We start from the raw sequence: 112,427 nt of genomic DNA, 5'->3' as shown, positions 1-112,427 counted from the left end.
GATGGTGGTCGTGTTGTGGTTCCGGATCGGGAAGCCGTCCGCCCAGTCGTCGGCGTCGAGTCCGGTGTGGTGTTCGAACCAGTCGGCGTACTCGGTCGGGTCGGCGAACTTGGATTTCTCCCACTCGCCGAAGGTGCCACGCTCTTTGGCGAGTTCGTGGCTGGCCCACTTGGACTCGTGGTTGATGTGCATCATCAACTGGCGGGCGATCTCGTTCGCCGGTTCGCTGCCGTATTCGAGCCCGAGCTGAACGTACAGCTGCGCAAGTCCCATGATTCCCAGCCCGATCTTGCGCATCTCTCTGACGGTCTCCTCGATCTTGTCGACCGGGAAATCCGACATCGTGACGACGTTTTCGAGGAAGCGCGTGCCGAGTTCGATACGGTCGTCGAAGGAATCCCAGTCGATGGCCTCTTCGAGGAAGGCTTCGAGGGCGGCCTCCTGGCTGTCGTACTCGTCGGCGTGGTTCTCGGACCAGACACGCCAGTCCGTCGCGTCCTGGGCTGCGAGCGTCGAGAGGTTGATGTGACCGAGGTTGCAGGCCTCGTACTCTTCGAGTGGCTGCTCACCGCAGTTGTGAACGACAAGCCCGTTCGCAACGAACGAATGCGTGTCGGGCTCGGTCAGATCGTAGACTGTCTCGATACCGTCGTCTTCAATTGACTCAACAGTGGCTTCGAAACGTTCGCTGTACGGACCCCGATCGTATTCAGACAGGTGCCCGTCGAGTGCCTCGTTCTTGTAATCGAGAAGGAAACCAATCTCCTCCTGGAAACGAATGAGGTTGTCCTTGACAACTACCAGTTCGTGGAATCCATCTGTCTCGTACTCGTTTGTACCACCGTTTCCGTCTGGAAGTTCCGTAACACCGCTTTCTTTCCGATTTTCGTAGATTTTACTGACGACTCCAAAGTTCAGGAGAAGTTGCTGGACATCGGTCAGAAGGTCTCGTTCAGTGCTTGCGAGCCGGACAGAGACGCCTTTTTCGACGTTTCCTTGAACACTGCCATCAGCAGTGAACAGTGCCTGGAGATACCCGCGAGCCATCTCTTCGCTACCACGCATGACAGCATCCGGCACCTGATGTTTCTCTTCGACGAGTCCCGCCTCTTCGGCATATTCGTAGAGCCTCGCTGAACGGATCCGTTGTTCGACCGCCTGAGCACCACGATAATCGTCCGAACGTGAAATGTTGTTTACGCCGATTTCGTAATCTGCGTTTCCGGTTGGTTCACGGACGACCTGATTTACATCTTCAGCGAACTGTTCCGAAATTTCAGCGTCCTCATCGTAGAAATTCAAGACAGCGCGTTCTTCGCCATCTTTGAGATGTCCATCGCCGACAAGCCATCCGAGGACACGCCCCTCTTCTTCGGAGCCATGCTGTCCAAACTCGCCTTTCCGGTTCTGAATATGAACTGTGTGGCCAGGAGTAAGGTCTTGGGCCTCGACCCAGCCATCGTCAGTCATGACACGGTGGTCGGCAGTGAGGCGGAGTTCGTATCCTTCCTCGGTCGTGAGTTCGTACACCTCCTTCTCACCAGTCTTGTAGACACTACTGGCTTCCTTGACACGATCTTCACTGAGACGACCATCTACCACGATATCGCGTGCGACACCCTGCTCGTACAGTTCTTCGGCAGAAATTAGGCCGTTTTCGGTGCTGATGAGTGTATCACCAGTTACACACGGGTTCGTCGCGAGAATCCGGTGGTCCGGATGCTCCTCGACGTCGAAGGAGTGTTTCTTGTTGACGCGTTCGAGATAGATGACGCCCGGTTCGCCGTTCTCGTGAGCGCCTTCGACGATGTGTTCCCAGAGCAGACCCGCTGGAACCGAGAGCACTTCACCGACCTCGACGTGCTCGCCGAGACCGAACATGTCGTAGAGTTCTTTCGTTTCCGCAGTCGCGACGTGTGCCTCTCCCGTGCGTGGGTTGGTGAAGGTGTACTCCTCGTCGTTTTTGACCGCGTCCATGAACTGGTCGGTGATCCCGACAGAGATGTTGAAATTCGAGAGATGACCCTCGACTGCGTTCCGGAGGTGTTCGGGCACACGACCCTCGTCGTCGATCAGGTCGCGGGCCTCTTCGAGGGCTTCGGCAAAGGAGTTGTGCGTGAAGTCGTCGGGGTCGTTGAGTCGGAGGGTGTTCGCGAGTGAGACGTCCTTGTTCTTGGCGTGGATGAACTGGATGACGTCCGGATGGGAGACACGCATGACACCCATCTGTGCGCCACGGCGCGCGCCACCCTGAGCGATCGTCTCACACATCTGGTCGTACGTGCGCATGAACGTGATCGGACCCGACGCGATCCCACCCGTCGAGCCGACAGCGTCGCCGTACGGTCGGAGTCGCCAGAAGGCGTAGCCCATGCCCCCGCCGCTGTTGTGCGAGACGATCCCGTCTGTAACGTATTCGTGGTCGTCCGCGACGGTGATATCGTAGACGGTCGCGGGTTCGGATTCGGCCACGGAGTCGACTTCGACGGAGTATTGCTCACCGATAACGTGAGAGTCGCGGGCGGAGACAGTATCGATGTTCGACAGACCGATTTCGCGGCGTTCGTCGATGAAGCCGACATCGCGGAGGAACGCTTTCCGTCCATCACCCGTCGTCGGAACGAGGCCGTAGTACGGATGGGCGTCTTCGTCGCGGATGACGGATTTTTTGACCGGATACCCCAGGCCCATCATCAGGGTCGCGGCGTCGTCGATAGCCCGTTCGGACGAACTGTACAGTTTCGGATACGTATCGTCGAGCAGCGTCCCGTCCGCCGTGAAGTATCCTCGGAGGAACGCTTCGGCAACACCAGTGGGTGCACGCTTGATGACCTGCGGGATGTGAGCGGACTGGGCGCCGTTTTCCTTACAGTCGAAGTTCGCTTCCCACCAGCGCTTGATCTCGTGGCTGTTGATTCCGACCTCGTAGCAGCCGTCCGCGAAGGAGGTCGAAGTCGCCGTACTGAACAGTCGTTGAGAGAGTTGATCGATGTACTCGGCGAGGCTCTCGCGTCCAACGTGGAACCGAACGCCGTCTTGATGCCACGAGCCGTCACCGACCCACAGTCCGACGAGTTCGGCGAGATCCTCGGTTAACTGCGCCGGTTGCTGGACCGTTTTGACCGGCGTTCCATTCGGCGTGAGTTGCTCGCGAGCGCGGAACTGTCCGACGGTCACCTGGTGGACACCCAGTTCGTCAGCGATCTCCGCATCGGTGTGTCCGTCCTGATACAGTTTGTGGACTACCGACTCGTCGAACGACATCGACCCGGGTTTCCGCCCGCCGTTCCCGTTTGGCGGGAGCTCCAGTTCCTTGCTCCGGCGGCGCTGAACCGTGGACTTCCCGCAGTCGAGACGGTCTGCAATCTCGTAATCGCTGAGCCCCTCCTGGTACAGTTCGAGAATCTCCGTGTTCTCGACGGTTCTGTTCTCGCTCCACCGAGCGCCGCTCGCAACCGACGTGAGTTCCGGGCGTTCGCGATCTGCCTCCCGAAGCCAGCCCAGCGCGTAGTGAATCTCTTGACCGGCCTGGATCTCGTCCAGTCGTGTCCATTCGCCGTCGACCATGAGACGATGGTTCGGTGTTCCGCGGACGGAAAGTCCGTTTGCGAGAGTCACCCCGAGCGTCTCCGCATCTTCGTACGTATGTGTCTCCTCGACAGATTTGTACTGGAACCCCGAGTCGGTCCGCTGTGCGATGCGGTCCCCGGCTTCCACGTCGGCCACACTGACGATCCCCTTCTCCTCGACCATCACCGTCGACTCCTCGGTAAGACACTGGAAGACGTTGGCGGCCTCTTTTGCCGTTTGATGGATGTCGTCGATGTCGTCCTCCGGCGAGTCGACGAAGCAGGCGGAGAGCTGCTGGAGTTCGTCACCGGCGTTCATCAGGGTCGGCGAGTTCGGCATGAAACCGAGCCGTTCCATCTGTTCCTGGAACTGGTCGGCGACGGATTCGACGTGGTCTTGAACCCCCTCGGGAAGCTCCGGAACCACGGTTTCGTAGGCGAACTTGTTGACGTTGTACTCGTTCAGGACGGTCGTGGCGTCGTCGTCGGCAGTCGTTCCCTTGCCGAAGACTTCCTCGGCCAGTTCGTCCCGGCGCGGGTGATCCGGTTTGAGCTGGTCGGGCGAAACCGTAATTTCGACGTCCTGGTTGTCGGCCTCGTAGACGGCCTCGGCGAGCGCGACGTTTTTCGCGACGCGGTCGAACAGCTCCTCCTGCTGTTCGACGAGTTCGCCGTCGGCATCTTTCCTGAGATACCGGGCCGGCAGGATGTTGTGGTAGGCGTTGGCTGTCAGCCGGTCCTCCAGGGTGTCCCCCTCGGTCCGTTTGATCGGCAGTGTCAGTTCGTCGGCCGCGAGCTCCTTGCTCATGCGCACTCACCTGTGTGTCCGCGGATTTGCGTTCGAAGTACTGCTCCCATTACTATCATTTGTGACGGAAGTTCTGTTCGGCATGGAACTAAATAATGGTTTTGTCTCTCGCTTCTTCTAAGTATAATTATATATAAATTTACGAATAAGTCGGGTGGAAATGCACAGCTAACCGTTAAGCTCGGTCTAATTAGATTCACGTGGTACGGCTATTTAATCCTGGGTAGACCGGAGTGAAAGTGAAAACAGTCTAACCGATTTCCTGGACGTGGCCTGGTTCGCAGTAGAAACGAAGGGGGGTTTCAGCTGGAGATTGTCAGCAACCTTATCCGTCGCCAACCGGTTTCCGGCGGAGTTCGTCGATGAGATCGTGGAGGTGATTCAATTCGGATTCGAGTTTCTCGCGGCGGTCGATGAGTTCGCCGAGTTCGTCAGTGTTGACGGAGTGGTCTTCCCGGAGTGCGGCCTCCAGTGAGTCGTTGGTCGCCTGGACGAGATAGCTCGCGGACTGGAGGACCTCCTGTGGTGAGCCGCGGTACTCGAAGAGATCGACACCGCCAGAGTACGCAGTATAGGCGACGAGTGGGACCTCCTCCTCGGAGTGATAGGTTGTCGTTACGTCGAGCCCCGTGAGTGGGTTGTGTCGTTCGTTCGATATTTCCATCCGGACCAGACTGAACGGTTCGGAGAGGCTGGGATACGTTTCGGCGAGATCGCGGAGTTTGTCCGCGGGTTCGCCGCCGAGCTGTGATTCGACGTCACCGAAGAAATGTTTCGAGCCGGTCAACGCGAGCGCAACAGTGTAGAACACTTCCTGGTTGTTCCTGGCAAAGGTCCGGATCCGGTCGCGGAGCCGGTCGTACTCCCCCTCGATGGACAGTTTTTCGAGTTCGTCTAACAGCGCCAGCGTGCCACGTTCACGCTGGAGGTACGCCTCGACCAGCGCACCAGGCATATCCTGGCGGTCCACATCGTCCATATCAGACATTCAGGCTCGATTGCCTTACTGTTTATTACCGCACTGGGGCCAGAGTGACCATTAAGACGCTCCCGTCCTATGCTATAGTATGCGTGTTCTCGTCACGGGTGCAACAGGGTTTGTCGGCGGCCGCCTGCTAGAGCCGTTACTCGCCGCCGGCCACGACGTCCGGGCGCTCGTCCGCGATACGACCCGGTACGACGGGCCGTCGGCTGTCGAGTTGTTCGAGGGTGACATCCTCGAACGCGGAAGCTTCGAAGCGGCATTCGAAGGCGTCGACGCGGCATACTACCTCATCCACTCGATGTACGCCGGCAAGGACTTCGAGGAACGTGACCGGCTGGCAGCCCGGAACTTCGCCAGGGCCGCGAGCGATGCGGGCGTCGACCGCGTGGTCTATCTCGGCGGCCTCGGTGAAGCAGGTGACCACCTCTCGAAACATCTCCGCTCCCGGCGCGAGGTCGAGTTTATCCTCGGTGAGGGAGACTACGATCTGACGACCCTTCGTGCGGCGATCATCATCGGCGACGGCAGTGTGAGCTTTGCGATGGTTCGCCAGCTCGTCAAACGCCTGCCAGTCATGATCACACCGCGGTGGGTCGACACGGAGTGCCAGCCGATCGCTGTCGACGACGTGGTGACCTATCTGATCGGTGTCCTCGATGCACCGGAGACAGCCGGCGGGACCTACGAGATCGGTGGCCCGGACGTGCTCACCTACGGCGAAATTATGCAGCGGACGGCCGTCGCGCTGGACCAGCGTCCACCGACCATGATCACCGTCCCGGTGCTCTCCCCGAAACTCTCCTCGTACTGGGTCGGGCTGGTCACGAACGTCGACTGGCGTGTTGCCCGACCACTGATCGACGGGTTGAAAAATCCGACCGTTGTCACAGATGATAGCATCAGATCACACATCGACGCAGAGGACATCCCCTTCGATACGGCGGTCAGGCGTGCTGTCGGATCAGAACGGTGAGACGAACCAACAGATGAGTTCCAGACAGGAGTACTGACGAGATGAGTTCACAGTACAGTGATTCGTGGGTCTACGAGGGAATCATCGGCGCACTGCCGGGTATCGAGGTCAACCCATACGTTGCACTCCTCCTGCAGTTCTTACTGTTCGAGGCAGCGGTACTCGCGCTGGCACTCGTCTACAGCCTTCCGGAAGCGGCGGTCGCTGGCACTGTCGCCGTCCTCGTCGCGACTGCGGGGAGTGCGGAGTTGCTGCGTATCGGCACGCTGGTCCGCGGACAGGACGTTCCGGAATCCTACCGGCGGCTCCTCTTTAGCTCGAACATCGAGGTCGTGCTGGCGGTGCTTTCCTTCATCGCGCTGATCACCTACCTGTTCGTCTTCGATCCCCAGCAGACGGAGACGACGTTGATCGAGTCGCTGTTCGGCCCCGACGCACCGGTTCTCGCGGTGTATCTCATGTTGCTCATCCTCTGGGACGTCTGCTATCGGATCGGCGCGGGCTGGTGGGCCAGCGTCGCCGCACTCTGGCGGTCTGTCCGGTACAGCTTCGACGGCGAGACACGGCGACAGCTCCGGCGGGCGGATATCGATACGATCCTCTTCGGGCTGCTCCAGCTCGCCTTTCTCCCCTTCCTGGTCGGACAGCCGATCCTGTTCGTCGTCGTCGCCGGCCACGTCATAGCGGTCGTGCTGGTCACTGGAACCTCGATTCTGCTACTCTCGCGACAGTAGTGATCGAAGGATGGATCTGCGCTGTGACGGAGCGGTCTCGGGGAGTTTATGTGCGGGCCGTCCCTCTCGAATGCCATGAGCGAAGCGGACGAGACGACGGCCGGTCGCGGGGATATCTGGCTCGAAAAGTACCGGCCACAACGGTTCGACGAGATCGTTGGACAGGATGCGATTGTCGACCGACTCCGGAGCTACGTCGACCGGAACGACCTTCCGAACATGTTGTTCGCAGGGCCGGCCGGCGTGGGGAAGACGACCTCGGCGATAGCTGCTGCACGCGAACTCTACGGCGAGGACTGGGAGGAACATTTCCTCGAACTCAACGCCTCCGACGAACGGGGGATCGACGTGGTTCGCGACCGGATCAAAAGTTTCGCACGCACCTCCTTCGGCGGCGCGAACTACCGGATTATATTCCTCGATGAGGCCGACGCATTGTGTGTTCCGCCCGGAACAGAGGTCGTTGCTGGGTATCCGTCGTCACCGGAAGTGAAACCGATAGAAGAAGTTGCTACCGACGGTGAACCGATTCCATCTGTCGATTTTGAGACAAATGAAATACAATCAGACAAGGGCAAACTCGTAGATTCGGGCGTTGCGGACTTCTTCGAAGTCGAGTTAGCGGACGGGAGGACAATTCTGGCGAGTCTTAGCCACCCGTTTTTTGTGGTCGATGAGGACGGAACGCTCGTAGAAAAGGAATTACGCGAACTGTCGCCAGGGGACAAGATAGCTGATTTCAAAGACGACATCGGCGTTTCGCAGTGCGAGGTCTGTGGTGCCTGGACTGCAGGTCGGTTCTGTTCTATGGACTGCAAAGACGAAGGGGAGGAATTCGAGCCAGCACTCGTCTCCGATGGAGGATTACAGACTGTTGAGACCGCAGAAGTAAACAGCATCGAATACAGCCATCGCGGAAAGGCGTACAACATCAGCATGGAGGGGACCCCCAACTTCATGCTCGCTAACGGTATTTTGACCCACAATACCAGCGACGCACAGTCAGCACTCCGCCGGACGATGGAGCAGTTCTCGAACAACGTCCGGTTTATTCTCTCCTGTAACTACTCCTCACAGATCATCGACCCGATCCAGTCGCGGTGTACGGTCTTCCGGTTTTCGCCGCTGCCCGACGAGGCGATCGAACGGCAGGTCAGGATGGTCGCAGAGAACGAGGGGATCGAGATTACTGACGACGGGATCGAGGCGCTGATCTACGTCGCCGGCGGCGATATGCGCGCTGCGATCAACGGCCTCCAGGCCGCGGCAGTCACGGGCGGAGTCGTCGACGAAGAGAGCGTCTTCGAGATCACGAGCACTGCTCGCCCGGAGGACATCGAGGAGATGGTGACGCTGGCACTCGACGGGGACTTTACTGCCTCGCGCACACAGCTCGACCGCCTGCTGACCGACGAGGGGATCGCCGGCGGTGATATCATCGATCAGTTGCACCGCTCCGTCTGGGAGTTCGAACTCGAAGACCAGGCTGCAGTCCGGGTACTCGACCGGATCGGCGAGGCGGACTACCGCATCACATCGGGGGCGAACGAGCGGATTCAACTCGAAGCGTTGCTCGCCTCGCTGGCGCTGGAGAAGTAGTCCGATACGTACGACTGAAAACGCTCCGAGTGAACCGCCTCGGGAAGCAAGTAGTCACCAGTCCGGTCGATCAGACCCGTCCAGCCCGTTCGCGTCCCGGACGAGCGACTGAGCCTCGGGGAGAATAATTTCGTCAGTCGCGAGTAGCGCACCGTCGATCGTGCCGGGAACGGCAAAGACCGGGACGTTGTCGATGACGCCAGCAGTCGTGCGCGTGCCGACGATAGCAGTTCCCTTGTCCTCGTGAGCGAGCAATCTGAACAGCTCTCCGAAGCCCGGAAGCTGTTTGCTAAACAGCGGTTCGACAGCCTCGACTGTGACATCGTCGGGCTCGATACCGGTTCCACCGATCACGACGACAACGTCGACGTCGTCGCGGTCGGTCAACCGTGTCGTAGTGCTCTGGACACTGTCGTACGAGGGCTGGATGAGATCTCGGGTCGTGACCGTCCCGTCATCTTCCTCGATCGCTTCGAGGACGACGTCACCCTGTGCATCCTCGGCGATCGATCGATCGTCGGCGACAGTGACAATTGCATAGCAGAGTTCCGAGAGATCGATCTGCTCGGGAGTCTCCGCTGTGGCGGACTGGGAGTCCGCAGACTCGTCGGCGGACGCCGGTTCGTCGGGCGGTTCTTCCTCGTCTGTCTCCGCAGCCTCGGTCCCACGAGTGGTGTCCCGGGACTGGAAATCGACCATACTGTGCATCGGACGTGAAGCGTAAAAAGGCCCCCGGGACTGACAGTCCTCGACCAGCGATCGGGCTCAGCCGTCGATCGAGACCCCGGTGATCTCGAACCGTGCGCCGCCGTCTTCACTCTCTGTCACGTCGATCGCCCAGCCGTGGGCGTCGACGATCTCCGTGACGATTTTGAGCCCGATTCCCGTCCCATCGGCTCCCGTCGAAACGCCCACATCGAAGATCTCCTCGCGGATCTCTGCTGGAACACCGGCCCCGTCATCTTCGAAAAAGAAACCATCGTCGAGCAGTCCGATCCGAACGGTGACAGTGGTATCCTCCTGACCGGCCCCGTCGCAGCCGTGTTCGGCGCTGTTTTTCAGCAAGTTTTCGAGCAGTATCGTGACCAGATCCTCGTCGGCCTCGATGAACGCAGCTGATTCGGTCGAGAGCGCCACACAGTCAGTATCGAGGGTTGCCAGTGACTGCGTCGCGACTGCCGCGAGGTCGACCCGGGCCGTCTCCGAAACGGGGTTTCTGCTACGAGCGAGTGTCAACAGAGCGTCGATGAGTGTTTCCATGCGGTCGTGTGCTCGCGCAACCGCAGCGAGGCGTTCGTCGTCGACAGATTCCCGGACCAGTTCGAGCTGGAGCTGGGCGACGTTCAGTGGGTTCGAGAGGTCGTGGCTGACGATCCCTGCGAACTCGTCGAGACGTTCGTTCTGTCGCCTGAGCTCCGCCTCGCGTTCGAGCTGTTCGATCTTGTTTTCGGTGTGACTCAAGAGGAGTTCTGCGAACTCGATATCTTCGTCGGCAAAGGCTTCGGGAGTGGTGCTCACCGCCTGGAAGACCCCGTACTCGTCGATTGGAACGCTGATCCCCGAGCGGTAGGATTCCTTGGCAGGGTTCACGTCGTCGTTGTCGGGGACGCGCTCGACAATCTCCGACTCACCACTCTGGAAGGTCTTGCCGGCGAGCCCCTCGTCGGTTCGCATTCGCTGCACGCCATCGGGTGGCGTATTCTCTGAGACTGCATACGGGACGAGCCACTCGCCCTCGCGGATGACGATCGAACAGGTATCGAATTGGAGAATGTCGGCCGCGGCCGTGACTGTGCGTTCACAGACCGCCTCGACGGTCTGCTCGCGCTGGATCGTCGTGGCGATCTCGTGCAACGCCTCGAAGGCGGTCTCTCGCCGTCGTCGTGGTGTCGCGTCCGAAAGGGCAAAGACGACGCCCTCGACGTCGCCCTGACCGTCGAACAGTGGTGCGCCGCTGACCTCGACGATCCGGCGGACACCATCGGCGCAGCGAATCGAGTGTCGATAGCCGTCGACCGGCTCGCCGGACGCAAGCACGCGCCGAAATGGTAACTCCTCGTCGGGGATCGGCTCCCCATCCAGATCTCTGCTCTCCCAGTCCGGATCGTCGTACGTACGCTCCAGTGGCCCATCGCCGTCGAAGCCGAGTATCGACCGGGCACGATCGTTCGCGAAGGCGATTTCCCCGGAACGGTCGACCCGGACGATCGCCGTGGGAATCGGGAGGACACGAATCGACTCGTCCATATCCACTCTTTATTTTCCTGTTAATAAACAGTTCGTCCCGGATTATCAATACTGAGAAAGCCGGAGAAACGACCGGACACACGACTGTTCAAGTGCGTGTGGGCCAACCCGGTAGTATGAATCTACACTGGCATCGGCGTGATCTCCGGCTCGATGACAACCGGGGGCTCGCGGCCGCAGCCGAGGGGGAAGCGATCGGGCTGTTCGTCTTCGATCCGACGGTTCTCGACCACGCAGCACCGCCGCGGCTGTCGTTCATGCTCGATGCGCTCGACTCGCTGCAAGCCGAGTACGAAGACCGGGGAACGGACCTGCTGGTCGCCCACGGGAATCCGGTCGAGCTGGTCCCAGCGATTGCAGACGAGTCCGACGTCTCGACCGTGACGTGGTGTGCAGATTACTCCGGACTGGCCAGAGAACGCGACGCTGCCGTCAGGCGGGCACTCGACGACGAGGGGATCGAACGCCGGGCTGTCCACGATGCGGTCCACCAGAAACCCGGCTCGATCACGACGAACAGCGGCGACCCCTACAAGGTGTTTACCTACTTCTCGAAGAAGTGGCACGACCGCGAAAAGAAGGAGCCACTCGACCCGCCAGCCGCCGACGATCTCGCAGCCGTCGAATCCGGCGCGAGCGAGCACACCCTCGACGAACTGCCGACGCTGTCAGATCTCGGGTTCGACGAGCCCGACGCAGATATTCCGCCTGCAGGCACAGACCACGCCAGAGAACGCCTGGAATCGTTCTGTGCCGGCGATATCTACAGCTACGACGAGCGCAGGGATTACCCGGCAGATCGGAGTACCTCCCGGCTGTCGGCCGATCTCAAATACGGGACGATCGGCATCCGGGAGGTCTACCAGGCGACTGATCGGGCGCACGCCGACGCCGACTCGGAGAGCGAACGGGAGTCAGTCTTCGAGTTCCAGGACCAGCTCGCCTGGCGGGAGTTCTACACGCAGGTGCTCTGGGATCGGCCGGATGCCGTGACGGAGAACTACAAATCCTACGAACGCCCCATCGAGTGGAACGACGACCCCGAGGGATTGCAGGCCTGGAAAGACGGCGAGACGGGGTATCCGATCGTCGATGCGGGGATGCGACAGCTTCGTGACGAGGCGTTTATGCACAACCGCGTCCGGATGATCGTCGCCTCCTTCCTGACGAAAGATCTCCTGATCGACTGGCGGGAGGGGTACGACTGGTTCCGCGAGCTGCTGGTCGATCACGACACCGCCAACGACAACGGTGGCTGGCAGTGGGCCGCCTCGACGGGCACCGACGCACAGCCGTACTTCCGGGTGTTCAACCCCATGACCCAGGGCGAGCGGTACGACCCCGACGCCGAGTACATCAAACGGTACGTCCCCGAACTGGAGAGCGTGCCAGCGGAGACGATCCACTCCTGGCACGAACTCGACGAGGGCGCCCGACAGATGCACGCCCCGGAGTACCCTGCACCGATCGTCGATCACAGCGAGCGCCGGGAGGCAGCAATCGAGATGTTCGAACGAGCACGCGGCGACGGATGACGTGTAACTGCACCAGAACGTCTCGAGAGTCGTGGTACGACCAGTACCAAGACTCGTTGTCGTAACTCGAAAAATGAGTCCGCTCTCGAAAACAGAGATTACCGGTGCGGGAACCTTTTTGATGTTGCCAGCCGACATATCGAACTGGAGGGATATACAATGCCAGAACATTCGAACCCAGAACTTCCGGAACTTCCATATGAATACGACGCTCTCGAACCACATATCTCCGAGCAGGTGGTTACGTGGCACCACGACACCCACCATCAGGGGTACGTAAACGGCCTCGAATCGGCCGAGGAGACACTCGCCGAGAACCGCGAGAGCGGTGAGTTCGGCGGGAGTGCCGGCGCGATGGGCAACGTCACCCACAACGGCTGTGGACACTATCTCCACACGCTGTTCTGGGAGAACATGCATCCCGACGGCGGCGGCGAACCGGAGGGCGCGCTGGCCGACCGCATCGAAGAGGACTTCGGCTCCTACGAAGGCTGGAAAGGCGAGTTCGAAGCCGCCGCATCAGCCGCCGGTGGCTGGGCGCTGCTCGTCTACGACCCGGTCGCCAAACAGCTCCGTAACGTCCCGGTCGACAAACACGACCAGGGCGCACTCTGGGGCTCACACCCGGTTCTCGCACTCGACGTCTGGGAGCACTCCTACTACTACGACTACGGCCCGGACCGCGGCTCCTTCATCGACGCCTTCTTCGAGGTCGTCGACTGGGACAAGGCCGCAGAAGAGTACGAGACGTGCCTCGACCACTTCGAGTAGTCGGACTGTAGAGTTACGTCGCACCGAGGGCGTACAACACCGATTTTTTTCGAACCGGAAACGACCGATCTTCGATAGCGATGAAGCTGTCCTGTCGAGATCTCAGCTATCCGAACTCGCATCGAGATAGTTGTTGATGACCATCGGAAGAATCGCTCCGACGAAAACCAGTACACTGGAGGCAATCCCCGGCGGTGCGTCTAACCCGTCGGCGGCCAGGAACGCGAGTACTGTCCCGATCATCGCACAGACGAGGACGACCTCGTTTTTGCGAGAGACCATATCGGACGTTGCAATACGATGTACATGATGCTTGGGGTACCAGAGACGGAACGGACAGCCGAGAGTCTCTACCAGTTGGTGTGTAGTTAGATCGTCAGCAGTTGCTCGATCCGAGCGTCGGCGCTGTCGGTCCCGGCCTCCCGAAGGCCCGCAACTGCGTCTTTGAACGCGACGTTGAAACTGGCCGGCCCGTGAACGTCGCCGAACGCACCGTCTGCTGCCGCCTCGCCAGCGAGCCCGAAAGCGACAGTTCCCGCGAGTGCAGCCTGTTCAATATCCTCGATGGCGCCGGCGAAAGTAGCGACGGAGGCACCGAGCATACAGCCCGTCCCGACGACGGTCCCCATCTGTGGATCGCCGGCCGTAATCTCGTAGGCGGCCTCTTCAGTCGCGACAACGTCTGTCTCGCCAGAGGCGACGACGACGGTGTCGTATTTCTGTGCACAGGCGACGGCTGTCGTCGCGATATCGCTGTACTCGCCGACAGATTCGACACCGCGGATCTCGGCATCCTCACCCGCAAGCGCGGTCACTTCTCCGTAGTTCCCCTTGATCGCAGCGACGTCCAGCTCCGATGCGAACCGTTCTGCGACGCGATTCCGGGTCGGCGTTGCACCGACGCCGACCGGATCGAGTACGACGGGGACACCCTGCTCGTTCGCAGCCTCCCCCGCTGCGATCATCGTCGCCTCGTCGCTCTCGCTGATCGTCCCCATGTTGAGCAGGCAGGCCTGTGCGGCGGCGATCATGTCGGCGACTTCGCGTTCGTCCTCGGACATCACCGGCAGTCCGCCCCAGTGGAGGATGACCTGGGCGACGTCGTTGACCGTGACGGAGTTCGTGAAAGCGTTGACCAGTGGCGATCCGTCGGCGACTGCATCGAGGCTCTCTGCGAGGTCGACAGTCATGCCTGCCCCTCCATCTCGGCGGCCCCCTCACGACGGCGCTTCCCGTCAGCGATGGCACTGGCGAGTTCCCGGGTCGCTGCCGCCGGATCGTCAGCCTGGGTGATCGCCGTGATGACGGCTGCACCGTCGGCACCCGCCGCAGCGACATCGGGCGCGCGCTCCGGTGTCACGCCGCCGATACCGACGAGCGGAATCTCGACAGCGTCGGCGATCGCCTCGACCGCATCGAGACCGATCGCCGCGCCGGCGTCGTCTTTGGAGTCAGTGTTGTAGATAGTGCCAACACCGAGATAATCTGCACCAGCGGCTTCGGCTACCGTCGCCTCCTCGACTGTCGAGACGGATTGTCCGATGATGGCGTCCTCGCCGAGTTGTTGCCGGGCCGTCTCGACCGGGAGGTCGTCCTGGCCCAGATGCACGCCGTCTGCCGCTGCCGCCACAGCGACATCGACCCGGTCGTTGACGACGAGTGCAACGCCAGCCTCCGCGGTCGGCTCACGGAGCGCGCGTGCGACCCGTAGCTGATCCGCTGCACTCCTGTCTTTCTCGCGCACCTGGACGGCGTCGACACCGCCGGCCAGTGCGTCGGTCACGATCGATTCTGTACTGCGTCCCGCCGAGAGATTCTCCTGTGTTACGAGGTAAGTCTCGAACTCGCGGTCCATACGCCAGCCAGGTACCACGCGGTTTTACTACTGCCGATTAGAAAACGAGCGATCGGAGTCTACAGCAGAAATCGATCCGTATCGCTGCTCATATCGTTGAAATCGTCGACCGCCTCGATGAGTTCTTCCGCAGTTGACTCCTCGAAACAGTACGCCTCCACGCGCACGCCTTCGTGTTTCAGGTGGTGACAGAGGCGGGTGAAATCGCCGTCACCGGTACAGAGGACGACCGTATCCACGTGGTTGGCGAGTGTGACAGCGTCGAGAACCATCCCGACGTCCCAGTCTGCTTTCTTGCTCCCGTCGGCGAACGTTTTGATATCCTTGATCTGTGTCTCGAAGCCGATGTCGACCAGCGCCTCGAAGAAGGATTCCTCTTCCGGTGCGTCGGCTCTGATGACGTAGGCGATAGCCCGGGTAAGCCCGCGGTCGGAGACAGCCTCCTCCAGCAGTGCAGAGTAGTCGATATTCCGTGAGTACATACTCTGTGCAGTGTGATACAGGTTCTGTGAATCCGCGAGGACGGCGACACGCTGAGACGGATGAATTTCGCTCATACAGAAATTCTGCGAGCCAGCCGGATATGCGTTGTCACCCTCGGTGCGACAGAGCGACGCCAAAAAGAACGAGGAGAGCTACTGGCGGTCAGTAGCCAACAGACTGCGAACGGAGTCGTTCGATGCGTTTCTCGGTCGGCGGGTGCGTCGAGAAGATCTTCTGGAGCAGGGAGCCACTGGTGCCGAAGATACAGAGAGCGTTGACCGTGTCCTCACCACGCATCTCTTTGCCCTGCGCACCGGAGCTAATTTTCTCCAGTGCGCGAGCCATCGCGTCGGGATTGCGGGTGTAGGTGGCAGCATCTTCGTCGGCAACGTACTCCCGGTACCGCGAGATTGCCATCACGAAGATCATGACGACCATCTGTGCGACCGTCCCGAGGATCATCCCGACGATGTACGAGCCGATGTTGCGCTCGCCGCCGAGGATGTAGCCCCACTGGACGATGATCCCGACCATCGACGCGATCGACTGGCCGAGCACCATGATGACCACGTCGCGGTTGTTGATGTGGGAGAGTTCGTGAGCGATCACACCTTCGAGTTCGTCGTGGTCGAGCAGATCGATGATCTCGCGCGAGACGACCACGACACCGGCTCCTTTTCGACCGACAGCGAAGGCGTTCGGGACACCCATGTCGGCGACCATCAGGCGCGGTTTGTCGAGATCCATCTCCTGACAGAGTTTCTCGGTCGAGCGATGGATCTCCCCGTAGTTGTACCGCCCCTCGGCGTGTTCGGGCATATCTTCGGCTCCGACACTGCGCAGCGCCATCCACTTGCCAAACTTGTACTGGAAGCCGACAAAGCCGACGCTGCCGAGCAACAGCACGGCGAGAACGGACGTGCCCGTTCCAAACATATACAGTACCAATCCAGCGATAGCCGCGTAGAAGCCGAACAGTATGCTTCCAGCGACCATCATCCGGAGTTTCAGTCCGTTGTGTCCGACCATCAACTATACATAGGTAATCGAAACTAAAAAAGTGAACGTTCCTGACTACCGGTAAGAAACAGGCGGACTGACGCTGGTGGCTATACAAAACTGAAGAATTTCGCCCCCGCGCGGTCGAATATGTGCACGAATGTATAGCCACCAGTATGAACCGAAAATGGCTAGTTTTCGACGGTGATCTCCCCGCCGTGGGCGACTGTCACATCGTGCCCCTCGACAGCGAACGTCAGCGGATCCGCCGTTTCGTCTTCGAGCACGGTACGTAGCTCGTCTCGGTCGACATAGGAGTGAATGTTCGAAAGCTCATCTTCGGATAGATCGGTCTGGGTGAGCACTGCATCGACGATCGCTGCCCCGGCCGGTGTGGGCCGAATCCACTGTTCATCGTCGTCGTCGTCCCGCATGATGTATAGCCCGCCCTTGTCCGAGCTCATACCTGCAGATACGATAGACCCATATAAAGACTGTCCGCGTAGTTTCAGAACGCGAAATAACCTGGCTGTGGCTAGAGTGGTGTGAAAAGCCGGTTGGAGGAAGGAAACGATCGGTCAGGATTGTCAGAGGCACGGTCCGGGTTACGCTCCCCCAACTCGGCAATTTTGATTGCAGTGGAATCCATATATCAGTGTTGCATTATCCGTCATGCACTTTATATACGCTGTGACAAGATGTGTGCCGATTGAAATTACAGATTCTCGCGTTGATACGAGCCATCGTACGCGCCGACATGATCGGCTTCAGCGAGGACGAGCTGTGCGATCCGGGCACCCGCTTCGACCGTGAGTTCGTGGTGAACTTCGAGCAGCCCCTCGCCACGTCCCTCGTAGCCGGCATCCCAGACGGCAGTATCGAGCATACAGGAGTTACGCAACAGCGACGACCGGGGGTAGAGAAAGCCGATATGATCCTCGGGGATCCGGATTCGCTCGCCGTACCGGACGATATAGCCACCCTCGGCGAGCGTGTACGCGCCCGCACTGTCGTCGTGAGCCCAGGGCGCTTCGGTCGGCTCGAGTTCGCGGCGCTCGCCGACCGTTTTGTCGCCGCGTTCGATCCGACCTGCGTCCGTCTGCTCGAAGACAGCACCGAGCGTGAGATCGACCCCGTTGGGCTGGATCTGACTCTCCCGTAGCCCATCGAGCTGTTCGGCGACGAACGCTCCGCTTTTGAACATACGACTGGGTGAAGGCGAGCAGATCTAAAACAGTACTGGTTCGACACGTATTCACTCAGCGATCAGGGCCAAATACGCGGCAATAACATGATTTATGGGTTAGGATATTCGATATTCACACGCTATGGGACAGACTCTTACCGAAAAGATCCTCGACGATCACCTCACCGAGGGCGAACTTGAACCCGGAGAGGAGATCGGTATCGAGATCGATCAGGTCCTGACACAGGACACGACCGGAACGCTGGTGTGGCTCCAGTTCGAGGCGCTCGGCCTCGACGAGGTCCAGACAGAACTTGCCGCACAGTACTGCGACCACCAGACCTACCAGTTTGACTTCAAGAATACGGACGACCACCGTTTCCTGCGATCTGCGGCCGGCACGTTCGGTGCCTACTTCTCGCGACCCGGCAACGGCATCTGCCACAACGTGCACAGAGAGAACTTCGCTGCGCCGGGCAAGACGCTGCTCGGTTCTGACTCACACACGCCAACGCCCGGCGGACTCGGCCAGCTCGCGATCGGTTCGGGCGGGCTCGACGTCGCCGTCGCGATGGGTGGGGGCTCCTACTACATCGAGATGCCGGAAGTCGTCAACGTCCGCCTCGAAGGCGAGCTGCCGGAGTGGGCGACTGCGAAAGATATCATTCTCGAGATGCTGCGCCGACTCTCGGTCAAGGGCGGCGTCGGCAAGATCTTCGAATACACGGGGCCGGGCGTCGAATCGCTCACCGCCCCCGAGCGGATGACGATCACCAACATGGGGACCGAGCTGGGTGCGACCTCCAGTATCTTCCCGACCGACGAGCAGACGAAAGATTATCTCGAACGCGTCGGCCGCGAGGAGGTCTACGAGGAACTCCAGCCCGACGACGACGCCGAGTACCACGACGAGATCGTGGTCGATCTCTCGGAGCTCGAGCCGCTCATCGCACAGCCGTCGATGCCCGACAACGTCGTGCCAGTCAGTGAGGCTGCCGGTGCCGACGTCGACCAGATCATCATCGGCTCCTGTACGAACGGTGGCTACGAGGACATCCTCCCGGCCGCGAAGATGCTCGAAGGCCGCACGATCGATCTCTCGACGGAGATGATCGTCGCGCCCGGTTCGAAGAAGGCAAGCGAGATGCTCGCACGTGAGGGCTGGACGGCCGAACTGATGGCCGCCGGTGTCAACTTCTCCGAATCCACCTGTGGTGCCTGTATCGGGATCGGCCACGTGCCGGGCTCCGATTCGGTTTCGCTGCGAACGTTCAATCGGAACTTCGAGGGTCGGTCGGGAATCGAGGACGACAACGTCTACCTCTGTTCGCCGGAGGTCGCCGCCGCGGCCGCACTCAAAGGGGAAATTGTCGATCCGCGAGATCTCGCCGACGAACTCGGCGATCTCCAGGACCCCGGCCTCGAACTCCCGGACACCTACGAGGGTGCCGAAAGCGACATCATCGAGCCCGACGAGGCCGTCGACGACGGTCTCATCAAGGGGCCGAACATCGGCGACGTGCCGCTGAAAGAGCCGCTGGACGCCCACCTCGAAGGCGAGACGCTGTTGAAGATGACCGACAACATCACGACCGACCACATCATCCCTGCGACGCAGGACATCCTGATGTACCGGTCGAACATCCCGAAACTCAGTGAGTTCACGCTGTCGCGGGTCGACGACACCTTCGCACAGCGTTCACTCGACAGCGACGGCGGCTTCCTCGTCGCCGGCGAGAACTACGGTCAGGGTTCCTCGCGTGAGCACGCGGCACTCTGCCCGATGTATCTCGGCATCGAGGGCGTCCTCGCACAGAGTTTCGCCCGGATCCACCGCGCGAACCTCTTCAATTTCGGCCTCCTGCCGCTGGAGATCGACGAAGACACCTACGAGAAGATCGACCAGGGCGACAACATCGAGATCGTCGACGACGTTGCCGATGCGGTGACCTCCGGCCAGGAGGAGTTCACGATCCGCGTCAACGACGACTGGGAAGCGACGGGTATCCTCGAAGCCTCCGAGCGCGAACGCCAGATCCTCGTCGACGGCGGGAAACTCTCCCACGTCAAACAGCAGTACGAGGACGAAGGCACCGGCGCGCCTGCTGACGACTAGGCCACCACCTTTTTCCCGTTCGGGTGCGCTTCGCGCACCGCTCACGGCAAAAACGCGGGCGAAAAACGCTGAACGCTCGCTCCGCTCGCGTTCAGTGAACCGCGCTCACTGCGTTCGCGCGGATGCTCGGGATCAGTTCACACGTGCGGCCCGTTATCAACCGAGTGCATCATAGAAATGTTTCTAACGATCTGTCTGTTCAATCCTTGTCAAGACTCGTTTGCAAGATAGAAGGCGCGAATGCATCACCAAGATTCCGAACGACCACAGCATTATTGCGCTTGCTTCGCTATTACGTAGGGATGGCAGACACGAAAAATGGACGAAAAAAGCAAGCAGACGACGAGAACCGACGTGGAGACGAAGTTCCGGACTCGCTTCCGGAGTGCCACCGTCGCGGCTGCACCAAGAGGGCGACGTTTGTCGTCCTCGAGCGATATCAGGAAGAAACCGGGCATGGCGCCGTTGAAGCAGAGGCCGTTCTCTGTCAAGAGCATACCGACGAAGAGAGTCCCACGAATCTTGATAGCAGTTACGCGGATTACGTGTTTCGTGTCGAACCCCTCCAAGAGCCCCAAGACATGGAAACAGCATGATCAAACAGATGTAGTTCGATCACTCCCGTCGTGCTGAATCTACGCTCTGTATCTTCCACTGCTTTTCGTAATCATAACCTAACCGACAGTTCGCCACCCAAGCCGCATCGCAGTAGCTTGGCTGTGACTGCTTCTATGACACGATATACGACGTCTTGATCAACTGTGCTCGTCGATCCACTGGCACCACGCCTCGAAATCCGCTGCACCACACTGGTCGGCGATCGAGCGGAGAGTCCCGATTTTCACTTCCTTGTGCATCGGCACGTCGACGTTCCGTATTTCGCCTGTTTCGGGGTGTTCGTATCTGAGCCGAACGTGACTCCCGGTTCGTGAGACAGGCCGGTAGCCGAACTCTCTAAGAACGGAGATAATCTCTCGACCGGAAAATGTCGTTCGAACCATCGACAGCTACTGTAGGAAGTCGGGAAGCGATTTCTCCTCTTCGGGAGAGTTGATACCGAGTTCGTCACGGAGGAACTCGTTGGGATTCTCGATGGATTCACCGCCGCCTTCGTGAAGTTCGAGTACCTCCGCAAGCTGGGCAAGGGCCTCGGCACGACTGTCTCCACCTCGCGCGAGTCCCGTTTCCAGATCCCGAGCGGTGATCGTGCCATCGTCTTCTTCGACGAACTCGACACCCTCTGGGCCTCCTTTTTCACCATCGTCAGTCCTGCTCGTCATGTAGTAGAATTTGGATACTCTCTGAAATAAGCCTTCGGCCGACCCAGTATATTCTGATCGCTAACAGTGCGAGACCATTTTTATTCGTGCCGCAACGCCTCGATGGGATCGACTCTGGCTCCGCGCCAGGCAGGGTACAGTCCGGAGAGCACACCGACGGTCATCCCGATAACGACGGCGATGGCGATCCAGTCGACCGGGTAGACCATCGGCCAGCCGATCCCCGTGGCCCCGAGATAGCCGATCCCGAGGCCGACGGCCACGCCGATGATCGCACCGATCACCCCGAGGATGAGCGCCTCGACGATGAACAGCTGGATGATGTCGCGCTTGCGGGCGCCGATCGCTTTCATGATCCCGATCTCCCGGGTCCGCTCGGTGACGCTGACGATCATGATGTTGGCGATGCCGATCGAACCGACGACGAGGGAGATGGCCGCGATTCCGCCGATCAGGAACGTGAACTGGTCGATGATGTCGCCGATCTGGTCGACCGCGTCGTCGACAGTCTGGGCTTTGATGACCTGATCGTCGCCCTTGAGCTGTGCGGCGTCAGAGTCCGTCTTGAGATAATCGAGGACCGCCGCCTGGGTCTCGTCGAGGGTGTCTGTGCTCTCGGCGGCGACGATCATCGAGGCGTAGGCTTTCTCCGTGTCGCCGTCAGGTGTCTCGACTGTCGTCCCGTAGTTGTCGAGTGAGATGTAGCCCGCAGTCGGGATGCGGTTGTTTCCACCACCGGGCGACTCCTCGACGATTCCGACGACGGTGAACGTTTTCGTGGGACCGCCGTCGTAGTTGATCTGGACCTCGTCACCGACCGCGAGGCCGCCGTCGACGATATCGGCTGCGTCGGCAGGGAGGACGATCTCGTCGTCGGCCTCGAACAGTTCACCCGCGGAGAGATCACCGTCGAGTCGCTGGGGGTCGGTCGCCTGAATATTGAACTGACCGGTCTGTTGCTGATCCCCGTGGCGTAGCTGGATCGCCCGTTTGTTTGCTTCGGGAGCGACGAAGTCGACACCGTCGATCGATTCGAGGGCTGCGACGTCGGACTCGGTGTAGATCGGGTTGGTCAGGATCTGGCTGCCGCCGAAGCCGCTGCTTTCCTGCTGGGTGTTGACCCACATCCCGGGCTCGTCGTTGCCCTCCCGAATATCCTGGGCGATGTTCGCCTCGAACGCGCCACCCAGTACCATGAAGACGATCACTGCGCCGACGCCGATGATGATCCCGAGCGTCGTCAGCGAGGATCGGAGTTTGTGGCCGGTGATCGCCCGCCAGCTGATCCTGAAACTCTCCGTGAGCTTCATCGTTCACCCCCGACCTGCTCGATTTCCTCGATCTGCCCGTCGACGAGGTGGATGATCCGGTCGGCGTGTTCGGCGATGTGACGCTCGTGGGTGACCATCAGAATCGTTCGCCCGGCCTCGTGTAACTGCTCGAAGAGCTCCATGATCTCCGCACCCGTGTCGGTGTCGAGGTTCCCCGTGGGCTCGTCGGCGAGCACCAGTGATGGCTCGTTGACGAGCGCGCGTGCGATGGCGACTCGCTGGCGTTGCCCACCCGACAGTTCCGGCGGAGTGTGATCGAGTCGGTCACCGAGTCCGACACGCTCCAGCAACGTCTCCGCACGCTGGCGTCGTCCGTCGTCGAGATCGTTGTGAAAGACCAGCGGCATCGTGACGTTCTCCGCGGCCGTCAGCCGGGGCATCAGGTTGAACTGCTGGAAGATGAATCCCAGCTCCGTCCCTCGCAGTTTCGCCCGCTCGTTACCGGAGAGTACCGTCACGTCCTGGCCAGCCACCGTGACGTCACCCTCGTCGGGTGTATCCAGACAGCCGACCATATTCATGAGCGTACTCTTGCCGGAGCCACTCGGCCCCATCACCGCGGTAAAGGAGCCAGCCGGCAGGGAGATCGAGACACCATCGAGCGCGTGGACCGGCTCGCCGAGGTGGTAGGTCCGACGCACATCCTGCAGTTCCACAGTGGTCGCACTGGGAGACTGCTGGCTCGTCTCGGTTACTGCCATCCAGACCACCTCGTGTCGCATCTGTGGCCGGGTGGCGTCGTCTGCGATTCGATACCGTCTCGGAGACGATGGCGGTTCGTCATCTCTTGTACAGATGGACGAGTTTCCCGCCCATCTGTTTGAATGCTAGCTATGCAGACGAGACAGAAAGAGACGCTAGCTATACAGAACACGCCGGCGTTATCACCTCGCAAAACTGGGGAGCGAGCTATAAAACACGAGAGATCAACGTGTAGGTAATGCCAGCAGTCGAGACCTCGGATCTCGGGAAGGAGTACGGTGACGTGGTCGCACTCGAAAGCCTGAATCTCAGCGTCGAACGTGGCGAACTGTACGGGTTGCTCGGTCCCAACGGGTCGGGCAAGACGACGACGATCGAGATCCTGACCGGACAGCGAACACCGACCAGCGGTTCGGCTGCTGTCCTCGGAATCGACCCCGTCGCCGACCCGATCGACGTCCGGCGCGAGATCGGGATCCTCCCGGAGCGAGAGGATCCCCCGAGTTTCCTCACACCGCGGGAGTATCTCGAATTCGTCGGGGAGATCCGCGGGATCGGGAGTATCGACGAACGGATCGACCGGTGGGCCGAGCGGTTCGAATTTCGGGGGATCCTCGATACCCTCTCTGCAGATCTCTCCGAAGGAGAACGCCAGCGTGTGATGCTCGCACAGGTGTTCATCCACGAACCCGAACTCGCGTTCATCGACGAGCCGCTGGTGAATCTCGATCCCCTGATGCAGGCCGAAGTCAAAGACCAGCTCGTCGAGTACTGCGGGGCGGGAAACACTCTCTTTCTGTCGACACACTTCGTCGAGGTTGCCGAACAGCTCTGTACGAAAATTGGGATCATCGCCAGCGGTGAACTCGTCGCCGAGCGCGACCCGGCGAACCTGGAGGATGGACTGCTGGCCACCTTCGAGGAGTCGGTCGGCACCGCCGAGAAACGAGCCGTGGAGGTGTCCGGGCAGTGAACACCCTCCGGCGGATGCTCGTCGAGGAGTACCGCCTGCACACGGAGCTGTTCGGTCGGAGCCGGTTTCTGCTCTTTCCGCTGTTCGTGACCGCCATCGCCGCCGGCGGGATCTGGCTGCTCGATCTGACCGGCAGTCCGCTGGCGACGATCGTCGCCGGCGTCTTCGGGCTCGTCTTCTTTTTCGGGCTCCAGGTCGGCACGCTCGGGTTGATCGGTCGGGATGCGATGCGGGACGTCCTCGGCGACGTGACGCTGCTCGTCTTTTCGGCCCGAACACTGCCGGTCTCGCGGCGGTATCTGCTCGGCGTGTTCATCCTGAAAGATATCCTCTACTACGCCGTCTTTTTTCTCACACCGATCGTCGTCGGCTTTCTCCCGCTGGTGATCGGCGGCGAGTTCGCTGTCAGCCAGATTGCGCTGCTCTGGCTCGCCATCGCAGCCACCTTCGCGCTCGGCACGGGTGCCAGTCTTACGGCCGCGGGGATCGGGACACGGAACAGGCTGGCACTGCTGGCAGCTGTCACAGCTATCGTCGCCGGGATCGTTCTCGAACCGGAGCTGGCAATCGCCGTGACTCCCTACGCGCTGTACGCAGACCCGACGGCACAGACGGCCGTGCTGAGTGCCGCAGTGCTCGTCTCGGTACTCGTTGCCGGCCCCTTCCTCTTCGAACCGACGACGAACAGCAGCCTCCGGCGGGCGGATGCCGACCGATACCGGCAGTTACGCCGTCTCGGTGATAGCTACGCCGCACGGACGCTCCTCGAAGTGAGTCGCTCCAGTGGCTCTATCTGGAAGGTCGCCTTTTCGCTGGGCGTTCTCTTCGCTGTCGGGGCGCTGTTGCTCGACAGAGTTACCGCTGCGACGGCACTCGATCCCTCCGCCGGAATCGCCTTCGGAACCCTGCTCGGGCTCGGTACCTTCACGACGTACAACTGGGTGACACAGGTCGATAGCCCGCGAGAGTATCTCCGCTTTCCTGCGGAGCTTGAGGCCGTGTATCGCGGAAAGCTCCGGGCTTTTCTCGTGCTGGCGATGCCGGTCGGGACCGGCTATCTCGGGGTCGCTGCACTCTGGTATCCCGCCGGTGAACTGCTGATCGGACTCCTCGTCTTCCCGCTGGTCTCGCTGTACGTCTTCGGACTGACAGCATATCTCACCGGACTCTCACCCAACGAGTTGCTGTTCGACACACCGCGGTTTGCGGTGTACGGAGCCGGACTCGCTACACTCGGTGTGCCACTGCTTGTCGCCGCACTCGCCTACGGCACTGCACCGCAACAATCGACTGGGATCGCAGTTGGGCTGTCGGCTGTCGCCGCCGCCGTGGGCGTGGTACTCGTCAGTCGAACCGGCAGTCGCTGGCAGACACGCCTCAGAGACGACTGATCGAAAGATCGTGGAAAGTGGAGAACGGGGCACGTAGGCCCTTGGCGAGCCCAGCCGTGCCCCAGTGCAGAGGTGGTACGTTGGCCACACCAGAACAGGTGGGGGGATTTCTGGTTGACAGGTGGTTTGCTGACGATACAGTGACGATCTGGAAATCGTCGATCGTGGTCCGCGTTTCGTGTTTTGTTTTCCGCATCTGTTCCGAAGTTCCGATAGTATTTATGCGTTTTCCTGAACGTATATCTAACTATCTCGAAGAGTATTAGATAATATAGGATATATAAGGATCGGCGTTCGACGTTTCGAGCGCAGAGACAGCCCTACTCGTGCAGCTGTCCGCGGACCATCGCGACCCCAGTTTTGAGATACGAGGGGCGAGTGATCCGGTCGTGTTCGGCCCGTGTGAGTTTGAAATCGAAGATGTCGATGTTGTCGGCGAGATGCTCGCGGGAGGTGGACATCGGGATCGTCATAACGTTCTCGTGTTGTGTCGCCCAGCGAATCGCCGTCTGCGGGCCGGATTTCCCGTACGGTCTCCCGATCTCTGCGAGCCGTTCGTCGTCGATTGCGCCGCCGTTGGCCAGCGGGCTGTAGCCGGTCAGGACGACGTCGTGTCGCTGGCAGTACCGGAGAAGATCACGTTGTGGCCACCAGGGATGGAAGAGGACCTGGTTCGTCAGAATCGGAGCCTCGGAGAGACTGCGCGCACGGTCGAGTCGGTCCACGCTGAAGTTACTCACGCCGATGTGTCGTGTCAGCCTTGCATCTACTGCTTCGTTGAGTCCTTCGATCACGTCGTCGAGATCTGCGAGCGGGTGTGGCCAGTGGATCAGGAGGAGATCGACCTGATCGACACCGAGTCGGTCACAGCTCTCACGGGCGGAGCCGACGATCTCCGTAACCGATCTGTGGGTCGGGTCGACTTTCGTCGTCAGGAAAATCTCCTCGCGGTCGACGTCATTGTCCTCGATCGCACTCCCGACACCCCCCTCGTTTTCGTAGAGCTGGGCCGTATCGATGTGACGGTAGCCCAGGTCGAGAGCCGTCGAAACGCTCTCGTAGGCCACCTGCTGGTCCATCTGCCAGGTTCCGAGTCCGACCACTGGTACCTCGGCGCCCGCTTGCGTGACGTATTCCATGACTGACTCGTCGTTCGGTCCGGACCCAGATAGGTCTTGAGAAGCTGCTGGACCAACAAACACGGTCTCACCTGCGTCGACAACCACATACGTTTTTTAGGCAAGCGACGTAGGGTGAGACAATGATCCAGCGTGACGACGTGTGCATCCTCATTCCCACCTACAACGAGGCTGCAGCTGTCGGCGGAGTTATCGAAGGGTTTCGCGACGTTGGATACGAGCAGATTCTGGTCATCGACGGGGGCTCCGGCGACGGCACCCAGGAGATCGCCGCCGATGCCGGCGCACGCGTCGTCGAGCAGAGTGGGAGCGGCAAAGGGCAGGCAGTGCGGGAGGCAGTCGGGCTGATCGAACAGCCCTACGTGTTGATGATCGACGGCGACGCGACCTACCACCCCGAGCAGGCGGATCGAATGGTCGAACCGCTGTTCGCCGGGGAGGCCGAACACGTCGTCGGCAACCGATTCGCCGACATGCAACCCGGCGCGATGACGCGGCTCAACAGGATCGGAAACGGGATCATAAACAGTGCCTTTCGTTATATCCACGGCCGGAACCTGAAAGATATTCTGAGCGGCTACCGGGCGTTCACTCGCGAGTCGTTCGAACGGCTCTCGCTGTCCGCCGACGGGTTCGGGATCGAGACCGAACTCGCCGTCGAGTGTGTCCGGCACAACGTCCAGACGACTGTGGTCCCGATAACGTACGAACCACGGCCCGAGGGCTCCGAGACGAATCTCCGTCCGGTCCGCGACGGTGGCCACATCCTGGTGACGCTGTACCAGATGGCGAAGATGAACAACCCGATCTTCTACTTCGGTAGTTTTGGGGTCCTCAGTATCCTGGTCGGGCTCTTCCTCGGCACGTTCGTCCTGTTCAGGTACTTCGTCGCCGGCGTTCCCCACGAGATAATCGCGCTCGGTTCGGGTGTGACGCTGCTTTTCGGCCTGCAGTTGATCATGTTCGGCGTGCTCTCTGATCTGATCGTGACGACGAACCGCCAGCAACGCCAGCAGATCGAACGGATCGAGCAGAAACTCGACGAACTCGAAACCACTACCGCGGCCGAAGAAGGGTCATCTCCGCCAGCAGAGACGGTCGCAGGCGAGGGTCCCGACACCAGGACAGAGGAGCCGAACGTACAGAGCCGGAACCACTAGAAGGGAACCAGCGAGCGAAGTCGATCCAGAATACCGCTCGACTCTCGTTTTGCCTCGAAGACTGGATGCAAGGCGTTGAGCAGGTCCTGCTGGGAATCGAAAGAGTGCTGATCGCAGGCAGCCAGCGCGTCGGAGAGCGTGATCTCGGTCCCCGACGCATCGACAGCGACGCTGAGATCACCGTGTGCAGCGTCGAGATCCGCCGCAGAAACGGGAAACGAGACGTTTCGCTCGTCTAGTCGTGCATCGAGCGCTGCGATCCCGAACTCGATGGCATCCGGTTCGGTACCAGTCCCGTTCGATGGAGGCCGAACTCCCATTACGTGGCAGAATGGTATCGAGCGGATTAAATACTGTTGTTCTCCCGATTACTCGACGGCCGGAAGTCGAACGACGAAGGTCGCCCCACCGAGATCAATCTCGGGTATCGGTGTCGATTCGTCGGCAAGCGAGAGCGTCCCACCGTAGTTCTCGACGATTTGATCAGCGATGTAGAGTCCGATCCCCGTCCCACCTGACGCGTCGCCGCTCCATCCTCTCTCGAAGAGTCGGTTTCGTTGGCTGTCCGAGAGCCCGGAGCCGTTGTCTGTGACAGTGATCACCACGTCGCCGTCGTCGAGTCTGCCGGCCACGACGACCCGTGGCGTCTCGGCGTCGTTGTGCTGGATGGCGTTGGTCAGCAGGTTCCGGAATACCGATGCGAGCAGTTCGTTGGCCCGTACCCGGACCTTGGGCAGTACCCCCAGGATGGAGAGATCGGCGTCCGGGTACGAGGATCGGCAGTCGCCGAGTTCCCGCTCGATCACGAACGCGACCTCGACGGGCGCGTAGTCGACCCCGGTATCGAGCATCACGTCCGCGACCTCCCGGGCCGTATTCGTGAGATCGATCGCCTGATGGATGCTCCCCAGGGCGGTCTCGACCTGTTCGGTGCAGCCGATACTTCCACGGGCTTTGATCACTTCCATCGACGCCAGCGCGACCTGCAGTTCGTTGCGGATATCGTGGCGGACCATCTCGTTGAGGACGGCCAGATTGTCGCGTTGCTGTTCCAGTTGCTGTTCGTACTCCTTGCGCTGACTCACATCCTGCTGGAAACCGAGATAGTGCGTTGTCTCCCCGTGTTCGTTTTCCAGCGGCGAGAGTGTCACCTCGTTCCAGAACATGCTCCCGTCTTTCCGGTAGTTCTGAAGGGCGACCTGGACGGAGTCGCCGCCCTCGATCGCCTCGCGCATCCGCTCGACAGACTCGTCGCTCGTCCCCTCCCCCTGGAGAAACCGACAGTTCCGGTCGAGTACCTCGTCTTCGGGGTAGCCGGTAACCCGTGTGAATCCCTCGTTCGCGTAGATGATCGGTGCGTCGTCCAGCCGCATATCAGCGATCGTGATCCCGAACGGTGTTTCCTCGATCGCCCTGGTTTTGAGCTGGAGATTCTCGGCAACCGCGATAACATCTAGCAGGTTCTCGTCGGATTTCGACATGGAGAGTCGTTGGACTACCTACGTCGGTGGCTGGTTTGGGTGTTGGGGGTCGAACTCGCTCCGGGACCGTTCGCATCGAGTGAGAATCAGCATGAACAAACTAATAGCAGTATCCGCACAACATCTGGTATGAGCAGCACCGATCTCGAGCGGGAACTGGCTGCCGTCGGCGACCGATTCGACTTCGGGGAGTACGAAACTGAAGCCTACATCACCATCCTCGAACACGGGAGTCTCACTGCCTCGGAGATCGCCGAAAAGACGGATATTCCACAGCCACGGGTGTACGATACAGTCCGGAGTCTGTCCGACAGCGGACTGGTCGAACTCCACGAATCACGGCCGATGCGCGTGGTCGCAATCGACCCCGAGGAGGCTTTTACCTCGGTCCGGTCGACGCTCGACGACCTCGTGACCGGGCTCTCCGAACGGTACGTCGCCCCGGCACGCGACGACGAGGTCGTCTCGCTCGTGAAATCGCGCCAGACGATCCTTCGATACATCGAGGAGGTGATCTCCTCGGCGGAGTACGAACTCGTGCTGGCGCTGACGCCGGATCTGCTCGCCAGATACGAGAACCTGCTCGCGGATCGGCGTGACGCGGGTGTCGTAATCGAGTTGCTCGTCGCGCCAGCGGCTGACATTCCCGACCCCGAAACCTACGACTACGGACGGGTCGCGACGACGGCCCGCGCTCGCCGCGGTATCACGACACCGGTCGTCGCCGTCGCTGACGGCCAGTACTCGGTGTACAAACCACAGGAAGCAGCCAGTGACAGCGACGACGACCGCTACGGCGTGATCTTCAACCGCTCCGAACTCGGCTTCCTCGTCTCCGGGTTCCTGAACACGGTCGTCTGGACCTCCGCGAAGACGGTGCTCGAACGGTCTGACGACCGACCGTTCCCCCGCCGGTACGCGACGATGCGGCGCTGTATCGACGACCTGTCCAGTCTACCCGGTGAGTTCTACGTCTCGGTCAGGGGACGTCGGGTCGAAACCGGCGAACGGTGCACGATCAGCGGCGAAATCGTCGAAATCGCGGTCGGACGTAACCGCGAAACCGCCGCGCTCACTGTCGACACGGGCGACGAACTGCTCGATATCGGCGGCCAGCTCGCTGCACTGGAAGACGTCGAGGCCTACGAACTCGCAGTCGGCCGCGACGAACCACCGGAGCTGTGAACTGTCGGTTCTGATCGCGCTTCCCGTCAGTGATCGCTATCTGCAGTCCCACCACACGACGCAGGAGCGCCTGGTAACTCTCCGTCCACGGTGACCCCAAAATCTAAATACCCTCGGTTCGAAATAGTAAGTGAATAGTAACTTAAACTAATATGATAAAAGTTTTCCGATAGCGGCCAGCTACTCTAACTACTACGAGAGGCCCTCGACCACCAGTTCGTTCGACTCGCAGCGACACTCAGACGAGCTACAGCCACAAAATGTCAGAAGAAATATATAGAAACACCATCGATTGGGACGAGTACTGGGACGAAGCCGACGAAGCGGTGCGTGCAGACACGAGTCCGAGTGCGAATCTCGTGCAAGCGCCGTTTCTCGAATTCCTCGGGGCGCAGTTTCCCGACGGGCCGGACTCGTATGCCGACGTCGGCTGCGGCCCCGGTGACCTCGTGTTCGAGGTTGCCAGCCAGTACCCCGACGCGACCGCAGTCGGCTACGATTCTGCGACGGCAGTCCTCACAGAGAATCGCGAGCGCGCCCACGAGCAGAACATGGACTGCAGCTTCGAGCAGGCCCTGCTCCCGGAGTTCGACCCCGGCCGCAAGTTCGACGTCGTCTCCTGTCTGTTCACCCTCTGTTACATTGCGGATATCGAGTCTGCACTGGAGACACTCTACGACGCGGTCGAACCCGGCGGCTACCTCGTCGTCCACTACCACAACCAGCTCGCACAGTCCCATTTCAGTACTATCGCACAGTCACCCCACGAGTACCTCGACGAGGACTCGGTCTGGAACCCCGAGACGTTCACCGACCGGTTCGAACTGGTGATCGAGGGCCAGAGTCTGCTGTCGTACGAGCGCATCCACGAGGTACTCGGGAGCTGGCCACAGAGCCTGTTTTCCGTCGCTGACAGCGTCGATCCGTACCCTGCGCATCGACACGAACCGCTCGTCTACGTGCCAAAGTGAGCGGAACAGCTGTACTGAAACTAGCTATCTACAGCCCGTTCGACACCAGTGCCACGGCCGACAGCAGAAAGATCGATCTGCCCCTCGGGCATCGGGACGCCGGTGTACGGATCGTCCGAGCAGAGGAGCGAGCCGTCGAGATCCGCGTACTCGACGAGCGGTGCGATGTGACAGGCGGCAGCGATCGAGGCGTTGCTCTCGACCATACAGCCGACCATTACCTCTAGCCCGTGTGCCCTCGCGGTCTCGATCTGGCTGATTGCCGGCCGGATCCCGCCGCATTTCATCAGCTTCACGACGACGATATCAGCCGCATCTGCGACTGTTGGCACGTCCGCGGCTGTGACACAGGATTCGTCGGCTGCAATGGGGAGGACAGTTTCCTCGGACACCTCTTGGAGTCCGGCGATATCGTCACCCGGTACGGGCTGCTCGACGAACTCGACGCCCGCGTTGGCCAACCAGCCGACCTTCTCGATCGCTTCTTCGACTGTCCAGTCGCCGTTGGCATCGACCCGGATTCGTGCCCGGGGAGCCACCGTCCGAATCGCGTCGATCCGGGCTCTGTCGTCGTCGCTCCCGAGTTTGACCTTCAGGATCGGGTAGCCCGACTGGCGAATCTGCTGGGCCCGACTCGCCATCCCGGCCGGTGAATCGATCGCGACGGTGTAGGACGTCGCCGGCGCACGCTCCGGAGCGAGTCCGAGCCGCTGGTACAGTGGCTCCTCGGACGCCTTCGCGACCAGATCGTGGAGCGCGATCGAGACGGCTGTACGGGCCGCGGCGTCGTCGGGCGCACACTCTCGAAGTCGCTGTTCGTGGGTCTGCAGCCTCGTCGGATTTTCCCCCTCGATTGTATCGAGGAGATCGGGCACGACCGATTCGACGCTATCGGCCGATTCGCCGTAGTACGCCGAGGGGGCTGCGCCACCGATGCCGACTGTCTCGCTGTCGTCTTCGATCCGAACCACGACAGTCTCGACAGCTTCGGTGGTTCCCCGTGAGATCGTAAACGCCGATTTCAGCGAGAGTTCGAGGCGCTCGAAGGTCGTCCCGGCGACGGCTGGTGGCGTCATAGCAGCGAATCGAACGGACCCGCGCCGGCGTCGTCGAGGCGCTCGAACTGTTCGGTCGAGAGGTCGACAGTCGCCGCCCGGAGATTTTCTTCGAGCTGGTCGGTGGTCCGCGCGCCGACGATCGGCGCGGTTATCTGGGGATGGTGGCGCTGGAAGGCGATGGCGACCTGTGCTTCCGAGGCTCCAACCTCCGCGGCAACCTCCCTGACGACGTCGAGCGTCTGGAAGTTTGCTTCGGTGAGATACCGGTCTTCCCAGCCCTCCGAGTCGGAGGCAGTCGAGTCCTCGGGCAAGTCGGCGTCGCGTTCGTACTTCCCGGTCAGAAAGCCCTGCGCGAGCGGACTCCAGGGGACGATCCCTAACTCTTCCTCGCGGCACATCTCCACGTACTCGCCTTCGATCTCCCGGTCGACGAGGTTGTAGCGCGGCTGTGTGACAGTAAACGGTTCCCAGCCGTACCGTCGGGCGAGTTCGTTCGCCTTCACGAGTTTCCAGGCGTTCGGTCGCAGCGTCGACGCGCCGAGATAGTTGACGCGACCATCCTGAACGAACCCATCGAGCGTGCGCATGAACTCGCGGGCCGGCGTCGCGTCGTCCCAGCGGTGGGTGTAGAGGATGTCGATATACTCGGTGTCCAGCCGATCAAGCATCCCCTCGATCTGGCGGCGGAGGTGTTTTCGGTTGAGGCCGTTTCCGTTCGGGTCGTCGTCGCGAGTCGGGAAGTAGATCTTCGAAGCGATGACAAAGTCCTCGCGGTCGCGGTCCGCCAGCCACTCGCCGATCCAGCGCTCGCTTTTGCCGTCACCGTAGACGTTGGCAGTGTCGATAAAGCGTCCACCAGCAGCGTCGTAGGTATCGAGCAGTTCGTGGGCACGTTCGCGGTCGATTTCGAGGTTGCCGGCGTCGGTCTCGCGGCCGAAGCGCCAGGTTCCGAAGGCGATCTCACTGACCTGGAGCCCCATCCGACCCATCGAGACGGTATCGAGTGCGATGTCCATAGCAGACATATCGGCTGCTGACGATAGAAAGGTTGGGACCGCACCGTCGTCGCATCGGCTGGGAATCTGTCTGCCGTCGGCCCACAAGATTATACAGTTTCAGCTATGGGTTAGTATATGACTACGAATCAGAGCTGTCGGTACAGCCATTTTGTGCCAGGACTGATAGTACGTGGATCGGCCGTGCCGACGAGGCGGGACAGATGACAGAGCCAGACTTGTTCGACCGACGGACAGTGCTCGCCGGCATGGCTGGCGGTGGTGTCGCATCGCTCGCGGGCTGTTCCTTTTTCCAGCGGGAGGACGACGGTGAAACCGAAACAGTGGACACCGACCGGGCGCAGTCACTCGCCGAGGAGTTCGCGCCGACGCTGTATTTCGACCGGAACGAGGAGTGGTATCCGACGGACCCACGACCGTACGAAAGCGAGCAGGACGAGAGAACCGTCGTCGATGGCTTCGACGCACTGAACGGCTACGTCGAACGCGGCGGGGGTGACGATCCACCGGAGCCGCGAGCCTTCTATCACGTCCGGCAGTACGAAGCGTCGTCACTCGCGGTCGTCCAGTACTGGTTTTACTCGGCGTTCGATCAGTTCACGACGAACTTCCACTGGCACGACTGGGAGCTGTTGCAGGTGTTCGTGGACACCGAGACGGAGGAACCACAGCTGTACGTCGCCAGCGCACACTCCCGGAGCGTCCCGAACAACGAGTTTCTCGATCCGGACCCCGACCGACGGCCACGGCTGCTCGTCGAACTCGGCTCCCACTCTAGCGGGCTCTCGGTCAACGGTGACGCGGATCGATTCCAGCGGTTCCCACTGGACGGCGACATCGCAGATATCACGAACAGCGTCGTCGACGGCCTCGAAGACGTCGTCACGATTCCGCTGGCTTACGGCCTGCCGCGGGACGAAGGCCTCAAGCTACCCTACGCAGTTCCGGAACTCGACGGCGACCCGCTGTACGAACACGACCGACTCCCCTCGGTGGATTCGTCGGATCTCATTTCGGATGCGCTGACGATCCGGTCGTTCGACGACCTGCGATCACCACCGACGAATCTCCCGGACCGGGAGACCAGTGACATATTCGCGTTCGAGGGGCGGGCGGGCGAGGATGCAGACCTGGCGTACGATCTCGTTCCGACTGCGGAACTCGAACACATCGAGGCGTTCACGGGACCGCAGTTGAGTTTCGAGTTCAGGATTCCGGATTTCGCCGAAGATCTGATCGCGAGCCACATCACGACGACGGGTGTCCCGTGGAAATCGACCCGGTACGACGCGCCGGCTTCCGACATCAGCGAGCGACGCCACCGACAGGCGCTCTCGGACCGATACGAAGCCATCGGCGAGCCCTCGCCGTTCAACCAGGTGATTGCCAAGGTGACGAACACCGTCACCTCCGACGATGCACCGGACGACGAGGGGGTGATGACGTCGGATTCACCACTCGAAATGTTCGCACTGTTACAGAGCGAACCCGAAGCTGTGCCGACGTTCCAGGGCGTCGCAGTCCTCCAGGACGTTCCGGAGGGCGAACACACGTTCACGATCAACGGCGCGGGTGTCGAACCACACAGTGAGACCGTTACTGTCTCGGGAGAGAACGAGACCACCGTCGCCGGTGTCGAGGGCGAGATACCGGTCGTGGCTCGCGAGAACGCGACGAAACTCGAAGTCGATCCCAGCGAGGCGGACAGCGAACTGACCAACCTCGCCGTGGAGGACGATTTCGCCGGGCGGCTGTACGATGCACCGCTTTCTGGCCCCGATGCGGTGTACGTCCACGAGGGCGGTGCGTTCACGACCGAACTCCGCGACAGCGACGACGAACTGGGTGCGGTCCGTGTCAACCCGTCCGACGAGGAACGTGTCCGGATCGACAACCCCCGGACGGGGAAGAGTTCGCTCGCAACCTATCTCGCCGACCTGGCCGAGGAGACGAGTGCCCAGGTTGCGGCTGTCGACGACGATCGTGACGATGACGACGACGATAGTGACGATGGCGACAGCACTGGTCGCAGTGGTGGCGGCCAGCAGAATGCAGTCCGGGGGCTCGCGAACGCGCTCGATGCCGTCGCCGAGGCGGCCAGGAGAGCGGCCGAACAGGCACAGGCAGGCGAGCGGGGCAACGCAGATCAGCGACTCGAAGCGGTTGCGAACCGACTCGAACGTGTCGAAACCCGGTTAGCCGAAGCCCGGGGCTCACTACCGGACGGTGTAGCAAACGCCAACGACAGACGTCTCGAACAGGCACGGCGGCGGGCAGAACAGGCACGGGCTGCTAAAAAGCTTTAAACAACCGACGGTGTCAGACGATCACCAGAACGATCGCCATGCAGACGAACGATAGCGCAAGCACTGCCACACCGACGGTTGTCATCACCGAGTTATACAGCATCCAGCCGCCAACGACGATTCCCGCCATCGCGACGATACTCAGTAGCAGTTCCTTCGACTCGGTGAACGTCAGGAGTTCATTTTCAGCCTCGGACATCGTCGACACCCCCCATTGGATGGCTCTGTGGCCGCTCTTTCTGTGTCGATACAGCTCCGGTGCCGGAGTTAGCTGGTGGTTTCATTGTTGTGGCCTCGCGACGTTCCGCCACGAATCGGTCAATCTCCCCCGTATGGACGTACGCTACTGTCCGTGATAAGTATTACACTATTTTTAATGAAAGTTAGGCGTAGGCCTCGAACTCCTTGCCGAAGGCGAGGAAGTAGAGTGTGCCAGCCAGTCCGACGACAGTTGCGAGTCCGAATGCCAGAATTTCGTTCCCCGGATAGGCGATGTCAGTCAGCGGGACGCTGAACCCGCCGTAGATCGCACCGCCGATCGCCGCGCTCGGGATGACGACCACGTTCCGGATGAGGTAGTACGAGCCAGCGACGCGACCACCCGTATCGCGCTCTGCCGGACCGACGATAAGCGCTTTGTGTGCCGGCAGCCCCGCAAAGCGAAGCCCGGAGTAGGCGAACAGGAGCGCGACGACCGTGGCATTCGCTGGTGCGGAGATGAGCAAGATCGGAAAGATGGCGTACACCGAAAAACCGAGCGCGACGACGGGTTTGAGCCCGATAGATTCCGCCGCCTTCGCGGCAATCGGCATCGAGACGAGCGCGATCGCCATCTCGATTGCCAGCAAGACGCCGAAAAACACGTCCGGGTCCAGCGAGAGGCTGCCGACCGCCAGTCCGACCTGCAGGAAGTCCGTGATGACGATCACGAAGAAGACGTACACCATCCCGTTGCCAAAGCGGACGAGCGTATCGGCGACGAGGAGGGGGCGGAGTTCCGGCGGCAGGTTCCGGAGGTCGTCGGCGATCTCGCCAACCCCCTCGAAGGATTTGCCGATCGCGGTGTCTTCGGGTTCGTAGAGGGCGTGCTGGACCATCGTCGCGACGACGGCGAAGACGACGGCGACTGCGAGGACGACCTGAAAGCCGACCTGGAAGTCGGCGAACACGAACAGGACACCGGCGGCGAGCAGCGGCCCGAGCAAGAACGCACTCCGGCGGAAGACTTCAGTACTCGCGAAGCCACGGGCGAGTCTCGACGGGGGCACGGACTGTTTGACGATCGCGAACGTCGCACCGAGGCCGAAGGATTTCCAGGCCTGTGCCAGGAAGAGGCCAACGAAGATCCAGAACCACGGTTCGATGGTCACGCCCGCGATGCCAATCGTCCCGACCGTCGGCGCGATCAGCCAGAACAGAAAGCCCAGACTGGAGAGGAGTCCGAAAAGCGTCAGCGACAGCCGCGAGCCGATCCGGTCGGAGAGCGCACCACCGGGATAGGGGTACACCGCCCCGATGATGTTACCGACCGTTCCGAACATGCCGATAGCGAACCCACTGGCACCGAGAACTTCCATGTATTTCGGGATGTACCGGCTCGTCATCTGGAAACCGAGACTGAACGCGAACATCGCGACCGAGAGAACGAGCACGTCGCGTTTGAACGAGAAAAACTGTCGGAACGGGTCGAGGAGATCCGGGGTTTCGGTCTGTTCTGCCACAGTCACCACCCTCGGCGGTCGAATGCGGGGATCGATCGAACCCGGCGACGGCGAGTTCCTGGGCGCATATTTGTTGCCTCGATTGCTGTAGTAAAATAGCTTTATCCAGCAGTATGCCACGAAACAATCTTTTGTATAGGTCGGTCACGAAATACGGGCAACAACCATGGATCGATCTGATCAGCGGCTGTATCCGAACGAGAACGGGGGGCAGTCCCCCCGACCCAGCCTCTCCCGGCGAACGGTGCTCGCGGGATCGGCCGCGGTCGGCACGGCGGCGACAGCCGGCTGTCTCGGAAGTGACGGCGACGGCGACGACGAAACTGGAGACGATTCCGGCTCCGGCGAGGTCGTGACCCGCCCGACGATGTTCGTCTTCAACACTGGCGACGGCACGGTCAACCTCGTCGATGTGGAGACCGACTCGGTCGTCGAGACGCGTTCGCTCGGCATGACCGCCTCATTTCCCTCGAATCAGTTCTCGCCACAGCTGACCGACCGGCCGGAGGATCCACTCTGGCTCAACGTCGACGACGGCGTCCGGGCCGTTTCGACTGGTCCGCTCGAAGAGCTGGCCGAGATCGAGACGGGATCGGGCGCGAACTGGCAGGAACAGACACCCGACGGGAGCCACCTCGTCGTCAGCACCCGCGAACCTGCCCACCGGCAGTTCAAAATCGACGCCGACCGGGACTCTGACTCGTTCGGCGAGGTGACCGGAGAGATCGAGCGCGGATCCGAAGGGGGTCGCGGGGACAACGACGGCCCAGGACCCTGTGACGTGACGATCCACCCAGACGGCGAGTACGCCTACGTCCCCGACCTGTTCGGCGACACGCTGACCGTCCTCGACATCGAGGCCTTCGAGATCGTGAATCAGATCGACGTGGAGAGCGCGGATGGGGCGGCACCAGCACCGTGGATGGGGACCGCCGCCTGGGACGGCCAGCGACTGCTGGTCGAACACAACAACGGTTCGGTCGGCAGCGAGAGCATCTGGGACCTGAGCGATCCGACAGAGCCAGTCGAACAGAGCCGACTCGTGCCAGAGGACGGACTCGGCGAGGGACCGCTGACCAGCGAGATCGGTCCCGACTCCGAGTTCGGTTACGTGTTCACACCGGGAACGAACGACGTGAGCGTGATCGATCTCGCCGCAGGCGAGGTCGATGGCCGACTCGATCTGGACGGCTCGGTCTTTGTCGGCTCCTGGGACCCCGACAGAACGAAGCTGTACGTCCCGGTCCAGACCAGCGGCGAGGTTGCGGTGATCGACAGCGAACAGCGGGAAATCGTCGACACCATCGCGGTGGGTCCCGAACCCTACGGTGTCACTGCGGCGACCGTTCGACTCGAAACCGGAGGCGAGGCTGCCGAGGGGCTCCCCGCGCTCGAACAGCTCACCGGCGAGTACGAGACGACCTACTGCATCGGCGAGTGTGCCTGTGGCCACGAACTCTGATTACCGGCCGGCGGTCAGTTCGACCGTAAATTTCTGACCAAATGGCGACTCGGAGGGAATATCCAGCCGCTCGTAGACGACTGCCGGGATACTCAGATCGGCCAGCAGGAGATCGCCAGACAGGTCAGCGAGCCCGGTTTTCGGGAGTGCGAGCGTGAGTGTGCGGGCTGGATCGACCGCGGCACCCGGCCGATCACCGCTCGTGGCGTCGATCCCGGAGGGTACGTCGAGCGAGAGGATCGGCACGTCGACGGAATCGATCCACTCGATCAACTCGCCTGTGCGCCCGTGCGGTGCACCCGAGAGTCCGTAGCCGAGAATCGCATCGACGACGAGCGAGGCTGCTGGTGGTTCGTCGGTCCTCACCGTGGCATCCATCTCCCGGAGAATGTCGAGTTGTTCGCCCGGCACGCCGTCCAGTTTGGATGGCTCCCTGTCGAGAACCACAGTCGTCGGGATACCCCGATTGAGCAGATTGCGGGCACAGACCAGCCCGCCACCGCCGTTTCCGCCACCTCCAGCGAGAACGACAATCTCGCGATCGGTCTCGTCACTCATCGCCAGTGCCTCGGCGGCCAGCGACCGCCCGGCGTGTTCCATCATCCGCGGGAGCGTCAGCCCGACCGCCTCGATGGCGACGCGGTCGACATCACGCATCTCGTCGGCTGTCACCGCCGTGACACTGGTCCCCGCTACCGTCTGAAATAGATCAGTTTGCATAGTATCTCTCTTCCGGAGCACAATCGCGTAACTGGTTCACAGCTCCACGTCGCCGAAGGCGTACTCGACGGCCTTGTTCAGCGTCGGGTGGGCGTGGATCGTGTCGGTGATGTCCTCGACAGTGTCCTCACCGCGGCGCATCGCGACGACGACCTCGTGAATCATCGTCGAGACCTCGTGGCCCAGCATGTGACAGCCGAGGATCTCGCCGTCGGGCGCGGCCAGCACTTTCACGAAGCCGTGGTCGAGTTTCTTCGCGCGGCCCATCGGCGTCCCGGGAATCGACTGCGTCCCAACCACGTACTCCTCGCCAGCCTCTTCGAGTTCTTCTTCGGTCTTCCCGACGCCAGCCATCTGTGGCTCGGTGAAGATGGCGTGTGGCATCGCCGTGTAGTCGACTTCGGTCGGGTTGTCGTGGACCACGGTCTCGACGAGTTGCTGGGTCTCGTAATCGCCGGAGTGTTTGAACATCTGGTTGCCCGCGATGTCGCCCAGCGCCCAGACGTTCTCTTCCGAGGTAGCCAGATACTCGTCGGTCTCGATGAAGCCGCGGTCGTCCAGTTCGATCCCCGCCGCCTCGACGTCAAGCGTGTCGGTGTTCGGCCGCCGACCCAGCGCGACGAGGACCTCCTCGCCACCGACAGCAATGGTGTCGCCGTCTTCGGTTTCGGCGTGGACCTGGACGCCGCCATCGTCCGGTTCGACCTCGGTCACGCGGTGGCCGGTGTAGACGTCGTGGCGGGACTCGGCGATCTCGGTGAACCCCTCGGAGACAGCGCCGTCCTCACGAGGGACGAGCGAATCCATCATCTCGACGATAGTCACCTCGGTCCCCATCGACTCGAAGAAGTAGCCCAGTTCGACAGCGATGTAGCCGCCGCCGAGGATCACGAGGCTGTCGGGCTGCTCGCGGAGATAGAGTGCGTCGGCACTCGTCATGTAATCGACCTCGTCGAGACCGTCGATCGGCGGGACGAGCGGGCGGGAGCCGGCCGCGACGACGACTTTCTCGGCGCTGACTTCCTCACCGCCGACGACGACTGTGCGCTCGTCGACGAACTCGGCGTGGTCCTTGTACAGCGTGAGGTTCTCTTTCTCGCGATATCGTTCTTCCATGCCGTCCGCGATACCGCCGAGTACCTCGTCCATCTCGTCGATGATTGCAGCGTAATCGGTCTCGCCGAGGGTGGCCTCGGTGTGGAACTTCTCGGCGTCGCGGACGTTGTTGACGGCATTTGCGGCCTGAATCACCATCTTCGAGGGGTTACAGCCCCTGTTCAGACAGGTTCCGCCGAGTTTGCCCTTCTCGACGAGCGCGGTGTCGAGTCCTGCATCCGCCCCCGCCGCAGCGACGTTGTTTCCGGTTCCCCCGCCGATGACGAGCAGATCGTACTCGCTCATCGGTCGATACACCCAGATTCGTCGGCACAGTGCGCCGAGACTGCTGTGTTCGGTGCCATTACAGGTATAGTTGACTCCTGCCTTACTCAAAGAACCCCTGTCGTGCAGTACCAGATCACGTCCCCGATATCTTTTAATACGTGTAGCCGAATCTACCAGTTCCGAGAGCCGCACGGACAGAGACAGCTGGCCCGGATTTATACGGACGGAGCCCCTATCAGCGGGTATGAGTCACCAGGAAGATATTCCAGATTCCGAAGAGAAGTGGCGCGAAATCCTCACAGACGAGGAGTACGAAATCCTCCGAGAAGCTGGGACAGAACCGCGGTTCAGCGGGGAGTTGCTCGATATCAAAGAAGAAGGAACCTTCCACTGTAGCGGCTGTGGTGCCGAGTTGTTCCACTCCGAACAGAAGTTCGACTCCGGCTCTGGCTGGCCGAGTTTCTACGACGCCTACGACGAGGGCAACATCGAGACACGGGTCGATACGAGCCACGGCATGCGCCGGACGGAAGTAGTCTGTGCCAACTGCAAAGGCCATCTGGGCCACATCTTCGACGACGGGCCGGAGCCGACCGGCAAGCGCTACTGCATCAACTCGGTCTCACTCGAATTCGAGCCAGAAGAGTAGCTGTTCGGGCCGTCGAAAAATACTGAACGGAAAAACGCTTATTTCTTTTCGCTGTCGACGTCGAACTCCTCGTCGGCTTCTTCGTCGTCCAGATCCATGTACTCCGTATCGTCTTTGCTCCCGTCCTCGAGGTCTGCATCCGGTTCCATCGTCTCTTCCATCTCTTCGAGTTCCTGTTCGACCTGCTGGCGGCCTTTCTGGAACTCGCCCATCGCTTGCCCAGTCGAGCGTGCGAGTTTTGGGATCTTGTTTGCACCGAACAGTAGCACAGCGATCAGGAGGATGACGACCATCTCCATGCCGCCGGGAACAGGCCCGAACAGGGGCACTAATGTGCTTGCCATTTCTATCTACTCCTTGCCGAGTCTCGATTATAGGCTTTTTGGACCGTGTGGTCGATTTGATACTGCCGATATCGGGGGCAAGCAGGGAAGTGGCAATCCAAATTCTGATGGGAGCAGGCGCCGAATGTAGCGATATGGTATCTAACGGCGAGACAGCGCCGGAGTTTACAGCACCGCTCGCGGACGGTGACGTGGGAACGTTCACACTATCGGAGACACTCGAAGCCGAGGGGCCGATCGTACTCGCATTTTTCCCCGGCGCGTTCACGCGAGTCTGTAATCACGAGCTGGACACGTTCCAGAACCGACTGGAGAGGTTCACCGAACACGGCGCGACGCTGTACGGCGTCAGCGTCGACTCACCGTTCGTGCTCAACGAACTCAGAGACCAGCTCTCCCTGGAGTTCGATCTGATCAGTGACGCCAACCGGGAGATAATCTACGAGTACGACGCCGCGACGAGTTTCGACCAGTACGGGATCGACGAACTCGCCCAGCGGGCCGTCTTCGTCATCGACGGGTCGGGCACCATCACCTACGCCTGGATCGCCGGCAACCCGGGGCAGGAACCTGACTACGACGAGGTCGAGGCCGCCGCGAGAGCAGCAGCCGAGTGACGCCACGAACAGCAAACTGTCCACCCATGTGCTTTTTTCGATACCGTGCCTAACGGACGTATGAGTGACGAGGATCCGGATACGTCCAGCCGGGACGTATCTGATGTGTCGAGTATCGATGGCGGCGGCGAAGAGCTCCGGTCGTACGATCCGGAGGCGGCCCACAGTTTCCCCGACGGCCGAGTGAACGAGGTGCTCGAATTCGTCCGGAACGACGAGGAGATTACGGTGTATCTGGAGGCCCAGAACGTCAACCCGGTCGCACGGAAACAGTACAACGACCACGGCACCAAACACATCGAAATCGTCCGCAACCGGGCACTCTGTCTGTACGAACTGCTCAAACGTGGGGAGGTCGAGTTCAACGGTGCCAGAGACCAGGGACTCGACGAGGCAGACGAGGCCGTCATCATCGCGCTCGCCGCAACGCTGCACGATATCGGCCACGTCGTCCACCGGGACGACCACCCCTACTACTCGATCCCGCTCGCTGCCGATCTGCTCGACCGGATCCTCTCGGAGTTTTACGATCTCGAAGCGCGGGTCCGGATGAAAGGGGAGATCCTGCACGCGATTATCTGCCACCACACCGAGGAGGATCCGCTGACGATGGAGGCGGGTGTCGTCCGGGTTGCCGATGCGCTGGATATGGAGCGCGGTCGCTCGCGGGTCCCCTACGAGGAGGGCGGTCGCGGCATCAACACCGTCTCCAGCCAGGCGATCGAGCGGGTCCGACTCCGCGAGCACGCCGGCGAGACAGTCCTCGTCGAGATCGAGATGACAAACGCCGCCGGCGTCTTCCAGGTCGACAATCTCCTCAAGGCGAAAGTGACCGACTCCGGACTGGAGCATCTGCTCCGGATCGTCGCGATCAACGCCCACAGCGACGAGAATCAGATCGTCGAGCGCATCGAACTCTAACTACGACTGATCGACGGCGAGTTCGACAGTGAGATCCGCACCGTCCCCGAGCGCATCGACGAGGTCGCGGTCGAGATCACCGGCCGCCTTGCTGGCCGCGATAGCGACGGTGCGGTCGTCGACGTAATCGCTGGTCCGAACGACGGCACTGCGCTCGCTTTCGAAGGTCAGTTCCGGACTGCCGAGTGCCTCGACAGTGTCGGTGTGGCCGGCGGCGTCGAGTGTGATCGTAATTCTCGCCGACTGACGAGTACAGGCGTCGACGAAGGCATCGGAAAACGCCGTGGGAGCCTGTCCTGCTTCGATACCGACGATGCAGTCCCCGGCCGGCGTGAGATAGTCGTCGGTCGTGATCTCGAACGTGCTCTCGTGGGCCGCGGTGACGTTCTCGTGGCCCCTCGCGTGGACGGTCTCTGTCACGGTCTGGCTCTCGCTCGTGTTCGACGGTTGGGTCCCTGCGACAGACGAGTCGTGGTCAGTCATACACGGCGGTTGGGGGCGGAGTACAAGAACGGGACGATTCGGATCGGTGATATCACTGTGGATGTCCCCTGGCCGACGGGCTGACCGCCAGCAGTTTCGGAGACAACTGTCCTGTCTACCCCTGTACGTTCACAGGAGTGTGGCGCTGTAGGCAACCATCGACAGGACCATGATCGCGACGAAGAAGAGGGCGATCCACTGTTCGAATTCCATGCCGGAGCGTACATGATTGAACGAATTAGTCCTTTCGCTCGTGGCCCCGACGTATCAATCAGGCAATATTCTTATACCTATCCCGGCCTCAGAATCGATATGCCCACTCGTTCGGGAAGCCCGATTCTCGAGATTCTCCTCGCCTTCGTCGTGGTCTATCTCCTCCAGGTGCTCACTGCGTTTGCGGATCTCGTCAGCACTCTGTTCGTCCTCTCGGTCCCTGTCACGGAGAACCCGTGGACGGTCGTCACGAGTGTCTACGCCCACGCTGGAATCCAGCACCTGCTCTCGAACGCGGTCGCACTCGTGGTTTTCGGCTGGCCGGTCGCACGGGCGACGACCCGAACCCGGTTCCATCTCTTCTTCGTCGGTGCTGGCGCGCTCGCCGGGGTCGCACAGGTGACACTTAGCTCCTCGCTGCCGCTGTTTCCGGGTATCGAGGCTGCTCCCGCGGTTGGAGTGATCGGTGCGAGCGGTGGCGTCTTCGCACTACTCGGCTACCTGCTCGCGAGCAATCGGCTGTCTTCCGGGCTGTCCGCCGTGGTTTCCGTTCCGACGTGGGTGACGGCGGCGGTGTTCGTCACACTGGCTGTCGGAATCACGGTCGCGACGGCCAGTCCGGGTGTAGCGCTGATCGCACACTTCACCGGACTGCTCGTCGGACTGGCTGCGGGGCGGCTGAATCTCCTGGCGACGCGGCGGCGAAACCAGAGTCCCCAGTCAGGACTGGCCTGACACGGCTACAGCGGAATGATCATAATAAATGGTGTAATATTTAGTAGCAATCTTCAAACCGATGGGGGGCGAAGAAATCCCCTATAGATGTCGTCGGGAATCCGTGCGACGGTCACCTTCTCGGAGCCGGGGGAGTGTCCGATCGCCGCATTCGCACGCACAACCGACACGGTAATCGATCAGGTATCGACGAGTATCTCACTGTCCGGCGGGCCACACGCAGTCACGGAGTTTCTGGCGTCGGGGACACCACCGGAGAGAGAAGATATCAGCGCGATTTTTTCCTACGGTGAGCAGACGCTGTACAGGGTAGTCCACGACGGGGACGAGCGTTGCCCCTGTGAGTGTCTCGGTAACCATGGCTGTCCGGTCCACCGGTACATCGCCGAAGATAATGGGCTGACACTCGTTTTTCACGCGTCCGATTTCGAGACGCTGCAGACGGTGGTTGGGCAACTCCGTGAAAACTACCCGCCGGTCGACGTCCAGCAACTCCTCCAGCCGCCCCTGGAGGGGACACCGGAAGATCGGGTCTTCGTCAACCGCGGACGGCTGACAGATCGCCAGCGCGAGGTACTCGAAGCGGCCTACGAGATGGGATACTTCGAACGGCCGAAGGAAGCAAACGCGACGGAGGTAGCCGAGGAACTGGGAATTACACAGTCGACGCTCACCGAACACCTGATGACAGCACAGCGAAAGCTACTCGACGACATCCTCGAATCCGAACGACCTTGAGATCTCCCCAGATGCTCGATCCGGACCGGAACTGGACAGTCCCCATGAAATAGCTTAAGGGGGATTACGCGTACTCTCTGAACACGAACACAATGAGTCTCGCAACGGAAACTGAAATGTCGCGGTCAGAAGTCGACGACTTTCTTAGCAACACCGAGACCGGTGTCATTTCTCTTGCGCAGGAAGACGATCCCTACTCACTACCGATTTCCTACGGCTACGACGCCGATGCAGGGATCTTCTACATGCGTCTCGTCTCGACCCCGGACAGTCAGAAACGGGCATTTCTCGGTTCCGAGCCGCAGGTTCGCCTCGTCGTCTACGACGAAAACGACGACGGAACACTGTACCGGAGCGTCGTCGCAGCAGGCGTCCTCGACGAGATCGATCCGACCGAGATGTCCATCGAGGAGATCGAGCAGTACGGCGAGACCCGCAGACCACTGTTCGAGATCTGGGGCGCCGAAAAAGACGAACTCGACATCCAGCTCTACAGGCTCGATCCGAGCGAGCTAACCGGCCGCCGGACAGAGATCGACCGCGACGACGCCTGATAGTGATTGTTGCGAGTCTGTACCGCTCTAGCGACGCAAATTCTGTGTTACACGCCGTGACACGTCGATATCCGTGACTCGGTCACGAAAATAACCGCAACAATCACTATGAATTGTCCCGCGGTCGGGGTCAATCCTTGTCTAGTTTCGCCCGTCGGGACTGGTTCAGGGCATCACAGACCGCTCCCTGTCCCCCCATGTTGACACCGGCGAGCCGTGTCCGTTTGTGGAGGATCTCGAAGCTGTCGACTGGAATCGGATCACCGTCGATCGTGAGAAAGAGTCGATCTTCCTGGTCGGTGACGAGTCCACTGGCACTCGCTTTCTCCAGATAGTCGGTGAGTGGCTCCCTGTCGACGACAACGTGTATTCCCCTGACTGAAACGATCGCCCCCTCGTCGGCGACGTCGATATCCCCCCGTCGGAGATCGACGATCTGCTCGGGCGTGAGCCCGGCATCGAGGCAGGCCTGGACGGCGTCGTACTGGCGGGCAAAGCGTGCCTTGTCGTCGAGCATCGCCCGGACGTCACTGACACCGTCGTCGGCGTCCGGAAACACCGACTCGAAGGACTCGCGGTTGTTGACGCCGTCGGTAATCTCCTCGCCGTGCATGTGATCTTGCAGTCGGATGGTGACCGACTCCGTGGCAGGCAACGAGTGGATCTCGTCGCGTGCATCCGTCGCCATCATCCAGGCAAACGCCGGCGAACACCACGCCGTCGGCAGGGTGAACTCGACGGTGACCTCCCCCGCATCGATCTCGATCTCGTCGATGTACTCCAGTTCGACGATCGAGCGGTCGAGTTCGGGATCGTAGACACGGTCGAGGCAGCCCCGGACATCCGGTCGTGTCGGCACGGTCGCTGCCGGTGGTGAGTCGGTAGTCTCCGCCCGATCCGAGGAACTCCCCACCATCAGTCTGCGGCGGCGTCCGGCGCGCCGTAGTGGTCAGCGAGCCCGAACTTCTCGGTGATCGCGTCGTCCTGGAACTGTTTCTTTTTCTCCTCGATGTCGATATCGTACAGCTCGGCGGCGTTTTCACCCATCACTTTCTTCATCGTGTCGATGTCGAGTTCGACGCCGTACTCCTTTTTCTGCTGGGCAGTCATCTCGGCGTTCATGACCTCCTCGACGAGCCAGTCGGGGTTCCACAGCGCGTAATCGGAGCCGAACATGATCTTGTCCTCACCGAGCCAGTACAGCAGTTCCCCCATGATCTCGCCGAACTTCTCGGGACGGTTGGTCACCATCGGCGCAGCGACCGCGATCCCTCCGTAGACGTTCGGTTCCTGGGTCGCGATCCAGCAGAAGTCGTCGAGCCGTGGCATCCCCACGTGGTTGGCGACGAAATCCAGCTCCGGGAACGAACTCGCGGCCAGATCCATGTCGGAGACGTCGAAGGCGTCCTTGTTGAGCGGGCGGATCGTCGGCCCCTTGTGTGCGTTGATCGTCTCGATCCCCAGATCGACACACTTCTGGAGGAACTCGAACGATTCGTCGCTGTCCATCCGCCAGCCCTTCGAATCCCCGTTCCACTCGGCCGTGTACAGCTTCACAGCCTGGATGTCGTACTCCTCTTTCTGTCGTTCGAGATCACGCATCCCCTCCTCGCCATCACGTGGATCGAACCGACCGTTGTTGATGAACCGTTCCGGGTACTTCTCGGCGATCTCGGCGTTCTGATCGATGGTGTTGAACCCCTCGTCGTAGAAATCAGAGAGGTACGACGGCTGGAAAATCGCCATGTCCACCGCCGCGTTCCCGAACAGGTCCTCGGCCATCCGTTCGGGGCCGTAGTATCGGTACTCGTCCATATCCCACTGCTTGTCCTCCGGCGTGAACCCGTTGTGGTAGTCGTAAAAACACTGGATGAACTGTTCCCCACCTCTGTGTGTGATATTCTCCTCGCGGGCGTCCCACAGGTGAACGTGCCCGTCGATTACGAAAATATCCTCACCATTTGCATTGTACATGCACCTACAGCCTGAGGGATGTTGGCATAGAAACGTCATTGACGTTCATGTTACCCCATCAATAATCAGTGATATAATGGATTGATTCGGTTTCTGTGTCTCGATTCGAGTCTGTATGATCGTTTATACGAATCGCCCAGTATTATTCGAAACCCGTCAGTAGCAGCCGAGAACCACCAGACTGCACCCCCATAATAGGTGATATAACGATTATAATGTATATTTATGACTTATCCGGGAGAGGAGAGACGTATGCGAGCCGCAAGACTCCACGAGTACACCGACGACATGAGCCAGGGCCTTTCGATCGACGACGTAGACGCACCGCAGGTGTCTGCGAGTACGGATGTCATCGTCGAAGTAGAGGGGGCCGGATGGTGTCAGACAGACAACCACATCATCGAGGGGATGTGGGAGCAGTACGTCCCCCAGCCGCTGCCGATGACGCTGGGCCACGAGAACGCCGGCACCGTCGTCGAGACGGGCGAAGAGGTCGGACTCGTCTCGGAGGGAGATCAGGTGATCTGTCATCCAGTCCAGACCTGTGGGACCTGTCGACCATGTCGCCAGGGCGAGACGATGTACTGCGAGAACGACGCGTTCAACGGACTGACGACAGACGGCGGCTTCGCCGACCAGTTGCACACGAGCGAACGGTCTGTCATCCCGCTCCCGGACGGCGTCGATCCAGCGGATATCGCACCGCACGCGGATGCCGGCATCACGGCCTATCACGCCGTCAAGAAGGCCGTCGACGAGCTCAACCCCGGTGACGCCGCAGTCGTCATCGGCATCGGCGGGCTGGGACATATCGGATTGCAGTGTCTCGACGCGATGAGCGCCGCCGATATCGTCGCCGTCGATCTCAAACAGTCCGCCCGGGATCTCGCGAGTGACCTGGGAGCACAGTACACGCTCGACCCCGAAAGCCAGGACATCCCGGACGAGATCGAGGGGATCACCGACGGACGGGGTGCCGCGCAGGTGCTCGACTTCGTGGGGGCCGACCAGACAACCGCACTGGCACCGGATATCACCGCTGCGGGGGGTGACCACCACATCATCGGCTACGGTGGCCACATCCACGAGCCAGCACAGGCACTGGTCAACGGGGAGTTCTCCTTCGTCGGCAACATCGTCGGCCGGTACGCGGAACTGCAGGAACTCGTCGCGCTGGTCGAACGTGGTGACGTTGATCTCCACACCAGTCGCTACGATCTCGAAGACGTCAACGAAGTCGCAGAGAAACTAGAACGCCGCGAGATCGACGGACGAGCAGTAATTACTCCGTAAGCGTCGCGAACTCGTCTTCGCTCGCTGCGGCTGTACAGACTGGACAGCCGTTCGTGACGATGGCCTTCCGCATGTTGTCGTTTACTTCGATTTCCTGCCCGCATTCCGGGCACGTAAATTCGTATTCCGTCATAGATGGTGAGCCTCCAGAAGACTGCGCGCTATCTGCCATTCATCCCTCTGTACGTTAGTAGCTACCTCCGGCGGTGTAGCTATGTGACCAGCATATACGGGTTCATTCAAATACGATTCCCGCCGTCGCTGGTCAACTGGTGGGCGACAACGTGGATCGGCTCTGTGGACTGACACCGCTGCGATACAGTGTAGACGAGCGAGTGTATTTAAAAACACATGGAACGAAGCCAGAACCGCCGAGACGGCATCCTTCTTATGTTAGCTGTGTTAGCTACCAGTATGGACCCGACAGAAATCGACGCACTGTCACTGATGGAACGTCTCGTCTTGCTCGGCATCGCGGATGGCGTGCTCGACGGCGAGGATCCGGTCGCCTCCTGGGCGGTTCGGGACCGCTGTGACCCGCTCGTCGACGAGGTCGACGCGGACGTCGTGAGCAAGCCGGCCGAACAGGATGTCATCCGAGCGCTGCAGACACTCGGGAGCGAACCCTACGTCCACGAGAACATGGAGGACACCTCGCCGGCAGGCAAAGGTCGGCCGAAGTACTCGCTCAACGAATCGCCGGAGACCATCCTCGACGCCGTCGAAGCAGACGAACGCCTCACCGATGCGGTCGGAGTCGTTCGAGAATCAGCCTAACGATCTAGTCGTCAGCCTCTGACTGGGAGTCGGCGACGATCTCACCGAGTCCGTCCAGTGGTCGATCCGGGTTGAGATCGTTCAACTCCAGTGGCGCACCGAGCTGTCGGTTGCTGTCTGCGCTCTCCCGGAGTCGCGTACGCCCGCGGTGAACCTGTACCTCGTCGTTGAGGTGGAGATCGATCGCTTCGAGCAACGCGTCGGCTTCGAGTGGCTGGCCGGTCCGAACCAGATCCTCGACCTCGGCGTTCGGCGGCACGTTGAACGCCCGCTGTGTGATGATCGGTCCCTGATCGAGGTCGGTCGTCACGTAGTGGGCGGTGACACCGGCGATCCGGACACCCTCTTCGAGGGCCTGGAGATACGCCTCCGCGCCGGGGAAAGACGGCAAAAGCGACGGGTGGACGTTGATGATCCTGTTCTCGTACCGGAAGACGACGTCGGGACTCAAGATCCGCATGTACCGCGCCAGGACGATTAGATCGGCGTCGTACTCCGCGAGCAGTTCGAGCAGGTGCTCCTCGTCGGGGTTGCCCTTCTCGTCGCCGATATCGTGGAACGGAACCTCGTATTTTTCGGCGAGTGGTTCGAGATCGCTGTGGTTGCCGATGACGACGCTGACGTCGGCCCCGAGTTCGCCGCTCGCCCAGGCCTCGAAGATCGCTTCGAGGCAGTGTGATTCTTTCGTCACGAGCACTGCGATCTGTTTGGTCTCGCGGTCGGCCGGGAACCGGACCTGGACGTCGACACCGAGTTCCTCGCCCAGTTCGTGGAGATCATCCCGGAGTTTCTCCTGTGTGCAGACCATCTCGCTCGTATCGACCTGCATCGTCATCCGGAAGACACCCTCTCGAACGGCCTGGTCGAGCCCCTCGATGTTGATACTGCGCTCGAAGAGAAGCGTCGTGACGTTCGCGATGAGTCCGGTATCGTCCTCGCCGACGACGGTAATCTCGGTGAACTCCTGTGTCACGGGGCCCACCCCATTACGATGGTGGTGAGCGAAATCGACGACAGTACCTCGGTCATATGTGCAAGGGAGGGCGTTTGGCTGTGATAAGCTTTCGTTTTTTGAGCAGGGCAGAGGCCTGGATCTTCCAGCAGTCAGAGAGCTGTACGCTGGCGGTGCCTGTTGTGGGACTAGTCGTCGAGAGTCGGCTGTTCGATCCAAGGTCCTCCGCCGAGCTGGATCGGCCGTGCGACGATAAAAGCCCCAGTAACGGCCGTCTCGGTTCGAGTACTGCCGGCCATCTCACCGGTCCCGGTCGGTCGAGCCATCGCGACTCTCACCCAACCGCCCGAAATCTGCCAGGTCGTCGTTGATGTCGTCGCCGGAGCTCTCGCCAGGCAGGATATCACCGAGCGCGGCACCGAAGGAGGCGACTGTCCAGACGACGCTGATCCGGGCCAGCGCGACGATGGGATCCTGCCAGTTGTCGACCCGGCCCCACATCGTCATCAGCGCCCCCGCAGTCAGAAAGGAGACGACGGCGATTCCGATCAGCCGGCGGGGGATAAAGCCGAGAATCGGGCGGTTCACCTGCACGTCCTGTGGCCCGGCCCAGTAGACGAGCGCCAGGATCATCACGAGGACGAACACCGCGTTGGCGAGGAAGGAGACCGGAAACAGTCCGATCCGGAAAGAGAGAAAGAAATCGGCGATATCGAAGACGCCGTCCTCGACAAGAAACGGTATCGAGAAGAAAATACTGCCGACGAACGCCTCTGCAACGTCGCGTGAGGTGTACTTCTGGATCTGCTCCCCGAAGACGTCGTCGAGTGCCGCCTGGATCGTCTGCTCGCGAAGGCGGTTAATCTCACTACGATGGCTCTCTGTCTCGACGGCCGATTCGAGCGTGTCGAACACTCTGTTGAGTTCCTCTACGAGTGCACCATCACTGAGGCGCTTGACTGACGCCGGTGGCTCCCGGATCGTGACTGTCTCCACCCCCTGGCCGTGCTCGATCGCTGCAGCGATCGCCTCAGTGTCGATATCCGGGCCGGGATCACCCTTCGAGACGATGTCACCGAGTGCAGCACCCAGCGAGCCGACAGTCCAGAGCACGTTGATGCGGGCGATCGCCTCGACCGGTGACTGCCACCCGCCGACACGACCCCACACGGTCATCAGCAGCGTAGCGACCACGAAGGAGATGACGAGCGTCATGAGCAGACGCACCGGAACGACACCGAAGACCATCTCGGTCTCGGCCCTGTTTCGCCCGGTCCATTCGAGCAGTGCATACGTCATGAAGACGACAAAGAGAGTGTTCGCGATCAGAAAGACGGGGACGTTGTAGACGGTGAAATTGAACAGGTACTCGGCAATATCGAAGATCCCGTCCTCGACGAGCAGAGGGGTGGCAAAGATCACGCTCCCGACGAACGCCTCCGCTGCGTCACGCGAATCGAGTTCACGCATCCCCGAGTCGATCATGCCACGGCCGTGTGCCTCCACCAGCAGGTGTTTGACGTCCTGGATTTCGGGGTGTAGTGTCCGCTCGTCGACCGCTTCCCGGAGAGTGAGCAGATCCGCAAACAACCCCTCGATCGTGGCAGTCGCTGGCTCTGCCTCGCTTTCTTCTGAAGTTACGCCCGAGCGTCCGGACGAGGAGTCGGCTGCCATGCTGTTCAGTTAGTGTTGTTTTACCCGGAATCAAATAGTTACGCACAATCCATCGCGGCAGCGTTGAGACAACATGATTCCAGCCGGAATCACAAGCGTTTTCGAGTGGCGCCCCAGTCTATCAGCCAATGAGTGAGTTCACTGCGACAGTGACCGTCCGCCTCAAGCAGGGAGTGCTGGATCCGGAAGCCGAGACGACCCAGCGTGCGCTCGAACGGCTCGGATTCGAACTCGGCGATCTCCGATCGGCCGACCAGTTCGAGATCGATCTCGATGCCGCTGATGAAGACAGCGCGACGGAACGCGTCACGGAGATGACCGAGCGCCTCCTGGCGAATCCGACACTCCACGACTACGACATCACTGTCGAAGAACAATGACGGTCGCTGTCATCCAGTTCGGCGGGAGCAACTGCGACCGCGACACCGTTCAGGCGCTGGAAACACTGGGTTTCGACGCCGAACTCGCCTGGCACGAAGACGGCCTCCCGGCCGATACGACGGGAATCGTGCTTCCGGGTGGCTTCTCGTACGGTGACTATCTCCGTGCGGGTGCGATGGCGGCCCGCTCGCCGATCATGGACGAGGTTCGCGAAGCCGCTGACGAAGGGATGCCCGTGCTCGGGATCTGTAACGGTGCCCAGATCGGCTGCGAGGCCTCGTTGACCCCCGGCGCCTTTACGATCAACCGCAGCGCGCGGTTCCAGTGTGAACACGTCTCTCTCCGCGTCGAAAACGCCGAGACGCCGTGGACTGCCCACTACGAGGAAGGCGAGATCGTCGAGTTCCCGATCGCCCACGGTGAGGGTCGCTTCGAGATCGAAGACGACCACCTCGACCGCCTCGAAGACGAGGATCGGATTCTGTTCCGGTACTGCGACGAAAACGGCGAGATCACGGACGAGGCGAACCCCAACGGCTCGAAACACAACGTCGCAGGTGTGACGGGAGAATCCGACCACATCGCGGTGATGATGCCACACCCCGAGCGTGTCTCGCTGGCCGATCTGGGTGGGACCGACGGACAGGGTGTGCTCCGCGGCTTCGGTGACGCGTAAGGCGATCTGTTTTCTAATATTGTCCCTCACCACAATCGCCAGCGCCGGTGCTCGTCGATGGTGAACTCCACAAGGGAAGGATGGGGTAGGGACGGAGCGTGTGACATAACGCTCGGCCGCAACGGTCCGAGCAGGGAACTCCTGTCCCTATCTGACGAGATGAATGCCAGTTACTAATAGACGATCCCCCCGGAGTGAAAGTGAAAGTAGTCCGGGGAGGAGCTGAACGTTCAGTTTTGGAGATACGGACCGGTGACGGTCACCGCGCCAGCGGCATCGAGTAGCTGCGTTCGCGTTCGACGACAGTCTCCCAGGTGAGTTTACAGTCGCAGTCGACCTGCTCGAACACCGACGGGTCCTGCCGAAGGTCGAAATCCTTGATCGCACGCTGGACGCGGTCGTCACACTCTCCACAGTTGTGTGCGCCCCGGTCGCTGCCGTGACCGACGGGATCGGAGACGACGATGGCGTCGGTTTCGACTGTTGATTCGAGGATCTCGGCGACGCTCCAGAGCCACGGCGGGCGGTAGCCGTCGTCGAAATACAGCTCCTCGACCATGGTGTGTCGCTGGACGTTCGTCGGGTTCATCGAGACGGTGTGGCAGTTCTCGACGTCGCTACAGCGACGGATCGACCGCTTCATGTCCTCGATCGCTTCCGATTCCGAGAGGAACGGGGGTTTCAGAAGCAGGTAGGCTTTGATCCCCGCGCCGGCGTCGGCGGCATCCTCGGCTGCACGCTCGAACTCCGAGAAATCGAAGTACTTGTTCACGCAGTCGTGGCGAACCCGGTCGGTCGCGGTTTCGAGGCCGATCGCGATGTCGGTCTCGATGCCGTGATCGGTGAAATCCGTGATCTTCTCCTCGGCGACGAAGTCGGGCAGCGATTCGACGACCATCCGGTCGCGGTCGGCGAAGGTTTCGGCGATCGCCTGCCGCGTCTCGGCGGGGATCTCGCGTTCGTCGAGGAAGGAGCCGGAGGTGTAGATCTTGATCTGTCCGGCCGGGTCCTCGGCATTTTCGGCCTCGTGGGCGAGACACTTCTCGACCTGTGTCATGAGGTCCTCGTGGGCGACGGTGCCGCCCTCGACGCTCTCGGCGACGTAGCCACACATCGTACAGCCACCCGCGCGGGCCCACCGGCAGCCGCCGGTGTTGAGGATGATCGTCAGCGAGTCGTACACCCCGTCGGGGGTGTTGTCCTCGTCGAGCCAGACCCGCGTCGGCTCGCGGGGATCGTAGGTTTCGTCCTTGCGAGACCGGATCTCGCGCATCGCCTGGTTGTGGGCGTCCATCCCACGCCCCTGCTCGTATACGTCGGGTGTCGGCTTGCTCATTACCACCTGTTGGAGGGCAGTCCGTATACGATCTGTGTTTGATCGGCTCTGTCTCCGAGGAGATTATGTAGCGGCCACCGATAGAGGGGATATGAACGTTGCTGAAGTCTCAGAACTCTCCCCCGACGAACGGAAAGCGCTGTTCGGACGGGAAAGCGGCGTCGCCGCCGTTCGCGGGGATGTCGAAGATATCGTCGACCGGGTCCTGACGGAAGGTGACGTCGCCGTCCGCGAATTCTCCTCGGAGTTCGACGGCGTCGACGTCGGCAACATCGACATCACGGACCAGGCAGCCCGCGCTGTCGACCAGATCGATGCCGAACTGCGAGAGGCGATCGAAGACGCCGCAGCAAACATCGAGGCGTTTCACGAACGCCAGCGCCCGGAAGACTGGCGCGAGGAGTTCGACGGCCGGGATCTCGGCCGCCGATTCCGCCCACTGGAGAGCGCCGGCGTCTACGCCCCCGGCGGGACAGCTGCCTACCCGTCGAGTGCACTGATGGGGATCATTCCCGCGAAGGTCGCCGGCGTCGAACACGTCGCCGTCGCGACCCCGCCCGCGGAGACGATCAACCCGGCGACGCTCGCTGCGATCGAGATCGCCGGCGCGGACGCTGTCTACCAGGTCGGCGGCGCACAGGCAATCGCGGCCCTCGCGTACGGAACCGAGACCGTCAACGCCTGCGACGTCGTCGTCGGTCCCGGGAACAAGTGGGTCACCGCAGCCAAAGCGACAGTCCGGGGCGACGTCGAGATCGACTTCCTGGCAGGACCGAGTGAACTGCTCACCGTCGCCGACGGGACCGCAGATCCGGACCTCGTCGCGGCCGATCTGGTCGCGCAGGCGGAACACGACACCGACGCCGCCGTTGGGGCAGTCACGGACGACGCCGACCTGGCCGAGGCGATCGCGACAGCAGTCGACGAACAGGCCGGTGAACGCGAACGCGAGGACATCATCCGCGGTGCACTGGACAACGATGCGAGCGGGATCTTCCTCGCACGCTCGATGAGCGAGGCGACACTGTTCGCCGAGGAGTACGCAGCGGAACACCTCTCGATTATCGCCGACGACGACGAGGCACTGCTCGACCGGATCGACAGCGCGGGCTCGGTCTTCCTCGGCCCCTACAGCCCGGTCGCAGCGGGTGATTACGCCAGCGGACCGAACCACGTCCTCCCGACGGGCGGGAGCGCACGCCGGGTGGGCGGCCTCTCCGTCGAGCACTTCCTCCGGTCGACGACCGTCCAGCGACTCGACAGGGCGGCACTCGACGACATCGCCGACACGATCACGACACTCGCCCGGACGGAAGGACTCGAAGCACACGCAGAAAGCGTCGACAAGCGCTTCGAAGAGTAGGACCGCACACTGCAGGGACCGGCAGACATTTGCATAAACAGTCCAATTGTCTGGCAATGAGCGTCGACACCGAAGCGGCGAGTGAAAGCGAACAGTCGATCGAGGAACTGGCCCAGTCACTCGGCGAGGCAATCGCGGAATTGCCCGAGTACCAGTCCTTTATCGAGGCCCGGGAGGCAGTCGAGCAAGACGAAGACGCGCAAAAACAGATCGCGGAGTTCGAGCGCGCTCGCAGGAAGTACATGGACGCGAGAGAACGCGGGGCTGCGACACGGGACGACCTCCGGGAGATGCAAAAAAAGCAGGAAGAACTCCACGAAATCCCGGTGATGAAGGAGTTCCTGCAGATCGAGAACGATCTCGAACTCCGCCTGAAAGCGCTGAACGAACACGTCAACGAACCGCTCGACATCGACTTCGGCGACAAGGCGAGTGGCTGTTGTAACGACTAGCGCTGTCGGCTACGAACGAAGACGATTTATATGGTTCTAGGTGAGCTTTCGTCCGTTCCAGCGGCTCTCAGATTTCCAGTCGGACTCGTTTCGGCAATCGTCGCGGTGCTCGTCATGGATCAGCTCATGGCGCGCATTCCGGACGGAATGACGCCCCCATATGTCGCTGCGAGCGTGCTAACGCAGACGCCTGTCGACGATGCACCGGACCGACTCGCCACGGTTGCCCACTACCTGGCGGGCCTCGGGACCGGACTGTTGTTCACCTACTTCCTGCTCGCTGCCGAGTGGCTACTCGGTGAGTCCTCGCTGCTCACAGTCGTGGCGACGACACTCGGTCTGTACGGTCTCATGGTTGGCTTCTTCGTCGTCGTCCCCTTGCCGCGGGCGGTTGGTGTTGGGGACTCGCGGCGGTCTGCTATCGGCCGCGGATGGGCCATCTCGGCTGCTGGCTATCTTGCAGTCCTGGTCCCCGTTTCGGTCGGTCTGACGCTGGCGCTGACGTGAGATTTTCTCCGTAGAAAGCCCATCAGATGCCCGAACGAGGTGTATCTGGAGCACAGGTTCAGACAATGTGGCCGAAACAGCAAGAACTCCCCGAGGCGCTGAACTCGGGGACCCGCGCTGCAGTCGGCGACTGGGGGCTTTCTTACTAACCAGACTCTTAGAGAGAGGGCTCTGTTGAAACCCTCAGCAACTGATCGAAACTGTGTGCGGAATAGAGAGTGTGAGTGTAGCACCGACGAGTGATACTGCCGGCTGGAAGTAACTGACGAATTTCGCCACCCCGGGTGGCGCATCTCTTTCCGAATGTACAGCCGTCAGTATGAGTACCATTATCATAAGATAAAGTCGTCTGTATTCTCCTGTATGCAGCGACAAACCCGTCGAACCGTCTACTATCTGGCGTTGGTTTTCGTGACGACCCTGTTACTAACGGGAGTCTACAATGCTGGGATGGCTAGCTGGGAGAATCGTCCCCAACCGCTGTATCGGTCCCTCGAAGTCGTCATTCAAAGCTTTACCACGACGGGCTATGGAGAAGATGCCCCATGGCAGACGCCCCAGATGAATGTGCTGGCGGTCGTGATGCAGTTCACTGGCATCGGGCTGATCCTCACCGCCGTAGACGTGTTCGCTGTCCCGTGGATCCGGGATGCGCTCACGCCAAGCGCTCCCGAAGTCGCGCCCGAGCTAGAGAATCACATCATCATCTGCGAACACACGCCCCGAACCGACGCGTTCATCGGGGAACTCGATGCCCGGGACCGCAATTACGTCCTCGTCGAATCCGATCCGGAGACAGCACGTGATCTGTACGAGAGGGGGTATCGACTCATTGAAGGCGACGCAGAGACGACCGAGACGCTCGCGAACGCTCACCTCGAATCTGCGATGTGTGTGGTCATTGATGGCGCTGATGACAGGAGCGCGAGTATTGCGCTTGCCGTCCGTGATGCCCGTCCAGACGTGCGTGTGATCACGCTCGTGGAGGACGCTGATCTCGCTCAGTATCACAGCGCCGCCGGGGTAGATGACGTACTCTCTCCGCGGCAGTTACTGGGGGAGAGGTTAGCGGAGCATCTTCCAACCGCGGTTACGACGGAGATAGACGAAGGGGTCACCATCGGTGAGGATTTCGAGCTCGTCGAACTCACAGTCTCGGAGGACAGCGACCTCGCTCACAGTACGTTCGCCGAGGCGGCACTCCGAGAGCGATTCGGCGTGAACGTGATCGGGGCATGGTTCGATAACGATTTCAAAACGCCCGTCGATCTCGACGACAAATTACAGCCCGGGACACGACTGCTCGTGACTGGTGAGCCCGACCAGATAGAATCCTTGCGGGAGATCACGGCCTCAGCTGTCCGGGACTTTACCGCTCAGCGGATCGTCCTTGCGGGGTATGGTGATTCTGGACGCGCAGTATACGATGGGTTATCAGGATCCGGCTCGCGTCTGACCGTGCTAGATATCGAGCAACAGGAACAGGTCGATATCGTTGGGGACGCACGGGATCCAGCCGTACTGGAAGAGGCGGGGATCAGGGACGCGGACGCGCTGGTGCTCACGGTTGCCGACGATACGACGGCGGTTTTCACGACGCTGATCGCCCGGGAATTGAATCCCGATCTGCGGATCATCGTCCGAGCGAGCGAGGAAGACGACGTCGAGAAACTCTACCAGGCAGGGGCGGATTACGTGCAATCGCTGGCGACGGTCAGCGGACGGATGCTGGCTTCAACGGTATTCGAGGACGAAGAGGTGTTGACATACGAGACGCAAGTCAACGTCGTCCGACTCCCGGCGGGTGGCTTGGAAGGAACCACGCTCGCTGAGGAAGACGTGCGGACAACAACTGGCTGTACGATCGTCGCAGTGATTAGAAACGGGAAAACAATCACCGAGTTCGATCCCGTGAAATTCACTTTCGAAGCCGGTGATGAGGTCGTTATCACGGGGACTGATGAGGCCATTACACAGTTCGAACAGCAGTTCCGTCCCTGAAACTCGTCAACTGCTGAGGGTTTCCAACGGGACAAACTCCAGCGTGTACTGGAGCGTTCTTTGTTTTGTTTGACTCCAGTTCGTTATCTCGTTCAACGATCTACCACTAATTCTCGAAGGCGAAACGCTTACTCCTCGTCCATCAGATGCTACAGTATGACCATCCACAGCGACTGGGGCGACTGGCTCCCGAAGGAGATCGCAGCGGCCGACCCCGACGGCGTCGACCTCTGGTATTTCGGCTGTAACGGCTTCGCACTCAAAAGTTCGGACGGCACGACCGTCTTCATCGATCCGTATCTCGGCCTCGGCGATCCACCACGGACACTCCGGATGATCCCCGTTCCGTTCGACCCCGAGGACGTGCAGGAAGCCGACGCAGTGCTCGGAACACACGAACACACAGATCACGTCCACGGGCCGAGTCAGGCCCCGATTCTCGCGAATACGGGCGCCCAGTACTACACCACCGACGCTGGACTCGAAGTCACCGAAGACGAAGACTGGACCGGCAACTGGGAGGTGTCTGCCGACCAGCTCTCCGAGATCGACGACGGGGACACGATCGAGATCGGGGATCTCACCATCACGGCCGAACCGGCAAACGATCCCGATGCAGCGCATCCCGTCGCGTTCGTCATCGAACACGACGCCGGAACCTTCGTCCACGGTGGCGACGCCAGACCCGGACAGTTCGAACCCATCGGCGAACGCTACGATGTCGATCTCGCAGTGCTGGCGTTCGGATCGACCGGAATGATTCCCGACAAAGAGACGGGCGAACCGCAGCGGACGACCTGGTACAGCGACGAGAACATGCTGGTCGAGGCTGCGAACGAACTCGAAGCCGAGCGCGTGCTCCCGACACACTGGGATATGTGGAAGGGGATGACCGCCGATCCGACGGTGCTCCACCGCCACGCCAACAGCTTCCCGTACCCCGAAGAGCTGTCGATCATCGAGATCGGCGATCGGGTCTCGCTGTGAGTTGTGGTTCCGGCAATCCGATATGTCACACGCAAGTATATCTATGTCGGCTGCCAGCTATCAGTAGTAATTGAGAGTATGCTGGATGGATATGTAGTAGCTGTGACGGATTCGGCCAGTGGACCGAGACAGGACGGGGAACGGCTGGGAAACGATGAGTGACGACGAGAGTACCGCTGGCCCGGACGATCCCGAACTACTGGCGAATCTCGTCGAACGCACCGAAGACGGGCTATTTGTGATCGACGCGAGCGGCCAGCTATCCTTTGTGAACAGTTCGTTTGCCGATCTACTGGGATACGAACGGGAGCAGTTGCTGGGTACGAACGCGACGGTAATATTTCCCGAGGAACACTTCGAGGCAGTCGAAGAGCAGGTCAGAGCGTTTGGAACCGGAGACAAAGACGGATTACGACGGGAACTCGTCCTCGAACGGAGCGACGGGACAGGACTGACCGTCGCCGTCGAACTCGCCGTCAGAGAAACAGCGGCCGGGAGGTACGCGGGACTGGTGGGTGCTGCCAGCGACGTGACAGCCGACAAGAACAGAGCGAACGAACTCGAACGGTACGAGACGATTGTCCAGGCAGTGAGCGACCCAGTCTGTACCCTGGACCGGGACGGCCGGTTCTGTTATGTCAACGACTCCTTCGAAACCACGACCGGCTACGAGACAGAGACCGCACTCGAAGAGACACTCGAACTGATCTTCGACGACGAGGACGTCGACGCTGTTCAGCAGGCGATCACGGACGTATCCCGGCAAGCGGAGGATTCCGTCACGACCGTCGAGGTGGGCATCCAGACCAAAGACGGCAGTACCGTCCCCACAGAGTGTCGGATCACAACCATCCCGACCGGAGCCGAGGACCCACAGGCAGTCGTCGCGGTCTTGCACGATATCAGCCGGCTCAAACAGCGCGAACGCCGCCTCTCGAAGTTCGCCAGCGTCGTCAGTCACGACCTCCGCAATCCGATGGATGTCGCGCTCGGACGCGCTGAGATGCTCCCCGAAGTCGCCGATGTGGATCCGGAAACCGAGGCGCATCTCGACGACATCTACGAATCGGTCAAGCGGATGGAACGGATCATCCAGGATGTCCTGACACTCACACGACAACGAGGCGATGGGTTCGAGACCGAACCGGTGTCACTGTCGGCGGTGGCCGAGGACGCCTGGAACACCGTCGCGACCGAGTCCGCGACGCTGTCCGTCGAAACTGGACAGGTGATCGAGGCCCACAGAAGTCGCCTCGTCCAGTTACTGGAGAATCTCTTCCGGAACGCGATCCAGCACGGTGGCGAGGAGGTGACTGTTACGATCGAACGCCTCGGAAGTGACGAGGAGTCGGTCGGCTTCCGTATTTCGGACGACGGTGCAGGGATCCCGAAAGAACACACAGCGGAGATCTTCGACGACGGGTTCACGACGAGACCGGAGGGGACCGGACTCGGCCTCGCCATCGTCAGGGAGGTCGTCGGTGCACACGACTGGGAGATCCAGGTACAGAACACGGCCGACAGTGGCGCACAGTTCGATATTACTGGCGTCTCGGTCGTCGAAGAATGACGCAGCGCGCGGAGTCTCGCTAGCCAGTTACTGTTTTAGATGGCGGCTAATCAGTTCTTTCTGGATCTCCGTCGTCCCCTCGTAGATGGTCGTCACCTTCGCATCCCGGAAATACCGTTCGACGTCGAACTCTTTCGTGTAGCCGTAGCCACCGTGGATCTGGACCGCCTCGCCTGCCACGTCGACGGCCGCCTCGCTCGCGAAATATTTCGCCATCGACGCTGCCACCGGATCGACGTCACCCTCGTTTTTCCGGGCGGCGTCGCGGGTGAGTAGCCGGGCAGCCTGCACCTGTGTCTGCATCTCGGCGAGTTTGTGGGCGACAGCCTGGTGTTCGATTATCGGCTGGCCGAACTGCTCGCGGTCGTTCGCGTACTCGACGGCCTCCTCGAAGGCTGCCGTGGCGAGACCGACGGCCTGACTCGCGATCGCGGTCCGGCCGTTCGTCAGCGTCGAGAGCGCTGCTTTCAGCCCCTCACCGACGGGTGTCAGCCGGTTCTCCGCAGGAATCCGGGCATCGTCGAACACCAGCGTCGTCGTATCACTGGCTCGCAGGCCGAGTTTGTCCTCTTTTTTGCCCACGCTGACGCCATCGGTCTCTTTCGGGACCAGAAACTGCGTGATCGAATCGGAATCGTCCCTGTCAGTTTTCGCAAACAGGACGACGACACCGGAGCGTTCCCCGTTGGTGATCCACTGCTTCGTGCCGTTGATGACGTACTCGTCGCCGTCTTCGCTGGCTTCGGTACTCATCTCTCTGGGGTTCGAGCCGGCGTCGGGTTCGGAGAGCGCGAAGGCACCGACCGGGCGTCCCTCGTTCATCTTCGGGAGCCACTGCTCTCTGTGGGCCTCCGAGCCGAACTCCCGGATACAGCTGGTCGCGAGACAGTGAACGGAAAGCGCCGTCGCCAGGGAGAGATCCCCGCGAGCGAGTTCCTCGTTGATGAGGCTGTAGGTGAGCTGGTCGGCGTCGAACCCCCCGTACGCTTCCGGGATCGTCAGCCCGGCAACGCCTAGTTCCGCGAGGTCGTCCCAGATATCCTCCGGGAAGGACTGGTTCTGATCGGCAGCAGGCGCTCGATCTGTGACCTCCTCGGCCACGAACTCACGGATCGTCTCCCGGATGAGCTGCTGTTCTTCGGTCAGTTCCATACCGCGTTGTTGGGCGCTCGGCTACTAAATCAGCGGGGCGAGAATTCGTTGTGCGGCCAGCTACGACGAGGGAAAGCGTTATTCCGTTGATCGAAATAATTGGGATATGATCGTGGTCCGGGGCCGTATCGGAGCTGGGAAAATGCAGTCGGTGAGGGCGATCGTCGGGGTATGAGCCTCGACCAGTATCTTCCCGACCGACTCCGGTCGAGGTATGCGCTCAAGCTTTTTGGAATCTCCGTCCTTATCGTCGCGACCATCGTCAGCATCGGCGCAGTGACGGCGTTTCAGCTCTCTGACAGGGTCGCAGACGAGCAGCTGGGATCCGTCGAAGCGACTGCCGAACTCGAAGCCGACGCACTCGCGGAGTGGATCGAGGGCGAACAGGAGGCGATCCGGATCCTCTCCTCCAGCCAGGGGATCGAGCCCGGAAACGCGACAGAGACACGGAACACCCTCCGCATTGAACTCGACGAGATGCCAGCCGAATTAGCAGCACTGCACGTCGCAAAGCGCCCATCGGACCCGCCCACGAACGGCACGACAGAAGAAATCGTCGCGAGTACACAGCAGGAACTCGAAGGCGGCGAGCTTGCCGAAACCAGTATCAACTGGGGCGAGGACCTCGACGGCGACGACAGACAGTACTTTTTCGAGGGGCGAAACGACGTCATTCTCTCGTGGGTCTACTTCGACGGCGACGAACAGTCCGTCGCCATCGCGTCGCCGACGCACGACGGCGAGCACGTCCTGATCGGCGAGTACCGGACCAGCACCCGCGCCCAGGAGTTTACGAGTATCGTCGACGGAACCGAGACGGTCGTACTGGGTGGCGTGAGTGCCTTCGTCGTCTTCGACTCGACGAATCCCGACGAGTTCCGGCGGTACAAGGGCAACAGGGAGAGCACCGAGGTCGGACGGCGGATTCTCGAACGGGACAACCCCTTCTCGATCATCAGCGGCTCGGAGCTGGACGACAACGAGGTCAGGGGGTATCACAGCGTCCCTGCCGCGGAGACCGACTGGGTGGTCGTCAAGGAGGCCCCACGGTCGAACGCGCTGGCGGTGACGACACAGGTACAGCGTGATCTCGCGCTCCTGCTCGGAACGATGGTGTTTGGCTTTCTGCTGATCGGCGTGCTCATCCAGTACGGGCCGATCCGGGCGATCAAACGGCTCTCCCGGCAGGCGGACACGATCGCAGAGGGGGATCTGAGCGTCGAGATCGACGACACCGACCGGATCGACGAGGTTGGACGACTCCAGCAGAGTTTCGGCAACACTCAGGAGTACGTCGAGACGATCGCCGAGCAGTCAGAGGCACTATCGCAACAGAACTTCGACGCCGACGTCCTCGACGAGGAGATCCCGGGTACCGTGGGTGCCTCGATGGCGACGATGCGGAAGGATCTCGAACGGTTCATCACCGAGCTGGAAGCCGAGCGGGAGCGATACTCCACACTCGTCGAACAGAGCAACGACGGTGTCGGCGTCGTCCAGGACGGCGAGTACGTCTTCGTGAACGACCGGCTGCTCGACATTACCGGCTACGACCGCGAGGAACTGCTCGGAATGGCATTCGAAGAAGTGGTGACGGCCGAGGACTCGGAGGTAGCCCGGGAGCGCTACGACCAGCGGATGACCGGCGAATCCCCGCCCCAGCAGTACCAGCTCGGCATCGAGAACAGCCAGGGAGAACACCGCACAGTCGAGATTGCGGTCTCCCAGATCGACCACGACGGTGAGCCGGCAGCGCTGGTGAACGTCCGGGATGTCACCGAACGCAAGCGCCGGAAGCAACGCCTCGAAATCTTCAATCGGGTGTTGCGACACAACCTTCGGAACGATCTGCAGGTGATCGATGCAGTCCTCGAAGAGGTTACCAACGACTCGATTGCCGACGAGCGGGCAGTGTCTATCGCCCGGCGGACCACAGACGAGTTGCTCGATACCGCACGCACGGCACGACGCATCGAGCGCGCCTTCGAGAATTTCTCGATCTACGAGTACGATCTCGGATCGGTCGTCACCTCCCTCGAAGAACGCGCCGCCGAGAAGTACCCAGACGCAACGATCGATTCGATCTCCGGAACGGCCACTGTCGAGGCAGCCAGTGTCCTCGAAGACGCACTGTGGGAACTGCTGGAAAACGCCTGCAAACATACGGGCGAGGCTCCAGAGATCGACCTGGACCTCGAAGTACGAGACGACGTTGCAGTACTGACAATCCGGGACGATGGACCTGGGCTGCCCAGTAACGAACGGAAGAGTATCGAGCGCGGCGAGGAGACGAACCTCCAGCACGCGAACGGACTCGGACTGTGGCTCGCCCACTGGACTGTCGAAGCCTCCGGCGGTGATCTCTCCTTCGAGGTTACCGATGGAACGACTGTCTTCGTTTCGCTCCCGCTTGCCGATGATGGAGAGGACTGAGCAGGTTGGTTTGTTTTCTGGGTACAGGGTAGTCAGTACTGTGAACAAAACTCTTCGCGAGGCTATGGTGCCGAACACGCCCTGGGACCATGATTCCGGGATCGAATTATTCTACGAAGAACCAACAACCCATCCCCCTCATCTATCACAGCAGTATCAAAGCGTCTATCCGGTCGCTGAACACAGATGAAGTATGAGCTGGCAGGTGATGGACGCCTACGAGACGTACGAACAGGCCCGCGAGGAGTTTACCTGGGAGCTGCCCTCGACCTACAACCCTGCCGCCGATCTCTGCCGGAAACACGACCCCGCCGATGTTGCGCTGCGATACGACACAGGCGGAAACGAAAGCACGGATCAGCCCACGGAGGAGCTAACCTTTGGCGACATCGACGACCGATCCGACAGGCTGGCCGCGGCACTCACAGAGCTGGGTGTCGACCGCGGTGATCGCGTCGGCGTGGTCGTCTCCCAGAAACCCGCGAACCCGATCACCCACCTCGCGAACTGGAAACTCGGAGCGGTCTCGGTCCCGCTGACAGTACTGTTCGGTCGGGACGCACTCCAGTACCGCCTCGCTGACAGCGACGCAGTCGCGGTCGTCGTCGACCCCAGCGTGCGCGAGACGATCGACGAAATCCGCGAGGACTGCCCGACGCTCGAACACGTGATCGAACTCGGCTCCACTGCGGAGGGTGACGCCCACGCCTACGACTCACTCCTCGATTCCCACGAACCGGGATTCGATCCGGTCGATTCGACGCCGGAGACCGAGTCGGCGGTGATGTACACGAGCGGGAGCACCGGGCCGCCGAAGGGTGTCGTCCACAGCCACGCGCTCTGGCTCGGCCGCGCCGCGGCGGCGTACAACTACTTCGACCGCGGGCTGGATGACGCGATCCTGTGGACACCCGCAGACTGGGCCTGGGGCGCTGCACTCGGCGGGACGCTGTTTGCCGCCTGGCACTACGGCGCTCCGGTGGTCGGCTGGCCCCGGGGGAGTTTCGACGCCGAGGAAGCCTTTTCGTGTCTCGAACGACACGACGTGACACACGCGTTCATGCCGCCGACGGCGCTCCGAATGTTGATGAGCGTCGACGATCCAGCCGACCAGTTCGATCTCTCGGTCGAGGTGTTCGCCTCCGCTGGCGAGCCGATGACACCCGAAATCGTCGACTGGGTCGAGGGGTCTTTCGACGACGTCTCGATAAACGAGTTCTACGGCCAGACCGAACTGAATCTCGTCGTCGGAAACTCGGAGTGGTTCGAGACGCGCCCGGGGAGCATGGGCAAACCACTGCCGGGCTACGAGTGTCGGGTGGTCGATCCCGAGAGCCACGAGCCACTGCCGAACGGGGAGACCGGGGAACTCGCAGTGTGGCCGGACGACCGGCAGGTCTTCTTCGATCGGTATCTCGGACTGCCCGAAAAGACCGCTGAAAAGCAGACCGACGACGGCTGGTTTCTGACGGACGATCTGGTCGAGCGCGACGACGAGGGCTACCTCTGGTTCGTCTCGCGGTCCGACGACGTTATTCTCACACGAGGGTATCGTGTCGGGCCGATGGAAGTCGAGTCGGCGATTCTCGACCATCCGGCAGTCGAGCAAGTGGCTGTCGTCGGCGTACCAGACGAAACGAACGGCGAAGCGATCAAAGCCTTCGTCCAGCCGACCGCCTGGCCCGAGAATCCAGAACAACTGCGCGAGGAGATCCGCAAACTGGTTCGGGACGACCTCGCTGCCTACGAGTACCCCGAATACGTCGAGTTCGTCGAGGAGTTACCGACGACATCGACGGGGAAGATCCGCCGAAAATCACTCCGAAACTAGAACGGCGGTCGAAACGTTTACAACCGCTGGCTATCGAGATACAGTCATGAGTTCGAACAGCGGCGACGGCGGGCTGATGTCGAGTGCCGGTCTCGTCCGGTATTTCGACGCCGAGGAAACACGAGGACTGCGTCTGGATCCGAAAACAGTCGTTGCGTTCAGTACGCTCCTCGGTGTCTTCGTCCTCCTGCTCAACGCCTTCGCGTAAACTACCCCACCCTACTACTTGCTCACAGCTTCACCGTTCGCTTCATTGAGGGTGGGGCTTTCGCATGGACTCCCGTTCTGGCCGCCGTCGCTGGCAGGCGAATACTCGCCGTTCACGTTCAACGTCCCGCGATTCAAGCGCACGTTTACGGGTGCGCCTCCGCTCGACGACGTTTGCGCCGAGCGGAGCTGCTTCAGGCCGATATTTTTCGCCGCGTTGTAGTCAGCGTTCACTTCGTAGCCGCACTTCTGGCAACAGAACCGCTCTTGTGTCTGGCGGTTCTCGCGGAGCGTCGTCCCACACTTCGAACACCGTTGGCTCGTGTACGCAGGACTTACCTGTTCGACCGAGATGCCGACCACCTCGGCTTTGTATTCGACGTACTCGAACAGACGGCGGAACGCCCAGGCGTGGAATTTCTTGGCGTTCGGCATCCGTTCACGAATCCCCGTCAGGTTCTCGAACGCAATCACGTCGCAGCCGTTATCGACGGCTTCCGCGACAAGTTCCTTCGAGACAGTATGTAAGAAGTGGTCGTAGCGGCCTGTCTCTGTGTGTCCGACCGACCGTATAGTTTCGTGAGCGGCTCGCGTTCCACGTTGTTGAAGCGACCCGCGCCGCTTCTCGAACTCGCGGTGCCAGTGGTTCAACTCCGATCCGTTCCAGAAGGTACCTGTCGAAGTGACGGCGAGGTTCTCGATGCCGAGGTCAACGTCCTCAGAAATCGGAGATTTCTGATGGGCTGCACAAGAGCTTCACTCTTGTGAACGCCGAGGACTGTTCTGTGCCCGTCGTTGCCGTCGTCGGCAGTCTCGGACTCCATCTCCGCCTTTGTGCGGACGTGAAGGTAGAACTCGCCGTCGCGGTAGTGGAGTTCCCCACCAGTCACTTCGTAATCATCGTTGAACAGGTACTCCGAGTAGGGCGTCTCGCGGCTTTCGTCCGGAAGAACGTACTCAGCGGTAATGCGTCCGTCGACGGTTGAGAGCGTCACGTGGTCGTCGTTGAACGTCGCACACCGCTTGTCGTAGACGAGTGTTGGCGCGGAGAAGTGCGGCTTCCCCGCGTAGTCACCTTGCTTCCAGCGGGCAACCACGCTCTGTACGGCGTCAGCAGCCTTGTTGCGGGCGTTCTGGACGAGATTTGCTTGAAGCCTCGTCTCAGCCCGTACATCGTCGTAGGTTTCGCGTTGGAGTTCGGCTTTACTCGTAATCTTGTAATCGCCTTGCCACGCGTGGTCGACGACGTAGTTGGCGGCCCACAGAAACTCGGAGATGGTTTCGTGGAGGAGAGCAGCGTCGCTGTCAGCCACGTCGAGTTTGACTGGGACAGTGCGACGTACCTCCATCCGTGTTTCAGATGTGAGTCTATATCTTTATATTAATAACGGCCCGTAGGGAGTCGGCCAACCATCGAGCGTGGTTGGTGTCGTACTGTGTCGGTTTCCTCTCCGACCTATTCGCTCGCTACGCTCGCTCCTTAAGATCGGAGGTTCCACCTTGAATTACGCTGATTCTCGCGTCCGTCTCCCGAGACTCGCCTATTTTCCCAACCCGGAGAAGCTTTGCCTGTCCGGCCCACACCTGCGACCGATGACTGTTCGGGTTCGCGGCATCTACACGACGGCGCTGACAGCTCTCTTCGACGATGTCGTCCAGGCCTCACCGGCGATTCGGGATCGGTTCGACGACTCGTTTTCGATGGCTCCAGCCGAGAGTACTGTCGAGACGACGGCAGACAGACAGGGAATCGGCGTGCACGACACCAGCACCGACAGCGGCGCATACGAAGCGGCAATCGACCGGCTCAGTGAGCTGGCACTCGATACGCTCGCGTGGCAAGCCTCGCTGCCTCGCGGCGGCATCTTCGCGGGAGCGGTCGTCGAAACACTCGGTAGCGGCGCAGTCCTCGAATGTGCAACAGCCGACGATCACCCACCGGCCAGCAGCGCGGAACCCAGCGATCCACTCCCAGCTGACGACCAGACTGCGGGGTTTCTTCCGTATTCGAAGACGGCAGACCGAGTCGAGGAGGGCGACCGACTCCTCGTCCAGGTCACGGAGTCACAGCCACCCTGGAGTGACGACCGACCGCTGCTCGATACGACCATCCGAGTGGAGGGTGGACTCGCGACGCTGACCCGCGGTGGGACGACAGGATCGGGCCAGCCCGATCTGGCGGATATCCTCCCGGCCGAAACACCCGAGGGCTGGGCGATCAGCTGGGATCGAACGGCCGACGACGCCGACCTCGACGAACTCTCCGCTGTGATCGAGACGCTGGGAGCACGCGCAGAGACCGTCGACGAGGCGCTCGCAGATCACTCGGACCCCGGCGAGATGGCACCATACGGCTACCACCGTGGCGACCGCACGGTCTGGTTCTGGTTCGGCCGGGAATCACGGTTCGCACTCGACGAGAAACGGCGGTCAGCCACGACGACGATGGTCGGCCACCACCGGATCAAGGCCGGAGCCGAGTCGGCGAGTATGGCCGTCGATTTCGTCGAGAGGATCTGTGGCGACGTCGGCAGCGAGTTTCCCTTCGACGTCGTCACCGGGCAGTTCGGTCCACAGGTCGGCGACGCTGTCAGCATCGGCCACGGCAAGCCGGCCGGCCACGTGATCGACCTCGGCCCAGGCGAGGTGACCGACCGGGGATCGGACGGAAAGCTGACCGTCGAGCGGGAGATGTCCTCGCGCGGAACGTACGACGCGCTCGGAACGAAACGAGAACCCGGAGACGTTGCTACGACGAAATTCACGGAAGGCCGCTGGTGGTATCCGACCGTCTACCGACGCGACGGGACCTCGAAGGGCACCTACGTCAATATCTGCACGCCGGTCGAAGTGTTTCCGAGCGAGGTCCGGTACGTCGACCTCCACGTCGACGTGGTCAAGAAACCCGATGGCACAGTCGAGCGCGTCGACGACGACGAACTGACCGCAGCAGTCGCGGCCGACAGGGTTCCCGAACCGCTCGCGGAGAAAGCCCGCAAGGTCGCGAGCGCCGTCGAAAACGCGCTGTAGCTCCCCTACTCTTCGGTGTAGGCGGACAGCGTATCCCCGGCATTGACGTGGATAGTTCCGTCGACCACACTCGATGCATTCAGAAACTCGTCGGTTTCGACATCGCGTGTCCAGCGCCGAGTGCCGTCGTCGAGTGCGAGCGCCTGCACGGTGGGCGTCCCTGTGTCGTCACTCGGTGCCGGGAACGTCGCCGAGTAGACCGTTTCGTCGACGACCGTTGGTGCGACCCACTGGTTCGACTCCACCGACCCCTCGACAGACCACTCCTCGTCACCGGACGCAGCATCGATCGCGTAGCAGGTTGCAGGCCCGGCCTCCGAGCCGGCGACGAGTTCGCCAACGAGGACCAGATCCTCGCTCACCGCTGGCCAGGCCGACGTGCCGGCGAACTCGAACTCCCAGCGGAACTCACCGTCGGCGGTATCGATCGCGTGCAGCGTCGCGGTCGATCCATCGGAGAACACGAGATACAGTGTTTCCTCCGAGACCGACGGAGCGCCGACGAACGACCCCTCGTCCCCGGTGGGCGTCACAGACCACCGTTCGTCGCCGGTGTCGGCATCCAGCGCGTAGATAACCGTAGATTCAGTTGTGGCCACGAAAACGGTACCGTCAGCGACGGCAGGCAGTGAGGCAGCCCTGCCCTCGACGTCGAACGTCCATTCCTCGTCGCCGTCGGTGGCATCGAGCGCGTACACTGTCTCGCCAGCCGAGGCGTAGACAGTTCCGTCGACCACTGCCGGGATTCTGGCCTGCTCCTGTGGGTCGAACTCCCACTCCATCTCCCCGTCTGCGGCGTCCAGCGCGTAGATGGTCGTCTGCTCGGGAGTCGAGCCATCGAGGAGCCACCCCTCGGCCACGTAAATCCGGCCATCGACGACTGCCGGTGTCGTCATCACGCCCTCGTTGGCTTCGAAGGACCACTCCTCGTCGCCATCACGGAGTGCGTAGACGATCCCATCGCCGGTGGCTGTGTAGACAGTACCATCGACGACTGCTGGCGGAGCCCAGATCGAGCTGTCGGCAGTAAAGGACCACTCCTCGGTAACGTCGTCGGTCGGTCCCGTTCCGTCGGGTACGTAGGCCGTGTTTCCCGGATCGTACCGGCTCATCCGCAGTTCACCGGTCGATCCGTCGTCCGCACCCAGACAGCCGGCGGTCGTAGCCAGCACTGATGCACTGGCGAGTGCGAGATACTCTCTCCGTCGCATCTGTGTTCTAGATCTACTCAACGAACCACTTAAATTGACAAACAATTTCTCTCTCGGAGAGACTGAGAGAGGCGCGTGCATCGAGACCGACAGTGCAACGATACGGGAAGTCGACCGATCGTAACCGACAAATATAATACATAACAGTGTGATCGACAGAGTGTAGCGGCGTATGACCCGAAATGTTCCGGTGGCGCCGATTTTTGATCCCCTCGCACCGCCGGCCGCGCAATAGGCCGGATAGCTGCAGCACTCGGGTCGGTTCACTACGGCTTCCGTAGTTGCAACTTCTGCTGATGACAGCCGCACACAGATGTCGCACTCCACAGCGGCCCCCAGGTGTCGGAATCCACGACGAACGACACCAGTCGAACGTGGGGGCCACCAGACGAGGAATCGCACGCAATCACACCAGTTCCAACGCTGTTCGGAACACCGTGGAACATCCACAGGGGGGACAGGACGATGAGCGAGCGCACCGAATCGGCGCAGGCCGCAGCCAGCGAGTACCCGCCACTGTGGCGAAACTGGAATTTCCTGCGGTTTTTCGCCGGGCGGTTCGTGACGAACGTCGGCGACAGCCTCTACAGTATCGCGATCCTGTGGCTCGTCTTCGAGCTCGGTGAGTCGACGGCCCTGACGGGAGCGGCAAACTCGCTTCTGTTGCTCCCCTTCCTGTTACAGATCGTCGCCGGCCCAGTCGTCGATCGGTTCCGGATCAAACCGATCCTCGTGGGATCACAACTCGTCCAGGGCGTCGTCGTTCTCGTGGTGGCTATCGCGGCGGTCACGGGAACTGTCACCCTCGAACTCCTCTTTGCGTTGATCCCGGTACTCGCGGTGATGAACCTCCTGATCGGCCCAGTCCAGTCCACGCTCGTCCCACGGATCGTCGCCGACGGGCAGCTCTCGCGAACTAACTCGGCCCTGGGGACGATTACCTACGGCGTGGACTCGCTATTCGAAGCAGTTGGCGGAATATTCATCGCTGTCTTCGGAACGACGGCACTGTTCGTCTTCGACTCGGCCACCTTCGTGGTCGCAGCAATCCTGTTCGCCGGGATGCAGATCCCGACAGTAGCCGGTGGCCACGAAGACCAGCCATCCGCGATCCGTACCTACGTTGCCGACCTCCGTGCAGGGATCGAGATCCTCCGCGGGACAGTGTTCGTAGAGCTACTGTTCCTCTCGGCGGTGTCCAACTTCGCCGTCGGTGTGAGTCTCGCACTCCTGCCAGCGTTCGGGTCGTCGCTCGGCGGGCCGACAGTCTACGGGCTGTTACTGGGCGCGCTCGGCGTCGGTCGGGTGGTCGGCTCGGCAGTCGCGTCGTCGCTGAAAACAGTCCCCTACGGTCGGCTGGTCACAGGTAGCTACCTGCTCGCCGGAGTGTGCTGGCTCGGGTCGGTGGTGACACCCTCGGTCGGACTGACCGTCGGATTGTTCGGTCTCGCCTGGGTGCCGGCCGGGATCGACGCCGTGTTGATTGCGACGCTGAACCAAAAGGTATTCCCGACCAGCATTCTCGGCCGGATCTCTGCGATCAAGGGCACCGCAGCCACGGCGACGCTACCGATCGGCTCGCTGGTCGGCGGCCTCGTCGGCGAACAGCTCGGGATTACAGCGACGATGGGGCTGGCTGCCGTCGGGTTCGCCTTCCCGGGGCTGTACGTCGCTGTACGGTCCTCGCTACGGAGACTGCCGGCGGTGGCCAACGCCGATCCATCCCAGTTTAACGTCGATGCCGTCCCAGCAAACTCGGAGAAGGAGTAGGGCGGGATCGACATCTTCGACCCACTGGTCAGTATCCTGCAAGCCGACTGAACCACCAGAGAAGCGAGCCGACCACGGTCGCGGCCAGATAAGCGACGAACAGCACCTCCTCGCCGAATACCGCCCCGATCGTCGTCGGGAGTAGAAACGCAGCACCGAGGAGCAGCCAGCCAGCCCAGCCCCTGCCAGGAGTGGCCAGTCTGTCCTCTGCTGGGCGGTTGACACCGGTGCGAACGACGGGGACAGCGATCGAGAGAACTCCGAGGAGAGCCGCGAGTTCGTAGTGGCCGGTTCCACCGCTGGCCGTCGCCCCGACCGCGAGAAAGCCAGCGATCCACAGAATGGAAAGCACTGCGACAGCCTGGAGAGCCACTGTCTGGCGACCATTCCCAACCAGTGCCGGGAGGACTGTCGCGTAACAGCAGACAGCACCGACAGCACCCGCGAGGAACGCCGGGATAGATGCAGGCTGGTCGAGGGCGACAAGAAGTGACCCGAACACACCCAGACTTCCGACGAGCAACCCGACAACAGGGACGTACTCTCGGAGCGTGCCCTGCCGACCGACTGACCGGACAGATCGGACGGTGACAGTCACCGACGCGAGGACGAGAAGCGAGCCGAGTACAATCGGAAACACTATCGCCGCGGTGAGTTCAGGCAGGAGGTCGGTCCAGACAGAGAACGGTAGTGTTGCAACCAGTTCCGTTCGGTTTGCGTGTTCGATAATACTCACTCACCACGGCCAGCGCCACCACATTGTTGTCTCACCAGCTACTAATGACTGCTCATGAGTGGCGGGAGCAGGATTCAGCGGACCCTCGACTGGCTACGCCCACCGCCACGGATCGTCGACTGGTCGATTTTCACGGCGGTCACCATCGCCGCCACGACTGGGATCGTCTCGTTTCTCGGCGTGACGCCGTCGTGGACACCGGTGTTCTGGATCCACCGGGTCGTCGGACTCACCCTCGTCGTTTTGCTCGGGTTCAAACTCGCCCGGGTTCGCTACCGGATCACGAATACGGACCAGTGGCAGCCCACGACGGCGCTTTCGGTGCTGACAGCACTCGTCGCGTTCGGAACCATCGGCACAGGGGTGGCCTGGGTGTTCGGCTTCAATCCGGAGATCCCGTACTTCCACTTTTTGAGCGTCCACGTCGGACTCGGACTGACGCTGTTTGCGCTGATGGTCGTCCACCAGCGGAGTCGGTTTCGGCCGCCGCGGCGTGTCGATTTCGACCGGCGTCGAACGTCGATGCAGTACTCGGTCATGCTCGTCGCTGGGGCGCTCACGTACCGCGGGCAGGAGGCCATCAACAACCTGCTGAACACCCCCGGCTCGGAGCGCCGGCTGACGGGGTCTCGACGGGAGGCGGGCACAGGAAACGGGAGTTTTCCGCCGACGTCCTGGGTCGCCGACGATCCGGACCGGATCGATCTCTCGGAGTGGTCGCTAACCATCACCGGGGCCGTCGAGCGTCCCCGCCAGCTACCCTACGACGAGCTATCGCCGGAGACACGGGAGGAAGCACTCCTCGACTGTACGAGTGGCTGGTACACTGTCCAGGAGTGGCGCGGTGTTCGTGTCGACGACGTGCTCGACGCGGTCGGACCGGAGACAGATGCGGCCTACGTCCGGTTCGTCTCCGTGACGGGCTACCGGTGGAGTCTCCCGATCGACGAGGCACGAGATGCACTGCTGGCGACACACGTCGGCGACGAACCACTCCGGCACGGCCACGGCCGGCCGCTGCGGCTGGTGGCCCCCGACCGGCGGGGGTTCCAGTGGGTGAAGTGGATCGACCGCGTCGAGGTCAGACACCACGGCGACCCTGCCCAGTGGCTCGTGACGCTGATTAGCGGATTCACGGACAGGGACTGATACTGCGGGCTGTCCGAAACTGACGAATTTCGCCACCCTGGGGTGGCGCATCTCTTTTCCGAATGTACAGCCGGCAGTACGAACAGTTCACAGCGACGCGCCACAGTTGTCACAGGAATCAGCGCCAGCATTCAGGGGAGCCTCACAGAACGGGCACTCCTCGCCTGAAGCGTCCTCGGCAGCAATTCTGGTCTCGTCGTCCGTCGCTTCCGGTGTGAATACACGTGTGTGCGTCACGTCTTCCTCGTCGTCGCCAGCCGGCTGGTTGGCTGCGGGCGTGTCGCTGTCTCCTCCCGCCGCTGTGTTGTCTGTCTCCGCCGTCGTCGCCTGCGAATCCATCTCTCCGGCCGATTTGGCTGTCGAAGCGGCCGCAGTCGATCCGTCGGTCGCGATGGTCGGATCGCTCGCAGACGAACTCGACAGACTCGACTGGCGTTTCGTCGTCGGGCGCGCGAACTCGGGATACCGCTGGCCTGTGCGCAGTTTCGAGCGGGGAAGCTCGTTGCCGCGGAGTCGTACCAGGAGTCCGACGACGAACTGTACGCAGACGTAGCCACTCCCGAGGACGAGCGGTGTCGCGATCGCCACTGCGAGAAGTGGCCGAACGGAGAAGCCACCAGCCGTCGCCGTGCCGTCGACGAGGCTGCCGGCACCGGTGAATCCGAGCAGATCGCCGAAGCCAGTGACTGCATCGACGGCGTAGGGTTCCCGGCCGGCGGCGACTGCAGCTTCGACCAGTACTGTGAGCAACAGGACTGTGCTGGTCACGAACAGCGAAAGCTGCTGGAGTCTCGGGTACGAAAAGGAAAAGACGCGGTAGCTGTAGGTGAGTGTCCGGATCTGGAAGTACAGTGCCGCCACGAGGACGACAGCCAACGCCGGCCCAGTCCCGACGATCGCGAGCGCAGCAAGTCCGCCGGCCAGCACGAGCACCGGCGGAACGAGCAACAGAAGCGGCGTAATCCGGTAGTACTCTTCGAGATTGTCGCTGACGTTCGTCACCGCGCGGTCGACGAGCCAGGTCGCCACGATCGCTGGGAGCACGACCCAGAGGACGAAGACGAGCCCAGCGATCGCAGTCGTCTCCCCGGTCCACGGGTCGACAGCCGTCGAGACGTCTGCAAACGAGGCGAACTGGGAGATCGCGGCCCCCGTCGCACCGACCCAGAGCGCGTAGCCACAGAGCGCGAGGAGCGTGCCAGCGAGCAGTCGCCACTCCCGGGTCACGACAGTACGCACGGAGATCGTCAATCCACGGCGGAGTCGGTCTGTATCCATTGAAAAGCGTCTCCTATGGGTGGGCTACTGTGAGGGTCGCGACATCCGAGAGTGTGATTTCGTCACCGGGTGAGATCCGTTTTCGGTCGCCTTTCGCCAGAGAACTCCCGTTTACCTCGGTCGGATTCTCGCCGAGGTCGACGAGGTAGAACTGTCCATCCTCGCGAACGAACCGGACGTGTTCACGGTGGATACGGACGGCGTCGTTTTCGTCGCCACCGGTCTCCGTGAGTATCTCCCGGAGTTTGCGGCCGACGGTCTCCCCGTCGGTGACCGCGATCTCCCGGTCTCGTGTCGTCAGGAGCAGTGATTCGGGTGCCCCATCGGCGGATTCGGTGGCGTCCGGATCGGCCCCGTCAGCTTCCGAGGCGTCGCCAGCGCCGGGGTCGCGGTGGTCGTCGAGATTCTCACCGCAGTCGGCACAGAAACTATCGTCGTCGTCGACGGCTGCACCACAGTCGGGACACTCCGTCAGCGCCGTCTGACCCCTGTGTTCGTCGAGGTTCTCCCCGCAACTCGCACAGAAGCTATCGCCTGCATCGACGTCGTCGCCGCAGGCTGGACAGGCAGTTAGCTCCTTGCTGTCGGGTTCGACCGCCGAGACATCTTCTCCGCAGTTCGGACAGAAGTTCGTGGCTGCATCGAGTTGCTCGGCACAGCCCGGACAGATGATTTCGGCGTCGCCTGTCTCGTCCTCACTCTCGGATCCCGCATCGCTGTCTTCGGGCTCCGGGGTTTCGGCCGCCTCGCTTGCACCGTCGGCCTCGGCGACTGCCGCATCTGCATCGTCGGTCCCCTCGACTGTCTCCACCGTTTCGTCCGTCTCGTCGGCTGTCTCGCCCGTCTCGTCGGCTCCGCGACTTGTCTCGTCTGCTTCGTTGTCCTCAGCGACGGGCTCATCCGCGTCCTCCGCTTCCGTTTCAACGCCGTCACGCTCTGTGTCGACTCCATCGCTCGCGGTCCCCCGGTCTTCAGGACTGCCCGTCGCTGGTTCGCTCTCGGCAGCGACTGCGTCGGAGGTCTCGCCACTCGGTTCGCTTTCAGTATTACTCACTGCGTCCATCTGGTCACTTTCGACGGTAACCTCGGAGTACTCTGGTTCCGGGTCGACGATCCCAGACGAGGTTACCTCCGAGTTACCGTCGTCAGCGACCGGATCGTCAATCTCCCGTGTCCCGGTTTCGTCCGGCGGATCCGGAATCGCGTCACCGTCGTACTTCCACTCGCCACACTCGGGGTTCGTACACCAGCCGCCTGCGGCCGTCGGATCGAACGCCGTCCCACAGACCTCACACTCGACTGTTAAACCAGTTCCTTCGGACATATTAGCACAGTTGTAATGGGGGAAAATAACCTTTTGCACCGAACTATTCACTCGTCTGAAAAGATCACGGTTTCGCGGTCGACGATAGGATCAGTGAGTTCCCGTGCACGGACCGGGAGCCCACCGTCTGCGGGCGTTTCGGGCAAGGAGGGGTCGTTGAACAGGATCGTCGATAAGTTGTCCTTACCACCGCGTTCGTTGGCGCGCTCGATGAGCGTTTCAGTCACGTCTCCCAGGGAACCCGCAGACAGGATCCACTCCCTGAGTTTGTCGTCCGTGACGACACGCTCGCGGATCGTCTCGGCGACCGCCTCACTCCGATCGCTTTCGAGATAGCTATCGTGGAGTGTCGGCGCGTCAGTCTGGGCGTCGATGACCCCATCACTGGTCACGAAGACGATATCCTCCGCGAACAGTGCAACCGTCTCTGTCTCGACGTTCACTGTTGCGTTCTCGGGGTCTTCGTGTCCCTGGCCGCCGAGCGCGCGCGTAATCTCGTTGCCGTTCGGGTGGACGTGTGCCTCGACGTCGTCGATTTTGCCTGCATCCCGAAGCTCCTCGACGACAGCGTGGTCTTTCGTGAGCCGAGTGATCTCTTCGCGGGCCTCGTTGACGACGTAGGCACGGCTGTCACCGACCCAGCCGTAGTGGAGTTGTCCACCAGCACAGATCCCCGCGACGACCGTCGTGTACGCGCCGATCCCCGAATCGGCTGCGTAGGAGAGAATCTCACGGTGGGCGCTCACGATGGCCTGCGCAACCGCAGCCTCCAGATTGGTTGCCGGGGCCCTCCGTTCACCAGTGTCGAAATCGAGACCGAACGGCGACGGATCGCTCCGTGCAGCACCGATCGCCACTGGGACGAGCTGTTCGCAGATTTCCGTCGTCGCGATGTAGGATGCCACGTCGCCACCCTCGTGGCCGCCAGCACCGTCGGCGAGCGCGAACACTGCGACACTCCGATTCGTCGGCGCCCCGTCCTCTGTCTCCCCGCGATCTTGCAGGCCACCACGGTGGCCCTGTTCGAAGACGCTGATCGCAACGCTGTCCTCGTTGATCCCACCTGCTCGTTTCCGGTCACCGACATCGTAGTTGGTTGCGTAGTTCATTGTCAGCCTGTCTGAAATTCGAAGGTGACGCTGTAGCTCGGATGGACGAGCGCGATCAGATCGCCGTCCGTCAGCTCGTAGGTCGTCGGCGGAATCTGCCCGTACCGGTCGGTCGGATCCTCGCCCTGCGCTTCGAGTCGCTCCCGGCCCGTCTCACAGAGGACACGCTGCCAGCCATCACCGGTCTGGACGTAGGTGCCGTTGAGGCTCCGATCCCGGAGTCGCCAGTGATCGTCCTCGAACTCGAACTGGACCTGCACGGTCGAAATATACTCCCCGTCGTCTTCGATCGCGATCGAAGGTGTCGGCCCCTCGGCGTAGCGCCGACCGAGGGTATCACCGGGATAGATCGTGTACGTCTCGTCCTCCTGGACGTAGGTCAGCGTCGCTTTCTGTGGCGGCGTCGGATCCTTCGCTGTGAGCACCTGTTGCATCACCGTCGCGTTGGGATACCGATCCTCGTAGGCAGTCTGAGTCGCTGTCTCGACGATCGAGGCCAGATACGGCTCGCAGTCCGCGCCGAAATCTCGGGGATTCACACCGTCCTTTTTCGGGACGGTCCCCTTGAGCAAGAAGAGGAGAATCTTGCCGATCGAGTAGACGTCCGACCACGGCCCCTGCCGGGAATCAGAACTCCCCGCCTCGGCGACCTCCGTGGGTTTGTACGGGCCGAGGATCGTCGTGCCGGAATCGGCGGCCTCCCCGTTCGCATCGAACCCCGTCGCAGTGTTGAAATCGATCAGCTTCGGCACTGCGCGCCCACCGCGCTCGACAACCATCACGTTGTCCGGCTTCAGGTCGCGATAGACGATCTCGTTTTCGTGGAGAAAACTCATCGCAGCGGCGAGGTCGATCCCAATCTCGCGGACGTGGTCGTCGGGAAGTGGCCCGGTCTGTTCGATCGCCTCGTCGAGTTCGTAACCGTCGACGTACTCCACGACGAGCATCGGCGTCCCGTCGTCCTCACCCCGTTCGACCAGACTCATCAGGTTCTCGTTGCCGCCGGCGGCCTCGATCCGTTCGAGTGTCTCGGCTTCTTTCAGAAAGTACTCCTCGATGACGTCCGGATCGTTGCTCGATCCCTCGTAGTTGGGGTATTTGATCGCGACGGTCTCACCCGTATGGGTATCGATGGCACGATAGACCGTCGCGAATCCGCCCTGGCCGGCCTCCCCGTCGATCTGGTAGCGGCCGGCCACGAGCGAGCCGATTTCTGGTACTGACATCAGTTGTGTCGGGGGTTATTTCTGGACGCCGTCGTCGTCGGTGACGATCTTCGTCGCACGGTTTTGCTCCGCACGGCCACCCTCCTTGACGATCTCTGTTTCGCGTTTGGCCTCGGCGACGACTTCGGTCTCCTTGCCGTGGATCTGTGTCATCTTCTCGACCTGCGTTTCGGCTGCCTCGACGTTGCCTTTGCCCAGTTCTGTCTTGATGACGGTCTGCTGGTGGGACAGCTGGACGTCCTCGTTGTTCACGGCGAGTTTCTCGTTGTCCTCGGTGTAACTGACGGAGATGGTGTCGCTTGCCTCCTCGCCGCGAGCCGTGAGGGTCACCTCCGCGAGGACTACCTCACCCAGCTCCTGCCCCTCCTCGATTGCTGGTGCGTGGATCTGCATGACGACCTCCTGGGACTCCCGTTCGGTCAGATCGGGCAGTTTGACGATCGCCGTCTCGGCCTCCCAGTCGAGTTCGACTTCCTGTGCCTGCGGGAGCGCTCGATAGACGTCGCTGAGTTCGACACCCGGTGCAGGAGTTACTTCGAGTCTCGCGTCGGGTGCGACGACGTCTTTCGCTTGCTCGACAACATCGCCGAAGAAATCCTCGATATCGCCGGCCGCTTCGAGATGGGTCCACTCGCCACGGGCCGTCGTCCCGAGCGTTCTGATCGTCTCTTCGTTGTACTCCGCACCGATCCCGGCCGCCTCGATCCGGATCCCAGACTCGTCGACGTCGACTGCGATATCCCGAAAGTCCGCCGGTTCGTGTTCTTTGTCCTTCCCGTCGGACAACACGAGAATCCGCCGAACCGGCGTCCCGGCGGTCTCGTCGTAGAACTTGAGCGACTCCAGCGAGTTTTTCGCGTTCTCGATCCCCTCGTACATGTCGGTCTTGCCGCCGGCGGTGAGTTCCTCGACACACGCTATCGCCTCGTCTCTGGTGAGGTCGCCCCACCGGGAGGGACCGAGCACGCGCTCTGCGTCGGAGTCGAAGGTCGTGATACTGATGTAGTCGTCAGCTTCGAGGAGGCCGAACACCCAGCTGGCACCCTCGCGGGCGCGCTCGATTTTCTCCCCCGACATCGAACCGCTCGTATCGATACAGAGCGCGATGTGGCGTTCGACCGCAGTCTGTTTTTTACCGGGGCTGACGTCGATATTAGCTGTTAGTTTCGTTCCACTCGACGGAATATATGGACGATTGAGCGCAGTCGAAATCTCCGGGACCATACCTGTTGCATCGGGGTGCCATCGTATCAATCTTAGCACGGCAGGTGTGAATCGAGTAGTATTTTTCTAACTCTAGATAGGATACTCCTAAAGAGGCCAACCCGGCCACTCTCCCCCGGTTCACCGCCACAGCCTGAAGTGTGCTCCCAGTGAACTGTTAGTATAATGGAAAATCCTCGACGAACTGGCCAGGCAGACCCCGAGCTGGTCGCGGCCAGCTGTGACGGCGCTGTCGATCTGCAGGTGGACGTTGGGATGTTTGTCGCCCACGCGCCCGACTCCGATCCTGATCAGCTGCGGTCGTTCGCGACACAGGCGGCCGAGGATGCAGTCGGTGAACTGGCGTCGGCGACGGACGTGAGCTGGCAGTTCTACCTGGAAGAGCCGGCACGACTCTCCGATCACGACCGTCGCCGGCCGTCGGAGTTTCTCGACCGCGCCACCCACCAGATGGTCGAGGGACCCTACGATATGATCGTCGTGGTGACAGACGTCCAGCTGGTTTCGAGCAGGGAGCGGTTCGTTCCCGGGCTGGCATCGCCGCTTGCCCGCGTCCTCGTCGTCTCGACAGCGAATTTACGGAGCGCACCACGCGGCAAATCGAAACGCCCGCTCGATGAGGCGGCTGTCCGCTGGAACGGGGCGACCCTGTTGATTCACCTCGTCGGACACGTACTTGGCGCGCACCACCGCGACGCCGACGGAGGCGTCATGGAACCGTTTCAGTTCGAGCCGGAACGACGGGAGATCCCGCCGATGGACGCGGACGTGAAGCGAACCCTCCGTCGGATGGCGAGAGAGGTTCCCGCAACCGAGACGACCCCGCGGGGGCCAGTTGCGCGGCTGGGGTTTCACGCCAGCAGTGCGGTTCGAAACTCCGGCGCAGTCACCCAGGCAGTGATCAACAGTCGAGCACCGCTGCTACCGCTTTCCTTGCCGAAACTCTCGACGGCAGCAGTCGCGCCGACACTCGTCATCGTCTTCAGCGCCGAGACGTGGGATGTCGGCTTCCATCTGAGCAACGTAACTGCCGGGCTGTTCGCGGTCACGAGTATCCTCACTGCTGCCCTCTATCTCCTGTTCGCACAGAAACTGACGTTCCCACGAAAGCACCACGAAATCGTCACCGAGCATACGGCACTGGTCAACGTCACGGTGGTACTCGTCCTCGTACTCGTGATGGTCGGGCTGTTCTCGCTCGTCTGGGGTATCATGCTCGTCATCGAACTGGTCGTCTTTCCACCGAATCTGATGTCCAACTGGCCGAGTCTAGAAGAGCCAGTCGTCGGCCTCGTCGACCTCGTCCGGACGGGCGCGTTCATCAGTACGATCGGTGTGCTCTCCGGCGCGCTGGCGGGTGGTCTGGAGGATCGGACGCTGATCAGTCACCTCACCCTGTTTCTCGACCAGCCGTAGCCAGCCCCGTCCCCTGCCGGGAGCACAGTCCCGAACGAAGAAGCATAGAAGTTGGATAGAACTACCCGAAGATAGTTGCAGGTTTTGTCACATTAGGTAGCTTTCCTGCAGATATCGTTAACAAAGTGACCGACTTTTACTCGGGTTGGCTCCGTAACTGAACTGTGCCCTCCTCCCGAGACACAGATCGTCAGCTGGATCGTTCGCAACTACTCTCCTCCCATCTGCTCGGACTCCTGGCCGTGTTCCTCGTCGTGCTAGTTTCGACACAGCTGGCAGCGGGAGCAGTCGTTGCATCGCCGACGACAGCGGCGAGCACACAGGATCTGACGGCCTCCACAGAACCAGGAGACGAGACACCACTCGACTCCCTGGAACCGGATACCGCGTCCGACGAACTGTCCGCGGAAGGCGAGTATCGTTTCAGTGATCACAAACTCGATTACAGTCTGAACGATCACGGAAGCGAACAGGGGACGACGTATCGAGCTGGCGACTCACTCCCATACGAGATCGGTCCCACCGAGACGACGATCAATACGATCTCTTCGCACGCGGAGGACATCTCACCACCGGTTTTGTTGACCCTGCTTGGATACAGCCGGTACGATAGTTCGGATCCACTGGAACACGAACTCCGTGCTGCGTTGCACGACCGGATACAGTCAGATGCCGGCCTGACGCTGGCAGAACTCACCAGCGACACCGACGTCTCCGAGTCCACGGTGCGCTATCACACCCGTATTCTCGAAGAGGAATCGCTCGTCGACAAGGTGGATCTCTGGGGGAACGTCCGTCTCTTCCCGGCAGGCTACGAGTCAAAAGAGCGAGCGCTAACGGTGGCGGTCGACGATACCGCGCTCAAAAGCGTGCTGTCGGCTGTTCGGACGACCGAACCGGCGACGGTGACGACGATCGCAGCGGAGATCGACCGCTCGCCGAGTACAGTGTCACACCATCTGTCGCGACTCGAAACAGCCGATCTCGTCGACCGGGAGCGCAACGGGAAACGCGTCGTGACGACGCTCGAACCGGACGTTCGTCGTGCACTGAGCGCCGGGACTGCCGAGACGGAGACGCTTGCACGGAGTGTGAGTGACTGAATCCGAGCGTCGTCGGGATACCGAACCGGAATAAAAGGAGTGATCGCAGCGCTGGAGGGCCGGTAACGTCAGCGTGTTACTGGGTGCTGTCAGTGTCGGACCCGTTTTCGGGGTCCTCGGTGCTGTTCGTCGGATCTTCAGTCGGATTTTCCGGGTCGTCAGTACCGTTTCCGGAGTCGTCGGCACTACCGTCCATGCCGCCCTCGACGACGACGACACCGCGCATATCGGGTGCGTGTGGTTCACAGATGTATTCGTACTCGCCGTCGGCTTCGAACGTGTGTTCGTGGGTGTAGCCGGTGTTCTCGATTTCCGCCTGTCCGTCCCAATCACCGTCCTCGGGCTGTGATTCGACGACGATATTGTGGTTGTCCGTTGCCCACTCGAAGGTCACTGTCGTGCCAGATTCGACGGTCAGTGTTTCCGGCTCGAACATCGTCGGGCTCTCTTCGGGGCCAACTGCCACGACGTTCGCTTCGGATTCGGCTGCAGCATCGTCCTCGGTGTCGTTTCCATCACCATCCTCCTCGGCTACAGTTTCAGTGTCTTCTTCGGAGTCGTTGCCGCTCGGTTCCTCTCCGGGACCGGTACCGGATTCGTTCTCCGGTGATCCCGATCCGGTGTTCTCGTCGTCCGATTCGTCGCCGCCGCCAGAACAGCCCGCGAGTGCGACTGTGGCTGCTCCAACTGTGAGACCGATCATGCGACGTCGTGAGAGTGTGTCTGTCATGAGTAGCGATGTGGGTGAAAGGGGCAGGGGGTCTGATCGCAGTGCGGGAGGGGGATACGGGTGTCTGCATCCCCCATCCTATCCGTGGCCCATCAGGATATAATAGATATTGTAGAATGCGTCGAAAGGTTCGAACGACATTGACTCGATCCCGGCGAGAGAGTCGCGTCGAGCGGACACAGCAGCCCCTTCAACTGCTAGCGGTGAGTTCAGACGGACGTCTCACCCCTGGCCGACCATCCGATCCTCGTCTTTCCACTCCTGCTCCCGGAGTTCGTACTTCTGGACCTTGCCGGTCGCGGTCGTGGGGAGTGTTTCGACGTACTCGATCTTTCTGACGATCTTGTAATCCGCGAGGTTCTCACGCGTGAACGCGGTCAACTCATCGCCGGAGACCGGCGGATCGTCCGGATCGCCATTGGACGGGACGACGAACGCTTTCGGTGTCTCACCCCAGCGATCGCTCGGTGCCGGGATCACTGCGACGTCGCCGACAGCCTCGTGATCGAACAGCGTATCTTCGAGTTCGATACTCGAGATATTCTCACCACCCGAGATGATGATATCTTTCTTTCTGTCCTGGATCGCGATCATCCCGTTGTCGTCGACCGTCGCCAGGTCGCCCGTGTGGTAGTAGCCGTCCACCCTGTCGTGGAACGCCTCCTCGGTCTCCTCGGGTTTGTTCCAGTACCGGTCCATCACCTGGTTGCCTCTGACGACGACCTCGCCGACCGTCTCGTCGTCACGGGGAACGTCGTTGCCGTCATCGTCGACGACGCGGATCTCGGTCCCGAGATAGCCCAGTCCCTGTCGTTTCTTGACGGCGAACCGGTCGGGGCTGTCGTCGTCGAACTGTCGCCGTGCGTCGGAGGTCGTGATCAGCGGCCCGGTCTCGGTCGCGCCGTAGACGTGTTTCAGATACCAGCCGAAGTCGTCCTCGACAGTCCGGATCGTCGCTTCCGGCGGCGCACTGCCAGCCGTCGCGATCCGCACGTCGTTCTCGCCCGTCGTCTCGGGATCGTGCTCCCTGTAGTAGTCCACCAGCATGTTCAACACAGTCGGCGCACCGCACAGATACGAGACGTCCTCCGACTGGACGGCGTCGAAGATGTCCCCGGCGTCGACACCGCGGGTACAGATCTGTTTTGCACCCATCCCGGTGACGGCATAGATGTGTCCCCAGCCGTTCACGTGGAACATCGGCAGCGTCCAGAGGTAGATGTCGTCGTCCGCGAGGTTCTGGTGGAGCGAGACCAGATACGCGTGCAGCGTCTCGGTCCGGTGTGTCCGGCAGACGCCCTTTGGCTCGCCGGTCGTCCCCGACGTGTAGTTGATCGTAGTGACGTCGTCTTCGTTCATCTCCGGCCGGTCGAAGTCGGGCGTCGAAGATTCGAGCACTGTATCGAAGTCCTCCCACTCGCCCTCGACAGCGTCGGAATCGTTCGTGACGAACGTCTCCGTCGGAACCTCGTCGCGAACCTGCTCGATTTTCGCCGCGTACTCGTAGTCGGCGTAGATCGCGTCGACACCCGCATCTTCGAGGATGTACGAGAAATCATCCGGCGTGAGCCGGTAGTTCAGCGGCGTGTGGATCGCCCCGAGTTGCATCGACCCGTACGCTGCTTCGAGGTGGTAGTGGGTGTTCGGATCGAGGACGGCGACGCGGTCACCTTTCTCGATCCCGCGGTCGGCAAGAAACGCCGAAAAGCCATCGGCGCGATCCCCCAGTTGGTCGTACGTGAACCGCTCCCCCGTCGTTGCGACAACGGCTTCGTCGTCACCGTAGTAGTCCCTGGCACGATCCAGGAAGTCTGTGACCAGCAGTGGTTTGTGCATATGTAACCATTATTTAGTGCATATATCAACCCCGGGGTTGTCGAGGGATCGCTTCCAGCCTGACGAAAGAGAACCGGGGAAATGCGGGGAAAGGTCCGCTCACCTGTCGAAGGTGGATTAGCAGAGAAACAGGATGATCGACTTCTGAATAGCGTCGATTCCGTCAGTTTGTGGCGGGAAATCAAAGGCCTCGGCACTCGAACCCGGACGGTTTACCAGTACCAGCCGATTTCGGCCGGCCGAGTATCTAGCAGTAGTGAATACTTCTATCGTCCTCGTCCCGGGATTCGAGATGTTCGTCGATAGCTTTCACCACATCTCCGATATCTCGACCTGCTTGCTGAACATAGATGATCCCAGCGTGATCGAAATCCGAGTTTTCGACGAGCGAGAGAAAGTCGTCGTCGAATGTCACCAGAATCCAGTCATTATTCAAGGCATAGGCAAGATGTTCTGTATCGGGGTCACCGAGTCGGTCTTCGCCGCGAGCTGTGTGTACGGTCCAGCCACGGCGACGGAGCCCATCTGCGACTGGAACCCAGATACTCTCGTCACAGTACAGCGGACTCATGCCTGTGCGGGCTCTGTCGATCGAAATTCGTCGACGTGGTCGTAGTAGTAAGCAAGAGCGCGGTGGACGTCCCCGAGCGAAAGATCCGGATACAACTGCGTAATCTCGTCGGGATCGTACCCGCTGTATTCGTAGGCGACGGCAATGTCCTTGACCCGGATTCCAGTGCCCTCCACTGTTGGAGCACCGTTACTGTGATCTGGATCCTCTACGATGGTCATACAGCGATTTGGTCGCTATCGGATATAAACATGCGGTCGCAGTAATCGTCGTTTCAGTGAGAACGGTAATCAAGAGTCTGTACGAGTGTACAGGTAATAAAACAGACCTGCATTGTGGAGCGTGTGTCCAGCGAGTGGCACCAGCAGATTACTCGTCCAAAGATAGAGACTACCGAGCACAATACCACCAAGCCCCGAAATGGACATCTCCTTGATAGCACTACCGTCAATTTCTCGTATCGATTCTACACTGTTAGGGTAGTGATAGAGTCCGAACAGGACACCGTTCAGAACGAGACCCCCTGCGACTCCGAGAGTATCGACCAACCAGACGAGCACGATTCCTCGAAACAGGAGTTCCTCTGCTCCACCGACCAGCGACCCGAGTGGGACCATCAGCCATGGAGAGGGACCGGCCAATCCACTCGTATCCTCTGTGTCGGTTTCTTCCCACGGATCGATATCTGCTGCCTGTATAGCTACGCCAGTCAACTTGGAGAAAATTCCAACGAGGACTGCAAGACCCCAGAGGAGCGGAGAAGTGGCGAGGATGAGGACAATTTCGTGCGTCCCTGGTTGGCCCCATTCGATTACAGGCGCAAACGGTACCACAACGAGAACGAAACCTGTCGCCCCAGGGAGAACGAACAGGAGACCCGCCGTGATACTCCAGCGACGCGCCGAAAACGCTCTGAATCGCTTCGCAAACTCGAACCAGACTACCGGGATTGCTGAAACCACAACCGCAGCGAAAATCAAAAGCAGGCTGTTCATGATAGCGACTCCAGCCCGATATTCTCAAGAATCAATTAAACGATTTCTCATTCATTGTTGATTGAGCACGACAGCAAAATCACTACACTGCGGTACCAGTAAATCGGTGGCCTCGGCACTCACGACTCGGGATCTATCCACGCACAAGGTCGGCCTACCAACCCGCACTGTCGGACTCGACCAACTCGATAGCGTGCTCGATGAGCGGTGTCGAGAGATAGAGGCTCGTATCCTGCTTCAGTTCACGAAGTGTGCACTTTGTAGTCTCCTTGGCTAACGCCCCCCGACTGAAACCGTACAGTACGACACCCACCGAACCGTGTACTTCGACACCTTCTTCGTTTGCTGTGTTTCTCGCGTCCATATCGTCAGTCAAGAGGATTGCGTCGCGGTCGGTACAGACGACAAGTGCAGCGGTCTCTCCTGGATCGAGATGTGGAGACACGGAGTCAGTATCGGCAGTAACTTGTTCGACAGAGAATTCGAGTTCGGATACGTCGGTGGGACCATCTTCGAGTTCGTCGAGAACAGTCTTCGGAACGAGTATCTCTCCTGTCAGTTCGAGCAGTGACAGGGCATCTGCTTGTTCGAGATGTATCAACGGGCCAGCGTCGGCAACGACTAATCGACTCATCGAATGTACTCAGGCCTGCAGTCCCCACCGTACGTCTTCCTCAACTGCCTCCCGAGCGGTATCGACCTCTTCGACGAGTTCGGCACCGAGATGTCCGATCGCTTCCTCCCGCGTGATCTCGTCGTTGAGGTATCTGCTAACGATCATATCTCGATAAAGTGTCTCGACGCCTGTCTCGACAGCCTGCTGAATAACCGCTGATTCGTCCATCTCGTGATGTTCAGCGAGTTCCTTGACCCGCTCCGAGACGGTGTCAGTCGTCATAACTCCACCTTGGTCGCTTATCAATATAAACACGGGTGTGCCTACGATAGCCGTCGGTTCGAATTTCAGGTCTGGACAATGGAGGCCCACAGTTCAGAACACTCGGGAATGCCAGCAGCAGGTGGGGACTCTCTGGTACCAGTAAATCGGTGGCCTCGGCACTCATAGGGTTCGTCACCGGGCGGACTGGTCCCACCCTCGGGCCCATACTGTTCGTCATCGGCCATCCGGGAGTAAACGTCGTTGCTCAAAGAGCGTTCCGCCACGGGCGCCAGCGTACCCACTAGCAGAAGAGTATATCCATCAGCCAGTCTGAATTTTACCATGACAAACGTTGCGGTCGAATCGCTGCAGTCTATTCCGATCTGGGGGCAGGTTCTGATAATTCTCGCTGTGTCGGTTCTCGCCGCGAAGATCATCGAACTACTGGCGCAGGGTATCATCAGTCGGTCGGCACGGTTGACGGGGAGGAACTACGACGAAATCTTCACAGACGAGATACGCAGTCCGCTGTATCTGACCGTAATTCTGGCAGGTGTCTACGCGAGCGCACGACTACTACCGCAGGTGCGGGTCGGCTTCTTCATCTCCTCGGCAGCTATGTCGATTCTCGCAGTGCTCTGGGCGTACGCGATCGTCCAGCTGGGTGGCCGGCTCATCGAGGCCAACAACAAGTCACCATCTGGCCGGGAAATTACACCGGTATTCAAAAACCTCGTCACCTTCTCCGTGATCGTTGCGACTTTCTTCTCACTGCTTAGTATCTGGAACCTGGATGCGACACCGTTGCTCGCCTCCGCCGGGATCATCGGACTCGTCCTCGGGATCGCCGCCCAGGATGCGCTCGGAAACTTCTTCAGCGGCATCTCGCTGTATCTCGATAAAACGTACAAACTCGGAGATATGGTCGAACTCGAATCGGGCGACCGCGGAACGGTGATCGACATGAGTATCCGGAGTACGACGATTCTGACCCGGGACAACATCGCGATCACCGTCCCGAACGGGCTGATGAACGAGGAACCAGTCATCAACGAATCGGCACCCGTGCGGAAACGGCGGGTCCGGCTCAACGTCGGGATTGCATACGGCTCCGAGCTGGAGACAGTCAAAGATGGATTGCTGGGGGCCGCCGACGAGGAGCCGATGGTCCTCGAAGACCCGGCCCCAGCGGTCCAGTTCCGGGAGTTCGGGGAATCAGCAATCGTCGCGCAACTGCAGTTCTATATCGAGCATCCAGCCCAGCGAGGCCGGGCACGACACGCCCTGATCGAGCGCATCGACGAACGGTTCCGCGACGACGAAGTCAAGATCCCGTTCCCACAGCGCGAACTGTCCTTCGCCGACACAGAGCAGGGGGCCGAATTCGACACGGCAACCACAGTCTCGGAGCGACGAAATGAACAGTACGGCGATCGATAGCCGACCGTCTGGCTCGAACGGGCTCTCGATCAGCGATTATTGCTCGTCTCTCGTCTTGATATCGGCCGACAGTCCCTGCGCCATCTCGATATCCTCGTCGTTGTTCAACGTCCAGGCAGTCCGCTCGGTGACGGCCTCGATGACTTCCCGTGCGTGTGGGGCACCAGCGCCCGATTTCTTGACGCCGCCGAAGGGAAGCTGTACCTCCGCACCGATACACGGGAGGTTGCCGTAAGCCAGCCCAATCTCGGCGTGATCGCGGTAGTAGTTGATCTGGCGATACTCCTCGGAGATGATCGACCCCGCGAGCCCGTAGTCGGTGTCGTTGTGAATCTCGACAGCCCGCTCGATATCACCGTCGTACTCCAGCAAGGCGACGTGGGGACCGAACACCTCCTCACTCGTACACCGGAGTGGTTCGTCCGGATCAGCCTCGTAGACGAAGGGGCCAACCCAGTGACCCTCTTCGTGGCCGTCGGGAATCTCCGACTCGTCCAACTCTGTTCGGTCGACCAGTACGTTCACTCCCTCGGTACGGGCGAGTTCGTTGTACTTCGTTACTTTCTCGACGTGCTGGTCTTCGATGAGCGGCCCCATGAACGTGTCCTCGTCGAGCGGGTCACCGACAGCGACGTCTTCGGCAACCTCGACGAAGCGCGCTTTGAACTCGTCGTAGACGTCGGTATGGACGACGAGTCGCTCGCTGGAGACACAGCGCTGGCCCGTCGTTTTGAACGAACTCATCACTGCGGCGTGAACGGCGATATCCAGATCTGCGTTCTCGGTGACGACGACGGCGTTTTTCCCACCCATCTCACAGGAGACGTTCTTCTCCGGTTCGGTGGCCACCTGCTGGCGGACCTTCTGGCCGACCTCCGCGGAGCCAGTGAAGAGGACCGTATCCACGGCGTCGTCCTCGACGAGTGCAGCGCCAGCGTCACCGAAGCCCTGGACGAGGTTGAACACACCGTCGGGAATTCCTGCGTCGACCATCATTTCGGCGACGGTCTGTCCACATAGCGGCGTCTGTTCGGCGGGTTTCCAGACGACGGTGTTCCCCTGGGCAAGTGTGACGGCCATATGCCAGAAGGGGATCGCGACCGGGAAGTTCCAGGGCGTGATGCAGGCGACGACGCCGCGGGGTTTCCGGCGCATGTACGAATCCTTCGTCGGGACCTCGCTGGGGACGATATCCCCCTGTGGATGGCGGGCATCGCCGGCAGCCCACTCGACCATGTGCCAGGCCTCGGTGACGTCCGCTTTCCCTTCGGAGATCTCTTTGCCACACTCCTTGGTGACGATCTCTCCGAGTTCCTGGTGGCGGTCCCGGAGTTCGTGGTAGACGTCCCAGAGATACTCCGCGCGGTCGATCCGGGAGAGTGCTCGCCACTCCTCGAAGGCTTCGTCTGCAGCGTCGACCGCCCTGGCCGCGTCGTCCTCTGTTGCCCGGTGGAACTCCCCCAGCGTCTCGCCAGTTGCCGGGTTCTGGCTGGTGAACGTCTCCGACGCTCCCCCATCGGTCCACTCCCCGTCGATGTACTGATTGTACAGCTCCGACATGTGTTACACTATGTTAGCCACGTGTGAAAATTCATCCGGCGAACATCACAGCGGAGACGGGATGTGGGTGTACGATTGGTCAGTTCTTATTGTTGATTCGTGGGGTTGGAAAAGTCCCGAGCAGCGTTCAAAACAGCAAGAGAGCCCAGCTGAGAAAACAAGCGACACACCACCTCAGCCACTCACGATCGCACGAGCAGCGAACCCGATGTTCTCTTTTCGCTCGCGGAGTCGGCGGTAGAAGTAGGAGAGCCACTTCGAGCCGTAGGGGATGTACTGGTAGACCTCGCCCGCGGACTGGTCGACGAGTTCGAACTGGGCCTGCTCACGAACACCCATCAGCATCTGGATCTCGTAGGGCGTCTCGTACTGCTCGTAGAGTTCGCCAGCGTGGTCGATAATCGCGGGATCGTGGCTCCCGACAGCGATCCCGCCGTCGAACTCCCGGAACATGTATTCGAGTTCGTCGCGGTAGATCTGCGTGACTTTCTCCCGGTCGGTAAATGCGATACCCGCAGGCTCGTCGTAGGCACCCTTGACGAGTCGGACCTTACCGGGCAGGTGCGCGAGTCGCTGGAGATCGTCACCCGTCCGGACGAGGTTCGCCTGGACACAGACTCCCACGTTGCCGTCAGTCTCGCGAGCATATTTCTCGTAGACGTCGAGCGTCGCGTCCGTCGTCGTGTGATCTTCCATATCCAGCCAGACGAACGAGTCCGCTGCGTCGACGATCCGTTCGAAGTTACGCTCGAACAACTCCTCGCTGATATCGATCCCGAGCTGGCTCGGTTTCACGGAGATGCAGGCCTTGAGATTCCGAGCCGAAATCTCCTCGACCAGTTCGATGTACTCCTCTGTATCCGCCGCTGCGTCTTCGTAGGAGTCGTAGTGCTCGCCGAGCAGATTGAGGATGCCGCCGATACCCCTCCTGTTGAGGTCTTCGACGTGTCCGAGCGCCGAATCGACAGTCTCGCCGGCGACGAAGTTACTCGCGATTGGCGGGATCATACCGTCACGTTCGGTCTCCAGGTTGGTATACGTACCTCTCCCGGCACTGTCGAGGCAGCCCCATCGGCCGTCATACTGGCGTGTTGAGTGCCCCAGCGAACACCTGCCAGGCCAGTGCAGACCTCGCGACGAGGCTCAACACGATGTAGACCCACTCCCCGAAGAGGTACCGCTCCCACCGCCAGACCTCTTTGTACTGTAACGCCATGTCGATCGCGAACAGCTTGAAAAGTACTGCAATACTGACGAAGATCCCGATGACGAAATCCGGGGGCGAACTCTCACCGAACGTGTAGCTCCCAGCCAGCCCGATCCCGATAATTTTCCACTGGTCTGTCGACTGTGGTATTGATATGTCCGATTCTCGTTCTGTCACTCGGTGACGAGGCGGACGAGATCGGTTCCAGCCACCACCCAGTCGCTGCGGGAATAGCGGAAACCGACGAGATAGAACCCTCACCGGCAGACGCCGGCTCTGCTATGCCTGTCCGATCGCACGGCCAGCCATCTCCTCGATGTCGAGCATCCAGACCCGTGGATCCTCCTGGACGTTCGTGTTCGTGAGCAGCTGTGGTCGGTAGGCGTTGTCAGCCATCGCCTCGCGGGCAGTCTCCCAGTCGTCGGGCGTGATCCGCTCGAAGGCACCGTTGACGATGACACTGCGCCACCCGCCATCAGAGTCCACGTCGAACGTGAGAAAACTCGCCACCTCGGACTGTTCGGCGTAGCGCACCTTTCGGCCGTCCTCGGAGTGTCCTGCAAAGAGGGTATACAGCCTGTGGTCGCCGTCCTCGCTGTCGTAGCCGAACGACATCGGGATACCGTACGGTGTCCCGTCGGCCGCAAGCGAGAGGACACCGATCCCCCGCTCTCTGAGGAGTTGCTCGATCCCATCCGTATCCATCGCCCGTCCCTGAAGTGCGCTGAAATCCGCCGGTGAGTCGTCGGGTTCGGCCGTCATCGTCTGCCCCCAGACAGATCAGTACGGTCGACGCCACCGATGCCGTTTGCAGGTTGCAATCGCATACCGGGTTGTTGGCAGTGTAACACTTGAGCCAATCGGACATTTTCACGAAGTGGGAACGACGGGGTGAGAAACGAGACAGCCGAAACAATCAGAACAGCGATGTGATCGTCTCCGAGACTGCTCCGACAGCGGTCTCCCAGATCGAAAAGCCGGTAGTGACTGCGAGCAGCGTATCCGCAGCGAAAAAGGCGAAGATCAGGGCACCGGCGATGTGGGCCTTTCGGACGTCGAATTTGTGCGAGAACGTGTGGAAGAAGTAGGCGTTCGCGAGGCTCACGGGAATGATGACGAGCATCTCGCCGATCCAGATTCCCGGATGGGCACCGAAGCGGGCGGCCAGCGTGATCGTGATGAGTTGGGTTTTGTCACCGAACTCCCCGGCGGCCATCATCGCGAATATCGGGACGAACCCACCGAGCGCGTTCGGGACGTCCCGCCCGAACAGCGAGACGTCGAGATTGTCGGGCGCACCGAGTGTCCCGCCATCTGTCGCAGCCGGTTGCGCTCCCTGCTCGGGGATCGACCGCCACAGCAACACGGCAAACAGGGCGAACAGCACGGCTGTAAGCAAGTCGAGATATAGGCCGGGGATCGCAGTCTGGATCGCGTTGCCGAACAGAATCTCGACGGCCGTCCAGCCCGCGAATGCCGCCCCCGCCGCAGAGACGACCAACAGCGGATGGTACCGGGTCGAGAGACTCGCGATGATGAGCTGGACTTTCTCGCCCGGAAGCACCGCGAGCTGGGCACCAGCAGCGACGATAATGACGGTGAGTAGCTCAGTCATCGGTGCTCACCATTCGTGAAATCGAACGACTCACTACCAATATTTAGACACGTCTAATACCTAAATCCTTTGCTCTCGAAAACACGGTTTCTCATACCGGCCAAATAATTCTGTTCAGGTGTCGGCTCAGATCGAGATCCGGGCTGCACTGTCTGGGTTTCAGCGGGAGAAAACGGTAGGTAGTTTTAATCCCGCTCAGAATAGTCATATGACAAATGACGGCAACACAGAGCAATCTTGCGGGGCTGTCGCGGTACATTTTCCGGGCCCCACGGTGGTATGCCAGTCTCTCGCTCGCGCTCGTGTTCGCCGGCATCACAGGGATCGTCGCCTTCGACTCGGCGTACCCGCTCGACGACGCCTGGCGGGGGGTATTCTTCATCGGTCTCCCGACACTCGTTGCGAGTATCCTGACTGCACCACTCGACAACGCGCTCGGGGGGCGGATGACGAGCCACACCGCGTCGCTGCTCGCACTCGTCAGTGAGCTGGTGTTGATCGTCGTCTTGCTGACGGCTGGACTGCTGTCATTCCTGCTCGGATACACCCAGGAGTTCGTCCTCGATACGCTCATCGTCGGGTTAGCGGCCATCTTCGCCCTACGACTGTTCGTGATCCTGGCGATCTCCCAGCGCAAACTGCGGTCGATGATCCCCGCGAGCATCCAGACCGTCGCGGCGGCGATACTGCTCTTTATTTACAGCGGGACGCTGACCTACCTCCAGGTCGGCGGCCCGTTTCTGGAGGTGTTTTTCGCCCGGCCAGATCACACGGCACTGCAACTCCAGGACAGTATCTACCCGTTCGATTTCGTTCTGCTCGGCGTTATCTGTGCCATCCACGCGGCCGCAGTCATCGGCTTCGTCCGGATCATCGACTGGCCCTGGCAGTCGAGTCTCGGCGTCTCGGTGCTCGATTTCATCCAGGGCTTTCTCGGCCACCTGGCGGGATACTCACGAGGACTCGAAGAGTTCTTCGTCGATATCGGCGAGGAAGCGGTCGTCCCCGTCACAGTGCTCTCCATCCGCCGGTCGAACGGCGAGGAGAAAGCCCGCTTCGTCCTCCCGATGATCCACCCCGGTCCGATGGGTGATATCGGTGGTGGCAACCTTCCAGTCCGGCTGGCGGAGACTGCCGACGGACTCAGTTTCGCACCGCATGCGACCGCTGGCCACGATTTCAATCTGGTCACCGAGCGGGAGGTCGGGACGATCTGCGAGACCGTCGAGGATGCCGTCGACAGCATCGAATACACCGACACCGCCACGAACGGCCTCCGGGTTACCGAGGGCGAGGCGACGCTCACCGGCCACGCGATCGGCGACGGCGCCGTCCTCGTCAACACCTTCTCGCCGGGCTGTGCCGACGATGTCGAGTTCTCGGTCGGACTCACAGCCGCTTCGAAAGCCCAGTCGAGCGGTCTCGACGATGTAATAGTTGTCGACGCACACAACTGCAACGACGGCCTCGGTGGCGGCGATATCGGCCACATCGTCCCGGGAAGCAAGCGATCGTTCGATATGATCGGTGCAGCCGAGACGGCCGGCGAGTTGCTCGTCGATCAGGACCAGAAGCAACTCCACGTCGGGACAGCCTGGGACGAAACAGTCTGGGAATCGGAAGACGGTATCGGCCCGCTCGGAATCCGTGTCGCGGTGTTCGAGGTCGACGACGACCGAACTGCGTACATCCTCTTCGACGGCAACAATATGGAGCCGGGACTTCGCGAGGACATTCTCGACACACTCGACTCGGTGGACAGAGCAGAGGTGATGACCAGCGATACACACATCGTCAACACCGTCGAGGCCGAAAACCAGATCGGTGACGGAATCCCCGACGGCGAGTTGATCGGACTGGTGCAGTCGCTGGTCGCCGAAGCGATCGCAGATCTCGAACCGGTCGAGGCAGGGATGGCGACCGAGCGTGCCGAAGTGACGGTGTTCGGAAACGACCGGACGGAGACACTCGCGAGCACCGCGAACGCGATGGTCCCGATGGCGACGGGGCTGGCCGCAGTCTTTCTGTTCGCCGTGTTCTCCGTCTCTGCACTCCTCTTTCTCATCGCGGAGAACGTCCCTGCCTGATAGTGTTTGTTGCGGTAATTTTCGTGACCACGGTACAAATATCGGTGTTTTAGGCCGTGTAACCGGTGTCTTGTTCCACCACGGCGTCGACGGCCGGTGGCCGTCTGCCTGGGAGACTGTGTGTCTCCCTCTGGTAAAGACTCGCAACAAACACTATGAAACTCAGTAGTCACCGAGAACGCCGAGTCGGCGCGCCCGCCGTGTGGCGGTCTGGAAGACCAGATAGCCACCGACGAGATAGCCGATAGCGACTGCAACGAGTAGTCCCAGGTCGAGCGGGTCGAACTCCCACAGCCGTGTCCCGTCGACCATCGCACGCTGGAGCAGTGCGCTGCCGTGTGCCAGTGGCAGCAGTCTGGTCCAGGGGGCGTCGAACACCGGCGCCGAGATGAGGACGATGAACCCGAACTGGAGGAGATTGAGCCAGTTGCCGATGCGTTTGTAGAGTACCGTGATCCCGCCGGCCGCAAAGCCCAGTCCGAGCACGGAAGTAATCGACAGCCCCGCGATCGTGACGATCGTGAGCAGTTCGAGCTGGAGGGTCGTGCCGGTGATGAGAATCATCGCAGCCAGGACGATCGCCGAGGTAAGAAAGGTCCGGACGATCTTGGCGACGCCTTTCAGCAGGGCGACCGGTGCGAACCCGAAGGGTGTCGTGATGTGTCGTTCGAGCGTTCCCCACTGCACTTCGCTGCCGATATCGTTCGAGACGGAGGAGTAGGCACCGACAGACAGCGTCCACAGGAAGTAGCCGACGATGATCCCCTCGATCGAATCGGTCAGCGCCTGCCCGGCGACCATCCGGCCGCCGTAAAACAGCACGCCGAAGAAAAAAAGCGAGACGACGATGCCGCCGATGGCGTTGGCTGGATACCGGACGAAGATCAGGAATTCACGGTACAGCACCGCCCGCGCGAGATGGTAGTACGTCGCCGGACGGGGGTCGTCGAGTTGCTCGCTGGCGTCCGTCTGATTGCTCACTGTGACCACCCCTCGCCGGCGCCACCGAGTCCGGACTGCTTCCCTGTGAGCCCGACGAACACGTCTTCCAAGTCGGGCTCGATGGTTCGCATCCCATCGATCGTGACGCCAGCCTCGCGGAGGCGGTCCACGAGCAGGTACAGATCGTCACCGCTGGCCCTAACTTCGATACGGCGGCGGCCGTCGACCGCTTCGACGGCGAGCAGTTTGAACTCCCGTTCGAGCGCGCGCACGACGCCGTCGTCGATATCGGCGCTGGTGATCTGGACGGCGTTGCGGTCGGCACTGCGAAGCAGTGCTTCGACGGTATCGTCGGCGACGACCCGGCCATCGGACATCACGATGACGCGGTCACAGACGTCCTCGATGACGCGCATGTTGTGGCTACTGACGAAGATCGTAAGCCCCTCCTCGCGGGCCAGTCGTTTCAGTTCCTCGCGGAGGGTCCGGGAGCTTTCGACATCCAGCCCCAGCGTCGGCTCGTCGAGGAAGACGAGTTTCGCACCCCCGGCGAGGACACTCGCCAGCGAGACTTTCTGTTTCATCCCACGGGAGAGATTGCGCACGGCGGTATCGGCGTACTCCGTGAGTTCGAGTCGGTCGAGCAGTCGATCGTGACGCGCCGTCACCGAGTCGGGATCGATCCCGCTGATCGTCGCGAAATAGCGCAGATTTTCCCGGACGGTGAGTCGCCAGTAGTCGTTTCGAGCACCTTCGAGCATCGCGTCGACGTCGGCGTAGGCACCGCGGCGGCCGTCGCGCACGTCGGTGCCGAACACCTGTACGGTTCCCTCGTCGGGGAGGACCATCCCGAGGATCGATTTGATCAGTGTCGTCTTGCCGGCCCCGTTCGGGCCGAGCAGGCCGACGACAGAGCCCTGTTCGATCGTGAAGCTCACGTCGTCGACTGCGACGACTGCATCCTCCCCGCTGCCAAAGCGCTTGGAGACACCGTCGACAACGAGTGCTGGTTCGCTTGTGACCTCGGCAGTTGTCGAAGCCGAAACAGCTGTCGTGTCGCCGTTCTCGGAGAGCCGAAAAGAAGCGTCGTCCGTCGACTGTTCGGTTGGGTCCTGGCCAGTCGACGTAGTATCGTTCATTACACTCGGGTAGGGTCTCGATGGAAATAAGCACCACCCACGGGGCTGTACTGTCCGAGAACGCGGGAATCGCTGCTCTCGACAGGCGGGTTGCCCGTCCAGTCGACGGGAGTTTGTCCATCCAGATCCTCGATTCGACAATGAGTCACGACCGAATCCACGCCCGTGAACCGGCACACCATATCGAGCGGTGGTCAGTCGGCACCATCGAGTCGGTAGAGGAACGCGACGGCCACTGTGTGGTGACTGTGACGGACGAGCACGGTGGGTCGGTGGAGCTGGTCGTCACGGTCGCGATCCGCGATCTCTTTGTGAGCCGGCTGGACATCGAGGAGGGAGAATCACCTGTCGGAGAGCAGGTCTGGTATCGAAAACACGGCGGGAAATAACAGATCACTCCTCTATCTCGTCGTCGCGCGCTGTCTCGAACGCGTCCCAGTCGTCGATAGAATCGATATCGGCGACAGTCAGCGCCTCGTCAGAAAAGAGGCTCTTTCGCATATTCTGGAGTATCTGTGGTGACTCCGGTTCCTCGATATCCAGCATTCGGTTGATGTGTCCGATTGCGGAGTAGTATCCAAAGACCGTGATCGTGACCTGAAACAGTGCCACCCCCAGGAGGCCGATAATTTCAATCATGCCGTTCCACCTCGGTGGTGTCCCCAATCTGTTGTCTGTACTTTCTGGCTGTTTCCTGAATGAGTGCCGGGTATCCGCACTCACCACCGTGTTTCGCGAGGTAGCGGACGTGCCCTTTCCCAGCGACGAAGCCGGCTGCGAACAACAACGGACTCGGCAAAATCAACGCCAGGAGCATCCATAACTCGACCATCTCGGTGGGACCGAAGCGATTACCAGATATATATTTTTTCCCCGAAGTATCCTGCACGATAGCGGGGCTGACGGTGCCGACGATTCGAGACCTTCAAGTGGTGGAGACGCCACTGCATTCGTATGAAAGACCAGGGACGTTCGCTTCGAAAACGGACAGGCGGTCGACTCCGACCGAAACGCGACAAACGAAAACACGAACTCGGCTCCGAACCGACCGAGACGCAGGTCGGCGAGACCAAACTCAAGACGGTCAACGGACGCGGGACCGAGACGAAGGTCCGGGCGATCAAGACCGACGCCGCCACAGTCGCCACCGACGACGGAACAGTCGCGGCCGAGATCCTCGACGTCGTCGAGAACCCGGCAGACCCGAACTACGCCCGCCGAAACATCATCACTCGCGGTGCAGTCATCGAGACGAGTGAAGGCGAGGCACGCGTGACCTCCCGGCCGGGACAGGACGGCCAGGTCAACGCCGTGCTGGTCGAATAAGACGGCTGTTGTAATCGAATACGGTTACGGGCGCGGTGCCGATTTCTGCAGCGCGCTCTCCGCGATGTTCGTCCCGTAGTCAGCAGTCCGGGACAGGGAGTCGATGACCAGCCCGAGCATCTGTGCAACCTGGGGCTCGAACTCGTAGATCTCTTTGTCGACGTTGCGGACGAGTTCGTCGACCACTCCGATGTGTTCACGCGCCTGGTTGGCCAGTTCGACTGCCTCCTCCGAGTCCGCTGCCAGCAGCGCGTCCATCGCTGTTTCTGGCACCGTCGCGGCTTCCGCGTGTAACTCACGGATCGAGTCCGCAGCGTCGTCGGGGATCGCACCGATCTCCAGTGACAGCGTCGCGATTTTCGTCGCGTGGTCGGCAATCCGCTCCAGTTGGCGTGCGCTCGACTGGTAATCGAAACAGGTCTCCCGGGAAAAGCCGATCTCGTTTGCCGCCGTCGGATTCCGGAGCACCGTCCGGAACACCCGAGAAGTCATGTACCACAGCCGGTCGACATCGTCGTCACGCTCCATCACGTCGTGTGCGAGCTGGTCGTCGTCCGTCACCAGCGCCTCGACTGCGTCTTCGAGCATGGTGAGCGAGACCAGCCGCATCCGCGTGATCGCGTTCTCGATCGAGAGCTCGGAGGAGTCGAGCAGATCCTGTAACACCATCTTGGTTGGCATCTCCTCGATTACCTCCAGCCCGACCAGCCCCTGTGTCGCATCCCGGATCGTCCGCCGTTGTTTTGCGGTCATCTGGTCGGTCTCCAGCGAGATCACGTCGAAGCCGCTGACGTACATCGTCATGACGGCCCGCGTGAGCTCCTCCTCGTCGGTGATGTCGGAGACATCGAGTGTCCCGCGTGTGTGTTCGTCGTCGGACGTCGGCGTCAGCAACAGCAGATCGTCTTCGGAGTAGAACTCGACCTCGGTCCCCGAACTGACGTCGTTCGCTGTTGCCCAGTCTTTCGGCAACGAAACCGTATACGTCGATCCGCCCGTGACCTGCACCTTGCGCGTTTCCATACTATGCTATCCAACCCCGAGATATATTAATCCAACGGGAACTATATAGTTTTCTTATATTTACATATTAGTCGTCAGTCGCTGGACGCCGGTCCAGCGTCGGCAGTCTCTGCAGGTTCGTCGTGTTCGACTGCTTCGACCAGTAGCTCTGCGACGTCGACGATCTCGATGTCGTCCTCGAAGCCGCCAGTCTTCCGGCCGTCCTCGTACATCGTCATACACATCGGACAGGCGACGACGAACTTCTCGACGTCGCTGCCTGCCGGGGTCTCTTCGAGTGCTTCCGCGATCCGTTGCTCGCTGGGTTTGGGATCCTCGTCGAAATCCATCCAGAGTCCGCCACCACCGCCACCACAGCAAAAGGAATCCGCGCGGTTTCGGGGCATCTCCTGGAGATCGCAGCCACTCGCGCGGATGAGTCGCCGGGGAGCCTCGTACTCGTCGTTGTACCGGCCGAGGTGGCACGGATCGTGATAGGTGACGGTATACTCCAGTTCTGTCCCGTCGAGTCCGAGCCGTTCGTCGACGACGAGTTCTTCGACGGCCTGGGTCCAGTGCAGCACGTCGATCTCCCCGTCGGCGTTCCACTCCTCGTCGTAGTCGAAGGGCATCATCGGATCGTCGGCGAACTCCTCGAAGTCGAGTTCCGGGTACTCGTTTTCGAACGTGTTGTAGGAGTGTGGATCTGTGCAGACGATCTTCTCGAACTCGCAGTCCTCGAAGGTTTCGACGTGGTGGCCAGCGAGTTCGAGATAGAGGAACTCCTCGCCGATCCGGCGAATGTCGTTACCATCGTACTTCTCGTCGTCGAAGAGGATGCCGAAGCTCACGTCGGCCGCATCGAACAGCTTCGCCAGCGAGCGAGCGACCGTCTTGTTCCGGTCGTCGTAGCTCGGGTAATCACCGACGTACCAGAGATACTCGACTTCCTCCTCGCGGGCGTCTGTAATGTCGAAGTCGAGTTCGTCGGCCCAGTCGGCACGGTTGCGCTGGGGTTCGCCGAAGGTGTTGCCCTGTTGCATCACGTCCTGGAAGACGTCCTGGACGTTGCTGTCGACGTCACCCTGGTCGACGAGCTGGCGGTTCATCTTCGTGAAGCTCTTGAGGTGTTCGATTTCGACCGGGCAGGCATCCATGCAGGCCATGCAGGACATACACGACTCCATCTTTGCGGCGTCGATGACGGACGTTCCACCGTCGGCGACGATATCGACCGGTTCGTCGCCGTTGGCCCCCATCTCCTCGCGATACGTTTTGAGATCCAGAATGACGTTTTTCGGATCGAGCGGCCGGCCGGAGGCCTTGGCTGGACAGACCGCCGAGCAGCGCCCGCATTTCGTACAGGCGTCCTGATCGAGGCGGTCCTTCCAGGTGAAATCGTCCATCGACTCGGCGTTGGTCGCGTCCAGATCGGCGGGGACGTTCGGGAGGCGTTTGCCAGCCTGTTCGTCACGGGCGACGACGTTGGCAAAGGAGGAGAGCATGTGGAACGGTTTCGCGTAGGGAATCCAGGCGATGAAGGCAAGCGAGAGCAGCGAGTGTGACCACCAGATCCCCCAGTGGACCGAGCCCGCGACACCGCCAGCGTTGGAGACTCCGACGGCAGCGAAGACGGCCTCGAAGCCAAGCGCCGTCGCCCAGCCGACGAAGCTCACGACCTCGAACGGTGGGTAGCCGTTGACGAGAATCCGAATGCCTTCGAGGAGGAAGCCACCGACGCCGAGGAAAAACAGCGTCCAGACGAACAGGTGGTCTTCGAGCGAGGTGTGTCGGCTGAACAGCCGGTCGTTGCGGACCCAGTAGCGCCGGTAGATTGCCATCCCGATGCCGACGACGAACAGCAGTCCCAGTGCGTCGACGGCAAACTGGTAGGCGACGTAGAAGTCACCCTGCCAGAAGGAACTCCCGACGAAGCGCTCGTAGATATAGAGATCGACGGCGAGGATCGACGTCGCAATAAATAGCGTCAGAAACCCCCAGACGATAAACGAGTGCATCACGCCGGCGTAGATGTCCCGGTCGAACTGCTTCTCGTTCGAGAAGGCGATCCGGGTGGCTCGGCGAACCCTCACTCCGAAGTCGTCGAGACGTGGAAACTCGTCGTCGGGGCCGTCGGTGTAACTCTGCAGCCGCCGGTAGAGCCCGAAAACAAACAGAAGTACCGCGATAACGGCCAGAAAGTAAAAAGCCGAGACCTCCAGCGGATGGCTCAGTGGCTCGTACACTTCCCGTGTGGGTGTGTCTGACTGTAGCAGAGCCTGCATAGTCTAACGGATTGTGCAAGTATGCTTAAATCCTTCCGTCACTGATAACGAGAAACCCACCTTTCGAGATACAGCGTAAACTAAAAGAAGTATTAAGTAAACAGAGTAGATGTGATACCAGGGCTTTCGTTTCAGGTGGTCAGGGTGTTATAGAACGATTCACAAGGTGGTTGTTTTCATCGGAGAACTGGCTGAATGCGCTGGTACGTTGACGGACGAACTGATCGCTTGGAACCATCGTTTGGATCTATCGACCGTCAAACGTGACCCTACAATTTATAACTGGATATAACGTTCTATTACTCATGCCGATTAACATCGATCAATTCGACGACCAACCGGATGACGCTCTCGATATCGAGGCGGGATCACAACCTCACGTTGTCCTCGTGTTTCTCGCAGACCATGATGACCAAGCATTCACACAAACCGAGATTCACGAGGAGACAGAGATCCCTCGGGGAAGCGTTGGAGTCGTTTTGTCACGGTTAGAACAGCGGGGCCTTGTCCGCCATCGAGGTCGGTACTGGGCGATTGCCGAAGATGATCGCCTCGCCTCGTATGCTGCCCAACAGGGCGCGAGTTCAGCGTCGACAACTGACGACTATTACGGTCACGACGACGAATGACGGAACGGCATTACTCCCGTGGAGCCGTTGTGAAGGGACCAGATCTCCTTGGCCCTCACGAACACAGACCATACGTTTGCCTGAGCACAGACTCGCCGCCATTCCGTGATGAGGAAGCAGTCTACACGGCAGTGACGACGACCCGGCGCTCGGTCGCAGTACCACTCACTGACACCGATTTCGTAAGCAGATCACTCCGAAAAAAAGTTACGTCAACCCGTGGATTCTCGTCACGATCAAACACGCCGATATCGATGGAATAGAAGGACAACTACTGGAAGATACTGTTGACACAATTGCGGAGGAGGCAGCCGACTACATCGGGGCACTTGATTGACGAACAATTCCGATCACTACCCCTCCTGTACTGAGCGATTCAGGAGGCCAAAAAGTGGGTGTCTGAACTATTCTATGACACCTTGTTCAGGTGGTAGCTATGATCTCGGCTCCCGTTGCGTGCACTGGGAACGAATCCGACGGACGAGAGACTTTTGTCCGTCGGGTATCGAGAGACAGATGGTGGCGATGACGAGGCGTTACCCCCGCTCAGCCCCTTGTGATGAGAGCTATTTTACCGAGCCACCATTCTAAAACGGCGCGTCAGGAGACTGTGTCTCGTCTGTACTCTCCGTTGTTTGCCGCCTATCAGCAGTTTCTGTCGGCCCCTCCCAGCCCGTGAGGCCACATTCGAGGCTCTCGACCGTGCCGTCGAATCCTTCGAAGGAGGTGATCAGGCGTGCAGCACGTACGCTCGCCTGGCCGTGTGGACAGACCGTGACGACGTGGTCGGCGTCGCTGACGCGGTCAACCTGCTGGGGAAGCTGACCGAGTGGGATGTTGATGCTGCCTTCGATCCGTTCGCGCTCGAACTGCTGTGGGTTCCGGATATCCACGATCAACGGCTCGTCTTCGTCTTCGAGTTCGTCTTCGAGGTCCGGGCCGGAGATTTCGCCGTCCATTAGTGTTCTATGCGGTCTTTTGAAATATACGCCTGACGGTCAAGAGTTACACGAGTAGGTACGAGCAGATTGGGGGAGAGCATCCACTGGAGACACGAACTACAGAATCCACACCGGACGAAACGGTTACACAGCATCATATACAACGTATGAGCACCACAATTCGCGTCTCCGACGAAACAAAATCTAGGTTGCGTGTCCGTAAACAGGACGGGGAGAGCTGGGACGACTTTCTGAACCGTCTCGCACGGCAGGAACGTGACGTCGACGAACTCGGAGGATTCGCTGAGGATACTATCGTAGGGGAGATGGCTATCACTCGCGAGAACTCCCGGAACGACTGGAACGACCGAACCAAGTCATGATCTGTCTCGATACCAGCGATCACGATACCAGATTCCGGGATCTATCACGGCAGGAGTATATACATAGATCAAATACATGATGCTGTGACAACGGGTCAGGCCGCACCGAGCGACGAGGCAACAACACCCCCGACTGGTGCTCGCCGGCGGGTGGCGGTCGTCGTCGCGGTGGTCTTCATCGACCTCCTCGGCTTCGGAATTATCATCCCAATTTTGCCCTTCTACGTTCGTTCCTTCGGTGTCAGCGACATCTTCATCGGGCTGCTGGCCGCCTCGTACTCGCTGGCCCAGTTTACCGCCGCACCTGTCCTCGGCCGGATCTCCGACCAGCGCGGTCGCCGCCCGATAATCATGCTCTCCGTCGGCGTCTCTGGGGTCGCCTGGATCGTCTTCGGCATCGCCGCAGAGATCGCCACAGTCGCCGGCACGACAGTCGGTCTCGTCGTCCTCTTCGGAGCCAGATTGATCGCGGGTGCAGCCGGCGGAAACATCGCCGCGGCACAGGCCTACATCGCCGACGTGACGCCACCTGAGCGCCGTGTCGGTGCGCTGGGGCTGATCGGCGCTGCCTTCGGGCTGGGGTTCGTCTTCGGTCCCGCAGTCGGTGGATTGCTGGCGAGCGAGACTGTTGTCTCGACAGCGAGCAGCCTCTTTCCCGACTTCGTCCCCATCACTCCGTTCTCACTGCCGAGTTTCGGGGCCGCGACGCTCTCGTTTCTCGCACTTGCTGGGGCGGCGGTCGTACTCGAAGAACCGGAGCGAAAGCGGGTCAAAGGGAGACGGACGACATTCGTCGACCAGTTCCAGAGTGCACTTGCTGACGTGAACCTCCGGCCGCTCGTCGTCGCATTCTTCCTGACCTCCGTCTCGTTTTCGGCAGTCACGGTGATGTTCGTCCCCTTCGTCGCTGATTTCTTCGGGTACGACGCGACGGAGGCGGCCCTCTTTCTCGCATACATCGGCACACTCGGAATCTTCAATCAGGGGTTTTTGATCGGGCGACTCTCGAGCCGGTTCGGGGTGCGATCTGTCGTCAGAGCAGGCGTCGCCTCGCTGTTTTGTTCGCTACTCATGCTCGCAATCGCGCCACTGGCCGGAACCACCGCACTGACAGCGAGTGCACCGCCCTGGTTCAGCGGCGGCTTTCTCGTTCTCCTCGGATTCGGTGCGCTGGCCTCGTTCGGAAACGGCTCACTCTCTGTCGGGCTCGCGTCGCTCGTCTCGGAGTCGGCCTCCGAGCAGAGCCAGGGGTCGGCGTTTGGAGTGACACAGGGGGCTGGCAGTCTCGGACGGACCGTCGGGCCGCCACTCGGTGCCGCCGCCTACGTCGTCGTCTACTGGTCGCCGTTCGTCGGCGGCGCGCTGTTGCTCGTCCCAGTCGCGGTTCTCCTCCGGAGTCGGGCGTGAGCGCCTACCGAAGTTCGTCGAGTCGACTCCCGAGCGTCGCCTTCATCGCGGAGATATCCCCGCCGATCCGGAGGATCTGATACCCCGAATCAATCGCGTCCTGGGCCTCGGAAACGCTGTTTCGGATCCGACCGATCGGCATATCGGCGTCGAGACAGGCCTGCAGCGTTTTGTCGATCGCAGCCGAGAGTTCGTCGGGACTCTTTTTCGACGGATCGCCGCCCGATAGCGACATCTCCATGTCGGCCGGGCCGACGAAAGCGAAGCCGAGGTTGGGGACCGACAGAATCTCGTCGAGGTTCTCGACCGCCCGCTGGTTTTCGATCATCGTCCCGACGAGAATCTCGTCGTCTTCGTTTTGCACGTAGCTGTCGACGTAGCCGGCCCACTCGCCGGCGCGGCCGACGCCGACCCCCCTGTCGCCGACCTCGCCGTCGTAGCCGAAGTAGGCCGCTTCGACCCCCTGCTGGAGTTGCTCTGCGGTCTCGATCCGGGGGAGCAGGATCGTCCTGACGCCTGCATCGAGGACCTTCCGGACGAGTGGTGGCTCCGGTTTGGGGAGACGGACGAGCAGTTCGATATCGGCGACCTCGGCGGCGCGTGTCAGCTCCTCGAACACAGTGGCATCGTACGGGCTCGGTCCGGAGTGTTCGAAATCCAGCCAGACGTAATCGAACCCCCGGTAGCCGAGCGTCTCGATGACCGTCGGCGAGAACGTCGCCGCGGCCGCCCCGAAGACAGTCTCGCCGTTTTCGATCGCGCGCTTGAGCCCGTTCTCGGTTCTCATCGTGACCGCCCCCTTTCGATATCGTCGGCATTGACAGCCGATTCTGGTATCCCGCCCTCGTAGACAGTTCGGATGTTGTCGGCCGCGTTCCGGCTCATCCGTTCGAGTGCCTGATCAGTCGTCCCGCCGACGTGTGGCGACAGGAGGAGTTCGTCACGGGCGTACAGCGGGTGATCCTCACCCGGCGGCTCCTCCGCGAAGGTATCGAGACCTGCCCCGGCCAGTTGGTCTTCTTCGAGCGTCTCGATGAGTGCAGCCTCCTCGACGATCGCACCCCGCGAGGTGTTGATCAGGACACCCTCCTCGCCGAGTGCCTCCAGTTCAGCAGTCGAAACCATGTGGCGCGTCTCGTCGTTCAGCGGGACGTGGATACTCACGGCGTCCGACCGGTCGAACAGCTCCGGGACAGTCTCGATCGGCTCGACGAAATCCGGGAAGGCATCGTCGGACTGGAAGGGGTCGTACGCGAGGACATCCATCTCGATACCGTCACCGAGGGAGGCGACGATCTGTGCGATATCGCCAAAGCCGAGCAGTCCGAGGGTATCGCCCTGGATCTCGTGGCCCGTCAGCGTCGACCGCTCCCAGTTCCCGGCGCGGACGTGGCGGTCCGTCATGTGGAGTTTCCGGTGTACACCGAAGAGGAGTGCAATGGCGTGTTCTGCGACCGACTGTGCGTTTGCGCCGGGCGTGTTACAGACGACGATATCCCGCGCGGATGCTGCCTCGATATCGACGTTATCGAGTCCAGTCCCGTGTTTGGCGATTACCTGGAGTCGGTCTGCGCGTTCGAGCAGCGCTGCATCGAGTTCGGCCGTTCTGACGACAACCGCCTCGTAGCTCCCGATATCGTCGAGTGCCGCGCTGTAACTACTGTACTCGCCCATGCTGGTACACTGTGCAAAATCAGCTATCGATTCGGGCCCGGACGGATCGATCTGTATCGGAAGGAGAACCTCCCACTGGTCTGTCATAGTCTATTGTTCACGTGAGGTGACCAAAAATGTACGCAACTGGGAGGCTGGCTGCAAGCCACCCCCGGGACTGTGTCTGATCCGGAGCAATCGTCACCGGTCGATCAGGCGATGGAGGAGGCCACCCGGCAGCCCGGACCGGATCAGACGGTCGAAAATCGGGGTCGGGAGCACCGCCGCGAGTCGGGGCAGCCAGCGCGCCCGAGCGCTGACCCGGTACCGCGCTCGGGGACTGTCTGCATCGAGAGCGTCGAGCACTGTGTCGACCACGGCCTCGGTGTCTGTCGCTTCCGGTGTGTAGGAGTCGAACTCGCGGTACTGATCGGCGTACGCGCTGTCGTCGATTCGCTCGAGTGCCGCGGCCGCGCGCTCGTTGAAGCCAGTCCGGACCGGGCCCGGTTCGACCAGCGAGACCGAGACGCCACAGGGATCGACCTCCCGCCGCAACGAGTCGAGGTAGCCAGCGAGACCTGCTTTCGCAGTGTTATAGGCGCCGTGGTACGGGAGTGGAACGCTGCCGGCCATCGAACCGACCACGACGACCCGTCCCTGTCGTTCCCGGAGCGTCGGAAGTACCGCGTGAATCGGGGTATGGACAGCGAGGAGATTCGCCTCCAGATGTGCACGCAGTGAGTCCGGCGGGCAGTCCTCGATCGCAGCGAGTTCGTACCAGCCGACGGCGGAGACGAGTGCGTCGACCGCGACACCATCGAGGAGCTGTCGGACTGCCCGCTCGTCGGTGAGATCGATCTGGTGAGTCTCGACACCGGCCGGGAGAGCAGAGAGTCCGTCGCTATCGCGGTCCAGCACGGTCACCTCGTGGTCGGGGGCCAACTGGCGTGCGATCTGGCTGCCAATCGTGCCAGCGCCGCCAGTGAGCAGCACGTGCATACAGCCACGTCGGCGACCGCAGTCTTAGTTCTTGGCGGGCGGGCGACAAAGTTTATCTACGAAGCTTTCATACCAGTGCCCAGAGCCGAACCGTCCAAATCTATGGAAGATATCGAAGAGAGCGTCTCCGGGTTCAAGCACCGTGGAACGTGGATCCAAACGGTCGAACACGGAGAGCGCATCACGCGAGCACTGGAGGAACTGGCTGGGGAAAATGAACTCGACGAAGACGCACTTGCCGAGTTCGACGAGTGGCGGCCGAAATCACACGAACGTCTCGGCGAGGATGTAAACGAGAAGACAGCAGAGCAGGCGAGCGTCGAGAAAGGGAAAGGCGAAAAAGAAGGGAAAAATCCGGACGAGGATCTCCAGACCGCGGGTGAGAAACTCGCGGAATCCTACGACAATCTCGACGAGCCAAACGAGGCTGTCGACAAGTGGGGGGAGAGCATCGATTACGTCGCCCGCGCGGCCGACTCCGCCGGCCGAAAGGCGGTCCGGAAAGTGGAAGATACGGTCTACCGGAACGTGATGACACGGATGTCGCCCTACTACTTCGACAACGATCTCATCAGTGCGAACATCCAGCGCGTCAGCCGGGGCGACAGCCCCGAGTACGTCTTCGAGGTCAACGTCAACGACGACGATCTGAAGATCCGGGTCTCGAACAAACTCGCCGACTACGAGTCGGAGGTCGACCGCTGGCACGTCAACGCCGAAAAGGAGACGGATGTAGTCGAGGCCGTCGAGGGTGTCGATCCACCCGAAAACGGTGACGACCCCAACGAGAAAACGACGTAGTCGGTTAGTTCTCCCAGATCAGCGTTATCGTCGCCTCGTCCGTTTCCCGGGTTTCGTAGCTGTAGCCGTGGTCGTCCAGTTCGGGTAGAGATGCTGTGACGCGCGGTCGTTGAGCTGAACGAGCACACCTTCGTCCATCTCGGCGAGGCGTTCGAGTGTCTCCGATAGCGGCCTGGGTGGGCCGAGATTCCTGACATCGAGCTGTTCGATCGGTTCGTCGACCGGTGCGTCTATCTCCTCGATGAACTGTTGGGCATCTACCGACATACCACACAGTCGGGGTCTGTGCTACTGGAACATATCGCCGAACATCTCCGTCATTGGGTCTGGGAGTGTGTTTCGATGGTTCAGTGACGGGCGGTCAGAACAGCAAGAAAGCCCCCGAGGCGCTGGAAAATCACATCGGGCGGGACTGATAGTGAGTAGTGCGGTGATTTTCAGGACGGCAGCGAAAACGAGGCTGTTTCGGCCCTGATAGACCGGTTCTATCGGAACCCGGCGGGACAGACTCGCAAGAATCAGTATAAAAGGGGTCGGGCGTTCTTGCTGGTCGTGCTCACGTCGAAAGACAGATTCTCGGAAAGCCACGAGTTCAGGCCAGAAGTTATTTTTTCGGGAACTCGGCCACAAACCGGTTCGAGCCAGATCCCCTGTACGAGGTGCTCTCCGCCCGTGGCTTCGATCACGAGACGGCAGTGACGAGGACGACAGTGGGGACCTCTTCGACGACCCCGACGAGTTCGTCCCCGGGAACAATCCGACGCCCGGCCAGTTTCTCGACGGCCACGCGGTACTCACCGGCCCGGACCACCCCGACTTCCACCAGACGACCAGGGAGGTGTTCGAGGAGCGTGGTGTCTACGACATGACCTTCGGCTACAACCTGGCGAAGCTGAACCGTGATACGCGCCACCCAGAGGCCGGCTTCCGGTACGCAGTCGAAGACGGGACGGCAAACGCAGAGCGAGCATCCGTCCTGCGTGCGGAGTTTACACCGACGAGGGCCTTCTGCCCGCAGAGTGATACGCTCACCAAAGGCTCCTTTCGCGCCTGGAACGGACTGGATGAGCGCCACGAGTACGATCTCGTCCGTGTCGACGGGATGCACCAGCGAAGCGAGGAGATCAACGAGGAACTCACAGAACTCGAAGCGGCCTACCAGGAGACTGGCTCGGTCGCCTCGATGGGTGAGGGACGGCAGGCACGCTCGGCCGGTGGAGATTCACCCGACGCACCGTTCTAACTGGTGTTTCGAGCCTCGACTCGTGAGTTTGTTCCTTCAGCAACGGGCAGATAGTGTTAAATATTGACAAAGATGGCATGCAAGACTTAGAGCATGAGGGCACCGTAGAAAGGGGTGTTCCGCCGGGAACACCCCGCCCCAATCACCAGTGAATATTACACCGGAAGCGAGCCGTCACCACAGAAGATCTAGCTGACAGCGACAAACAGAATTGTCTGCCC

109 protein-coding genes and 4 pseudogenes (1 of these 113 running past the window's edge) are annotated in these 112,427 nt (G+C 60.8%); 48 read left to right on the top strand and 65 right to left on the bottom strand.

Going from position 1 to position 112,427, the window contains the following annotated elements:
- Both EOW68_RS10425 and EOW68_RS10420 read right to left on the bottom strand, forming a co-directional pair.
- Positions 1 to 4,377: pseudogene (locus EOW68_RS10425) on the bottom strand (LAGLIDADG family homing endonuclease) (its annotated part extends 1,023 nt beyond the left edge of the window); the annotation flags it as partial.
- Between the two features lie 325 nt (positions 4,378 to 4,702).
- Entirely contained in the window at positions 4,703 to 5,356 is a 654-nt protein-coding gene (locus tag EOW68_RS10420; RefSeq protein WP_128225094.1) for a hypothetical protein, read from the bottom strand.
- Between the two features lie 88 nt (positions 5,357 to 5,444).
- Between EOW68_RS10420 and EOW68_RS10415 the strand changes: the two genes are divergently transcribed.
- The 3 genes from EOW68_RS10415 to EOW68_RS10405 all read left to right on the top strand — a co-directional run bounded on the left by EOW68_RS10415 (position 5,445) and on the right by EOW68_RS10405 (position 8,668).
- A complete protein-coding gene (locus EOW68_RS10415) occupies positions 5,445 to 6,335 on the top strand; it encodes an NAD(P)H-binding protein (RefSeq protein WP_128225093.1) in 891 nt (296 codons plus the stop codon).
- Positions 6,336 to 6,376: 41 nt separating this feature from the next.
- A complete protein-coding gene (locus tag EOW68_RS10410; RefSeq protein ID WP_128225092.1) occupies positions 6,377 to 7,069 on the top strand; it encodes a DUF7530 family protein in 693 nt (230 codons plus the stop codon).
- A 75-nt stretch (positions 7,070 to 7,144) separates the two neighbouring features.
- Complete coding sequence (locus EOW68_RS10405; RefSeq protein WP_128225091.1) at positions 7,145 to 8,668, top strand: AAA family ATPase; 1,524 nt, start codon at positions 7,145 to 7,147, stop codon at positions 8,666 to 8,668.
- Positions 8,669 to 8,722: 54 nt separating this feature from the next.
- Here the strand turns inward: EOW68_RS10405 and EOW68_RS10400 are convergent, their stop codons facing one another.
- A complete protein-coding gene (locus EOW68_RS10400; RefSeq protein WP_431358863.1) occupies positions 8,723 to 9,367 on the bottom strand; it encodes a MogA/MoaB family molybdenum cofactor biosynthesis protein in 645 nt (214 codons plus the stop codon).
- Positions 9,368 to 9,433: 66 nt separating this feature from the next.
- Complete coding sequence (locus EOW68_RS10395; RefSeq protein ID WP_128225089.1) at positions 9,434 to 10,915, bottom strand: sensor histidine kinase; 1,482 nt, start codon at positions 10,913 to 10,915, stop codon at positions 9,434 to 9,436.
- Between the two features lie 116 nt (positions 10,916 to 11,031).
- Here EOW68_RS10395 and EOW68_RS10390 point away from each other — a divergent pair, with 116 nt between their 5' ends.
- Together EOW68_RS10390 and sod are read left to right on the top strand one after the other, a co-directional pair.
- Complete coding sequence (locus tag EOW68_RS10390; protein WP_128225088.1) at positions 11,032 to 12,450, top strand: cryptochrome/photolyase family protein; 1,419 nt, start codon at positions 11,032 to 11,034, stop codon at positions 12,448 to 12,450.
- Positions 12,451 to 12,609: 159 nt separating this feature from the next.
- A complete protein-coding gene (gene sod / locus EOW68_RS10385) occupies positions 12,610 to 13,221 on the top strand; it encodes a superoxide dismutase [Mn] (RefSeq protein WP_128225087.1) in 612 nt (203 codons plus the stop codon).
- Positions 13,222 to 13,323: 102 nt separating this feature from the next.
- Here the strand turns inward: sod and EOW68_RS10380 are convergent, their stop codons facing one another.
- The 7 genes from EOW68_RS10380 to EOW68_RS10350 form a co-directional block, all read right to left on the bottom strand.
- Positions 13,324 to 13,503 carry a DUF7987 family protein gene (locus tag EOW68_RS10380; protein WP_128225086.1) on the bottom strand — a complete coding sequence of 60 codons (180 nt, stop codon included), beginning with the start codon at positions 13,501 to 13,503 and terminating at the stop codon, positions 13,324 to 13,326.
- 86 nt (positions 13,504 to 13,589) lie between these two features.
- A complete protein-coding gene (thiM, locus tag EOW68_RS10375) occupies positions 13,590 to 14,411 on the bottom strand; it encodes a hydroxyethylthiazole kinase (RefSeq protein WP_128225085.1) in 822 nt (273 codons plus the stop codon).
- Entirely contained in the window at positions 14,408 to 15,076 is a 669-nt protein-coding gene (gene thiE, locus EOW68_RS10370) for a thiamine phosphate synthase (RefSeq protein ID WP_128225084.1), read from the bottom strand. The genes thiM and thiE overlap by 4 nt, the downstream gene beginning before the upstream one ends.
- Before the next feature lie 59 nt (positions 15,077 to 15,135).
- Complete coding sequence (locus EOW68_RS10365; protein ID WP_128225083.1) at positions 15,136 to 15,633, bottom strand: LabA-like NYN domain-containing protein; 498 nt, start codon at positions 15,631 to 15,633, stop codon at positions 15,136 to 15,138.
- A gap of 88 nt (positions 15,634 to 15,721) precedes the next feature.
- Positions 15,722 to 16,588: a M48 family metallopeptidase gene (locus EOW68_RS10360; RefSeq protein ID WP_431358862.1), complete on the bottom strand. Its 867-nt coding sequence runs from the start codon at positions 16,586 to 16,588 to the stop codon at positions 15,722 to 15,724.
- Between the two features lie 161 nt (positions 16,589 to 16,749).
- The gene (locus EOW68_RS10355) at positions 16,750 to 17,022 is read right to left on the bottom strand and encodes a HalOD1 output domain-containing protein (RefSeq protein WP_128225082.1); all 273 of its coding nucleotides are present in this window, start codon (positions 17,020 to 17,022) and stop codon (positions 16,750 to 16,752) included.
- A 251-nt stretch (positions 17,023 to 17,273) separates the two neighbouring features.
- Complete coding sequence (locus EOW68_RS10350) at positions 17,274 to 17,762, bottom strand: deoxyuridine 5'-triphosphate nucleotidohydrolase (protein ID WP_128225081.1); 489 nt, start codon at positions 17,760 to 17,762, stop codon at positions 17,274 to 17,276.
- Positions 17,763 to 17,886: 124 nt separating this feature from the next.
- On the opposite strand from EOW68_RS10350, the gene EOW68_RS10345 reads away from it, so the two are divergent.
- Both EOW68_RS10345 and EOW68_RS10340 read left to right on the top strand, forming a co-directional pair.
- A complete protein-coding gene (locus EOW68_RS10345; RefSeq protein ID WP_128225080.1) occupies positions 17,887 to 19,860 on the top strand; it encodes an aconitate hydratase in 1,974 nt (657 codons plus the stop codon).
- 302 nt (positions 19,861 to 20,162) lie between these two features.
- The gene (locus tag EOW68_RS10340; protein WP_128225079.1) at positions 20,163 to 20,456 is read left to right on the top strand and encodes a hypothetical protein; all 294 of its coding nucleotides are present in this window, start codon (positions 20,163 to 20,165) and stop codon (positions 20,454 to 20,456) included.
- Between the two features lie 159 nt (positions 20,457 to 20,615).
- Here the strand turns inward: EOW68_RS10340 and EOW68_RS10335 are convergent, their stop codons facing one another.
- The 4 genes from EOW68_RS10335 to EOW68_RS10320 all read right to left on the bottom strand — a co-directional run bounded on the left by EOW68_RS10335 (position 20,616) and on the right by EOW68_RS10320 (position 23,172).
- A complete protein-coding gene (locus EOW68_RS10335) occupies positions 20,616 to 20,861 on the bottom strand; it encodes a type II toxin-antitoxin system HicA family toxin (RefSeq protein WP_128225078.1) in 246 nt (81 codons plus the stop codon).
- Positions 20,862 to 20,867: 6 nt separating this feature from the next.
- Positions 20,868 to 21,140 carry a type II toxin-antitoxin system HicB family antitoxin gene (locus EOW68_RS10330; protein ID WP_128225077.1) on the bottom strand — a complete coding sequence of 91 codons (273 nt, stop codon included), beginning with the start codon at positions 21,138 to 21,140 and terminating at the stop codon, positions 20,868 to 20,870.
- Between the two features lie 80 nt (positions 21,141 to 21,220).
- Positions 21,221 to 22,450 (bottom strand): ABC transporter permease, encoded by a 1,230-nt coding sequence (locus EOW68_RS10325; RefSeq protein ID WP_128225076.1) that lies wholly within the window; start codon positions 22,448 to 22,450, stop codon positions 21,221 to 21,223.
- Positions 22,447 to 23,172: an ABC transporter ATP-binding protein gene (locus EOW68_RS10320; RefSeq protein ID WP_431358861.1), complete on the bottom strand. Its 726-nt coding sequence runs from the start codon at positions 23,170 to 23,172 to the stop codon at positions 22,447 to 22,449. Before EOW68_RS10320 ends, EOW68_RS10325 begins: the two co-directional genes overlap by 4 nt.
- Before the next feature lie 239 nt (positions 23,173 to 23,411).
- Between EOW68_RS10320 and EOW68_RS10315 the strand changes: the two genes are divergently transcribed.
- Together EOW68_RS10315 and EOW68_RS10310 are read left to right on the top strand one after the other, a co-directional pair.
- Positions 23,412 to 24,146, top strand: coding sequence for an ABC transporter ATP-binding protein (locus EOW68_RS10315; protein ID WP_128225074.1), 735 nt, complete (start codon positions 23,412 to 23,414; stop codon positions 24,144 to 24,146).
- Complete coding sequence (locus EOW68_RS10310) at positions 24,143 to 25,537, top strand: hypothetical protein (RefSeq protein ID WP_431358860.1); 1,395 nt, start codon at positions 24,143 to 24,145, stop codon at positions 25,535 to 25,537. The genes EOW68_RS10315 and EOW68_RS10310 overlap by 4 nt, the downstream gene beginning before the upstream one ends.
- Positions 25,538 to 25,857: 320 nt before the next feature.
- Here the strand turns inward: EOW68_RS10310 and EOW68_RS10305 are convergent, their stop codons facing one another.
- The gene (locus tag EOW68_RS10305; protein ID WP_128225073.1) at positions 25,858 to 26,676 is read right to left on the bottom strand and encodes an aldo/keto reductase; all 819 of its coding nucleotides are present in this window, start codon (positions 26,674 to 26,676) and stop codon (positions 25,858 to 25,860) included.
- A 122-nt stretch (positions 26,677 to 26,798) separates the two neighbouring features.
- Between EOW68_RS10305 and aglJ the strand changes: the two genes are divergently transcribed.
- A complete protein-coding gene (gene aglJ, locus EOW68_RS10300; protein ID WP_128225072.1) occupies positions 26,799 to 27,836 on the top strand; it encodes an S-layer glycoprotein N-glycosyltransferase AglJ in 1,038 nt (345 codons plus the stop codon).
- Here the strand turns inward: aglJ and EOW68_RS10295 are convergent.
- Together EOW68_RS10295 and EOW68_RS10290 are read right to left on the bottom strand one after the other, a co-directional pair.
- A complete protein-coding gene (locus EOW68_RS10295) occupies positions 27,833 to 28,156 on the bottom strand; it encodes a DUF5789 family protein (RefSeq protein ID WP_128225071.1) in 324 nt (107 codons plus the stop codon). The two genes, aglJ and EOW68_RS10295, sit on opposite strands and share 4 nt — an antisense overlap.
- A 48-nt stretch (positions 28,157 to 28,204) precedes the next feature.
- Positions 28,205 to 29,317 (bottom strand): PAS domain-containing protein, encoded by a 1,113-nt coding sequence (locus EOW68_RS10290; RefSeq protein ID WP_128225070.1) that lies wholly within the window; start codon positions 29,315 to 29,317, stop codon positions 28,205 to 28,207.
- Positions 29,318 to 29,446: 129 nt separating this feature from the next.
- On the opposite strand from EOW68_RS10290, the gene trmB reads away from it, so the two are divergent.
- Positions 29,447 to 30,502 (top strand): HTH-type sugar sensing transcriptional regulator TrmB, encoded by a 1,056-nt coding sequence (gene trmB / locus EOW68_RS10285; protein WP_128225069.1) that lies wholly within the window; start codon positions 29,447 to 29,449, stop codon positions 30,500 to 30,502.
- 260 nt (positions 30,503 to 30,762) lie between these two features.
- On the top strand, positions 30,763 to 31,473 hold the full coding sequence (locus EOW68_RS10280) for a class I SAM-dependent methyltransferase (protein ID WP_128225068.1): 711 nt from the start codon (positions 30,763 to 30,765) through the stop codon (positions 31,471 to 31,473).
- 20 nt (positions 31,474 to 31,493) lie between these two features.
- Here the strand turns inward: EOW68_RS10280 and EOW68_RS10275 are convergent, their stop codons facing one another.
- Both EOW68_RS10275 and EOW68_RS10270 read right to left on the bottom strand, forming a co-directional pair.
- Entirely contained in the window at positions 31,494 to 32,549 is a 1,056-nt protein-coding gene (locus EOW68_RS10275; protein ID WP_128225067.1) for a dipeptide epimerase, read from the bottom strand.
- Positions 32,546 to 33,547, bottom strand: a complete 1,002-nt coding sequence (locus EOW68_RS10270) for an aldo/keto reductase (RefSeq protein WP_431358859.1) — start codon at positions 33,545 to 33,547, stop codon at positions 32,546 to 32,548. Before EOW68_RS10270 ends, EOW68_RS10275 begins: the two co-directional genes overlap by 4 nt.
- Positions 33,548 to 33,750: 203 nt before the next feature.
- On the opposite strand from EOW68_RS10270, the gene EOW68_RS10265 reads away from it, so the two are divergent.
- Positions 33,751 to 35,853: a hypothetical protein gene (locus EOW68_RS10265; protein ID WP_128225066.1), complete on the top strand. Its 2,103-nt coding sequence runs from the start codon at positions 33,751 to 33,753 to the stop codon at positions 35,851 to 35,853.
- A 13-nt stretch (positions 35,854 to 35,866) separates the two neighbouring features.
- Here EOW68_RS10265 and EOW68_RS10260 read toward each other — a convergent pair whose 3' ends face one another.
- Both EOW68_RS10260 and EOW68_RS10255 read right to left on the bottom strand, forming a co-directional pair.
- Positions 35,867 to 36,052 (bottom strand): hypothetical protein, encoded by a 186-nt coding sequence (locus tag EOW68_RS10260; RefSeq protein WP_128225065.1) that lies wholly within the window; start codon positions 36,050 to 36,052, stop codon positions 35,867 to 35,869.
- 184 nt (positions 36,053 to 36,236) lie between these two features.
- A complete protein-coding gene (locus EOW68_RS10255; protein WP_431358858.1) occupies positions 36,237 to 37,574 on the bottom strand; it encodes an MFS transporter in 1,338 nt (445 codons plus the stop codon).
- Positions 37,575 to 37,740: 166 nt separating this feature from the next.
- Here EOW68_RS10255 and EOW68_RS10250 point away from each other — a divergent pair, with 166 nt between their 5' ends.
- Positions 37,741 to 39,036 carry a YncE family protein gene (locus EOW68_RS10250; protein WP_128225063.1) on the top strand — a complete coding sequence of 432 codons (1,296 nt, stop codon included), beginning with the start codon at positions 37,741 to 37,743 and terminating at the stop codon, positions 39,034 to 39,036.
- Here the strand turns inward: EOW68_RS10250 and EOW68_RS10245 are convergent, their stop codons facing one another.
- Both EOW68_RS10245 and EOW68_RS10240 read right to left on the bottom strand, forming a co-directional pair.
- Positions 39,037 to 39,756, bottom strand: coding sequence for an NAD(P)H-hydrate epimerase (locus EOW68_RS10245; protein ID WP_128225062.1), 720 nt, complete (start codon positions 39,754 to 39,756; stop codon positions 39,037 to 39,039).
- Positions 39,757 to 39,792: 36 nt separating this feature from the next.
- The gene (locus tag EOW68_RS10240) at positions 39,793 to 41,157 is read right to left on the bottom strand and encodes a dihydrolipoyl dehydrogenase family protein (RefSeq protein ID WP_128225061.1); all 1,365 of its coding nucleotides are present in this window, start codon (positions 41,155 to 41,157) and stop codon (positions 39,793 to 39,795) included.
- A 226-nt stretch (positions 41,158 to 41,383) separates the two neighbouring features.
- Here EOW68_RS10240 and msrB point away from each other — a divergent pair, with 226 nt between their 5' ends.
- Complete coding sequence (gene msrB, locus EOW68_RS10235) at positions 41,384 to 41,788, top strand: peptide-methionine (R)-S-oxide reductase MsrB (protein ID WP_128225060.1); 405 nt, start codon at positions 41,384 to 41,386, stop codon at positions 41,786 to 41,788.
- A gap of 38 nt (positions 41,789 to 41,826) precedes the next feature.
- Here the strand turns inward: msrB and EOW68_RS10230 are convergent, their stop codons facing one another.
- Positions 41,827 to 42,132 (bottom strand): twin-arginine translocase TatA/TatE family subunit, encoded by a 306-nt coding sequence (locus tag EOW68_RS10230; RefSeq protein WP_128225059.1) that lies wholly within the window; start codon positions 42,130 to 42,132, stop codon positions 41,827 to 41,829.
- Positions 42,133 to 42,266: 134 nt separating this feature from the next.
- Between EOW68_RS10230 and EOW68_RS10225 the strand changes: the two genes are divergently transcribed.
- Entirely contained in the window at positions 42,267 to 42,749 is a 483-nt protein-coding gene (locus EOW68_RS10225) for a redoxin domain-containing protein (protein WP_128225058.1), read from the top strand.
- 60 nt (positions 42,750 to 42,809) lie between these two features.
- Positions 42,810 to 43,670, top strand: coding sequence for an HD domain-containing protein (locus tag EOW68_RS10220; protein ID WP_128225057.1), 861 nt, complete (start codon positions 42,810 to 42,812; stop codon positions 43,668 to 43,670).
- Here the strand turns inward: EOW68_RS10220 and EOW68_RS10215 are convergent, their stop codons facing one another.
- Positions 43,671 to 44,090, bottom strand: coding sequence for a DUF371 domain-containing protein (locus tag EOW68_RS10215; protein WP_128225139.1), 420 nt, complete (start codon positions 44,088 to 44,090; stop codon positions 43,671 to 43,673).
- Positions 44,091 to 44,465: 375 nt separating this feature from the next.
- Here EOW68_RS10215 and EOW68_RS10210 point away from each other — a divergent pair, with 375 nt between their 5' ends.
- From EOW68_RS10210 to EOW68_RS10200, 3 genes are all read left to right on the top strand, one after another.
- On the top strand, positions 44,466 to 45,101 hold the full coding sequence (locus EOW68_RS10210) for a rhomboid family intramembrane serine protease (protein ID WP_431358857.1): 636 nt from the start codon (positions 44,466 to 44,468) through the stop codon (positions 45,099 to 45,101).
- 87 nt (positions 45,102 to 45,188) lie between these two features.
- Entirely contained in the window at positions 45,189 to 45,839 is a 651-nt protein-coding gene (locus tag EOW68_RS10205) for a helix-turn-helix domain-containing protein (RefSeq protein ID WP_128225055.1), read from the top strand.
- A 92-nt stretch (positions 45,840 to 45,931) separates the two neighbouring features.
- Positions 45,932 to 46,393, top strand: a complete 462-nt coding sequence (locus tag EOW68_RS10200) for a pyridoxamine 5'-phosphate oxidase family protein (protein WP_128225054.1) — start codon at positions 45,932 to 45,934, stop codon at positions 46,391 to 46,393.
- Between the two features lie 130 nt (positions 46,394 to 46,523).
- Here the strand turns inward: EOW68_RS10200 and EOW68_RS10195 are convergent, their stop codons facing one another.
- Together EOW68_RS10195 and EOW68_RS10190 are read right to left on the bottom strand one after the other, a co-directional pair.
- The gene (locus EOW68_RS10195; RefSeq protein ID WP_128225053.1) at positions 46,524 to 47,309 is read right to left on the bottom strand and encodes an iron-sulfur cluster assembly protein; all 786 of its coding nucleotides are present in this window, start codon (positions 47,307 to 47,309) and stop codon (positions 46,524 to 46,526) included.
- A complete protein-coding gene (locus tag EOW68_RS10190) occupies positions 47,309 to 48,367 on the bottom strand; it encodes an amidohydrolase family protein (protein ID WP_128225052.1) in 1,059 nt (352 codons plus the stop codon). The genes EOW68_RS10195 and EOW68_RS10190 overlap by 1 nt, the downstream gene beginning before the upstream one ends.
- A 252-nt stretch (positions 48,368 to 48,619) precedes the next feature.
- On the opposite strand from EOW68_RS10190, the gene EOW68_RS10185 reads away from it, so the two are divergent.
- Positions 48,620 to 49,660, top strand: coding sequence for an NAD(P)-dependent alcohol dehydrogenase (locus EOW68_RS10185; protein WP_128225051.1), 1,041 nt, complete (start codon positions 48,620 to 48,622; stop codon positions 49,658 to 49,660).
- On the opposite strand, the gene EOW68_RS10180 is transcribed toward EOW68_RS10185, so the two are convergent.
- Positions 49,650 to 49,793, bottom strand: coding sequence for a DUF7560 family zinc ribbon protein (locus tag EOW68_RS10180; protein WP_128225050.1), 144 nt, complete (start codon positions 49,791 to 49,793; stop codon positions 49,650 to 49,652). The two genes, EOW68_RS10185 and EOW68_RS10180, sit on opposite strands and share 11 nt — an antisense overlap.
- Positions 49,794 to 50,074: 281 nt before the next feature.
- Here EOW68_RS10180 and EOW68_RS10175 point away from each other — a divergent pair, with 281 nt between their 5' ends.
- Complete coding sequence (locus EOW68_RS10175; protein ID WP_128225049.1) at positions 50,075 to 50,437, top strand: Cdc6/Cdc18 family protein; 363 nt, start codon at positions 50,075 to 50,077, stop codon at positions 50,435 to 50,437.
- 4 nt (positions 50,438 to 50,441) lie between these two features.
- On the opposite strand, the gene EOW68_RS10170 is transcribed toward EOW68_RS10175, so the two are convergent.
- From EOW68_RS10170 to EOW68_RS10165, 3 genes are all read right to left on the bottom strand, one after another.
- The gene (locus EOW68_RS10170; RefSeq protein ID WP_431358856.1) at positions 50,442 to 51,419 is read right to left on the bottom strand and encodes a formyltetrahydrofolate deformylase; all 978 of its coding nucleotides are present in this window, start codon (positions 51,417 to 51,419) and stop codon (positions 50,442 to 50,444) included.
- Between the two features lie 158 nt (positions 51,420 to 51,577).
- Entirely contained in the window at positions 51,578 to 51,715 is a 138-nt protein-coding gene (locus EOW68_RS18675; RefSeq protein ID WP_431358855.1) for a hypothetical protein, read from the bottom strand.
- Positions 51,690 to 53,063, bottom strand: a complete 1,374-nt coding sequence (locus EOW68_RS10165; protein ID WP_128225047.1) for a hypothetical protein — start codon at positions 53,061 to 53,063, stop codon at positions 51,690 to 51,692. The genes EOW68_RS18675 and EOW68_RS10165 overlap by 26 nt, the downstream gene beginning before the upstream one ends.
- Positions 53,064 to 53,191: 128 nt before the next feature.
- Here EOW68_RS10165 and purS point away from each other — a divergent pair, with 128 nt between their 5' ends.
- Both purS and purQ read left to right on the top strand, forming a co-directional pair.
- Positions 53,192 to 53,443 (top strand): phosphoribosylformylglycinamidine synthase subunit PurS, encoded by a 252-nt coding sequence (gene purS, locus EOW68_RS10160; protein WP_128225046.1) that lies wholly within the window; start codon positions 53,192 to 53,194, stop codon positions 53,441 to 53,443.
- On the top strand, positions 53,440 to 54,120 hold the full coding sequence (gene purQ, locus EOW68_RS10155) for a phosphoribosylformylglycinamidine synthase I (RefSeq protein ID WP_128225045.1): 681 nt from the start codon (positions 53,440 to 53,442) through the stop codon (positions 54,118 to 54,120). The genes purS and purQ overlap by 4 nt, the downstream gene beginning before the upstream one ends.
- Positions 54,121 to 54,379: 259 nt before the next feature.
- On the opposite strand, the gene EOW68_RS10150 is transcribed toward purQ, so the two are convergent.
- Positions 54,380 to 55,456, bottom strand: a complete 1,077-nt coding sequence (locus EOW68_RS10150) for an archaeosine biosynthesis radical SAM protein RaSEA (RefSeq protein ID WP_128225044.1) — start codon at positions 55,454 to 55,456, stop codon at positions 54,380 to 54,382.
- Positions 55,457 to 55,547: 91 nt separating this feature from the next.
- Here EOW68_RS10150 and hisD point away from each other — a divergent pair, with 91 nt between their 5' ends.
- The 6 genes from hisD to EOW68_RS10120 all read left to right on the top strand — a co-directional run bounded on the left by hisD (position 55,548) and on the right by EOW68_RS10120 (position 62,336).
- Positions 55,548 to 56,819 carry a histidinol dehydrogenase gene (hisD, locus tag EOW68_RS10145; protein WP_128225043.1) on the top strand — a complete coding sequence of 424 codons (1,272 nt, stop codon included), beginning with the start codon at positions 55,548 to 55,550 and terminating at the stop codon, positions 56,817 to 56,819.
- 56 nt (positions 56,820 to 56,875) lie between these two features.
- Positions 56,876 to 57,271 carry a YlbF/YmcA family competence regulator gene (locus tag EOW68_RS10140; protein ID WP_128225042.1) on the top strand — a complete coding sequence of 132 codons (396 nt, stop codon included), beginning with the start codon at positions 56,876 to 56,878 and terminating at the stop codon, positions 57,269 to 57,271.
- Positions 57,272 to 57,301: 30 nt separating this feature from the next.
- Positions 57,302 to 57,778, top strand: coding sequence for a hypothetical protein (locus EOW68_RS10135; RefSeq protein ID WP_128225041.1), 477 nt, complete (start codon positions 57,302 to 57,304; stop codon positions 57,776 to 57,778).
- 363 nt (positions 57,779 to 58,141) lie between these two features.
- Positions 58,142 to 59,779, top strand: a complete 1,638-nt coding sequence (locus EOW68_RS10130) for a potassium channel family protein (RefSeq protein ID WP_128225040.1) — start codon at positions 58,142 to 58,144, stop codon at positions 59,777 to 59,779.
- A 156-nt stretch (positions 59,780 to 59,935) separates the two neighbouring features.
- Positions 59,936 to 60,766 carry an MBL fold metallo-hydrolase gene (locus EOW68_RS10125; protein ID WP_128225039.1) on the top strand — a complete coding sequence of 277 codons (831 nt, stop codon included), beginning with the start codon at positions 59,936 to 59,938 and terminating at the stop codon, positions 60,764 to 60,766.
- Between the two features lie 154 nt (positions 60,767 to 60,920).
- A complete protein-coding gene (locus tag EOW68_RS10120) occupies positions 60,921 to 62,336 on the top strand; it encodes a PAS domain S-box protein (protein WP_128225038.1) in 1,416 nt (471 codons plus the stop codon).
- Positions 62,337 to 62,363: 27 nt separating this feature from the next.
- Here the strand turns inward: EOW68_RS10120 and EOW68_RS10115 are convergent, their stop codons facing one another.
- Positions 62,364 to 63,488, bottom strand: a complete 1,125-nt coding sequence (locus EOW68_RS10115; RefSeq protein ID WP_128225037.1) for an acyl-CoA dehydrogenase family protein — start codon at positions 63,486 to 63,488, stop codon at positions 62,364 to 62,366.
- A 171-nt stretch (positions 63,489 to 63,659) separates the two neighbouring features.
- On the opposite strand from EOW68_RS10115, the gene EOW68_RS10110 reads away from it, so the two are divergent.
- The 3 genes from EOW68_RS10110 to EOW68_RS10100 all read left to right on the top strand — a co-directional run bounded on the left by EOW68_RS10110 (position 63,660) and on the right by EOW68_RS10100 (position 67,960).
- Positions 63,660 to 65,921, top strand: a complete 2,262-nt coding sequence (locus tag EOW68_RS10110; protein WP_128225036.1) for a PAS domain S-box protein — start codon at positions 63,660 to 63,662, stop codon at positions 65,919 to 65,921.
- A gap of 193 nt (positions 65,922 to 66,114) precedes the next feature.
- Positions 66,115 to 67,752 (top strand): acetate--CoA ligase, encoded by a 1,638-nt coding sequence (locus EOW68_RS10105; protein WP_128225035.1) that lies wholly within the window; start codon positions 66,115 to 66,117, stop codon positions 67,750 to 67,752.
- A gap of 46 nt (positions 67,753 to 67,798) precedes the next feature.
- A complete protein-coding gene (locus EOW68_RS10100; RefSeq protein ID WP_128225034.1) occupies positions 67,799 to 67,960 on the top strand; it encodes a preprotein translocase subunit Sec61beta in 162 nt (53 codons plus the stop codon).
- 14 nt (positions 67,961 to 67,974) lie between these two features.
- Here EOW68_RS10100 and EOW68_RS10095 read toward each other — a convergent pair.
- A pseudogene (locus EOW68_RS10095) lies at positions 67,975 to 69,308 on the bottom strand (RNA-guided endonuclease InsQ/TnpB family protein).
- Positions 69,309 to 69,552: 244 nt separating this feature from the next.
- Between EOW68_RS10095 and EOW68_RS10090 the strand changes: the two are divergent.
- Positions 69,553 to 70,989 (top strand): ribonuclease FAU-1 family protein, encoded by a 1,437-nt coding sequence (locus EOW68_RS10090; RefSeq protein ID WP_128225033.1) that lies wholly within the window; start codon positions 69,553 to 69,555, stop codon positions 70,987 to 70,989.
- Positions 70,990 to 70,994: 5 nt separating this feature from the next.
- Here EOW68_RS10090 and EOW68_RS10085 read toward each other — a convergent pair whose 3' ends face one another.
- Positions 70,995 to 72,200 (bottom strand): outer membrane protein assembly factor BamB family protein, encoded by a 1,206-nt coding sequence (locus tag EOW68_RS10085; RefSeq protein WP_431358854.1) that lies wholly within the window; start codon positions 72,198 to 72,200, stop codon positions 70,995 to 70,997.
- A 465-nt stretch (positions 72,201 to 72,665) separates the two neighbouring features.
- Here EOW68_RS10085 and EOW68_RS10080 point away from each other — a divergent pair, with 465 nt between their 5' ends.
- The gene (locus EOW68_RS10080; RefSeq protein ID WP_128225138.1) at positions 72,666 to 73,970 is read left to right on the top strand and encodes an MFS transporter; all 1,305 of its coding nucleotides are present in this window, start codon (positions 72,666 to 72,668) and stop codon (positions 73,968 to 73,970) included.
- A gap of 28 nt (positions 73,971 to 73,998) precedes the next feature.
- Here the strand turns inward: EOW68_RS10080 and EOW68_RS10075 are convergent, their stop codons facing one another.
- On the bottom strand, positions 73,999 to 74,706 hold the full coding sequence (locus EOW68_RS10075) for a hypothetical protein (protein WP_128225031.1): 708 nt from the start codon (positions 74,704 to 74,706) through the stop codon (positions 73,999 to 74,001).
- A 54-nt stretch (positions 74,707 to 74,760) separates the two neighbouring features.
- On the opposite strand from EOW68_RS10075, the gene EOW68_RS10070 reads away from it, so the two are divergent.
- Positions 74,761 to 75,855, top strand: a complete 1,095-nt coding sequence (locus EOW68_RS10070) for a molybdopterin-dependent oxidoreductase (protein WP_128225030.1) — start codon at positions 74,761 to 74,763, stop codon at positions 75,853 to 75,855.
- An 87-nt stretch (positions 75,856 to 75,942) separates the two neighbouring features.
- Here EOW68_RS10070 and EOW68_RS10065 read toward each other — a convergent pair whose 3' ends face one another.
- The 5 genes from EOW68_RS10065 to EOW68_RS10045 are packed head-to-tail and all read right to left on the bottom strand — an operon-like array spanning position 75,943 to position 82,016.
- Positions 75,943 to 77,133 carry a zinc ribbon domain-containing protein gene (locus EOW68_RS10065; RefSeq protein ID WP_128225029.1) on the bottom strand — a complete coding sequence of 397 codons (1,191 nt, stop codon included), beginning with the start codon at positions 77,131 to 77,133 and terminating at the stop codon, positions 75,943 to 75,945.
- A 13-nt stretch (positions 77,134 to 77,146) separates the two neighbouring features.
- Positions 77,147 to 78,457: a double zinc ribbon domain-containing protein gene (locus EOW68_RS10060; RefSeq protein WP_128225028.1), complete on the bottom strand. Its 1,311-nt coding sequence runs from the start codon at positions 78,455 to 78,457 to the stop codon at positions 77,147 to 77,149.
- A gap of 47 nt (positions 78,458 to 78,504) precedes the next feature.
- The gene (locus EOW68_RS10055) at positions 78,505 to 79,566 is read right to left on the bottom strand and encodes a protein phosphatase 2C domain-containing protein (protein ID WP_128225027.1); all 1,062 of its coding nucleotides are present in this window, start codon (positions 79,564 to 79,566) and stop codon (positions 78,505 to 78,507) included.
- 2 nt (positions 79,567 to 79,568) lie between these two features.
- Positions 79,569 to 80,792: a protein kinase domain-containing protein gene (locus EOW68_RS10050; RefSeq protein ID WP_128225026.1), complete on the bottom strand. Its 1,224-nt coding sequence runs from the start codon at positions 80,790 to 80,792 to the stop codon at positions 79,569 to 79,571.
- Positions 80,793 to 80,807: 15 nt separating this feature from the next.
- On the bottom strand, positions 80,808 to 82,016 hold the full coding sequence (locus EOW68_RS10045; protein ID WP_128225025.1) for a vWA domain-containing protein: 1,209 nt from the start codon (positions 82,014 to 82,016) through the stop codon (positions 80,808 to 80,810).
- A 165-nt stretch (positions 82,017 to 82,181) separates the two neighbouring features.
- Here EOW68_RS10045 and EOW68_RS10040 point away from each other — a divergent pair, with 165 nt between their 5' ends.
- Together EOW68_RS10040 and EOW68_RS10035 are read left to right on the top strand one after the other, a co-directional pair.
- Positions 82,182 to 83,432 carry a hypothetical protein gene (locus EOW68_RS10040; RefSeq protein WP_128225024.1) on the top strand — a complete coding sequence of 417 codons (1,251 nt, stop codon included), beginning with the start codon at positions 82,182 to 82,184 and terminating at the stop codon, positions 83,430 to 83,432.
- 164 nt (positions 83,433 to 83,596) lie between these two features.
- Entirely contained in the window at positions 83,597 to 84,535 is a 939-nt protein-coding gene (locus EOW68_RS10035; protein ID WP_128225023.1) for a winged helix-turn-helix transcriptional regulator, read from the top strand.
- Between the two features lie 76 nt (positions 84,536 to 84,611).
- On the opposite strand, the gene EOW68_RS10030 is transcribed toward EOW68_RS10035, so the two are convergent.
- The 7 genes from EOW68_RS10030 to EOW68_RS10000 form a co-directional block, all read right to left on the bottom strand.
- Positions 84,612 to 85,265, bottom strand: a complete 654-nt coding sequence (locus EOW68_RS10030) for a cupredoxin domain-containing protein (protein ID WP_431358853.1) — start codon at positions 85,263 to 85,265, stop codon at positions 84,612 to 84,614.
- Positions 85,266 to 85,487: 222 nt separating this feature from the next.
- Positions 85,488 to 87,101 (bottom strand): long-chain-fatty-acid--CoA ligase, encoded by a 1,614-nt coding sequence (locus EOW68_RS10025; RefSeq protein WP_128225022.1) that lies wholly within the window; start codon positions 87,099 to 87,101, stop codon positions 85,488 to 85,490.
- 247 nt (positions 87,102 to 87,348) lie between these two features.
- Complete coding sequence (locus tag EOW68_RS10020; protein ID WP_128225021.1) at positions 87,349 to 87,672, bottom strand: DUF5615 family PIN-like protein; 324 nt, start codon at positions 87,670 to 87,672, stop codon at positions 87,349 to 87,351.
- Positions 87,669 to 87,893 (bottom strand): DUF433 domain-containing protein, encoded by a 225-nt coding sequence (locus EOW68_RS10015; RefSeq protein WP_128225020.1) that lies wholly within the window; start codon positions 87,891 to 87,893, stop codon positions 87,669 to 87,671. The genes EOW68_RS10020 and EOW68_RS10015 overlap by 4 nt, the downstream gene beginning before the upstream one ends.
- Before the next feature lie 69 nt (positions 87,894 to 87,962).
- Positions 87,963 to 88,667: a CPBP family intramembrane glutamic endopeptidase gene (locus EOW68_RS10010; RefSeq protein WP_128225019.1), complete on the bottom strand. Its 705-nt coding sequence runs from the start codon at positions 88,665 to 88,667 to the stop codon at positions 87,963 to 87,965.
- 154 nt (positions 88,668 to 88,821) lie between these two features.
- Positions 88,822 to 89,301, bottom strand: coding sequence for a PIN domain-containing protein (locus EOW68_RS10005; RefSeq protein ID WP_128225018.1), 480 nt, complete (start codon positions 89,299 to 89,301; stop codon positions 88,822 to 88,824).
- Positions 89,302 to 89,310: 9 nt separating this feature from the next.
- Positions 89,311 to 89,565: a hypothetical protein gene (locus EOW68_RS10000; protein WP_128225017.1), complete on the bottom strand. Its 255-nt coding sequence runs from the start codon at positions 89,563 to 89,565 to the stop codon at positions 89,311 to 89,313.
- Between the two features lie 324 nt (positions 89,566 to 89,889).
- On the opposite strand from EOW68_RS10000, the gene EOW68_RS09995 reads away from it, so the two are divergent.
- Positions 89,890 to 90,987 carry a mechanosensitive ion channel family protein gene (locus EOW68_RS09995; RefSeq protein WP_128225016.1) on the top strand — a complete coding sequence of 366 codons (1,098 nt, stop codon included), beginning with the start codon at positions 89,890 to 89,892 and terminating at the stop codon, positions 90,985 to 90,987.
- A 36-nt stretch (positions 90,988 to 91,023) separates the two neighbouring features.
- Here EOW68_RS09995 and EOW68_RS09990 read toward each other — a convergent pair whose 3' ends face one another.
- The 5 genes from EOW68_RS09990 to EOW68_RS09970 form a co-directional block, all read right to left on the bottom strand.
- Positions 91,024 to 92,547, bottom strand: coding sequence for an aldehyde dehydrogenase family protein (locus EOW68_RS09990; protein ID WP_128225015.1), 1,524 nt, complete (start codon positions 92,545 to 92,547; stop codon positions 91,024 to 91,026).
- 174 nt (positions 92,548 to 92,721) lie between these two features.
- A complete protein-coding gene (locus EOW68_RS09985; RefSeq protein WP_128225014.1) occupies positions 92,722 to 93,555 on the bottom strand; it encodes a proline dehydrogenase family protein in 834 nt (277 codons plus the stop codon).
- A gap of 70 nt (positions 93,556 to 93,625) precedes the next feature.
- Positions 93,626 to 93,931: a heliorhodopsin HeR gene (heR, locus tag EOW68_RS09980; protein ID WP_128225013.1), complete on the bottom strand. Its 306-nt coding sequence runs from the start codon at positions 93,929 to 93,931 to the stop codon at positions 93,626 to 93,628.
- Positions 93,932 to 94,033: 102 nt separating this feature from the next.
- Positions 94,034 to 94,516, bottom strand: coding sequence for a pyridoxamine 5'-phosphate oxidase family protein (locus EOW68_RS09975; protein WP_431358852.1), 483 nt, complete (start codon positions 94,514 to 94,516; stop codon positions 94,034 to 94,036).
- A 154-nt stretch (positions 94,517 to 94,670) separates the two neighbouring features.
- On the bottom strand, positions 94,671 to 95,369 hold the full coding sequence (locus tag EOW68_RS09970) for a TMEM165/GDT1 family protein (protein WP_128225012.1): 699 nt from the start codon (positions 95,367 to 95,369) through the stop codon (positions 94,671 to 94,673).
- Between the two features lie 215 nt (positions 95,370 to 95,584).
- On the opposite strand from EOW68_RS09970, the gene EOW68_RS09965 reads away from it, so the two are divergent.
- Positions 95,585 to 97,456 (top strand): DUF2070 family protein, encoded by a 1,872-nt coding sequence (locus EOW68_RS09965; protein ID WP_128225011.1) that lies wholly within the window; start codon positions 95,585 to 95,587, stop codon positions 97,454 to 97,456.
- Positions 97,457 to 97,618: 162 nt separating this feature from the next.
- Here EOW68_RS09965 and EOW68_RS09960 read toward each other — a convergent pair whose 3' ends face one another.
- Together EOW68_RS09960 and EOW68_RS09955 are read right to left on the bottom strand one after the other, a co-directional pair.
- Complete coding sequence (locus tag EOW68_RS09960) at positions 97,619 to 98,437, bottom strand: ABC transporter permease (RefSeq protein WP_128225010.1); 819 nt, start codon at positions 98,435 to 98,437, stop codon at positions 97,619 to 97,621.
- A complete protein-coding gene (locus tag EOW68_RS09955) occupies positions 98,434 to 99,537 on the bottom strand; it encodes an ABC transporter ATP-binding protein (RefSeq protein WP_128225009.1) in 1,104 nt (367 codons plus the stop codon). The genes EOW68_RS09960 and EOW68_RS09955 overlap by 4 nt, the downstream gene beginning before the upstream one ends.
- 140 nt (positions 99,538 to 99,677) lie before the next feature.
- Between EOW68_RS09955 and EOW68_RS09950 the strand changes: the two genes are divergently transcribed.
- Positions 99,678 to 99,926 carry a DUF7861 family protein gene (locus tag EOW68_RS09950; protein ID WP_128225135.1) on the top strand — a complete coding sequence of 83 codons (249 nt, stop codon included), beginning with the start codon at positions 99,678 to 99,680 and terminating at the stop codon, positions 99,924 to 99,926.
- A gap of 4 nt (positions 99,927 to 99,930) precedes the next feature.
- On the opposite strand, the gene EOW68_RS09945 is transcribed toward EOW68_RS09950, so the two are convergent.
- Together EOW68_RS09945 and EOW68_RS09940 are read right to left on the bottom strand one after the other, a co-directional pair.
- On the bottom strand, positions 99,931 to 100,176 hold the full coding sequence (locus EOW68_RS09945) for a hypothetical protein (protein WP_128225008.1): 246 nt from the start codon (positions 100,174 to 100,176) through the stop codon (positions 99,931 to 99,933).
- Positions 100,169 to 100,369, bottom strand: coding sequence for a hypothetical protein (locus tag EOW68_RS09940; RefSeq protein ID WP_128225007.1), 201 nt, complete (start codon positions 100,367 to 100,369; stop codon positions 100,169 to 100,171). Before EOW68_RS09940 ends, EOW68_RS09945 begins: the two co-directional genes overlap by 8 nt.
- 122 nt (positions 100,370 to 100,491) lie before the next feature.
- On the opposite strand from EOW68_RS09940, the gene EOW68_RS09935 reads away from it, so the two are divergent.
- Positions 100,492 to 100,863, top strand: coding sequence for a 30S ribosomal protein S8e (locus EOW68_RS09935; RefSeq protein WP_128225006.1), 372 nt, complete (start codon positions 100,492 to 100,494; stop codon positions 100,861 to 100,863).
- A 24-nt stretch (positions 100,864 to 100,887) separates the two neighbouring features.
- On the opposite strand, the gene EOW68_RS09930 is transcribed toward EOW68_RS09935, so the two are convergent.
- Positions 100,888 to 101,886: a PhoU domain-containing protein gene (locus EOW68_RS09930; protein ID WP_128225005.1), complete on the bottom strand. Its 999-nt coding sequence runs from the start codon at positions 101,884 to 101,886 to the stop codon at positions 100,888 to 100,890.
- 74 nt (positions 101,887 to 101,960) lie between these two features.
- On the bottom strand, positions 101,961 to 104,150 hold the full coding sequence (locus EOW68_RS09925) for a (Fe-S)-binding protein (RefSeq protein ID WP_128225004.1): 2,190 nt from the start codon (positions 104,148 to 104,150) through the stop codon (positions 101,961 to 101,963).
- A gap of 305 nt (positions 104,151 to 104,455) precedes the next feature.
- On the opposite strand from EOW68_RS09925, the gene EOW68_RS09920 reads away from it, so the two are divergent.
- A complete protein-coding gene (locus EOW68_RS09920; protein ID WP_128225003.1) occupies positions 104,456 to 104,779 on the top strand; it encodes a helix-turn-helix transcriptional regulator in 324 nt (107 codons plus the stop codon).
- Positions 104,776 to 105,116 (top strand): annotated as a pseudogene (locus tag EOW68_RS09915) (hypothetical protein). Before EOW68_RS09920 ends, EOW68_RS09915 begins: the two are co-directional and overlap by 4 nt.
- A 250-nt stretch (positions 105,117 to 105,366) precedes the next feature.
- On the opposite strand, the gene EOW68_RS09910 reads toward EOW68_RS09915, so the two are convergent.
- Complete coding sequence (locus tag EOW68_RS09910) at positions 105,367 to 105,738, bottom strand: rhodanese-like domain-containing protein (protein ID WP_128225002.1); 372 nt, start codon at positions 105,736 to 105,738, stop codon at positions 105,367 to 105,369.
- 149 nt (positions 105,739 to 105,887) lie between these two features.
- On the opposite strand from EOW68_RS09910, the gene EOW68_RS09905 reads away from it, so the two are divergent.
- Together EOW68_RS09905 and EOW68_RS09900 are read left to right on the top strand one after the other, a co-directional pair.
- Entirely contained in the window at positions 105,888 to 106,103 is a 216-nt protein-coding gene (locus EOW68_RS09905) for a DUF7557 family protein (RefSeq protein WP_128225001.1), read from the top strand.
- Positions 106,104 to 106,187: 84 nt separating this feature from the next.
- A complete protein-coding gene (locus tag EOW68_RS09900; RefSeq protein WP_128225000.1) occupies positions 106,188 to 107,510 on the top strand; it encodes an MFS transporter in 1,323 nt (440 codons plus the stop codon).
- Positions 107,511 to 107,514: 4 nt separating this feature from the next.
- Here the strand turns inward: EOW68_RS09900 and EOW68_RS09895 are convergent, their stop codons facing one another.
- From EOW68_RS09895 to EOW68_RS09885, 3 genes are all read right to left on the bottom strand, one after another.
- Positions 107,515 to 108,297 (bottom strand): HpcH/HpaI aldolase family protein, encoded by a 783-nt coding sequence (locus EOW68_RS09895; protein WP_128224999.1) that lies wholly within the window; start codon positions 108,295 to 108,297, stop codon positions 107,515 to 107,517.
- Positions 108,294 to 109,271, bottom strand: a complete 978-nt coding sequence (locus EOW68_RS09890; protein WP_128224998.1) for a hydroxyacid dehydrogenase — start codon at positions 109,269 to 109,271, stop codon at positions 108,294 to 108,296. The genes EOW68_RS09895 and EOW68_RS09890 overlap by 4 nt, the downstream gene beginning before the upstream one ends.
- 93 nt (positions 109,272 to 109,364) lie before the next feature.
- Positions 109,365 to 110,162, bottom strand: a complete 798-nt coding sequence (locus tag EOW68_RS09885) for an SDR family NAD(P)-dependent oxidoreductase (protein WP_128224997.1) — start codon at positions 110,160 to 110,162, stop codon at positions 109,365 to 109,367.
- A 102-nt stretch (positions 110,163 to 110,264) separates the two neighbouring features.
- Here EOW68_RS09885 and EOW68_RS09880 point away from each other — a divergent pair, with 102 nt between their 5' ends.
- Complete coding sequence (locus EOW68_RS09880; RefSeq protein WP_128224996.1) at positions 110,265 to 110,963, top strand: DUF5828 family protein; 699 nt, start codon at positions 110,265 to 110,267, stop codon at positions 110,961 to 110,963.
- A 24-nt stretch (positions 110,964 to 110,987) separates the two neighbouring features.
- On the opposite strand, the gene EOW68_RS09875 is transcribed toward EOW68_RS09880, so the two are convergent.
- A complete protein-coding gene (locus EOW68_RS09875; protein ID WP_431358851.1) occupies positions 110,988 to 111,230 on the bottom strand; it encodes a hypothetical protein in 243 nt (80 codons plus the stop codon).
- A gap of 400 nt (positions 111,231 to 111,630) precedes the next feature.
- Here EOW68_RS09875 and EOW68_RS09870 point away from each other — a divergent pair.
- Positions 111,631 to 112,206, top strand: a pseudogene (locus tag EOW68_RS09870) (DUF7998 family protein); the annotation flags it as partial.
- Positions 112,207 to 112,427: the final 221 nt, after the last annotated feature.

The sequence above is a fragment of the Halovenus amylolytica genome, assembly GCA_004015825.1.
GTDB lineage: Archaea > Halobacteriota > Halobacteria > Halobacteriales > Haloarculaceae > Halovenus > Halovenus amylolytica.
Note: the sequence above shows the minus strand (reverse complement) of the source record. Positions and strands in the feature narration are given on the sequence as shown.

Bases quoted from the DNA above. Each gene is read 5' to 3' on its own strand.
- EOW68_RS10175 (WP_128225049.1), top strand. From the start codon at position 50,075: ATGGACCCGACAGAAATCGACGCACTGTCACTGATGGAACGTCTCGTC.
- EOW68_RS10045 (WP_128225025.1), bottom strand. From the start codon at position 82,016: ATGGTCCCGGAGATTTCGACTGCGCTCAATCGTCCATATATTCCGTCG.
- EOW68_RS10105 (WP_128225035.1), top strand. From the start codon at position 66,115: ATGAGCTGGCAGGTGATGGACGCCTACGAGACGTACGAACAGGCCCGC.
- aglJ (WP_128225072.1), top strand. From the start codon at position 26,799: ATGATCCAGCGTGACGACGTGTGCATCCTCATTCCCACCTACAACGAG.
- EOW68_RS10230 (WP_128225059.1), bottom strand. From the start codon at position 42,132: ATGGCAAGCACATTAGTGCCCCTGTTCGGGCCTGTTCCCGGCGGCATG.
- purS (WP_128225046.1), top strand. From the start codon at position 53,192: ATGAGTGAGTTCACTGCGACAGTGACCGTCCGCCTCAAGCAGGGAGTG.
- EOW68_RS09995 (WP_128225016.1), top strand. From the start codon at position 89,890: ATGACAAACGTTGCGGTCGAATCGCTGCAGTCTATTCCGATCTGGGGG.
- EOW68_RS10200 (WP_128225054.1), top strand. From the start codon at position 45,932: ATGAGTCTCGCAACGGAAACTGAAATGTCGCGGTCAGAAGTCGACGAC.
- EOW68_RS09890 (WP_128224998.1), bottom strand. From the start codon at position 109,271: ATGACAGACCAGTGGGAGGTTCTCCTTCCGATACAGATCGATCCGTCC.
- EOW68_RS09920 (WP_128225003.1), top strand. From the start codon at position 104,456: ATGCCGATTAACATCGATCAATTCGACGACCAACCGGATGACGCTCTC.
- EOW68_RS10395 (WP_128225089.1), bottom strand. From the start codon at position 10,915: ATGGACGAGTCGATTCGTGTCCTCCCGATTCCCACGGCGATCGTCCGG.
- EOW68_RS10410 (WP_128225092.1), top strand. From the start codon at position 6,377: ATGAGTTCACAGTACAGTGATTCGTGGGTCTACGAGGGAATCATCGGC.
- EOW68_RS10205 (WP_128225055.1), top strand. From the start codon at position 45,189: ATGTCGTCGGGAATCCGTGCGACGGTCACCTTCTCGGAGCCGGGGGAG.
- EOW68_RS09950 (WP_128225135.1), top strand. From the start codon at position 99,678: ATGAGTCACGACCGAATCCACGCCCGTGAACCGGCACACCATATCGAG.
- EOW68_RS09880 (WP_128224996.1), top strand. From the start codon at position 110,265: ATGGAAGATATCGAAGAGAGCGTCTCCGGGTTCAAGCACCGTGGAACG.
- EOW68_RS09970 (WP_128225012.1), bottom strand. From the start codon at position 95,369: ATGACTGAGCTACTCACCGTCATTATCGTCGCTGCTGGTGCCCAGCTC.
- EOW68_RS09965 (WP_128225011.1), top strand. From the start codon at position 95,585: ATGACGGCAACACAGAGCAATCTTGCGGGGCTGTCGCGGTACATTTTC.
- EOW68_RS09925 (WP_128225004.1), bottom strand. From the start codon at position 104,150: ATGCAGGCTCTGCTACAGTCAGACACACCCACACGGGAAGTGTACGAG.
- EOW68_RS10315 (WP_128225074.1), top strand. From the start codon at position 23,412: ATGCCAGCAGTCGAGACCTCGGATCTCGGGAAGGAGTACGGTGACGTG.
- EOW68_RS10210 (WP_431358857.1), top strand. From the start codon at position 44,466: ATGCCCACTCGTTCGGGAAGCCCGATTCTCGAGATTCTCCTCGCCTTC.
- EOW68_RS10005 (WP_128225018.1), bottom strand. From the start codon at position 89,301: ATGAGTCGATTAGTCGTTGCCGACGCTGGCCCGTTGATACATCTCGAA.
- EOW68_RS10110 (WP_128225036.1), top strand. From the start codon at position 63,660: ATGAGCCTCGACCAGTATCTTCCCGACCGACTCCGGTCGAGGTATGCG.
- sod (WP_128225087.1), top strand. From the start codon at position 12,610: ATGCCAGAACATTCGAACCCAGAACTTCCGGAACTTCCATATGAATAC.
- trmB (WP_128225069.1), top strand. From the start codon at position 29,447: ATGAGCAGCACCGATCTCGAGCGGGAACTGGCTGCCGTCGGCGACCGA.
- EOW68_RS10185 (WP_128225051.1), top strand. From the start codon at position 48,620: ATGCGAGCCGCAAGACTCCACGAGTACACCGACGACATGAGCCAGGGC.
- EOW68_RS10115 (WP_128225037.1), bottom strand. From the start codon at position 63,488: ATGGAACTGACCGAAGAACAGCAGCTCATCCGGGAGACGATCCGTGAG.
- EOW68_RS09945 (WP_128225008.1), bottom strand. From the start codon at position 100,176: ATGATTGAAATTATCGGCCTCCTGGGGGTGGCACTGTTTCAGGTCACG.
- EOW68_RS10415 (WP_128225093.1), top strand. From the start codon at position 5,445: ATGCGTGTTCTCGTCACGGGTGCAACAGGGTTTGTCGGCGGCCGCCTG.
- EOW68_RS10400 (WP_431358863.1), bottom strand. From the start codon at position 9,367: ATGGTCGATTTCCAGTCCCGGGACACCACTCGTGGGACCGAGGCTGCG.
- EOW68_RS10025 (WP_128225022.1), bottom strand. From the start codon at position 87,101: ATGCACAAACCACTGCTGGTCACAGACTTCCTGGATCGTGCCAGGGAC.
- EOW68_RS10220 (WP_128225057.1), top strand. From the start codon at position 42,810: ATGAGTGACGAGGATCCGGATACGTCCAGCCGGGACGTATCTGATGTG.
- EOW68_RS10240 (WP_128225061.1), bottom strand. From the start codon at position 41,157: ATGAGCGAGTACGATCTGCTCGTCATCGGCGGGGGAACCGGAAACAAC.
- EOW68_RS10290 (WP_128225070.1), bottom strand. From the start codon at position 29,317: ATGTCGAAATCCGACGAGAACCTGCTAGATGTTATCGCGGTTGCCGAG.
- EOW68_RS10280 (WP_128225068.1), top strand. From the start codon at position 30,763: ATGTCAGAAGAAATATATAGAAACACCATCGATTGGGACGAGTACTGG.
- EOW68_RS10405 (WP_128225091.1), top strand. From the start codon at position 7,145: ATGAGCGAAGCGGACGAGACGACGGCCGGTCGCGGGGATATCTGGCTC.
- EOW68_RS10090 (WP_128225033.1), top strand. From the start codon at position 69,553: ATGACTGTTCGGGTTCGCGGCATCTACACGACGGCGCTGACAGCTCTC.
- EOW68_RS10225 (WP_128225058.1), top strand. From the start codon at position 42,267: ATGGTATCTAACGGCGAGACAGCGCCGGAGTTTACAGCACCGCTCGCG.
- EOW68_RS09985 (WP_128225014.1), bottom strand. From the start codon at position 93,555: ATGATCCCGCCAATCGCGAGTAACTTCGTCGCCGGCGAGACTGTCGAT.
- EOW68_RS10250 (WP_128225063.1), top strand. From the start codon at position 37,741: ATGGATCGATCTGATCAGCGGCTGTATCCGAACGAGAACGGGGGGCAG.
- EOW68_RS09905 (WP_128225001.1), top strand. From the start codon at position 105,888: ATGAGCACCACAATTCGCGTCTCCGACGAAACAAAATCTAGGTTGCGT.
- EOW68_RS10180 (WP_128225050.1), bottom strand. From the start codon at position 49,793: ATGACGGAATACGAATTTACGTGCCCGGAATGCGGGCAGGAAATCGAA.
- EOW68_RS10130 (WP_128225040.1), top strand. From the start codon at position 58,142: ATGCAGCGACAAACCCGTCGAACCGTCTACTATCTGGCGTTGGTTTTC.
- EOW68_RS10340 (WP_128225079.1), top strand. From the start codon at position 20,163: ATGGCAGACACGAAAAATGGACGAAAAAAGCAAGCAGACGACGAGAAC.
- EOW68_RS10055 (WP_128225027.1), bottom strand. From the start codon at position 79,566: ATGAACTACGCAACCAACTACGATGTCGGTGACCGGAAACGAGCAGGT.
- EOW68_RS10000 (WP_128225017.1), bottom strand. From the start codon at position 89,565: ATGACGACTGACACCGTCTCGGAGCGGGTCAAGGAACTCGCTGAACAT.
- EOW68_RS09955 (WP_128225009.1), bottom strand. From the start codon at position 99,537: ATGAACGATACTACGTCGACTGGCCAGGACCCAACCGAACAGTCGACG.
- EOW68_RS10015 (WP_128225020.1), bottom strand. From the start codon at position 87,893: ATGACCATCGTAGAGGATCCAGATCACAGTAACGGTGCTCCAACAGTG.
- EOW68_RS10325 (WP_128225076.1), bottom strand. From the start codon at position 22,450: ATGAAGCTCACGGAGAGTTTCAGGATCAGCTGGCGGGCGATCACCGGC.
- EOW68_RS10020 (WP_128225021.1), bottom strand. From the start codon at position 87,672: ATGAGTCCGCTGTACTGTGACGAGAGTATCTGGGTTCCAGTCGCAGAT.
- EOW68_RS10120 (WP_128225038.1), top strand. From the start codon at position 60,921: ATGAGTGACGACGAGAGTACCGCTGGCCCGGACGATCCCGAACTACTG.
- EOW68_RS10050 (WP_128225026.1), bottom strand. From the start codon at position 80,792: ATGTCAGTACCAGAAATCGGCTCGCTCGTGGCCGGCCGCTACCAGATC.
- EOW68_RS10125 (WP_128225039.1), top strand. From the start codon at position 59,936: ATGACCATCCACAGCGACTGGGGCGACTGGCTCCCGAAGGAGATCGCA.
- EOW68_RS10190 (WP_128225052.1), bottom strand. From the start codon at position 48,367: ATGTACAATGCAAATGGTGAGGATATTTTCGTAATCGACGGGCACGTT.
- msrB (WP_128225060.1), top strand. From the start codon at position 41,384: ATGAGTCACCAGGAAGATATTCCAGATTCCGAAGAGAAGTGGCGCGAA.
- EOW68_RS10140 (WP_128225042.1), top strand. From the start codon at position 56,876: ATGAGCGTCGACACCGAAGCGGCGAGTGAAAGCGAACAGTCGATCGAG.
- EOW68_RS10085 (WP_431358854.1), bottom strand. From the start codon at position 72,200: ATGCGACGGAGAGAGTATCTCGCACTCGCCAGTGCATCAGTGCTGGCT.
- EOW68_RS10295 (WP_128225071.1), bottom strand. From the start codon at position 28,156: ATGGGAGTTCGGCCTCCATCGAACGGGACTGGTACCGAACCGGATGCC.
- EOW68_RS09910 (WP_128225002.1), bottom strand. From the start codon at position 105,738: ATGGACGGCGAAATCTCCGGCCCGGACCTCGAAGACGAACTCGAAGAC.
- EOW68_RS18675 (WP_431358855.1), bottom strand. From the start codon at position 51,715: ATGGCTCGACCGACCGGGACCGGTGAGATGGCCGGCAGTACTCGAACC.
- hisD (WP_128225043.1), top strand. From the start codon at position 55,548: ATGAACGTTGCTGAAGTCTCAGAACTCTCCCCCGACGAACGGAAAGCG.
- EOW68_RS10305 (WP_128225073.1), bottom strand. From the start codon at position 26,676: ATGGAATACGTCACGCAAGCGGGCGCCGAGGTACCAGTGGTCGGACTC.
- EOW68_RS10150 (WP_128225044.1), bottom strand. From the start codon at position 55,456: ATGAGCAAGCCGACACCCGACGTATACGAGCAGGGGCGTGGGATGGAC.
- EOW68_RS10030 (WP_431358853.1), bottom strand. From the start codon at position 85,265: ATGACAGACACACTCTCACGACGTCGCATGATCGGTCTCACAGTTGGA.
- EOW68_RS10165 (WP_128225047.1), bottom strand. From the start codon at position 53,063: ATGGCAGCCGACTCCTCGTCCGGACGCTCGGGCGTAACTTCAGAAGAA.
- EOW68_RS09885 (WP_128224997.1), bottom strand. From the start codon at position 110,162: ATGCACGTGCTGCTCACTGGCGGCGCTGGCACGATTGGCAGCCAGATC.
- EOW68_RS10100 (WP_128225034.1), top strand. From the start codon at position 67,799: ATGAGTTCGAACAGCGGCGACGGCGGGCTGATGTCGAGTGCCGGTCTC.
- EOW68_RS10195 (WP_128225053.1), bottom strand. From the start codon at position 47,309: ATGGTGGGGAGTTCCTCGGATCGGGCGGAGACTACCGACTCACCACCG.
- EOW68_RS09990 (WP_128225015.1), bottom strand. From the start codon at position 92,547: ATGTCGGAGCTGTACAATCAGTACATCGACGGGGAGTGGACCGATGGG.
- EOW68_RS10420 (WP_128225094.1), bottom strand. From the start codon at position 5,356: ATGGACGATGTGGACCGCCAGGATATGCCTGGTGCGCTGGTCGAGGCG.
- EOW68_RS10040 (WP_128225024.1), top strand. From the start codon at position 82,182: ATGGAAAATCCTCGACGAACTGGCCAGGCAGACCCCGAGCTGGTCGCG.
- EOW68_RS10245 (WP_128225062.1), bottom strand. From the start codon at position 39,756: ATGCAAACTGATCTATTTCAGACGGTAGCGGGGACCAGTGTCACGGCG.
- EOW68_RS10345 (WP_128225080.1), top strand. From the start codon at position 17,887: ATGGGACAGACTCTTACCGAAAAGATCCTCGACGATCACCTCACCGAG.
- EOW68_RS10080 (WP_128225138.1), top strand. From the start codon at position 72,666: ATGAGCGAGCGCACCGAATCGGCGCAGGCCGCAGCCAGCGAGTACCCG.
- EOW68_RS10390 (WP_128225088.1), top strand. From the start codon at position 11,032: ATGAATCTACACTGGCATCGGCGTGATCTCCGGCTCGATGACAACCGG.
- EOW68_RS09935 (WP_128225006.1), top strand. From the start codon at position 100,492: ATGAAAGACCAGGGACGTTCGCTTCGAAAACGGACAGGCGGTCGACTC.
- EOW68_RS10350 (WP_128225081.1), bottom strand. From the start codon at position 17,762: ATGTTCAAAAGCGGAGCGTTCGTCGCCGAACAGCTCGATGGGCTACGG.
- EOW68_RS09975 (WP_431358852.1), bottom strand. From the start codon at position 94,516: ATGACGGCCGAACCCGACGACTCACCGGCGGATTTCAGCGCACTTCAG.
- EOW68_RS10270 (WP_431358859.1), bottom strand. From the start codon at position 33,547: ATGGACATCGCACTCGATACCGTCTCGATGGGTCGGATGGGGCTCCAG.
- EOW68_RS10365 (WP_128225083.1), bottom strand. From the start codon at position 15,633: ATGAGCGAAATTCATCCGTCTCAGCGTGTCGCCGTCCTCGCGGATTCA.
- EOW68_RS10275 (WP_128225067.1), bottom strand. From the start codon at position 32,549: ATGACGCCACCAGCCGTCGCCGGGACGACCTTCGAGCGCCTCGAACTC.
- EOW68_RS10010 (WP_128225019.1), bottom strand. From the start codon at position 88,667: ATGAACAGCCTGCTTTTGATTTTCGCTGCGGTTGTGGTTTCAGCAATC.
- EOW68_RS10065 (WP_128225029.1), bottom strand. From the start codon at position 77,133: ATGGATACAGACCGACTCCGCCGTGGATTGACGATCTCCGTGCGTACT.
- EOW68_RS10265 (WP_128225066.1), top strand. From the start codon at position 33,751: ATGACAGAGCCAGACTTGTTCGACCGACGGACAGTGCTCGCCGGCATG.
- EOW68_RS10135 (WP_128225041.1), top strand. From the start codon at position 57,302: ATGGTTCTAGGTGAGCTTTCGTCCGTTCCAGCGGCTCTCAGATTTCCA.
- EOW68_RS09940 (WP_128225007.1), bottom strand. From the start codon at position 100,369: ATGGTCGAGTTATGGATGCTCCTGGCGTTGATTTTGCCGAGTCCGTTG.
- EOW68_RS10320 (WP_431358861.1), bottom strand. From the start codon at position 23,172: ATGGCAGTAACCGAGACGAGCCAGCAGTCTCCCAGTGCGACCACTGTG.
- EOW68_RS09930 (WP_128225005.1), bottom strand. From the start codon at position 101,886: ATGGAAACGCGCAAGGTGCAGGTCACGGGCGGATCGACGTATACGGTT.
- EOW68_RS09875 (WP_431358851.1), bottom strand. From the start codon at position 111,230: ATGTCGGTAGATGCCCAACAGTTCATCGAGGAGATAGACGCACCGGTC.
- purQ (WP_128225045.1), top strand. From the start codon at position 53,440: ATGACGGTCGCTGTCATCCAGTTCGGCGGGAGCAACTGCGACCGCGAC.
- EOW68_RS10260 (WP_128225065.1), bottom strand. From the start codon at position 36,052: ATGTCCGAGGCTGAAAATGAACTCCTGACGTTCACCGAGTCGAAGGAA.
- thiE (WP_128225084.1), bottom strand. From the start codon at position 15,076: ATGGACCGCGAGTTCGAGACTTACCTCGTAACACAGGAGAATCTCTCG.
- EOW68_RS10380 (WP_128225086.1), bottom strand. From the start codon at position 13,503: ATGGTCTCTCGCAAAAACGAGGTCGTCCTCGTCTGTGCGATGATCGGG.
- EOW68_RS10355 (WP_128225082.1), bottom strand. From the start codon at position 17,022: ATGAGCTCGGACAAGGGCGGGCTATACATCATGCGGGACGACGACGAC.
- EOW68_RS10060 (WP_128225028.1), bottom strand. From the start codon at position 78,457: ATGTCCGAAGGAACTGGTTTAACAGTCGAGTGTGAGGTCTGTGGGACG.
- EOW68_RS10360 (WP_431358862.1), bottom strand. From the start codon at position 16,588: ATGGTCGGACACAACGGACTGAAACTCCGGATGATGGTCGCTGGAAGC.
- thiM (WP_128225085.1), bottom strand. From the start codon at position 14,411: ATGACTGTCGACCTCGCAGAGAGCCTCGATGCAGTCGCCGACGGATCG.
- EOW68_RS10335 (WP_128225078.1), bottom strand. From the start codon at position 20,861: ATGGTTCGAACGACATTTTCCGGTCGAGAGATTATCTCCGTTCTTAGA.
- EOW68_RS09895 (WP_128224999.1), bottom strand. From the start codon at position 108,297: ATGAGAACCGAGAACGGGCTCAAGCGCGCGATCGAAAACGGCGAGACT.
- EOW68_RS10070 (WP_128225030.1), top strand. From the start codon at position 74,761: ATGAGTGGCGGGAGCAGGATTCAGCGGACCCTCGACTGGCTACGCCCA.
- EOW68_RS10330 (WP_128225077.1), bottom strand. From the start codon at position 21,140: ATGACGAGCAGGACTGACGATGGTGAAAAAGGAGGCCCAGAGGGTGTC.